General features: G+C 39.0%; 96 protein-coding genes, 1 tRNA gene and 2 pseudogenes (1 of these 99 running past the window's edge). 42 read left to right on the forward strand and 57 right to left on the reverse strand.

What is annotated here, in order from left to right:
- Positions 1-130: 130 nt before the first annotated feature.
- A tRNA-Val gene (locus Q0976_RS01515) sits at positions 131-206 on the forward strand.
- Positions 207-331: 125 nt separating this feature from the next.
- Positions 332-556 (forward strand): hypothetical protein, encoded by a 225-nt coding sequence (locus Q0976_RS01520; protein ID WP_299490193.1) that lies wholly within the window; start codon positions 332-334, stop codon positions 554-556.
- A gap of 47 nt (positions 557-603) precedes the next feature.
- Here Q0976_RS01520 and Q0976_RS01525 read toward each other — a convergent pair whose 3' ends face one another.
- Positions 604-1,824, reverse strand: coding sequence for an MFS transporter (locus Q0976_RS01525; RefSeq protein WP_299490196.1), 1,221 nt, complete (start codon positions 1,822-1,824; stop codon positions 604-606).
- A 100-nt stretch (positions 1,825-1,924) separates the two neighbouring features.
- Here Q0976_RS01525 and Q0976_RS01530 point away from each other — a divergent pair, with 100 nt between their 5' ends.
- The gene (locus Q0976_RS01530) at positions 1,925-2,806 is read left to right on the forward strand and encodes a LysR family transcriptional regulator (RefSeq protein WP_299490198.1); all 882 of its coding nucleotides are present in this window, start codon (positions 1,925-1,927) and stop codon (positions 2,804-2,806) included.
- Between the two features lie 23 nt (positions 2,807-2,829).
- On the opposite strand, the gene maiA is transcribed toward Q0976_RS01530, so the two are convergent.
- From maiA to phhA, 5 genes are all read right to left on the reverse strand, one after another.
- Entirely contained in the window at positions 2,830-3,492 is a 663-nt protein-coding gene (maiA, locus tag Q0976_RS01535; RefSeq protein WP_299490201.1) for a maleylacetoacetate isomerase, read from the reverse strand.
- Between the two features lie 173 nt (positions 3,493-3,665).
- Complete coding sequence (locus Q0976_RS01540; RefSeq protein ID WP_299490203.1) at positions 3,666-4,652, reverse strand: fumarylacetoacetate hydrolase family protein; 987 nt, start codon at positions 4,650-4,652, stop codon at positions 3,666-3,668.
- 210 nt (positions 4,653-4,862) lie between these two features.
- Positions 4,863-6,407 (reverse strand): transcriptional regulator TyrR, encoded by a 1,545-nt coding sequence (gene tyrR / locus Q0976_RS01545; RefSeq protein ID WP_299490205.1) that lies wholly within the window; start codon positions 6,405-6,407, stop codon positions 4,863-4,865.
- A 283-nt stretch (positions 6,408-6,690) separates the two neighbouring features.
- Positions 6,691-7,038: a 4a-hydroxytetrahydrobiopterin dehydratase gene (locus tag Q0976_RS01550; protein WP_299490207.1), complete on the reverse strand. Its 348-nt coding sequence runs from the start codon at positions 7,036-7,038 to the stop codon at positions 6,691-6,693.
- A 42-nt stretch (positions 7,039-7,080) separates the two neighbouring features.
- Positions 7,081-7,881: a phenylalanine 4-monooxygenase gene (gene phhA / locus Q0976_RS01555; protein WP_299490209.1), complete on the reverse strand. Its 801-nt coding sequence runs from the start codon at positions 7,879-7,881 to the stop codon at positions 7,081-7,083.
- A 275-nt stretch (positions 7,882-8,156) separates the two neighbouring features.
- Here phhA and galU point away from each other — a divergent pair, with 275 nt between their 5' ends.
- From galU to Q0976_RS01570, 3 genes are all read left to right on the forward strand, one after another.
- The gene (gene galU, locus Q0976_RS01560; RefSeq protein ID WP_299490210.1) at positions 8,157-9,068 is read left to right on the forward strand and encodes a UTP--glucose-1-phosphate uridylyltransferase GalU; all 912 of its coding nucleotides are present in this window, start codon (positions 8,157-8,159) and stop codon (positions 9,066-9,068) included.
- A complete protein-coding gene (galE, locus tag Q0976_RS01565) occupies positions 9,065-10,078 on the forward strand; it encodes a UDP-glucose 4-epimerase GalE (protein WP_299490212.1) in 1,014 nt (337 codons plus the stop codon). The genes galU and galE overlap by 4 nt, the downstream gene beginning before the upstream one ends.
- Before the next feature lie 415 nt (positions 10,079-10,493).
- Complete coding sequence (locus tag Q0976_RS01570) at positions 10,494-10,898, forward strand: polymer-forming cytoskeletal protein (protein WP_299490214.1); 405 nt, start codon at positions 10,494-10,496, stop codon at positions 10,896-10,898.
- Between the two features lie 101 nt (positions 10,899-10,999).
- On the opposite strand, the gene Q0976_RS01575 is transcribed toward Q0976_RS01570, so the two are convergent.
- Positions 11,000-11,656: a DUF2982 domain-containing protein gene (locus tag Q0976_RS01575; protein WP_299490216.1), complete on the reverse strand. Its 657-nt coding sequence runs from the start codon at positions 11,654-11,656 to the stop codon at positions 11,000-11,002.
- Positions 11,657-12,044: 388 nt separating this feature from the next.
- Here Q0976_RS01575 and Q0976_RS01580 point away from each other — a divergent pair, with 388 nt between their 5' ends.
- The gene (locus Q0976_RS01580) at positions 12,045-13,511 is read left to right on the forward strand and encodes a capsule assembly Wzi family protein (protein WP_299490218.1); all 1,467 of its coding nucleotides are present in this window, start codon (positions 12,045-12,047) and stop codon (positions 13,509-13,511) included.
- Positions 13,512-13,581: 70 nt separating this feature from the next.
- Here the strand turns inward: Q0976_RS01580 and Q0976_RS01585 are convergent, their stop codons facing one another.
- Entirely contained in the window at positions 13,582-15,054 is a 1,473-nt protein-coding gene (locus tag Q0976_RS01585; RefSeq protein WP_299490220.1) for a sigma-54 dependent transcriptional regulator, read from the reverse strand.
- A 32-nt stretch (positions 15,055-15,086) separates the two neighbouring features.
- On the reverse strand, positions 15,087-15,509 hold the full coding sequence (locus Q0976_RS01590) for an Hpt domain-containing protein (protein WP_299490222.1): 423 nt from the start codon (positions 15,507-15,509) through the stop codon (positions 15,087-15,089).
- Positions 15,510-15,765: 256 nt separating this feature from the next.
- Between Q0976_RS01590 and Q0976_RS01595 the strand changes: the two genes are divergently transcribed.
- Positions 15,766-17,283, forward strand: coding sequence for an asparagine synthetase B (locus Q0976_RS01595; RefSeq protein WP_299490224.1), 1,518 nt, complete (start codon positions 15,766-15,768; stop codon positions 17,281-17,283).
- Positions 17,280-17,708, forward strand: coding sequence for an adenylyltransferase/cytidyltransferase family protein (locus Q0976_RS01600; protein ID WP_299490226.1), 429 nt, complete (start codon positions 17,280-17,282; stop codon positions 17,706-17,708). Before Q0976_RS01595 ends, Q0976_RS01600 begins: the two co-directional genes overlap by 4 nt.
- 3 nt (positions 17,709-17,711) lie before the next feature.
- Here Q0976_RS01600 and Q0976_RS01605 read toward each other — a convergent pair whose 3' ends face one another.
- Positions 17,712-19,640, reverse strand: coding sequence for an acyltransferase family protein (locus Q0976_RS01605; protein WP_299490228.1), 1,929 nt, complete (start codon positions 19,638-19,640; stop codon positions 17,712-17,714).
- Positions 19,641-19,837: 197 nt separating this feature from the next.
- On the opposite strand from Q0976_RS01605, the gene Q0976_RS01610 reads away from it, so the two are divergent.
- From Q0976_RS01610 to Q0976_RS01660, 11 genes are all read left to right on the forward strand, one after another.
- Positions 19,838-21,037: a SpoIIE family protein phosphatase gene (locus Q0976_RS01610; protein ID WP_299490230.1), complete on the forward strand. Its 1,200-nt coding sequence runs from the start codon at positions 19,838-19,840 to the stop codon at positions 21,035-21,037.
- A 16-nt stretch (positions 21,038-21,053) separates the two neighbouring features.
- Positions 21,054-21,443 carry an ATP-binding protein gene (locus tag Q0976_RS01615; RefSeq protein WP_299490232.1) on the forward strand — a complete coding sequence of 130 codons (390 nt, stop codon included), beginning with the start codon at positions 21,054-21,056 and terminating at the stop codon, positions 21,441-21,443.
- Positions 21,444-21,658: 215 nt separating this feature from the next.
- A complete protein-coding gene (locus tag Q0976_RS01620; RefSeq protein WP_299490234.1) occupies positions 21,659-22,021 on the forward strand; it encodes an STAS domain-containing protein in 363 nt (120 codons plus the stop codon).
- Positions 22,022-22,190: 169 nt separating this feature from the next.
- Positions 22,191-23,312: a polysaccharide biosynthesis/export family protein gene (locus tag Q0976_RS01625; RefSeq protein WP_299490640.1), complete on the forward strand. Its 1,122-nt coding sequence runs from the start codon at positions 22,191-22,193 to the stop codon at positions 23,310-23,312.
- Positions 23,309-24,730, forward strand: coding sequence for an exopolysaccharide biosynthesis protein (locus tag Q0976_RS01630; RefSeq protein WP_299490236.1), 1,422 nt, complete (start codon positions 23,309-23,311; stop codon positions 24,728-24,730). Before Q0976_RS01625 ends, Q0976_RS01630 begins: the two co-directional genes overlap by 4 nt.
- Positions 24,685-25,953: an O-antigen ligase domain-containing protein gene (locus Q0976_RS01635; protein WP_299490238.1), complete on the forward strand. Its 1,269-nt coding sequence runs from the start codon at positions 24,685-24,687 to the stop codon at positions 25,951-25,953. Before Q0976_RS01630 ends, Q0976_RS01635 begins: the two co-directional genes overlap by 46 nt.
- Before the next feature lie 110 nt (positions 25,954-26,063).
- Positions 26,064-27,422 carry an oligosaccharide flippase family protein gene (locus tag Q0976_RS01640; protein WP_299490240.1) on the forward strand — a complete coding sequence of 453 codons (1,359 nt, stop codon included), beginning with the start codon at positions 26,064-26,066 and terminating at the stop codon, positions 27,420-27,422.
- Positions 27,412-28,449: a glycosyltransferase gene (locus tag Q0976_RS01645; RefSeq protein ID WP_299490242.1), complete on the forward strand. Its 1,038-nt coding sequence runs from the start codon at positions 27,412-27,414 to the stop codon at positions 28,447-28,449. The genes Q0976_RS01640 and Q0976_RS01645 overlap by 11 nt, the downstream gene beginning before the upstream one ends.
- Before the next feature lie 242 nt (positions 28,450-28,691).
- Entirely contained in the window at positions 28,692-30,665 is a 1,974-nt protein-coding gene (locus Q0976_RS01650) for an exopolysaccharide biosynthesis polyprenyl glycosylphosphotransferase (protein WP_299490244.1), read from the forward strand.
- Between the two features lie 17 nt (positions 30,666-30,682).
- Complete coding sequence (locus Q0976_RS01655) at positions 30,683-32,116, forward strand: NDP-sugar synthase (RefSeq protein WP_299490247.1); 1,434 nt, start codon at positions 30,683-30,685, stop codon at positions 32,114-32,116.
- Between the two features lie 63 nt (positions 32,117-32,179).
- On the forward strand, positions 32,180-33,421 hold the full coding sequence (locus Q0976_RS01660) for a CDP-glycerol glycerophosphotransferase family protein (RefSeq protein WP_299490249.1): 1,242 nt from the start codon (positions 32,180-32,182) through the stop codon (positions 33,419-33,421).
- 8 nt (positions 33,422-33,429) lie between these two features.
- On the opposite strand, the gene Q0976_RS01665 is transcribed toward Q0976_RS01660, so the two are convergent.
- From Q0976_RS01665 to cysD, 6 genes are all read right to left on the reverse strand, one after another.
- Entirely contained in the window at positions 33,430-34,173 is a 744-nt protein-coding gene (locus tag Q0976_RS01665) for a class I SAM-dependent methyltransferase (protein ID WP_299490251.1), read from the reverse strand.
- A 288-nt stretch (positions 34,174-34,461) separates the two neighbouring features.
- Positions 34,462-35,424 (reverse strand): DHH family phosphoesterase, encoded by a 963-nt coding sequence (locus tag Q0976_RS01670; protein ID WP_299490253.1) that lies wholly within the window; start codon positions 35,422-35,424, stop codon positions 34,462-34,464.
- A complete protein-coding gene (gene cysC, locus Q0976_RS01675) occupies positions 35,424-36,071 on the reverse strand; it encodes an adenylyl-sulfate kinase (protein ID WP_299490255.1) in 648 nt (215 codons plus the stop codon). Before cysC ends, Q0976_RS01670 begins: the two co-directional genes overlap by 1 nt.
- A 36-nt stretch (positions 36,072-36,107) precedes the next feature.
- On the reverse strand, positions 36,108-37,835 hold the full coding sequence (locus Q0976_RS01680; RefSeq protein WP_299490257.1) for an SLC13 family permease: 1,728 nt from the start codon (positions 37,833-37,835) through the stop codon (positions 36,108-36,110).
- A gap of 250 nt (positions 37,836-38,085) precedes the next feature.
- Positions 38,086-39,510 carry a sulfate adenylyltransferase subunit CysN gene (cysN, locus tag Q0976_RS01685; RefSeq protein WP_299490259.1) on the reverse strand — a complete coding sequence of 475 codons (1,425 nt, stop codon included), beginning with the start codon at positions 39,508-39,510 and terminating at the stop codon, positions 38,086-38,088.
- Positions 39,511-39,690: 180 nt separating this feature from the next.
- Entirely contained in the window at positions 39,691-40,599 is a 909-nt protein-coding gene (gene cysD, locus Q0976_RS01690; protein ID WP_299490261.1) for a sulfate adenylyltransferase subunit CysD, read from the reverse strand.
- Positions 40,600-42,254: 1,655 nt separating this feature from the next.
- Between cysD and Q0976_RS01695 the strand changes: the two genes are divergently transcribed.
- Entirely contained in the window at positions 42,255-43,655 is a 1,401-nt protein-coding gene (locus Q0976_RS01695) for a dual specificity protein phosphatase family protein (RefSeq protein ID WP_299490263.1), read from the forward strand.
- A gap of 43 nt (positions 43,656-43,698) precedes the next feature.
- On the opposite strand, the gene Q0976_RS01700 is transcribed toward Q0976_RS01695, so the two are convergent.
- A complete protein-coding gene (locus Q0976_RS01700; protein ID WP_299490265.1) occupies positions 43,699-44,508 on the reverse strand; it encodes a DUF2306 domain-containing protein in 810 nt (269 codons plus the stop codon).
- 259 nt (positions 44,509-44,767) lie between these two features.
- Here Q0976_RS01700 and Q0976_RS01705 point away from each other — a divergent pair, with 259 nt between their 5' ends.
- Positions 44,768-45,919, forward strand: a complete 1,152-nt coding sequence (locus Q0976_RS01705; RefSeq protein ID WP_299490267.1) for a helix-turn-helix transcriptional regulator — start codon at positions 44,768-44,770, stop codon at positions 45,917-45,919.
- Here Q0976_RS01705 and Q0976_RS01710 read toward each other — a convergent pair.
- A complete protein-coding gene (locus Q0976_RS01710; protein ID WP_299490268.1) occupies positions 45,916-47,571 on the reverse strand; it encodes a leukocidin family pore-forming toxin in 1,656 nt (551 codons plus the stop codon). The two genes, Q0976_RS01705 and Q0976_RS01710, sit on opposite strands and share 4 nt — an antisense overlap.
- Before the next feature lie 522 nt (positions 47,572-48,093).
- On the reverse strand, positions 48,094-48,357 hold the full coding sequence (locus Q0976_RS01715) for a hypothetical protein (protein WP_299490271.1): 264 nt from the start codon (positions 48,355-48,357) through the stop codon (positions 48,094-48,096).
- Positions 48,358-48,465: 108 nt separating this feature from the next.
- Here Q0976_RS01715 and Q0976_RS01720 point away from each other — a divergent pair, with 108 nt between their 5' ends.
- The gene (locus Q0976_RS01720) at positions 48,466-49,056 is read left to right on the forward strand and encodes a tyrosine-type recombinase/integrase (RefSeq protein ID WP_299490273.1); all 591 of its coding nucleotides are present in this window, start codon (positions 48,466-48,468) and stop codon (positions 49,054-49,056) included.
- 6 nt (positions 49,057-49,062) lie between these two features.
- Here Q0976_RS01720 and Q0976_RS01725 read toward each other — a convergent pair.
- The 21 genes and pseudogenes from Q0976_RS01725 to rpsB all read right to left on the reverse strand — a co-directional run bounded on the left by Q0976_RS01725 (position 49,063) and on the right by rpsB (position 75,123).
- A pseudogene (locus Q0976_RS01725) lies at positions 49,063-50,411 on the reverse strand (ISNCY family transposase).
- A gap of 261 nt (positions 50,412-50,672) precedes the next feature.
- A complete protein-coding gene (locus tag Q0976_RS01730) occupies positions 50,673-51,923 on the reverse strand; it encodes an HD domain-containing protein (protein ID WP_299490275.1) in 1,251 nt (416 codons plus the stop codon).
- Between the two features lie 920 nt (positions 51,924-52,843).
- Positions 52,844-53,260 (reverse strand): hypothetical protein, encoded by a 417-nt coding sequence (locus tag Q0976_RS01735; protein ID WP_299490277.1) that lies wholly within the window; start codon positions 53,258-53,260, stop codon positions 52,844-52,846.
- Positions 53,257-54,378: a peptidoglycan-binding domain-containing protein gene (locus tag Q0976_RS01740; protein WP_299490280.1), complete on the reverse strand. Its 1,122-nt coding sequence runs from the start codon at positions 54,376-54,378 to the stop codon at positions 53,257-53,259. Before Q0976_RS01740 ends, Q0976_RS01735 begins: the two co-directional genes overlap by 4 nt.
- Positions 54,379-55,185: 807 nt before the next feature.
- Positions 55,186-56,709 (reverse strand): tRNA lysidine(34) synthetase TilS, encoded by a 1,524-nt coding sequence (gene tilS / locus Q0976_RS01745; RefSeq protein WP_299490283.1) that lies wholly within the window; start codon positions 56,707-56,709, stop codon positions 55,186-55,188.
- 41 nt (positions 56,710-56,750) lie between these two features.
- Positions 56,751-60,224 carry a DNA polymerase III subunit alpha gene (dnaE, locus tag Q0976_RS01750; RefSeq protein WP_299490286.1) on the reverse strand — a complete coding sequence of 1,158 codons (3,474 nt, stop codon included), beginning with the start codon at positions 60,222-60,224 and terminating at the stop codon, positions 56,751-56,753.
- Positions 60,225-60,355: 131 nt separating this feature from the next.
- Positions 60,356-60,967: a ribonuclease HII gene (gene rnhB, locus Q0976_RS01755; protein ID WP_299490289.1), complete on the reverse strand. Its 612-nt coding sequence runs from the start codon at positions 60,965-60,967 to the stop codon at positions 60,356-60,358.
- 50 nt (positions 60,968-61,017) lie between these two features.
- Positions 61,018-62,163, reverse strand: coding sequence for a lipid-A-disaccharide synthase (gene lpxB, locus Q0976_RS01760; RefSeq protein WP_299490642.1), 1,146 nt, complete (start codon positions 62,161-62,163; stop codon positions 61,018-61,020).
- Between the two features lie 79 nt (positions 62,164-62,242).
- A complete protein-coding gene (gene lpxA, locus Q0976_RS01765) occupies positions 62,243-63,013 on the reverse strand; it encodes an acyl-ACP--UDP-N-acetylglucosamine O-acyltransferase (RefSeq protein ID WP_299490293.1) in 771 nt (256 codons plus the stop codon).
- On the reverse strand, positions 63,010-63,471 hold the full coding sequence (gene fabZ, locus Q0976_RS01770) for a 3-hydroxyacyl-ACP dehydratase FabZ (protein WP_299490296.1): 462 nt from the start codon (positions 63,469-63,471) through the stop codon (positions 63,010-63,012). Before fabZ ends, lpxA begins: the two co-directional genes overlap by 4 nt.
- Before the next feature lie 28 nt (positions 63,472-63,499).
- Positions 63,500-64,531 (reverse strand): UDP-3-O-(3-hydroxymyristoyl)glucosamine N-acyltransferase, encoded by a 1,032-nt coding sequence (gene lpxD, locus Q0976_RS01775; RefSeq protein ID WP_299490299.1) that lies wholly within the window; start codon positions 64,529-64,531, stop codon positions 63,500-63,502.
- 3 nt (positions 64,532-64,534) lie between these two features.
- Positions 64,535-65,032 carry an OmpH family outer membrane protein gene (locus tag Q0976_RS01780; RefSeq protein ID WP_299490644.1) on the reverse strand — a complete coding sequence of 166 codons (498 nt, stop codon included), beginning with the start codon at positions 65,030-65,032 and terminating at the stop codon, positions 64,535-64,537.
- Between the two features lie 53 nt (positions 65,033-65,085).
- Positions 65,086-67,569: an outer membrane protein assembly factor BamA gene (bamA, locus tag Q0976_RS01785; protein ID WP_299490302.1), complete on the reverse strand. Its 2,484-nt coding sequence runs from the start codon at positions 67,567-67,569 to the stop codon at positions 65,086-65,088.
- A 31-nt stretch (positions 67,570-67,600) separates the two neighbouring features.
- The gene (gene rseP, locus Q0976_RS01790) at positions 67,601-68,965 is read right to left on the reverse strand and encodes a sigma E protease regulator RseP (protein ID WP_299490305.1); all 1,365 of its coding nucleotides are present in this window, start codon (positions 68,963-68,965) and stop codon (positions 67,601-67,603) included.
- Between the two features lie 19 nt (positions 68,966-68,984).
- Positions 68,985-70,172: a 1-deoxy-D-xylulose-5-phosphate reductoisomerase gene (gene ispC / locus Q0976_RS01795; RefSeq protein ID WP_299490307.1), complete on the reverse strand. Its 1,188-nt coding sequence runs from the start codon at positions 70,170-70,172 to the stop codon at positions 68,985-68,987.
- Between the two features lie 3 nt (positions 70,173-70,175).
- Positions 70,176-71,033, reverse strand: coding sequence for a phosphatidate cytidylyltransferase (locus tag Q0976_RS01800; RefSeq protein ID WP_299490309.1), 858 nt, complete (start codon positions 71,031-71,033; stop codon positions 70,176-70,178).
- Positions 71,034-71,057: 24 nt separating this feature from the next.
- The gene (gene uppS, locus Q0976_RS01805; RefSeq protein ID WP_299490339.1) at positions 71,058-71,855 is read right to left on the reverse strand and encodes a polyprenyl diphosphate synthase; all 798 of its coding nucleotides are present in this window, start codon (positions 71,853-71,855) and stop codon (positions 71,058-71,060) included.
- Positions 71,856-71,984: 129 nt separating this feature from the next.
- Complete coding sequence (gene frr, locus Q0976_RS01810) at positions 71,985-72,542, reverse strand: ribosome recycling factor (RefSeq protein ID WP_299490341.1); 558 nt, start codon at positions 72,540-72,542, stop codon at positions 71,985-71,987.
- A 31-nt stretch (positions 72,543-72,573) separates the two neighbouring features.
- Entirely contained in the window at positions 72,574-73,302 is a 729-nt protein-coding gene (pyrH, locus tag Q0976_RS01815; protein ID WP_299490343.1) for a UMP kinase, read from the reverse strand.
- An 83-nt stretch (positions 73,303-73,385) separates the two neighbouring features.
- The gene (gene tsf, locus Q0976_RS01820; protein ID WP_299490345.1) at positions 73,386-74,234 is read right to left on the reverse strand and encodes a translation elongation factor Ts; all 849 of its coding nucleotides are present in this window, start codon (positions 74,232-74,234) and stop codon (positions 73,386-73,388) included.
- 160 nt (positions 74,235-74,394) lie between these two features.
- On the reverse strand, positions 74,395-75,123 hold the full coding sequence (gene rpsB / locus Q0976_RS01825; protein ID WP_298775529.1) for a 30S ribosomal protein S2: 729 nt from the start codon (positions 75,121-75,123) through the stop codon (positions 74,395-74,397).
- A gap of 274 nt (positions 75,124-75,397) precedes the next feature.
- Here rpsB and map point away from each other — a divergent pair, with 274 nt between their 5' ends.
- A complete protein-coding gene (gene map / locus Q0976_RS01830) occupies positions 75,398-76,195 on the forward strand; it encodes a type I methionyl aminopeptidase (RefSeq protein WP_299490348.1) in 798 nt (265 codons plus the stop codon).
- Positions 76,196-76,691: 496 nt separating this feature from the next.
- On the forward strand, positions 76,692-79,256 hold the full coding sequence (gene glnD / locus Q0976_RS01835; RefSeq protein WP_299490350.1) for a bifunctional uridylyltransferase/uridylyl-removing protein GlnD: 2,565 nt from the start codon (positions 76,692-76,694) through the stop codon (positions 79,254-79,256).
- A 186-nt stretch (positions 79,257-79,442) separates the two neighbouring features.
- On the opposite strand, the gene purU is transcribed toward glnD, so the two are convergent.
- The 5 genes and pseudogenes from purU to Q0976_RS01860 all read right to left on the reverse strand — a co-directional run.
- Complete coding sequence (gene purU, locus Q0976_RS01840; protein ID WP_299490352.1) at positions 79,443-80,276, reverse strand: formyltetrahydrofolate deformylase; 834 nt, start codon at positions 80,274-80,276, stop codon at positions 79,443-79,445.
- 83 nt (positions 80,277-80,359) lie between these two features.
- On the reverse strand, positions 80,360-80,548 hold the full coding sequence (locus tag Q0976_RS01845) for a hypothetical protein (protein WP_299490355.1): 189 nt from the start codon (positions 80,546-80,548) through the stop codon (positions 80,360-80,362).
- A gap of 181 nt (positions 80,549-80,729) precedes the next feature.
- Entirely contained in the window at positions 80,730-81,176 is a 447-nt protein-coding gene (locus Q0976_RS01850; RefSeq protein WP_299490357.1) for a flavodoxin, read from the reverse strand.
- Between the two features lie 336 nt (positions 81,177-81,512).
- Complete coding sequence (gene truC / locus Q0976_RS01855; RefSeq protein WP_299490646.1) at positions 81,513-82,271, reverse strand: tRNA pseudouridine(65) synthase TruC; 759 nt, start codon at positions 82,269-82,271, stop codon at positions 81,513-81,515.
- 48 nt (positions 82,272-82,319) lie between these two features.
- A pseudogene (locus tag Q0976_RS01860) lies at positions 82,320-82,607 on the reverse strand (YqcC family protein); the annotation flags it as partial.
- Between the two features lie 109 nt (positions 82,608-82,716).
- Between Q0976_RS01860 and Q0976_RS01865 the strand changes: the two are divergent.
- Both Q0976_RS01865 and Q0976_RS01870 read left to right on the forward strand, forming a co-directional pair.
- Entirely contained in the window at positions 82,717-83,730 is a 1,014-nt protein-coding gene (locus Q0976_RS01865) for a DUF3549 family protein (protein ID WP_299490360.1), read from the forward strand.
- A complete protein-coding gene (locus Q0976_RS01870) occupies positions 83,724-84,083 on the forward strand; it encodes a DUF3301 domain-containing protein (RefSeq protein ID WP_299490648.1) in 360 nt (119 codons plus the stop codon). The genes Q0976_RS01865 and Q0976_RS01870 overlap by 7 nt, the downstream gene beginning before the upstream one ends.
- Positions 84,084-87,792: 3,709 nt before the next feature.
- Here the strand turns inward: Q0976_RS01870 and Q0976_RS01875 are convergent.
- The 3 genes from Q0976_RS01875 to Q0976_RS01885 form a co-directional block, all read right to left on the reverse strand.
- Complete coding sequence (locus Q0976_RS01875) at positions 87,793-88,872, reverse strand: GTP-binding protein (RefSeq protein ID WP_299490361.1); 1,080 nt, start codon at positions 88,870-88,872, stop codon at positions 87,793-87,795.
- Between the two features lie 59 nt (positions 88,873-88,931).
- Positions 88,932-90,248 (reverse strand): DEAD/DEAH box helicase, encoded by a 1,317-nt coding sequence (locus tag Q0976_RS01880; protein ID WP_299490363.1) that lies wholly within the window; start codon positions 90,246-90,248, stop codon positions 88,932-88,934.
- Between the two features lie 106 nt (positions 90,249-90,354).
- Positions 90,355-90,780 (reverse strand): OsmC family protein, encoded by a 426-nt coding sequence (locus tag Q0976_RS01885; RefSeq protein WP_299490365.1) that lies wholly within the window; start codon positions 90,778-90,780, stop codon positions 90,355-90,357.
- A gap of 165 nt (positions 90,781-90,945) precedes the next feature.
- Here Q0976_RS01885 and Q0976_RS01890 point away from each other — a divergent pair, with 165 nt between their 5' ends.
- From Q0976_RS01890 to Q0976_RS01900, 3 genes are all read left to right on the forward strand, one after another.
- Positions 90,946-91,392, forward strand: coding sequence for a thioesterase family protein (locus Q0976_RS01890; RefSeq protein ID WP_299490367.1), 447 nt, complete (start codon positions 90,946-90,948; stop codon positions 91,390-91,392).
- Positions 91,393-91,812: 420 nt separating this feature from the next.
- The gene (locus Q0976_RS01895; protein WP_299490369.1) at positions 91,813-93,357 is read left to right on the forward strand and encodes a PAS domain-containing methyl-accepting chemotaxis protein; all 1,545 of its coding nucleotides are present in this window, start codon (positions 91,813-91,815) and stop codon (positions 93,355-93,357) included.
- Positions 93,358-93,821: 464 nt separating this feature from the next.
- Positions 93,822-95,177, forward strand: a complete 1,356-nt coding sequence (locus Q0976_RS01900) for a YjiH family protein (protein ID WP_299490371.1) — start codon at positions 93,822-93,824, stop codon at positions 95,175-95,177.
- Positions 95,178-95,244: 67 nt separating this feature from the next.
- Here the strand turns inward: Q0976_RS01900 and Q0976_RS01905 are convergent, their stop codons facing one another.
- Positions 95,245-96,603, reverse strand: coding sequence for an NCS2 family permease (locus Q0976_RS01905; protein ID WP_299490373.1), 1,359 nt, complete (start codon positions 96,601-96,603; stop codon positions 95,245-95,247).
- 316 nt (positions 96,604-96,919) lie between these two features.
- Entirely contained in the window at positions 96,920-97,930 is a 1,011-nt protein-coding gene (gene ltaE / locus Q0976_RS01910; RefSeq protein ID WP_299490375.1) for a low-specificity L-threonine aldolase, read from the reverse strand.
- A gap of 512 nt (positions 97,931-98,442) precedes the next feature.
- Here ltaE and Q0976_RS01915 point away from each other — a divergent pair.
- The gene (locus Q0976_RS01915; RefSeq protein ID WP_299490377.1) at positions 98,443-99,018 is read left to right on the forward strand and encodes a GNAT family N-acetyltransferase; all 576 of its coding nucleotides are present in this window, start codon (positions 98,443-98,445) and stop codon (positions 99,016-99,018) included.
- Between the two features lie 24 nt (positions 99,019-99,042).
- On the opposite strand, the gene Q0976_RS01920 is transcribed toward Q0976_RS01915, so the two are convergent.
- Positions 99,043-99,456 (reverse strand): PACE efflux transporter, encoded by a 414-nt coding sequence (locus Q0976_RS01920; RefSeq protein WP_299490379.1) that lies wholly within the window; start codon positions 99,454-99,456, stop codon positions 99,043-99,045.
- Between the two features lie 86 nt (positions 99,457-99,542).
- On the opposite strand from Q0976_RS01920, the gene Q0976_RS01925 reads away from it, so the two are divergent.
- Positions 99,543-100,415: a LysR family transcriptional regulator gene (locus Q0976_RS01925; protein ID WP_299490381.1), complete on the forward strand. Its 873-nt coding sequence runs from the start codon at positions 99,543-99,545 to the stop codon at positions 100,413-100,415.
- Positions 100,416-100,456: 41 nt separating this feature from the next.
- Here the strand turns inward: Q0976_RS01925 and Q0976_RS01930 are convergent, their stop codons facing one another.
- The gene (locus tag Q0976_RS01930; protein WP_299490383.1) at positions 100,457-100,999 is read right to left on the reverse strand and encodes a DUF4136 domain-containing protein; all 543 of its coding nucleotides are present in this window, start codon (positions 100,997-100,999) and stop codon (positions 100,457-100,459) included.
- A 225-nt stretch (positions 101,000-101,224) separates the two neighbouring features.
- On the opposite strand from Q0976_RS01930, the gene Q0976_RS01935 reads away from it, so the two are divergent.
- From Q0976_RS01935 to ruvX, 4 genes are all read left to right on the forward strand, one after another.
- On the forward strand, positions 101,225-101,542 hold the full coding sequence (locus tag Q0976_RS01935; RefSeq protein ID WP_299490384.1) for a hypothetical protein: 318 nt from the start codon (positions 101,225-101,227) through the stop codon (positions 101,540-101,542).
- A 193-nt stretch (positions 101,543-101,735) separates the two neighbouring features.
- Positions 101,736-102,065: a stress response translation initiation inhibitor YciH gene (gene yciH, locus Q0976_RS01940; RefSeq protein WP_299490386.1), complete on the forward strand. Its 330-nt coding sequence runs from the start codon at positions 101,736-101,738 to the stop codon at positions 102,063-102,065.
- Positions 102,066-102,107: 42 nt separating this feature from the next.
- Complete coding sequence (locus Q0976_RS01945; protein ID WP_299490388.1) at positions 102,108-102,668, forward strand: YqgE/AlgH family protein; 561 nt, start codon at positions 102,108-102,110, stop codon at positions 102,666-102,668.
- 42 nt (positions 102,669-102,710) lie between these two features.
- Entirely contained in the window at positions 102,711-103,133 is a 423-nt protein-coding gene (ruvX, locus tag Q0976_RS01950; RefSeq protein ID WP_299490390.1) for a Holliday junction resolvase RuvX, read from the forward strand.
- A gap of 50 nt (positions 103,134-103,183) precedes the next feature.
- Here ruvX and hemH read toward each other — a convergent pair whose 3' ends face one another.
- From hemH to Q0976_RS01975, 5 genes are all read right to left on the reverse strand, one after another.
- The gene (hemH, locus tag Q0976_RS01955; protein WP_299490392.1) at positions 103,184-104,188 is read right to left on the reverse strand and encodes a ferrochelatase; all 1,005 of its coding nucleotides are present in this window, start codon (positions 104,186-104,188) and stop codon (positions 103,184-103,186) included.
- A 162-nt stretch (positions 104,189-104,350) separates the two neighbouring features.
- Positions 104,351-106,177: an ABC transporter ATP-binding protein gene (locus tag Q0976_RS01960; protein WP_299490393.1), complete on the reverse strand. Its 1,827-nt coding sequence runs from the start codon at positions 106,175-106,177 to the stop codon at positions 104,351-104,353.
- A 626-nt stretch (positions 106,178-106,803) separates the two neighbouring features.
- On the reverse strand, positions 106,804-108,900 hold the full coding sequence (locus Q0976_RS01965; protein WP_299490395.1) for a GMC oxidoreductase: 2,097 nt from the start codon (positions 108,898-108,900) through the stop codon (positions 106,804-106,806).
- 348 nt (positions 108,901-109,248) lie between these two features.
- Positions 109,249-110,364, reverse strand: coding sequence for a PilT/PilU family type 4a pilus ATPase (locus Q0976_RS01970; protein WP_299490396.1), 1,116 nt, complete (start codon positions 110,362-110,364; stop codon positions 109,249-109,251).
- A gap of 43 nt (positions 110,365-110,407) precedes the next feature.
- Positions 110,408-111,445 carry a type IV pilus twitching motility protein PilT gene (locus tag Q0976_RS01975; RefSeq protein WP_299490397.1) on the reverse strand — a complete coding sequence of 346 codons (1,038 nt, stop codon included), beginning with the start codon at positions 111,443-111,445 and terminating at the stop codon, positions 110,408-110,410.
- Positions 111,446-111,478: 33 nt separating this feature from the next.
- On the opposite strand from Q0976_RS01975, the gene Q0976_RS01980 reads away from it, so the two are divergent.
- From Q0976_RS01980 to hemW, 6 genes are all read left to right on the forward strand, one after another.
- Positions 111,479-112,183, forward strand: coding sequence for a YggS family pyridoxal phosphate-dependent enzyme (locus Q0976_RS01980; RefSeq protein WP_299490399.1), 705 nt, complete (start codon positions 111,479-111,481; stop codon positions 112,181-112,183).
- A gap of 121 nt (positions 112,184-112,304) precedes the next feature.
- On the forward strand, positions 112,305-113,123 hold the full coding sequence (proC, locus tag Q0976_RS01985; protein ID WP_299490400.1) for a pyrroline-5-carboxylate reductase: 819 nt from the start codon (positions 112,305-112,307) through the stop codon (positions 113,121-113,123).
- Positions 113,124-113,154: 31 nt separating this feature from the next.
- Entirely contained in the window at positions 113,155-113,703 is a 549-nt protein-coding gene (locus Q0976_RS01990; protein WP_299490402.1) for a YggT family protein, read from the forward strand.
- Positions 113,704-113,851: 148 nt separating this feature from the next.
- Entirely contained in the window at positions 113,852-114,304 is a 453-nt protein-coding gene (locus tag Q0976_RS01995; protein WP_299490404.1) for a DUF4426 domain-containing protein, read from the forward strand.
- Between the two features lie 189 nt (positions 114,305-114,493).
- A complete protein-coding gene (gene rdgB / locus Q0976_RS02000) occupies positions 114,494-115,093 on the forward strand; it encodes an RdgB/HAM1 family non-canonical purine NTP pyrophosphatase (protein WP_299490405.1) in 600 nt (199 codons plus the stop codon).
- Positions 115,093-115,343 carry the beginning of a radical SAM family heme chaperone HemW gene (gene hemW, locus Q0976_RS02005; RefSeq protein ID WP_299490406.1) on the forward strand. 886 nt of this gene lie beyond the right edge of the window, so 251 of the gene's 1,137 nt are visible here — the first part of the coding sequence; it begins with the start codon at positions 115,093-115,095; its stop codon lies beyond the right edge, outside the window. Before rdgB ends, hemW begins: the two co-directional genes overlap by 1 nt.

Here is a 115,343-nt window from a genome sequence, read left to right on the forward strand (position 1 = left end):
CGATTAGCTCAGCTGGGAGAGCACCTCCCTTACAAGGAGGGGGTCACTGGTTCGAGCCCAGTATCGACCACCATTATTGCCTTTTTAATGAGTCAATAATTCAATACAATACGCTGTAAAGAAAGTCCCAGGTCGATTAGCTCAGCTGGGAGAGCACCTCCCTTACAAGGAGGGGGTCACTGGTTCGAGCCCAGTATCGACCACCATTATCACCTATCAAATTCACATCAGTTTCATCATTTATTCTCTATTTAGTTTTATATTCCTCGACAAGAAAACCAATAGGCTATAATTAATACTTTAGTATTAGCGTTGAGCGGAGAAATCACCAATGACAGCGGATATCAGTCAATCAACATCAATTGAAAGCATTGCCTCCTATTTAAAAATAACGCATCAATATGATGAGAAAACAGCATTAATAGAAGCAAAACAAATGGTTCACGAACTTGTAGAAATGAGACAACAAGGTGTTATTACAGGCTGGTATTTCAATGAACAAGGAAAACTAGAACTTTTACCGACTGAAAAGAGTCATCGTACGATTTTAAAGTAAGTCCAAATCGGTAATATGAAGTATATGTTCGATCCAAAAGTAACAAGCTAAGAAGCTGACAAGCCAACTTTTGCCCTTTCAGGAACAGAAATATACTTAGCTATTAAAAGTAATGTCACAAACAAAACTGCCACAACACCTAATACAACACCATTCCAGCCCCAGTGTTGCCAAAATGGCAATAAATAAGGCCCGCCTAACGCCGCACCAATATAATAGATACATAAGTACAGGGCCGTGGCTTTCGATCTATGTTCACTCACCCTCATAGCAACCCAAGTGTTGCAGCTACTGTGTAGTAAAAAAAAGCCGAAAGCACTCACCAAAAAACCTAAAAAAATCATAAGGGCACTGTTGAATAAGGTTAACGATACTCCAAAAAACATCAGCCCTATACAAAATAATAAAACCCGTGACAATCCTAATCGTCGAACCCACCTTCCTGAACCATAAGAAGCAAACGTGCCACTGAGATAACATAAAAAAATAAAAGTCACCTCAAAACGCCCCCAGGAAAAAGGTTTAGCCATTAAGTGTAATTGAATATAACTAAATTGATTCACCATCACCATAAAGGCCAACCCACCAATACAATATACTAATCGCATTTTGACATCTTTAAGATGTATGACAAAACCGGCCATGTCCGCCTTACGCAAATACTGTGTTGACTGAGTGTTAATAGGCTTAATGAAACGACACTCAGGCAAATAATAGCTCGATAAAAAGCAACCGATTAGCGAAATAACAAACAAGAGTTGCATAGATTGAGGCCAAGTCAAATATTCAGACATGGTTCCCCCCAGTAACCGACCTAAGATTCCGCCTACACTGTTCACGGTAATATATATAGCTCCAGCTTTTAATAACGCATTTTGTCCTAATTCATCTTTAAAGTAAGCCATTGCAACAGCAGGTAACGCCGCAAGAAATACCCCTTGTATCATTCTCAATATTAATAACACAGAAAAGTCTTGAGTCCATATCATCAGAAAATCGAGCAATACGATTAAATATAGACTTACGATAGCAGGTGTTTTACGACCAATACGATCAGACATGATTGCAAAGGCTAATAAAGATATTGCTAGGGTGAAACTGGTTACCGATAAAAGTAAGGTTGCCTGACTCATGGAAACGATAAAGTGCTCAGCAATTAACGGTAGCATCCCTTGTACTAAATATAAGTTGATATATACCACCACGGATGCAATTGACACGCCTGTAATTAACCGCCTTTCTCTTTTCACTTGCTCCATTGCTAACATCGAGCTCAACCTGCATTATCATTTAGTAATAGACATAGTTTATCAATGCTATTAGCATAACTATAATAAATAAAAAGCATCCTACCTATACATTTTTGTTATGGATATAAAACAACTTAACCACTTAACAACCCTAGTCGATGAAGGCAGTTTTACTAAAGCAGCTAAACAATTGCACATTGCCCAGCCCGCCCTAAGCCAAAGCATTAAACGATTAGAGCTATCCTTAGGTGTTACATTAATCGATAGGCATTATCAGAGCCGAAATAAGCCTATAACCCTTACAGCAGAAGGTCATGTACTGCATACCCATGCCACGCTGATATTACAACAAGTACAGCAAGCAGAAGCACACATTAAATCTATGGCGAATTTAACCCGTGGTGAAGTGAGAGTCGCGGTATCAGGCATGCTGGGATCTTTTTATCTCCCCACACGATTAATGGCATTTAGACATCAGCACCCTAGCTTAAAACTATCCTTATTTGAAGGTGGTACTCGACATGCCCTTGCCATGCTTCAAAAAGAGGAAGTCGACATCGCTATCGTCAACTCAGACGATCTTACCGACGAATTTGATAGTCACTTATTATTACAGGAACAAATGGTCGCGGCTGTTGGTCTAAATCATCCCCTCGCGAGACAAAAAGAAATCACATTGACACAGTTTTTTAATCATGAGTTAGTCATGTTTCAGCCAGGTTACTTTCATAGAGAATGGATTTTAAAACAAGCTCAGCGCCTCAATCTACAAGCAAACATTGCTTTTGAGACTAACCTCATCAATCTCATCAAACAAGTTATTTCGCAAGAGTTTGCCATTACGAGTGTGCTGAATATGGTCATTAAAGATGAAACTGATATCTTAGCAAAGCCTTTCAGCCCACCTATGTTTTTAGATCTTCATATCGCTTGGAAAAAACAGCGCCCTATCAGCCAAGCCGATAGAGCATTTGTAAATTTTTTAATGGAGAATCGATAAATGCACTGAATACGTAATCCAACTCAAATTGCATCAGCTTGGTTTTCAGGAGTCGCCAGATTAAACGCCTCCAAAGCAAGGCAAGCTGCATTGATCCGCTGTATATTAGGATAAAGACTTAAATCAACGCCAAACCGCTGAGCATTATACACTTGTGGAACAAGACATAAATCAGCCATCGACACGTTATTACCAAAGCAATATTGGCCTGAGGTATGTGTCAATTGTGCCTCTAGAGCAGTAAACCCTTGTGCGACCCAATGTTGATACCAACGACTTTTCTCTTCATCATTGACGCTCAACTCATCGGTCAAATACTGTAATACTCTCAAGTTATTTAACGGGTGAATATCACAAGCTATCGACATCGCCATTGCTCGCACTTTTGCTCGCGCTAAGCTAGATGAAGGCAATAAAGGCTGATGAGGGTATACTTCATCTAAATACTCTAAAATAGCCATAGACTGAGTCAGCACTTCATCTTCTGATCCCCTATTTTCGTCATGAATGACAAAACTTGGCACTAACGCTTGAGGATTTAGTGCTAAATAAGCCGCTTTATGTTGCTCCCCGCCTTCCCTTACAAGGTGCACAGATAACTGCTCAACAGTAATATTTTTTAAATTTAATGCAATGCGCACACGATAGGCAGCACTTGAGCGCCAATATCCATAGAGCTTATTCATTTTACAGTCCTTCTTAACATCCTTTTTATAGCCAAACCACTTAACAGTACTGATTTAAGGGCCCATAAAAATGCATCATTCAAAGATACATTACCCTAGTAGTTGTTATGACCTTAAAATAATGCACCATCAAGTCGCTTGACTATAAGTTCGTTATTAGCAAGACAATGTCATTAACCTTGGTATTTCACTACTTTTTGATCAATGGCGCCAAAAATGGTGTGACCTTCATCATCAAACATTTCGATCCTCACTTTATCGCCAAATTGCATAAATGATGTACTTGCTACTCCATCAGCAATCACTTCCAACATCCTTTTTTCCGCAAGACAGCTTGAACCGGCACTGCGGTCATAATTCGAAATGGTTCCCGAGCCTATTATCGCCCCAGCACCTAAAGGCCGCGTTTTCGCAACATGAGACACAAGTTGGCTGAAATTGAAGGTCATATCGACCCCAGCATTAGGCTGACCAAACAGGGTATCGTTGAGATGAGTCACTAAAGGCAGGTGTACTTTAGTGTCTTGCCACTTTGCGCCCAACTCATCTGGCGTAATCGCCACAGGCGAAAAACTACTTGAAGGCTTAGCCTGATAAAAACCAAAACCTTTCGCTAATTCACCTGGGATCAAATTTCGCAGTGATACATCATTCACTAACATCAACAATTTAATATGCTGAGATGCATCTTCAGCCTTAACCCCCATAGGCACATCATCGGTGATCACAGCAATTTCAGACTCAAAATCAATTCCCCACTCTTCACTCGCTAAAGGAATATCAGCTTTAGGTTGAATAAAACAATCTGATCCACCTTGATACACAAGAGGGTCGTGCCAAAAAGTCTCAGGCATTTGCGCACCTCGTGCCTTTCTCACCAACTCAACATGATTGACATACGCACTGCCGTCAGCCCACTGATAAGCTCTTGGTAAAGGAGAGTGACATTTAGACTCATCAAACACGAGGCTGTTCTCGATTAACCCTTCATTTAAAGCATCATAAAGTTCTTGTAATTGAGGATAAAGCAGCGCCCAAGAATCCAGTAATTGCTGCATAGTATGCGCAATGGCTGGCACGGCGACGGCTTTCGATAAATCACGACTGACGAGCACTAGCTGACCATCACGTGTTCCGTTATCATAACTTGCTAATTTCATATGATCCTCGTTTTGTCAAAATATAAGACGATGCTTACTTAATGAACATGTTTTTTCTTTCAATGGCAAGAGCCTACCTTCATCCTTTAAGAGATAAAATTACATAGGTGAAAATTTATGAGTTAAAAAAAGAAAAAATACGTAAACTTATCATTACAATGATAGTCGTAATAAAGAATACAACCCCAAATAAGGCTGATAAATTAACCATTAAGCTGGCTTAGGTTTACTGATTTTATATTCTCTAAGCTTATTGGCAATGGCGGTATGAGACACACCTAACTTTCTTGCCAATTGTCGAGTACTGGGGTATGCCGGATAAAGTCGCCTCAAAAGGTTTGATTCAAATTGCTTCATAGCTTCATCTAAACAACCTTCGAACTCTTCATCAAAATAACCAAAACCTTCAGCATAAGACGGTAACTTTAACTGCTCAATATTTAACTCTGTATGCCCGTCCCACATAGACACGGCTCTAAAAATAGCATTCTTTAACTGACGTACATTCCCCGGCCATGCATACTCCAATAAATGCTCGCGACATGCCGCTGAAATCCGCCTAATAGGAATGGACAGCTGCTGACTATAATGTTCTAAAAACATTTCGGTTAAAGGAAGGACATCAATTTTTCGTTCCCGTAGTGCTGGCATATGAAAACTCAAAACATGGATACGATAGTAAAGATCTTCTCTAAACTCTCCATTTTGACAGAGCTCAGCAAGATTTTTTTGTGTCGAGCAAATTATTCTCACATCAACTCTGACTTCCTCACTCCCTCCAACTCTTCTAAAACTGCCATCTTGAAGAAAGCGTAATAATTTTACCTGAGCAGAAGCTGACATTTCAGCGATTTCATCAAGAAAAACCGTCCCTCCATCCCCCTCTTCAAAAAAACCTTTCTTAACGACAGCGCCTTTATTCACATAGCCAAAAAGCTCTTCTTCAGCGGCACTATCTGGCATTGCTGCACAGTTAATCGCAATAAAAGGACTTTCTCTACGCATACTAGCGTCATGGCAAGCTCTGGCCATTAATTCTTTACCCGTTCCAGTTTCTCCAGTAATTAATAAAGGTGCATCAAGCTGCGCCATTCGCCGTGCTTGTGCTAATACTGCTTTCATTTTATCACTGCTGGCTAAAACGGTTTCAAAACCAGAAGATTGATTTTGCAAAGCATTAAACTGTTTACCCACCCGCGCAGGAGATTTAAGCAATACAACAGCCCCTGCTAGAATAGACTCCTCAGGGCCGTCAGGAAGGTAAATAGGCAACATTTCAGCCAAGTATTCATTTTCACCTATAGTGACCCGTGTCGCTTGAGCTAATACTTGAGGCTCACTTAACCAGCGGCTAAAATTGACTCCTTGTACCCAATGATTCAATGGTTCATCTTGCACTTCTTGTTCTGACATACCCAAAGTCAGTAAAGCTGATTCATTGACAATGCAAATTTTTCCTTTTGCATCAAGAGAGAATACGCAATCAGGTAAAGTCTTCAATAACGTCTTAAGGGCATAATGCTCTTGCTCTGAGGGCATAAAAGACACGGTTCGAACATCATGTACTCCTTCGACTTTACGAATTAAAGGAAGTAATTCACTTAATATATCAAAATTAACTTCTGCGAATTGTAAATAAAGAAAACCTTGATTACTTGCATCAATGGCAAATAAATTAATGCTATAGCCTTCCATGATAGTTAAAATATCTTTTGCTAAACCAACACGATCCAAACAGCTGACTTCCAAACGCATAATTTACCCTTTCCTTTTCTATATCAACTCAAGTCATTCACAACTCGTCTAAACATAAAAATGAGTCGTTCACTAACATTGTGGTACTTAGGCGATTTAAATAAATTAAACCTAATATGAGGTGACATTGGATATTTAGTGCGTATACGGTAAAAGGTTATGGCGAGTGTGGCAAGCCTAGTTTACAAGGCATGCTAAAAAACAACAAAAAATGGCGCTGAAAGCACCATTTTATTCTTTATATCAAAGAGACTTGAAACTAAAAAATCATCAATATAAGCAGCTACTTACCACTAATTAATAATTCGTCAGTTTTCGCCGCCATAATAAAATCATTTTGATGTAAACCTTTCACTGAATGCGACCACCATGTCACGGTCACCTTTCCCCATTCGGTTAAAATGCCTGGGTGATGAAAGTCTGTCTCTGCAAGATCGGCTAATGCATTGGTAAATGCCATCGCTAATTTAAAGTTTTTGAATTTAAAAACCCGCTCAAGTTGCATCACACCATCACGCACAACCACTGCCCAATCAGGGATCATTTTAATCAAATTTGCCAGTTCTTCATCAGACACTTGAGGAGCTCCAACTTGGCAAGCCTCACATTGCATCTCAGCTAGTTTAGTCATTATTATTCCTTGCAGTTAACATAATAGCTAATCGCTATCTTTTTATGATGATACTTTCTTCTTTTGTTTAAACTTAGCAGGTAGTAAGCCCAATTTTATCGCCTCTTTCACGCACGCCATAATATCCATTTTTGCAATATCATCTAAGACACTAATATGGTCGATGGTATAATAAACCGGCTGCATGATATCAATACGATAAGGTGTTCGTAACACCTCAAGTAAATCAAAAGGTTTAATCTCAGGAATAGTGCCTGTGACATAAAGCGTTTCGCCGGGTGAACTTAAAATGCCACCACCATAAATTCTTAGCGTATCTGGAGCCGATTGAATAAGACCAAACTCCACAGTAAACCAGTAAAGCCTAGCCAAATACACTCTCTCTTGTGGCGAAGCCGCCAAGCCCAACTGCCCATACAAATGCGAAAAATGAGCAAATGATGGATTAGTTAATAAGGGACAATGACCAAAGATCTCATGAAAGATATCAGGCTCTTGAAGATAATCAAGCTCTTGTTTATTACGGATAAAAGTTGCAACAGGAAAAGATTTATTAGCCAAAAGCTCAAAAAATTTAGCAAAAGAAATCAATGCAGGGACAGCCGCCGTCTTCCATCCGGTTGTATTTAATAAAACCTTATCGATTTCACCTAATTGAGGGATCCTATCACTGGGCAAAGATAATGCATCTAAGCCTAAAAGGTATTCTTCACAAGCACGACCAGGCAATTTATCTAATTGGCGAGTATATAGCTGGCGCCAAATATCATGCTCATCTTGAGGGTATTGTATTAATCCATTTAAATCGGCATTACGCGCAATATATTGTGTTTTTGTATTCATCGTTTTTACACACATCCAGTTGCAACTCTTTTCATAGTTAACTAAAGCAGGCATTTTGTTAACCATGGGGAGATTAATTCTTTTGACTGAACATAATAATTCCGTAAACTTTTTGTTACACCTTTATGCAAGGCTATTATTTATCCATAGGATTGAACACATATTGAGTAATACAGATCGATTTTATTCATTACAGTTAAAAAACTGTTTTGATATATGTATTTTGTCCGTAATATAACTGCACTCTCTGTACTCTTTAAACATTAAGGAAGACAATGCAGTCAAATCAAATTCGTAAAGCCGTTATTCCAGTTGCGGGTCTAGGTACTCGTATGCTTCCCGCCACAAAAGCAATTCCAAAAGAAATGCTACCTGTAATGGATAAGCCATTGATCCAATATGTTGTCAATGAAGCTATCGCCGCAGGCATCGATGAAATAGTTCTGGTCACTCATGCCAGTAAAAATTCCATTGAAAATCATTTTGATACTAGTTTTGAACTTGAAGCTCAGCTCGAAAGCCGAGTAAAAAGACAATTGTTATCTGAAGTACAAGCTATTTGCCCAAGCCATGTTTCTGTCATTAGCGTACGCCAATCTCAAGCAAAAGGACTGGGCCATGCCATTTCTTGTGCTTATCCCGTTGTTGGCGATCACCCATTTGCCGTATTACTGCCCGATGTTATTATTGATAGTGCAAGTTGTCATCTGCATCTCGATAACTTAGCCGATATGGTGAAACAATATAATAAAACACAAATCAGCCAAATTATGGTTGAAGGCGTTCCGCAAGATCAAGTGGATCAATATGGCATTGCAGATGTCAATGGTCATCCATTATCACCCGGTGAGTCTTGCCCTCTTGCACAATTAGTTGAAAAGCCCAAAATCAGTGAAGCCCCTTCAAATTTAAGTGTGGTGGGCCGGTACATCCTTCCTCCGGAAATCTGGGGCTTACTGGCAAAAACCCCCGCAGGGGCCGGTAATGAGATCCAACTGACCGATGCCATTGCCATGCTCATGAACAAGCAAACTGTCAATGCCTATTATATGCAAGGTAAAAGCCATGACTGTGGTAATAAACTCGGTTATATGCAAGCCACTGTAGAGCATGCCATTCGACATAAAGAAATTGGTTCAGAATTTAAAGCATATTTGAAAAATCTCGTTAAGGACATGAAGATATGACCATTTTAGTTACAGGTGGCGCAGGGTACATAGGCAGTCATACTGTTGTTGAATTATTAAACACAGGCCATGATGTTGTTATACTCGATAACTTAAGCAATGCCAGTGTCAATGCATTGTCTCGCGTTGAGCAAATTACACAAAAAAGCGTGACGTTTTATCAAGGTGATGTCCTCAATAAAGCTTTTTTACAAAAAGTTTTTACCGATCACATTATTCATTCTGTTATTCACTTTGCAGGCCTCAAAGCAGTGGGTGAATCAGTTGAGCAACCTCTGCGCTATTATGACAATAATGTTACTGGTACGCTGACACTGTGCGAAGTCATGAATGAGTTTAATGTCAAAAATTTAGTTTTTAGCTCATCTGCCACAGTTTATGGCGATCCTGCTACATTACCTATTACCGAACATTTTCCCACATCAGCAACAAACCCCTATGGTCAATCTAAACTCATGGTTGAACATATTTTATCTGATTTATATCAAGCCGATAATACATGGAATATAGCAAGGTTACGTTACTTTAATCCTGTAGGGGCCCATGCCAGTGGGCTTATAGGCGAGGATCCAAATGATATACCCAATAACTTGATGCCATTCATTTCTCAAGTTGCAGTAGGCAAAAGAGACGCCTTGAGTATCTTTGGTAATGATTATGACACCCATGACGGAACTGGAGTGCGTGATTATATTCATGTCGTTGATCTTGCTCTTGGTCATCTTAAAGCATTGGAAAAGCTCAATACTCATCCCGGCCTCGTTACCTATAACTTAGGCACAGGTCAAGGCTATAGTGTGCTTGAAATGGTAAAGGCTTTTGAGCAAGCCTGTAATAAACCGATTCCCTTTCAAATGGTGGGAAGACGCTCGGGTGACATTGCTGCTTGCTATGCCGATCCGCAAAAAGCACGTGCAGAGCTTAACTGGCAAGCCAATCACACCCTCAATGATATGGTCATGAGTAGCTGGAAATGGCAATCGAACAATCCTAATGGATATTGCGATTAATCTCATTACAAAAAACTTAAATTGCAGTCGAGCCACGTATTTATCGACTGCATTGACTCAACGCACAAAAAACCACCAATAAGCATACTTTTCTATTTCACTTTATAAACATTTTCCAGCTTAAATTGTCTTATCATGCCGTATTCAGTGTTTGGGCTTACGCAATAAAAACGACTTTAATAGCCTTAAAAGTCAACTTGACGATTACAATTAAAGCAGTAATCTCGCTTATACATCTTTAATTTAACATCGTATACAGTTTTATTGTCATTTCATACCATAAAAACTCGATGTGATTGACTTTCAATTTTATTTAGCCAAAAAAATGACATCAGAGTGCCAAATTTTAGTGGTTTTCTTGACTGAATTTTAGCGTTAATATATTGCAAACCCTGCTCCCATGAAGATACATTCGATGTTCAAAAAAAGCAAAACAGGCGGACTCACCTTTATCGCCCAAGGTACAAAATTAACAGGTGATATACAATTTACTGACGAAGCACTCGTGTCCGGCGAACTACAAGGTACGATTCAATCGACCAGTAACATTAATATTGAACTTGATGGTTATGTAGAAGGCGAGCTTCAGTGTGTAGAACTCAGAGTTTCGGGCAGTTTTAAGGGGAAATTAAACTGTAACAAGCTTAACATTACCAGTACTGGACGTGTCGACGGTGAGGTTAATTGTCAGTCAATGGAAATTTTTGAAGGCGGACAATTTATTGGTATGCGGGTAAGAGAAAGTGCAGAACTTCTTTCAAATGCTTACTCTCAATCAGAGCCTGCCAAACAATTAGAAGAAAGTAGCCTAGTCAATTAAGGGGCTCTAATTAACAATACCAAGCCACTTGAAGCGACTCAAGTATCAGGCTAACTGGTTAAGTTAGCCTGATATCATCCTTCAAATTTTTAACCGCGCCTTTAATCGATTAAACAATCTTTTTTATACTCTTTGAGTAAACGCACGAACGCCTCCCCTTCTCTATCCAAGCTATCAAAAGGAATAAATAAGTGATATCCTAGGTATTTATTTAACATTAAACTTCGATGCCCAAACATCGCTAGCACCCCTTTATAACGTTCATTGTTCACTTCTAATGGCGTAAACTCAGCACCTAAATATGTCTCTAATGTAGCAATGTCTTCATCTTGTGCTGAAGCGGTCATTAATAAAGGACGTTGCTCTGTCAGCAAGCCCGTCGCTAATCGAGGTGAAATAGTATCCAGTATCGGATTAATTGATTTTACCTTTAACCCTACATAAGGCAAAGCTATCCATTCTCCATTGTGGTGTACATTTGGAATATCAATACGTTGAATATTGCGCCAATCTAACCTCACCTCACCTCGACGGTGAAAATAACATAAACCTTGCTGACTCAGAGACACTGTCGTATGGGGCTCAAGTTGCTTGGCCGCACCTAAAATGGCCACAATCATACCAACAGAAAAAAATACCAACCCGATAGCAAAATTGTCTTTACTGATCAGAAATAAACTGATCCCAATAATTAATGCAATACAACCAACCAAAGTTAGCGTGATCCCATTACGCTTTGAAAGTGGATGAATATTCATATTTGTTTAACCCAGCCGCTAGACCCTTTCATTTTTCGCTTCATTATACGCATTTACACACTTTATACCCGTGATACTTCAACGTCCTGAATCGCTATCGATGTTAATTTTTCACTTTCTTTGAAAAAACCACAAATTGTAAATCTTTCAACTTAATCATAAAAAATAATAACGTTTAACAAATTCAAAGATCTCTCATCAACAAACTGAAATTAATGATAAATATGATTACCTCGACGATAAGAGACCAAAATGTAAACAATAAAATATACAAAAGTCGTATTTGAATCACATTTTTATCTTTTCTATAAAATACATTTCTCCTATATACTACTGCCCAATAAAAAAAACACTTAACATACTGTCAGCATTAACGATTGAGACACAAATGAAATTTAAATTATTATCAGGGATCCTACTTTTAAGTATTAATTCTGTGCAAGCTGCATGGTGGGTTGAGCCAGACGATCTGGCCCTAAGAGCCGATATTCAACTCTTAGCCGACACAGGGATTATTCTTCAGCCCGTTACCACTTATCCTCTTATGTGGGCAGGCTTAAAACAAGACATGGATAAAGCCGACGTGAACACACTCACTGCTCGGCAAATGGCAGCATATGAACGTGTCACTCAAGCTTATAACAAAGACAATAAAGCTGTCGATACAAGTATCGAAATTGCTGCCGCTTCTGACACCACCCGCTTTATTGGATTTGGTCAAGATTACCGTGATAAAGGCCAATTAACCGTTAACGCTGATGTCACTAAAGATTGGTTTAGCGGTCGATTATCAGCCAGTTATCATGTCGACCCTATTGATGGCAACAGTGCTCGCTTAGATAATAGCTTTGCTGCTGTCATGCTAGGTAATTGGATTGTTAGTGCTGGCGTCCAGCAAATGTATTGGGGACCGGGTTGGGATACAGCTCTCCTTCAAACAACCAACGCACGACCCATGCCAGGCATTAGTTTGACGCGTAATAACAGTAACGCCCTTGAAACACCTTGGCTTAATTGGATTGGTCCTTGGACTTATACCGCCAGCTTTAGTCAAATGGAAAGCGATCGATATATCTCTGATACAAAGCTTTGGCGCACTCGAGCCACACTAAGACCTATTTCTAAATTAGAAGTGGGCTTTTCCTGGGCGATGCAATGGGGTGGTGAAGGCTATGGTAATAGTTTCAGTGATTGGTGGGACGGACTATCCAATGGCGGACAAAATGAAAATGATTTAGATAATGGTCAGGAAAACATGCTGGCCGGTTATGATTTTCGTTGGTCAGATACCGCCTATGGTATTCCCTATGGGATCTATTTTGAGCGTATCCACGAAGATTTCCATACTGAAAAAGTGAAACTCATTAACGCTTCCAATATGGGCGGCGTCGATGTATTCATTAGCCAATTAAACACACGTTTTTTCCTAGAGTACACAGATACAAAAGTCGCCTGTGGCGTAGACGCTAATGCTTATAACTGTATGTATGAGCATGGCTTCTATCAAGATGGTTACCGTTATTATGACAGAAGCATCGGCAGTACCTATGACAATGACTCTGAAACCTTAGTCTTTGGTGCCATTACTCAACTAGGTAACGATCAAAATATTACCAATAAACTGCGCTGGTTAAGGTTAAATGTTGACGGTATTGATACAACACGTCCAGATGGAGGAAATAAAGTGTCACCGGATCAATACGAGCGTATGTATCAATTTGATACCAGTTACCATAGACCGTTTTATAAAGGTACCCTTAAAGTCGGTGGTACCATTGGATACAGTCAATATGTCACCACTGGTGGCAATGATTGGGACAGTACAATCTACGCCGGTTGGGGACGTAGTTTCTAATATGCCCTTTTAAAATCAGCTATACATTGAAAAATATGCCTATTAACATAACCCCTGACCTACATCATCATTAATGGCAGGGGTTATTTTTTTGTTCATCCCACATTTGTTTTTTTCGATAAATCGTCGAGGCGCTGATCTCTAATAATGCAGCAGCTTTGGGCACATTACCATCACACAAAGCAACTGCAGCTTCAATAGTGCGCTTTTCTGATACCCATAAAGGTTGCACCTGATGGTCACCTTTTGCATGTGAGTCAGTCTGTTCATCAATTGACAACAAGGTGAGGTTTGACTCAAGACTGTTCTTCATGTCAAGTCGAGTTAACGGCTTTATTCCACGCTCAACTAATGATTGTTTCACCTGTGAAAGCTCACAGGGTAACATGGTTTCATCAATTAAGCTTCCTTGATTTAATACTACCATTTGCCTTATCACATTCTGTAACTGCCTGATATTACCTGGCCAATCATACTCTTTAAATAAACTTTCAACATCTGGTGTAAAGCCTCTAAAACACTTACCTTCTTCATTATTATACTCTTTTATAAAATGATTCGAGATCAACGTCACATCGTCTCCTCTCTCACGCAAAGGAGGTAAATCAATAGGAATAACATGTAAACGATAAAATAAATCCTCTCGAAAACGACCCGCTTTAACTTCTTCCCAAGGCACTCGATTCGTTGCACTGACAAAACGCACATCCACCACTTCTTCCTTGACTCCACCTACACGCTGAAACACCCCCGTTTGAATAAAACGTAACAGCTTACTTTGTAACTCTAAATCCATTTCACAAATTTCATCTAAAAAAAGCGTCCCTTTATGCGCACGACTGGCCGCGCCATCTCTATGAGATATTGCCCCCGTAAAAGCGCCTTTCCTATGCCCAAAAATTTCACTTTCCATTAGATCTTTTGGAATGGAAGCACAATTTAATGCCACAAAAGCTTCATTTTTACGATGACCTGCTTGATGGACTGCTTGAGCACACACTTCCTTACCCGTACCACTCTCACCAATGATAAAAACCGATGCTTTACTATTGGCCACATTACCAATGGTACGATAAACCGCTTGCATCAAAAGAGAGTCACCAATAAAGCCCATATAATGCACCTTTGGTAAACTATTTTCATAGGTCGACACTAAATTAATCAACTGACGATGTTCAAGGGCATGGCGAACAATAAAAGATAAACGCTTTGCATCAAAGGGTTTAATAAGAAAATCAAATGCTCCTGCTTTCATCGCTTCAACAGCAAGATCGACTGTGGCATGGGCAGTTATCATAATGACAGTGATATGTTCATACTGCTCACGCACATGCGTTAAAATATCCATCCCTGACATATCAGGTAACTGAATGTCTAACACCAATAAATCTGGTTGCCATTGCTCAAGCTCATGTAATGCATCGCTGCCATAATTCACATGAGTCACTCTGGCGCCTTCAGCCTTCAAATATTCAGTATAAAGTGCACCTAAAGACATACTATCTTCAATCAATAATGCGCTAAACGATTCTTTCACATCCATATTAGTACCTAAATTTAATAGTATGCTTCAACTTATTTATTCATAAAACGCTGTGTAAGTTGATTTATTGTCATTAACCCCAATTCATTAACCTTGGCCAACTGAGCTGAAACCAATCCAACATTTTGCTCAATAGCCACTTTTTCTAATTGCTTTACAGCTTCAAATAATACAGAGGCACCAAAACTGCCTGCACAACTTTTTAAAGTATGTGCTTGAAGCGCTATTCCATTAAAATTAATATTGCTATGCTCAGTGGGATTCAAAGACTCTGTTGAAAAAACCATGTTATTTAATATCTCAAGTCTATCTCTCAATTCGGTTAAAAAAACCTGCAGCATCTTGGACATAGATGCTGAACCAACCATATCAACAAGTTCAGATAGAATATGCTCATCTAGCACGGATTCATCACTAATAGGGAGTACAAATGACTTATCATTAAAGCGGCTCATAATAGTAATATCTCATCTAAGGCTAATATTAAGTTTAGCTGTTTTTGGCTCTTTCAATACGATGAAAGGTAATCCTCTAAATTACAAAATAAAAAACGGTATTATTCCATCAAAGGTTCAATCAAATCTCGAAGTTGGCATATTTCACCTACACTATAAAAACAGCAAGCGATAAACGTGATATTGAAGTAATACCTTAAAATCAGCCAAGGTGATGAGCTCTTCTAAACAAAGGAATGAATATAGGTCGCTTTATATGTGTGGAATATTTATAAGTAATGATCCCAGTATTACCAAAGATAAATTAAACATCATTGATAAAACATTAGCTTTTCGTGGTCCTGACTGTTCTTCAGGACTCATCGCATTTCATAACTGGAAAGCTTACCATTCAAGGTTATCAATCATTGATCTTGACAGTGGTGTTAATCAACCCGTACTTGATCATTTTGGCGGTATGCTCATTTTTAATGGAGAAATCCTCAATTATCGTGAACTAGGACATAAATATTTCGACCAATATTATCAAAGTGACACGCTATTACTCAGTGATTTAATCGCTCAACACAAACTCAATATTAACGAGCTCGATGGTTTTTTTGCCTTTGTCTATATCAATCAACAAGGTGAAATGACACATTGTGTTCGAGATAAATTTGGCGTAAAACCGCTGTTTATATTTAAACGGCAAGAATATATCACCATCGCCTCTGAACCTAATACATTAAAAACACTCTTTCAACTTGATATCAACCCTGCTGCAATCGAAGAGTATAAAACGGTTAGAGCGCCATTATTTAGTGGATCTTTCTTTAAGAATATCACTCAAGTTCCACCCGGAACATGCTTGATAAAAGGAGCATACTTTAATCCGTTAGATTATCTCGATGGTGAGTACAGAGAAGTCACTGAGTTTGAACTCAAAACAGCAGTATTAGCAGGAATAAAATCAAGAATGGTAGCAGATGCAAAAATAGGTTTATTACTTAGCCGAGGTGTCGATAGCCATTTATTAAAAGAATTCGGTGAATTTAACCAATATTATAGCATTGGCTTTAGTGGCGATGATGATATTGAATACCTTAAATCAGAGCATATTCACAATTTAACAATCCATGAATGTCAAAATGAAGAATATCGAGAGGAATTCAACATCTTACTGCAGCTCAGAGGGGAACCCATGTCAGTGCCCAATGAGGTTCTACTCGCAAAAATAGCCCGTCGAGCAAAAAAAGATGGAATGAAAGTATTATTGTCGGGGGAAGGCGCAGATGAATTCTTTGGTGGTTATGACAGAGTGTACCAATGGGCCTATAACTCACCCACCTTTGATATCGACAAATTTATTGCACTATATTGTTATTCAATTCCCGACAAAAACAGTTTATTTTATCAAAATATCACCGAATTATTTAACAAGCATTCTTTTCCCAGTACCTTTGAAGCAGTAAGATGGTTTTTCATCCGTTATCACCTACCGATATTATTTCGTCGATTAGATTTCTCACTCATGGCAGCAGGTATTGAAGGCCGAGAGCCATTAGCCAATATTCACACATTTACACTAGCTGCAAAAATATCTCCAGAGGTATTAATGGGAAAACAATTGGGCAAGATGCCTTTAAGAAACCTTATTGCGCCACTAAAAGGATCTGAATTTGCCTTTGAAAATAAAATTGGTTTCCCCGTTGATCTCACTGCCATTTTTAAACAAACAAAACATAAACAATCCTATCAAATTTGGTTTGAAGAAAACTTAAAGGTATTAAAATGATCATAGGTTATACAAGTGGAGTATATGATTTATTCCATGTTGGACACGTGAATTTATTAAGAAATGCCAAAGCCGTATGCGATAAATTAATCGTAGGCGTCACCATAGATGAACTTGTCATGTATAAAGGAAAAACATCTGTTATTCCCTATCATGAGCGCATTGAAGTCGTCAGGGCTTGTAAATATGTTGATGTTGCTATTCCGCAAAAAAATATGGACAAGGTCTCTGCCGCGAAAAAAAATCAAGCTCAATATCTATTTGTCGGAGATGATTGGTACGACACACCCAAATGGCAAGAATTTGAAACGCAATTAGCTTCAGTCAATTGCAGAGTTATTTATTTTCCATATACACAAGGTACATCAAGTACCTTGATCAATAGAACATTAATGGATTTAAGAAGCGATAAAACGGAGGAATAACGTTTATTCAATTACAGGATCAAGCCATTGTGTCCTGTCGATACGTGAACCAAAAAAAGTCGCTCCTGCTAATGTATGATGGCCATAATCATAAAAATATTTTTGATAATTGTCACTCATCGCATAACAAAGACGGTTTATTGTATTACAGATATAATCCATCCTATTAAGCACAATCAATTCAGGATATCTTTTTTGTAGTTGAAATAATAATGTATCCGACTTTTTATGTAACTGTTTCCTTTCTCTATGGGTATATTGTTCAAAGTGTTTTTGATTTATTTTTAAAATATCGTCAGTAGTAATATTATCAGCTCCCACTTTATCTAATAACAAATTAAACAAAAAATCTGCATAAGTTCTTCTACTAAACTCTTCGAATTCATAAATATTTTTCACAAAAACAATCTTTTTATTATCCCGTAAAACTTGGCTTACTAGTGTATTAAATACGGGCAAATCACTGGGTTTGTACTGGGATATAAACATGATGATATCAGCTAACTGATAATTCGGTGCCTGGTAAAATTCATGATTTATTGCATTTAACTCAGTACCAAAACGCGCAATTTGAAAACGTTCGTTTGACACTTGGCTATTTTTGAGAACATTATACATGTCCTTTGAATGAGAGTTACCGACAATTAATAATCGTTGCCGAGGATCGGTTAAATCAAACCATTGCGTATGGTCAACCTGATTATTGGTAACATCATAATCCTCATCTTGAGTACGCTCTTTTAGCCAATCCCATGATTGTAACTGTGGCCCCCTATTATCGGCGCGATACGCTTTCACAATAAGTTGTTTTTCTGGTGAAAAACGTCCATCAAAACTAAAGTAAACGCCTGTAACAATAAAGGTACTGCTTATTACAATAGCTGAAGAAAAAATATTCTTTTGACTGAAAACCTTTTTATTCCTAAAAGGCATTTCGACAAAACGCCAACTTAAATAAGCAAGAAAAATAGATGCGAAACATAACCCCATCATTAAACTAAAAGGCGGTTCAGTAAAGCTAAGGTATTTTGCAAAAGCAAATAAAGGCTGATGCCATAAATAAGCACTATAACTTATTAAACCTATACCAACAAAAGCCTTTAAACTTAAAAAGGCATGGACGAATGTTCCTTTCTGAGCAAATAAAATAATTAATAAAGTGCCCAATGTTGGCACTAAAGTATATACACTTGGAAAAGGAACCGTTTCATCAAATGCAAAAATAGCATAAAAGACGAGTATCAATCCCAATGAACTCAATAAATTTTTAATGAATAGACTCACATTTAACGTGTTATATCGATAAAAAAAACAAGCAGCAAACACGCCTAAGATCAATTCCCACCCTCGTGTCGGCAGTAAATAGAAGGCAGCATTAGGCGCATTATAAGCTCCCCACTCGGCCAAAACGAGACTGATTATAAAAACTATCGATAATAACATTAAAATCCAACGTAAACCTAAATGCCAAGTCCACATTAAAAACAGTGGAAAAAGAATATAATATTGCTCTTCTACAGCTAAGCTCCAAGTATGTAATAAAGGCTTCAACTCTGCTGCAGTATCAAAATAATCGCTTTCTAACCAAAATAAAATATTTGATGAAAACGTAGAAACTGCCACAACACTTTGAAAGAAGTCTTGCAAGTCCATCGGCATAAACCATGCCCAAGCAAAGGGGGTACAGACTAGAATAACAAAAAATAAAGCGGGTAATATACGTCTAGCTCGACGCTCATAAAAGGTAATTAAACTGAAACGTCCTTCATTCAGCTCAGCAAGAATAATGCTGGTAATCAAATAACCGCTGATCACAAAAAAAACATCAACCCCAACAAAACCACCGCTGAACAATTGAAATCCAGCATGAAATAAAATAACTGGGATAACTGCAACAGCCCTTAATCCATCAATTTCAGCGCGATAGTTCAATATCCATTACTCTATTAATATTTTTTATCCATCAAACAATAAAAAATAGAATGTCACAAACAGGCGTCCTAATCATGAGTATAAGCAACTTTCTTACTGTTCGCGAATACTTGAAAATCCCCCGTCAAAAAGATAAAAAACAAATCAACAAAATAATTGCTATTGTTATGTAAGGTCAGAAGGTTAATGGTAGAAAAATGAGCTCGAGTGAAGTGGTTCCTGAGTTTAAACATATTTCCATTCTCATTGCTGAAGATTCAAATACTCAGCGGTATATTCTCAAGCAATTATTAACCTCCATGGGACTGGATATAAGCAGTTGTGCTAATGGTCAAGACGCTTTATCAATGTTCAAAAAGTCACCTACAGACATCGTTATTACAGATTGGCATATGCCACTGATCGCCGGCCCCGAATTATGCCAAACATTAAAACAATTACCAAATATTCCTTACATCATCATGTTAACAAGCAATGTTGAAGATGAACATAAAGTCACAGGTATAGAATCTGGCGCAGATGATTATATGGCTAAGCCTTACCGTGCCAATATATTAAAAGTAAAAATTTTAGCTGCCGTTAGGCTAATTAAAATGCAAAAGCAATTAGAAAATAAAAATAAGCAGCTACACAGACTATTAAAAAAAGAGCAATCTTACCTGAAACAAATTCAACAAGACTTAGACAGTGCTGCTCGTTTACAACAAGCATTATTACCTCAGTCTCCACAGTTAAATGATGAATGGGAAATCGCCACCCATTTTCAACCAGCAAGTGATCTTGCAGGAGACATTTTTCAATGCATGAATATTGACGATTCTCATATTGGCTTCTATCTCCTCGATGTCACAGGCCATGGGGTCGCAGCTGCCATGCAAAGCTTTACTTTAGCCCAAAGACTTGCCAGTGACCGTTGTCCATGGGAACAACTTGATCCTGCTCTCATCGTCAATGAGCTCAATCAAGAATTTGAAGATCCTGAATCCATGGGAAGGTTTGCCACATTAATTCTTGGTATTTTAAATACCACAACCAGTCAAGTAAAGGTCACCAATGCAGGTCATCCCGATGCCATTATTATTGATGGCGATAACACGCGACTTATGAGTGTCAAAAGCCAGCTCCCCATTGGGGTGAGCAAAGATAATCAATATCAATACCAAGAGGTTTACTTAGAGAGGAAGCAAAAATTATTCATTTATTCAGATGGCCTATACGAATGTGTTCATCCCACTTTCGGTATGTTTGGACAAGAACGTTTATGCCAATTATGTTCCTCAGCCAGTGAATTGTCAGCCAAGCTCATGCTCCATCATATCAATCATGCCACCACTCTCTGGCAAGAAAATGACTTACAAGATGATATTTCAATGATGATACTTTGCCCAAAGTATTAATAAAAAAGGAATGGTTATGTTAAATTTTCAAATCAACTTAGATAAATCTAACATCAATCAAAGTAAAGTCTGTAATGACGTCGATAATTTTTTAAAATCACACATAACCCAGCAACAACGATTTAAGGTTATCACCTGCATCATGGAAGTATTAGCCAACCTTATAATGCATACTGATGATAGTCTTAATAAAGTCATTATTATTATTCATTGCGATATTGATAATATTGTCATTGATATACTCGATGATGCTAATTTTACTTTGCTAAAAGCCCCCGATGATTGCCCAGAAGCTGATCAACTTTCAGGAAGGGGCCTATGGATCTTAGAACAATGGATGGATGAAGTGAGTTTTCAACCAACGGTTTCCGGTACTCACCTCAGACTATCCCTTAAAAAAGAATAGAATGGCTAAAATTGATATCAATAATACTCTCAACTAAAAATAAATACCGCATTGTGATAAATACTAACTATATTTAAATATTATAAATACCCTTGAATGTCATCATCTTATTAGCATTCTTCAAGGAGGTGTAATAACTATCTCTATCTGGATTATTAATAACCATTTTCATTAAAAATAACGAAATTGATAAGATTAAAGCATAAGGAATGCACATGAAATTCACGCCATTAAAACAAGCAAACGCTTGCCTTATCACACTACCAAAAGAAATGCTCATGACAGAAACACCAACACTAAGAGCTGCTATCCTAAAACAGATCAGCTCTGGCGTCACTCGACTCATCATGGACTTACATCAAGTAGAATTTATTGATTCAAGTGGCCTCTCAGTCCTCATATCCGCAATGAAAAAAGCCAATCAAGAAGGAGGAGAAGTCGTATTACTGTCCCCATCTGATGGTGTAAGAGCATTAATTGAACTCACACGCTTGCATCAAGTATTCCACATTTATGAAAGCCAGCCTGCGGCCATAGACTATATTTGTGGTCCATTATCGGCCATCAAAGATCAGTGAATAGTTCTCTATGAGTGCTTTTTCATATAATCGCTTTATAAAGAAGAATTTGTTGATACGGCTATGTGTTGCCTTTATCACACTCTTGATTTTCACCTCATGCGTTACCCCACATACACCTCACATGGAAGAAATTTGTAGCCCTTATATTAAAGATAATGATGTGAATATGTTTCAGTGCCATTTCTATCCAGATAATATGCCCTATTTAAGAAATGCGCACCTACAATCAGAATCCAACCAATTAGTTTACCAACACAATCAACAGCGCAATTTATCCAACAGTCATCAGCCTCCATTGCCTCTCAAACATATTCTCTCTACGGGGGATAGACTCGATATAAAAATACTCAACGGAGAAGAATTTGCAGCAAAAGTTGAAATCGATACCAATGGATATATCTATCTGCCTTTTTTAGATCCCATTTATGCCTACGGGAAAGATATCAAACAATTAAAAAGAGACATTAAAAAGGTGTTAATTGATGAAAAACTCATGCATGCCAACAATATTAGGATCAGCATCAACCCATTATTATGGGCACCTATCGAAGTCACCGTTTCTGGAGCCGTGTTTGAACCTGGTCAACATCAGATAAACAGTCGTTCAGAGCTTGATATTATTGATGATGCCAGTGTGCACACAGGGGATCATGCATCAAGACGTAGCATTGCTCAGGCACTTAAATCATCCGGTGGAGTAAGCCCCAATGCCGATGTGAGTCAGGTAACCGTCACTCGAGGCTACCATACCTATTACTTTGATTTATCGGGTGTCATAACAGGCTCTCCGGTGCCATATTTTCCCCTCATCAAACACGACCATGTTCACGTCCCTGAACGTTATTATTTTGATGAAGATCTCGTTCGTCCTTCACAAATCACTGTACCTGGCATTCGTGTCTTTATTTCTAACCTGACTGTCCCCGCCACCAGTAATTCTCAATCAGCACTGGACACACAAGCTACTCGTTTTCCTTACGGTATAAGGCTATTAGGTGCGGCCATTGCCGGTAACTGCGTTGGTGGCGCTCAATCAACCAATGCCTCTCGATATATTCTTTTAACAACCAAGAATCCATTAACTCAAGAAATTGATGTTATTGAGCGTGCGATTGATACATTAATCACCCATGCTTGGGTGCCGGGCATGAATCCCGTTTTACTCCCCAGTGATGGTATTGCTTGTTATGACTCTCGCGTCACCAACTTTAGAGAAATAGTGCGCACTATCACAGAAGTCATTATCCCTGCCACATTGCTCGACTGGATAGGGAATCAAACGAAATGACACAAAAAAAAACGCAACATAAATCTCGTACATTTCTCTGGTTAAAAAATGCCATAGTTAATGGCAGTAACATGTCCAGTAAACATCGTCGGCAAGTGTATATTCAAACGGCAACAGCAGCATTAGTCTGTGTATGGATTATTGTCATTGCTGTGATTATTTTTACGCCAACGGCATATGTGAGTAAATGGACACTCATTTTACCCGGCCCAGGAGCTGGCGCCAATGTCAACCTTGAAAGTGTGGGGCAAGCAAGTAGCTCTTCCAGTTCCCCCTACTCCAACTCTGCTATCGATCCCAGAGAGAACTATAAAGCCATTGCCAGTACGAATACCATCTTAATCGACGCTGCTAAACGATTGAATTTACCAGCCTCTGAAGTAGGGAAACCCAAACAGAAATTACCCAGCCAAACAGGCATTATGCAATTTAGTATCAAAGCGTCTAACGGAAAACTGGCCCAAGAAAAAGCGTGGGCGCACTACCATAGTTTACAAGCCCTGCTCAGTCTATTGAGAACAGATGAAGTCAAACAAAGAGAAAACAGCATTAAAGTCGGTATGGAAGGCTTTGTCACTAAAGTCGGAGACAGTCATGAAAAAATTCTCGATTTTCAATCTCAAACAGGCATGATATCGACTGAGCAATTTAAAGAGCTGGCCTTAACGGTCGAAAAATTGCGCCACTCTCGCGTCAATATGGAAGCCAAACTGGTGGGGGTTGATGCCAGTATTAAAACATTAGAGCAACACTTATCATTAACAACTCTGCAAGCTTCTGATCTATTAAAGCTTAAAAACGATCAGCTTTATAGACAATTACTCATTAATTATGCTCAATCAACTGCCATGGTCGCGGAACTTGAAGGGCGTCACGGACAACAACACCCTAAACTCATTAATCAACTTAATAAACAAGCTTCTTTATTATTAGCCATGAAAAAACGCAGTCAATCGTTAATTGGCTATCAAGATGAGCGATTCATGTTAATGCTATCAGCAGATAATGCCGATGGAAGAGGTATATTAATTCAAGAATTGCTCAGCCTAACAACAGAAGCCGAAGGATTACGCAATGAACTCAATTCACTATCACAACAAATTATTGATTGGGATAATAAATTAATCGACAATAATGATGAAATAGCCAAATTAAATGATCTCAAAAGAGAGTATCAAGTCGCCACCGCCGTTTTTACCTCAGCACTGGCTAAAATGGATGTGGGTAAAGCTGATATCTATTCAGCTTACCCACTAATACAATTATTAGAACCCCCCAGCTTACCTTACCAACCCGATAAGCTTTATACCTTGCTTGCCCTTGTTGGAGGAATTGCAGCAAGCCTAAGCATATTAATTGGACTTGCTTTGTTATGGATTCGAAAACCTATACTCCAGAAAATTCTGACGAGCGATTAGTTTGGTACAGTCTCACCTGGACTTATGCATTTTGGCTGTTAGGTGCCATGTACTTTGTGGCGCCTATCATAGGCTGGATCCTTTTTTTAAGGATGTTAAAACGCATCATACTGGATAAAAAAAATTTCAGTTTTAGTTTTGCTAATCAATGTTGGTGCTTTGGCATGTTGGTCATGTTACTCGCACTTGTCATCGGTCATTTAGACTTCCAATTAGGCATACTCAAACTCATAAAATCAAGTATTGGATGGGCAAAAGGGTGGGCCTTAATTGCCTTATTCCCACTCATTGGCTCGCTCAACATCAGGCCTCATATTCTCTATCGGGCAACTTGCATTGTTTGTAAACACACTCTCATTGTGATGCCATTTTTCTTTATCGCATGGAAATTAAATTTGCCCGCTCATTTATACACATCCCCATTACGTTTTTTAGGTGGTTCAGGACCAGAGTATTTCAGCGTAACTTTGTATGAAATCGACCCTGGCAGTGGTACTCCTAGATGGCGACTGTTTACCCCTTGGGCACCTGCATTAGGCATGCTGGCAAATATGTTTTATATTTTCGCCACACAAGAAAAAAACCTTCGCTATCGATGGTATGGTTATGTGGGCAGCTTAGTAATGATCTTAGTCTCCCAATCTCGGCTCGCCTTAGCTTGCTATTTAATTTTAATGGCCTACTTTTGTGTCATTCGTTGGTATAAATCGCCCTATTTATACTTTATTGCCAGCCCTGTAGTCCTATTATTGGGTATATTTGGAGTGCAATTTATCGATAAAATTGAACAAACATTAGGTGCAATAAAAGCTGCAAGAGCAGGATCAACACGAGTCAGGAAACATCTGGGGGATATCGCTGTCCAACGCTGGTATAACGAAGCCTTCACTTGGGGACACGGTATCGTAGAGAAAGGTCCACATTTAGTTGAATATATGCCCATAGGCACTCATCATACTTGGTATGGACTGCTTTTTGTCAAAGGCATCGTTGGGGCTATTTCACTCGCTATCCCTTTCTTGGTGAGTTTTGGTATTCTTATTCGCTATATTCACCAATCAAGCACAATCCAAGTCGCTTTAGCTTTTCTCGTCCAGCTCTTTCTATATACTTTTGGAGAGAACTTAGAAACTTTAGCTTACCTATACTGGCCAGGGTTGATAATATTGGGCGTCGCCTTTAAAGAAATAGAGCACAACAAAAGTAAAACACATCACCCATAGGCAAAGTCTGCCTCCTCAACATTTTCCTGATCACCAAAAAATAAGAAAAAAATTTTATCACCTATACTTAAGTGTATTGAACTGTATTCCCCCATTTTAGAGGTAAAGGAATGCCTAGCTGGTTTAAATGGCCACTCTCTTTGCAATCAAGTAGTCATCACGTACTTGGTAAAAGCCTTTTTTGGCTCGGTTCTGCACAAATAATGGGCCGAATTGTTAGGCTTATTTCAAGTATCATTATTGCCCGCTTATTAACCCCCGAGAATTTTGGTGAAATCGCCATTATATTAACCAGCTTTGAATTAATCAGTACACCACTAAGGCGCCTAACCACTGCGGCTTTAGTTAAAATGGATGAAAGCAGTTTTGTCAAAGCATTGCCAGAAGCCAATAAAATTAATTGGGTTGCCAGCATACTCGCCTTCATCATCATGTGTTTACTGAGCATCATACTGGCACAGTTCTATCAAAATAATCATATTATTTTGCCAATGATATTAATGGCTAGCAGCTATTTAATCCTGCCTTTTGGCATGCTTTATGTTGCGTTAAATTTACGCCAAAATCGCATGAGGATTGTCGGTCGAGCTGTCCTTTGGCAAACGATGATGGATGGAATACTGACCACAATATTGGCGTTAATTGGACTAGGCATTTGGGCAATTATCATTCCCAAAGTGATTGTGACTTTTGTTTGGCTTGGTATTCACCGGTACCAGAATTCACTGCCATTGAACAAAACAAAAATAATAAGCGAAATATCCACTCAGCCCTCAACTCAAACACCATCTTCCTCTTTCAATCCAAAATGTCACTATTCTTACCAAGCAATATTAAAATTTGGTATTCCTGTCGGCTTAAGTGATATCACGCTCGCCTTTAGACAAAATATAGATTACTTATTGGTAGGCTATTTCTTAGGGATTGAAGCGTTAGGAATTTATTTCTTTGCTTTCAACGCCAGCTTAGGGATCAGTCTTGGCATAATACAAAGTTACGGCACAGCACTCTATTCTCATCTTTGTCAGCCGAGTCAAGAGAGTTTACAACAAAAATTTAGGCATTCATTAAAATTTATTATGATGTTAACAATTCCACTCATCACCCTACAAACCCTCTTATCACCTTGGTATTTACCACTCATTTATGGTGAGAAATGGTTAACTGCTGGTGCTTTACCTATCTTCATACTACTATGTCTGAGTGGGTTGGTCAGGCCTTTAGGTGAAGCTGCAAGCCAATACTTGCTCAGTAACCATCAAGCGCAATTAAACCTCAAAGCCAATATCGTTTTGACCTTGTTACTCATTGCGTGCATTAGTCTCGCCAGTATATGGGGGCTACAGGCTGTCGCTTTAGCCAGTTTACTATGCTATTTCATAACATTACCTGCGTTCACTTATTTTCTACTTAAACAAAAAGATCAGCACACGAGTCACATGGGAAAGGAGCTCCCTAATGATGCCTAAAATATCGGTTATTATGCCCGTTTATAACGTAGCAGACTTTGTCATTCAAGCCATTCATTCGGTACTGAAACAAACCTTTACTGATTTTGAACTTATCATTGTCAATGATTGTTCCACCGATAACAGTTTGCAAATATGTCAAACCGTCCAGGATCCTAGAATTAAGATAGTCAACCATGAAATAAATAAAGGCTTAGCGGCAGCAAGAAACACAGGGATCCGCCATGCAAAAGGGGAATATCTAGCTTTTTTAGACTCAGATGACAGCTGGCATCTGAACAAACTTCAATCTCATTTACTGCATTTAGACAATAATGCTCATCTGGGGATCAGCTTTTCCCGCTCTGTATTTATGGATTTTGAAGGCCATCCTCTCGAAATCTATCAAATGCCACAGTTAACCCATATCAATGCCGCTCACTTATTATGTCGTAATCCTGTTGGAAATGGCTCAGCTCCAGTCGTCAGAGCAAAAACCTTTGACGAAATCGCCTTCAAGTCCCCCGACACGAGTCCAAATGAACGGTGCTATTTTGATGAAAAATTTAGACAATCTGAAGATATTGAATGTTGGCTAAGGATTGTTGCCACAACCCAATGGCAAATAGAAGGGCTCGCAGCCCCTCTAACTTATTATCGTTTAAATCACCAAGGATTATCTTCAAACCTAATGAAACAATTGGCCTCATGGGAAAACATGATCCAAAAAGCCAAACAATATGCACCTGAGTTGCTAAAGCACTTTGAACATAAAGCCAGAGCCTATCAACTAAGGTATTTGGCCCGCCAAGCAATACGTAATGGCGATGGTAAAACAGCCGTTCACTTTGTCAATCAGGCATTATACCTTGCACCTTCAATACTCAAGGCTGAAACAGGAAGAACCCTTGCCACTTTAGCGGCAGCTTATATGCTGTATTGCCTGCCACTTTCGGTGTATTTAAGCTGTGAAAAATTAGGCCATAAGGTGATCGGTCGTTTTCAAAAGCTGCGAATAAAGCAAGACGCCAAAAAAAGACTTTCTTAAAGGAGTTCACAAAATGATGGTAATCATTAATCGTTGCAAAATGCATCCTATATTGCAAATGAAGCATCAGAATAAAAAAGACATATTACAACATACTGTATTTAAAAGAGAGAAAAATGGCATAGTCTATGCTGTTAGTCAGGTAATTCAGATCAAACATGCATAAACATCTTGGTGAATACAGTATCCATATTCGGTATGACCAAAGTCATCATATAATCATAAAGTAAGTAGGAGTTATTATGGGAACAGAGCCCCAACCTACCATAACCCAGTCAACACGCATCGCTATTCGTATCATCGATGTCATGACGGCATTTTCTTTATTAATCCTTTTTTCTCCAATACTGATTTTTATTTGGCTCAAAAGAAAATGGCGTTATGGACAAAGCGTTGAAATTGTTTATATATACGGCATTGACAATCATTTAATTGGTTTATATCAATTCTCCGGTATAGGCTATTGGAGGAAACTGCCTCAGCTGTTTAATTTACTCGAAGGTGAGGTAAGCTTATTGGGTACAAAAACCTATTTCAGTTTTGAAGAAGCACCGGATCTCACGATCAAACCAGGGTTAATGTCTTATGATGTTATGAATAAAAGCATGGGAATTGGTTTTGAATCCCATCAAGATACTGTCAATCAAATATATAAAAATATTGGTGCCTATTGTTTAGCTATATTAAGAACAATCCTGTCTTACTTGTTACTTGCAATGATGACCAAACACCCTAAACAAGTGCCCCCAACCGTCACCTTGTTCGATGTTTCATTAAGCAATATGCGAATGGTTGAACTACTCGATAAAATAATCACATTCGCCAATACTTCAGGCCCTATGCAACACCTCGCTTTTGTAAATGCAGATTGCTTCAATATCAGCATAACACATTCCCACTATCAGCAAACACTGCAACAATGTAAGCATATTTTCGCAGACGGTATTGGGGTGCGCATTGCTTGCATGTGGAAAGGAGCCAAACTAATCGATAATCTCAACGGTACTGATATGTTCCCTAAACTGTGTGAACAACTGGCACAAAAAAGACTGCCATTATTTTTATTGGGAGGAGAGCCTGGGATTGCCGAACAGACAGCCAACAAAATGCAAAAAAAATACCCCGAACTCATCATTGCTGGAACACAACATGGCTTCTACCACTTAGATAAAAGTACTGATAACACAGAGATCATTGAAAGGATCAATCAATCTGGCGCAACAGTATTGCTCGTTGCGATGGGCGTTCCCACACAAGAGCTATGGTTAAACAAATATCAATCTCAGCTCAAAGTGGGAGTGGGAATAGGCGTAGGCGGATTATTTGATTTCTATTCTGGAAAAATTAAACGAGCGCCATTATGGGTAAGACAACTTGGAATGGAATGGAGCTATCGTTTACTTCAAGAACCTCAACGGATGTGGAAAAGATATATTATAGGTAATCCCCTCTTTCTTCTTAGAGCGTGGAGAGAAATGACACATATTCGCCAATCTAGAAAATTAAAAACAAAGCTAAAACGACAAAGTTCAAAAACAAAAGAGCAATCAATTATTAATCTTGAATTCAATGCTAAACAAGCCAAAATACGACGACTAAGACATCATGCGCGTCACAGACTCAACTTACTCAGTAAGCGAATGCTTGATATTATCGTGTCAAGTCTGGCTCTACTCTTGTTAAGCCCTTTATTGATCACCATTGCACTACTGATCCGTATCGAATCCTCAGGCCCTGTCTTTTTTTCACAACCAAGAGCAGGCAAAGATAATAAACCTTTCACTATGTGGAAGTATCGCTCTATGTATACGGATGCGGATGAACGATTAAAAACACTGAATAATGAGATGAAAGGCGGTGTCACCTTTAAAATGAAGCAAGATCCTCGTATCACTAAAATAGGAAAAATTATCCGTAAAACATCCATTGATGAACTACCACAACTCTGGAACGTCCTAAAAGGGGATATGTCTCTCGTCGGACCTAGACCAGCTTTGCCCTCAGAGGTTAAACAATATACACAAGATCATAGAACTCGTTTATCAATTAAACCTGGCATTACCTGCATTTGGCAAGTGTCAGGCCGCTCACATATTCCCTTTGAGCAGCAAGTTGAACTCGACACTGATTATATCTACGAACAATCACTACTTGCTGATCTATGGCTACTCATTAAAACTATACCCGCAGTCATACTCACTCGTGGGGCTTATTAACGAAAGGAGGGTTGCTCATGGATGCCATCATATTTGCCAATCGACACGGAAAAGAAACGGCTCCTCTTAATGAATATTATTGCCCAGCTATGCTCCCAATAGGTAATAAAGCAACCCTTGACTACACCTTAGAAGATTTAGCAAACTGCGGAATAAATAACATCAAACTCATCATCTCAAGTGATCCCGATACCATTGAGTCCCACGTAGAAAATGGTGCTAAATGGGGATTAAATATTGATTATTTTCTCAGTCAACCACAAGAAGATGCGAAAAGTATTTTAAAGCGTTTAGTTATCGACACAAAAGAGCCTGTTTTGCTCATTAGAGGAGACATGCTTAGAAGTCCTTGTGTTGAAACATTTATTAACTATAGTCAACAAATGCCTAATGAATTTGTACAAGCCAAAATGAGTGACAAAAATGCAGGCTTACTTTTACTGCCCAGTGAAAAACACCTATTAGATAAAATAGATTGGCCTTTGTCATTTAATGATGAAGCTTCATTAAATGACAATATTTCACCAACAGTCGATATTGTCACCCAAGTCTTACACGGCAATTGTTACATGCTAGATAATTTTAAATCCATTATGCAGGCTAATATGGATCTTGCCAATTTAGCTATCCCATCGCTCAAACCCATAGGAAGAAAATACAATACCAGCCAAACATCAAAAGGCATTTATTTGGGTGCCAAAACAGATATAGGATTATTACGCATACAAAACATGAATGGTATAATAGGTCAATCAACAAAAATTGATGCCACAGTTGAATTGCAAGGGACAAATATTATCGGTAATAATTGCTTAATAGGCCATGACAGTCACATTGAAAATAGCCTAATATTCCCTCACACTTATGTTGGTGAAGGACTCGAAGTCAAACACGCTATCTTATGTCATGATCTCTTAATATCGATGAAAACTAGTGCTTGCATACGTTTAAATGATCCGGTATTGATCTCACATAATAGTGAGGCCTCTGACCATACCGAAACAGTGTTATCCACACGATTATTTGCATTGTTACTATTTATCATAACAGCATGTTTATCGCCTATTTTTATGGCTTTTGCATTATTTTGTTCACCCAATCAACCCATAAGAAAAAACACACTCATTGATAATGAGGGAGTAGAACTTAATAGTTGGCAATGGAACTTAACATCACCGTTATTTTCACGATTACCACAACTTATTCATGTCATTAGCGGAAAATTAGATCTTTTTGGCTATGCCCCACAATTAAACCTTGAAAGCTACCAACAAACAACGCTTGAAGGTGCCCGCTATGGGCTTTATGGTCCCGTTCAATTATTTCTCAGCAAAGAAGCGCCAGAGGAAGAAAAATTCCTTATCGAACAAGCATTCATACATGAAAAAGGTAAAAAGAAATATTTTTCTCTCATTTGGAGTTCAATGATGAATACGCCACAAATTAATTAAATAATACACGAGACAACAAAAGCACTGACAAATATTGCTGTTTCATTAAAAGGTACCCTCATCATGATAAGCACTCTATTAAAAGGTTTATTCACCAAAGGACTCTATACCCTAGCTAAACTATCACCAAGAGATCAACAAAAAGCCGTCTTAGGCAGTTATAAAAATCAGTTAAGTGATAATGCAAAATATTTATATCTGCATTGGCAGCAAACATTGTTCATTCGCAGCATTTGGGTTAGTGGCGACAAGACACTCATTGATACCCTAAATAAACAAGGGATGGAAGCATATTATCGCTGGTCGTTAAAAGGAATATACCATGCCTTAACGGCTAAATATTTTTTTTACAACAGCTATATTGGGGATGTAAATCAATATTTAGCTAACGGAGCAATAAAAATCAACCTCTGGCATGGTACGCCAATGAAACGCATTGAATTTGATATTGTTAATGGTCCATTATCAAAAGTATTTCATCCTAAAGAAGATCAAATATCCCCCTTTTATTCGGTACTTCATCATCAACAATATACTAAGCCAGATCTTATGCTCAGCCCCAGTAAATTAACCGATACGATTTTCAAAAGTGCCTTTAGACTTCCACAACATGCATTATTGCGAAGCACAAATCCAAGAACCGATTTTCATGCCAGATACCCAAAAGAAAAAAAATCAAAACAAACACTATTTGATATGATGAATGCTCCGTTAACCTCACAAAGCCATCTCATCCTTTATACTCCCTCATGGCGAGATAACTTAGCAGATAAAAATCCCTATCAAGACGCATTTAACTGGCAAGCCCTGTCTGATCATCTAGTGGAGACTCAATCTTTATTTCTCTTAAGGCTTCATCCCAACGAAGCTCACTTAGCCTCACAATTTAAACACTTCGACAATATTATTGATATTTCTCAATGGGAAGATGTTTACCCTATTTTAGAAGGTATCGACTTATTGATCACAGATTATTCCTCTTTGTTTATTGATGTATTCCAATACCGTGTTCCCATTATTTTTTATCGCTTCGATAAAGAAAGTTACCAAGAACAGTGTCGAGATAATTATGATTATATTGAGAACTTATCTAAAGTAGGGCCAGAATATCAACATTTTGATGCGTTACTCAATGCCATCAAACAAGGAAATAATAAAGAAAACCATTCTAATGCAGTATCATTTTCCTGTTGTTACGCCTATGAAGCGGCCTATCTAGAAGCGCAAAACCATTTTTGGGAGCCTAATAACAAGGATGCCTTTACCCATATAGAAACATTTATTACTCGCTCCCAACTGTCATGATTAATCATTTAAAAAGATTGATACCAATCCCAATTACGCTCATCTTCTTTGACTTTTTTTAACGCAACCATACTTGAAAATAAGGTTCTCACATAAAATTTATCATAGAGATAACGTGGTAATATATAACCTGCGATACGAGGAGGCAGGATTGTACGAATAAAGTCCGCGAGACTTCTTTTATAAGATTGAGTAGAAGCGGATTGTGCTTGTAACTGATAAGCCGGATACCCTTCAAAATAAGATACCGCTTTGGCAACCGATGCCCATAAGCAATCATCAACGACAATATAACCACCCACTTTAATCAATCGATTAGCATAAAAAAGATCAAGTAATGTATGATCGAAAGTATGCCATCCATCAATAAAAACCATATCAAAGGTGCCCGCTTCTTTTTCAGCCAAGTGAGGTAAAGCAAACTCTGAAGGTTTTTCTATTAATTCAAAAAAATCACAATCGGCACGTTTCAAGTTTTCAGTGCCAATGCCATGCCATTGCTTATTTTGAAAAGGATCAACAATCTTATGCTCAGCTCCCTCCCGACCTTTCAGAGCAGAACAAATATGTAAAGAAGACAGTCCATAAGCACAGCCTATTTCTAAAGTCTTGCGAATACTGTCATCCGACTCAATAATTTGATGAAGGAAATCCCCTTCAAGCCTATCTATCCCTGAATGCAGCGAATATTCATTACCTTTATTGTCTTTTACAGCCCCGGACTGATAAATTTCTTCGATGACACTGTTCATATTAAATTCCTTTTCTTAATGCACATGAAAAGCCAAAACAGCCCAAAGGCAACATTCAATCAACACCTCAAATGATAAAATACACAATCAAAGATGTAATGAATGATGCAATAAAACATCATTGAGCTTACTCAATTTTAAGTGATAAAGTGCCAGCTTGCCTGATTAAAATGCGGTAAACGTTTTTTAGGCTTCAAGAAAACGAAAAAAACAAACATAACGTAATAAATAAAAAGCCTTTAATCATTTCAAAAGACTTAAAATCAAAACCTCTCCTGCCCTTCCATGTTAGGCATAATATGCTTCAGTCACAGCAATCAATTGCTCAATGCTGTCTAAAGGTAAAGCATTTATTCCTGCTGCCGCTTCTCGCCCACCACCTGTTGCAAATTGGCTGCACACACTCCCTGCACCTTGTTTATTCTCAAGCGGCGCACGCAAAGACACCATCACCTGATCACTCGATTGTGTGGTTAAGACTAAATGGGCTTTATTGGGCTTACTATTGGCGAGATGATTACCAAATACGCCACTTATTCGACTCGACCAAGCAGCATCGGGCAAACGATAAACACTGACGGTATCGCTGCTATAATCGGCTTCAATCGCTAATGCTTGAGCAAAGTCAGCATCAAAGGCCGATTTTAATTGATAATAAACGGACGTGTTATCTTTAAATAATAAAAAGGGATCGGGATAACGTAAGAGGGCTGTATATAAGGTTTTTGGATCGAAATGTAAATCCTCAACACATCCGCCGTAACCATTGTAATTAATCAAGGTTCCTAAGTCTTTGAGCTGCCCAGCTTGCTCATCACTGAGTCCAGCCTCCTTAGCCAAGCCATCGGCGATCTTAATTAAGTTATCCCCATACGCCGCAGTAATAGCCCATCTGTGATACTGCCCTTGCAAGAGTTTATCAATAATTAAGCCAGTGCAAATATTGGCATCAAGATTGATATGGGCACTTAACTGAGGATGGTTAGGAATATGCCCGCTTTGGTGATGATCCGCATAAAAAATAGTGGCGCCTTTTTCAAGCGCCATACTCAATCCCTGCTGATTTTTCTGCATCGACACATCCAACACAGTCACACTGTCATCAGCTTGCAATTGACCACTGATTTGATTGAGTAAATCAATATCCCGTTTGACACCTGTGACTAACGTACTTTGCTGAGGCTGCGCCAGTCTCAGCTGTAACAGGGCAATAATACCATCGGCATCACCGTTAAATATGTCGTAATGCATTACGGCTTCGCTCCGTTTATTAGACCTTGCGCCTGCAAATAATCCACCACTTGCTGCGCACAAGACTCAATACTCTTGCCCGCCGTTTCAACGCGAATTTCAGGCCGCTCTGGCGCCTCATAAGCCGAATCAATCCCGGTAAAGTGTTTAATTTCACCGCTACGCGCCTTTTGATATAAGCCTTTTGGATCCCGCTGCTCACACACTGCAAGTGGCGTATCAATAAACACCTCAATAAATTGCCCATCTTTATTTAAGCTGCGCACTAAGTCTCTATCCGCTTTAAAGGGGGAAATAAACGCCGTTAATACCAATAAACCGGCATCCACAAACAACTTTGACACTTCTCCAATACGGCGAATATTCTCAACTCTGTCAGTGTCAGAAAACCCTAAATCCCCATTCAATCCATGGCGCACATTGTCTCCATCCAATACATAAGTGTGACAGTGTAATTGATGTAATAATCTATCCACGGCATTGGCCACTGTGGACTTACCTGAGCCACTTAAGCCTGTAAACCATAATACAACAGCTTTATGGTGTTTAATGGCCTCTCTTTCATCATGGCTCACACTGGCTTGATGCCACACCACATTAGCCGATTTATCAGTATCATCAAGATGGATATAAGGTGATTTAGCCATGTTACTTCCTATCGATTACAGAATGCATAATATAAATTAAAAAGGGAAAAATATTGGTACCACCAATAAAACAATCACCCCATAAGTCAAACTCACCGCAGCGCCCACTTTAAAAAAATCAGCCAACTGATATCGACCCGCATTAAACACCATCAAATTAGTCTGGTAGCCATACGGACTGATAAAACTGCCACTGGCAGCAAAAGCCACCGTCATCACAAAAGGCATCACGTTCACCCCAAGCCCCAGTGCAATGCTGTAAGCAATAGGAAACATCAATGCCGCCGCGGCGTTATTCGTGACTAATTCTGTCATCAGCCACGTTGCCACATACACTGCAATTAAAGCAATATAAACATCATTCTTATCCGAGCCTGTGTTCACCCAATGACTCAATATCGACACAACATCGGCATTAACTAAGGCGTGGGACAACAAAATAGCCGTTGAGACGACCAACCAAATATCAATGGGAAAACGGCGAGTAATTTCATTCACACTGATGCAGCCTGAAAAAATTAACACTCCCAAGAGCAACAACATGGACTGCATCATATCTAATAAGCCAGTGGTTGCTAACGCGACGCCTGCTAAGAAGCCCCCTATGGCTAACCACGCTTTCCAACCGTTAAGTCTCACTTCAGGCTCAACGCCACTCAGAACAATAAAGTTTTTACTGATATTGCGTCGGCTGGGATAATCTTCCCCGACTGCAAGCACTAAAAAGTCACCGCTACGAATAAGCACTTCACCTAGCTTACCCGATATTTGCTCACCATCACGACGAATAGCCACCACAGCAGCATCAAATAAAGCCCTAAAACCTGTCGATTTCAAGCTGTTACCCACTAGAATACTTTCCGGTCTCACCACCACTTCGGTTAAATTTCTATCCAATAATCCGTTCTTATGAGCAAAAGATTCAAGCCCTGTAAATTGATCTAACTGCCTGACCTTGGCCACATCGCCAGAAAAAATTAACTTATCGTCCACTTCAATCACTTCAGTGGGTGCCACAGGGCTAATCAACCTCCCCTCTCGAACCACTTCAACTAAAAACAAAGACTCAAGGTGACGCAAACCATTAGCTTCGACACTGCGTCCAACCAACTCAGAGCCAGCCTTGACTTTAGCATCAATAAAATAACCCTTAGAGCCATTATCTTCAGCATTAATATTTGGCAACCATCGGCTCGACACTCGTAATACAATGCCACAACCTAACACCAATAACACGCCAACCGCAGTGAAAGAGAAAAAACTTAAACTGTGTCCTTGAGCTTCAATATATAAGCTATTGACGATTAAATTAGTGGAAGTACCAATCAGGGTTAACGTCCCACCTAAAATAGCCGCATAAGACAAAGGCAATAATAATTTACTGGCAAAGTGGTGAGGGTTATTACGAATAGGCGATAACAGTGTCGCAACCACCGCAGTATTGTTCAGTAACGCTGAACATAATGCAGTGATCCCAAACAACCTAAGCCAAGTGGAGTGATAATTACTCACAATCATTTTTGAGGCAATAACACGGAGCAGACGGGTCTTCTCCAATGCAAATGAACACAAGACCAATAGCACTAATGTCACGAGTCCAGGATTAACCATACTCGATAACAATTGCGAACGAGAAATCAAACCAAACGCCACAAGCGACATTAAGGTGACACCAAAAACAGCAGCAGGACGCTGCTGAAACATCACCAATCCCACGATCGTGCCAAAGAAAATCCCTAAGGTTAAATAAGCATCAATAGACATAAGACCTCAGATGATTAAAGCAAAATAAACCGTTAATCAATGAATCCGTTTATTCATTTTGCAAAATACAAAACACAATAGTTCGCGACTAAATAATAACTTTCAGCCCATAAACGGTTTACGAATAAGCTATTAATCAGTGAAATACACACAATAACGCCCTTTGAAAAGCAGCGCCGCTATAGCAACAAGCATAAACAAAAGGGCATTAGGCGTGCTCAGAAGAAAGCCGCCTAACCCTTAAACTCATTTATGAATGAGAAATATCTTTAGCGCCCCAATGAGGGAAGTGCTTACGTACCAGTGCGTTCATTTCAAGTTCAAACTCTGAGTAAGCATGGGGTGCTTTTTCAGATTTATGTGTCGTATCTAAGACGGCTTCTCTTATCATACCTGCGCCCACAGTCACGTTCGTTAAACGATCAATGACAATAAAAGCCCCCGTTGCACGGTTTGTCTCATAAGCATCAAACTGCAAAGGCGCGGTCGTTTCAAAACGGCAGCGACCAATCTCATTGAGCGACAATTGCTGAGTATCAATTTTATCTAATGTATTCACATCCACTTTATAATCAATCGACTCAGCAAAACCAAAGACAGAATGACTGCCCGCCTTAATGACATATTCTCTATCAAGATGTAACGGCTCTTCTGTCATCCAAACCACATCGGCATCAAAGTGTGCGCTCGAATGCGGTAAATCATGGGGACGAACCAGCATGTCACCTCGACTGATATCAATTTCATCTTCTAAGGTCAGAGTCACCGCTTCACCGGCTTGCGCTTTTTCTAAATCACCATCAAAAGTGACAATCGCTTTCACTTGACTGCTTTTACCCGATGGCAAAGCCACTATCGTATCGCCCACACGAATATCGCCCGACGCAACAGTACCACTAAAGCCTCTAAAATCCAGATTAGGGCGATTAACATACTGTACTTGAAAACGAAATGACTGATGTGCATCGTGATTAACCGATACCGTATTGAGCAGCTTTAACAAAGATGACCCCGGATACCAAGGCATATTGGCGCTTTCATTCACCACATTGTCGCCTTTTAACGCCGACATAGGCACAAAACGCACATCGGTAAAACTTAAATCATCGGCAAATTCGCGGTATTCTTTTTTAATGTTTTGGTAAACACTTTGATCATAGTCCACCGCATCCATTTTATTGACTGCCACCACCACATGCTTAATGCCCAGTAAAGAACAAATAAAACTGTGGCGACGGGTTTGCACTTGAATACCGTGACGCGCATCAATCAAAATAATCGCTAAATCACACGTTGAAGCACCCGTGGCCATATTGCGGGTGTATTGTTCATGCCCCGGTGTATCAGCAATGATAAATTTACGCTGCTCTGTGGCAAAATAGCGATACGCCACATCAATGGTGATCCCTTGCTCACGCTCAGATTGCAAACCGTCCACCAGCAAGGCCAAATCAAAGGACTCATCGGTGGTATTAAACCGCTTAGAATCTTTCACAATGGCAGCCATTTGATCTTCAAAAATCATTTTGCTGTCAAACAATAATCGGCCTATCAAAGTCGATTTACCATCATCAACACTGCCACAGGTCAGAATACGTAGCATGTCTTTATTTTCATGAACTTTTAAATACGCTTCAATATCAGAAGCAATCAACGACGTACTATTATCAGCCATCTTGTTAATCCTTGGTGCTGCCATTGCAAGTCAAATCACGTTTGACTTGCAAAGATTAAAATTTTTACCTGTCTCTTTGTTTGTTAACCCAGCTCAGTCAACACTGCTTAGCTCAAACAAAGCCGGCTTTAAAACACGATTACCCCAATGCTCGCCCTCAATGAGGCTAAATGGCGTAGACTAAAAATAGCCTTCCATTTTTTTCTTCTCCATGGAGCCTGCGGAATCATTATCAATGACCCGTCCTTGACGCTCAGAGGTGGTACACAAGAGCATCTCTTGAATAATTTCAGGTAAGGTGGTTGCAGTGGACTCCACCGCTCCAGTCAATGGATAGCAGCCTAAGGTTCTAAAACGCACCATTTTCTCTGTCGCCACTTCCCCTTCTTTAAGTTCCATGCGCTCATCATCGACCATGATTAACGTACCATCACGCTCAACAACGGGTCGCGGTGCGGCTAAGTACAATGAAGGGATTTCAATCTGCTCAAGATAAATGTATTGCCAGATATCCAGCTCAGTCCAATTGGATAGAGGAAACACGCGAATACTCTCGCCTTTATCGACTTTACCGTTATAAATATTCCACAATTCAGGTCGTTGGTTTTTCGGATCCCATCTGTGCTTACTATCACGAAAAGAATACACACGCTCTTTCGCGCGAGACTTTTCTTCGTCACGACGCGCCCCACCAAAAGCGGCATCAAAACCATGCATATCTAATGCTTGTTTCAAGCCTTCGGTTTTCATGATATCCGTATGTTTCGCACTGCCATGGGTAAACGGGCTGATATTCATTTCCAGTCCGCGAGGATTTTTATGCACGATTAAATCAAAACCATGCTTTTTAGCCATTTCATCGCGAAAGGCTATCATTTCCTTAAACTTCCAATTGGTGTCCACATGCATTAAGGGAAACGGAATCTTAGCGGGATAAAAAGCTTTTCTCGCCAAATGAAGCAGTACCGATGAATCCTTTCCCACAGAATACAGCATGACAGGGTTTTCAAATTCAGCGGCCACTTCACGCATGATCTGAATGGACTCAGCTTCAAGCGCCTTTAAATGTGTCAATCTAATGGGATCCATACACTTCCTACTTTAAAAATATAAGCCTAAGTAAAGCCTTAAAATGAGGTTGCCATTAAACTACAGCATTTCCTCTCAAAGGCACAACAACATAAAGCTAACAAATCAATTAAGGCTCATTCTAAAGGACAAACCTGAGTCATCGCCAATCTTATCTCCCCAAAACCTAGACTGAAATCTATCAACTAATAACCTTAAGTTATATATAAGTGATGTAAAGGAGATAAAAGTTATATCAATAATTCGAATATGAGTCAAAGAAGGAAAAAGTCATGCCTAAATTTGCCTCTTCTATTACCTCAGTTCAAGACACCTTGCCCTTAATCATAAAGTGCATGCCCTTCGTAGTATTGCATGAACAGATAACGGTGTTTGAACACAAGCCAAGTCCTCATCACTAAAGACAAACAGACGCTAACTCCCCCACAAAACATCTTCTCAATGATGAAGAAGCCAATAATGAAGAAGAATCACAAAATAACGATACTGCATACACAAAAAGATAATTGGCCAATACATCACAACAAAGTCAACATGGATAAAATATTATTTTTTAACGTGTCATAAAGTGCCAATATACGCCTTTATATAATCTATGACTTTAGTGGAGTAGATAAATTAATCTGCAAATAAAACAATGGTGTTGAATACTAAATGGTATTTTCATACCTTTGTTTCTATCGTCGTTACCTATATCATCGTTCATGATTAACTTTTATCTTTCTACTTTGTAAATAAATATTTATAATCAATAAATTAACAAGAAGATACAAAAAAAACTCATATAAATCATGTTGATTAATAAATTTACAGTAAATCAAAATTATTAAAAAGTAACAACCACACACCAAGTCAATAAAAACAACGTTTCACCTAAGCCGTAACAATAAATGACGACATATTCGGAATAATAAAGAGAACCAAATCGTCAACAACATCACTTCACCGTTGTCAACAAGTACAATTAATACCTTTAAATTTACTCACTTTAATTGGTAAATAATAGTTAATGTTAATATTCACTTTAAATGACGAAAATAGAAACAAAATAACCCCTTTATATCCCACAAGTTGAATATTAATAGCTTAAAAGGTAAATGATTTTCAATATAGAAATCATAATATGAGGAGTCATTAAAAAAAAATAGCATTATCGTTAACCCTATCAAGCACAATAAAAAGTAAATATAGGTAAGTAAACGTAAACAAAACAGATGCACAAATACTGATACATATTCAAAAAAGTAGATTAAATAAGTTATCTACCTGTTTTTATTAAATTAAAAAACATCACCTAAGGTGTTTACCTGATACGATAAAAAGCCAACTTTTATTTACTATTCACCAACCAAAAACAGACAAAGGTAAATTACTGCCTCTATTAAACACATAAAGCATAAGGCTTAACACCTGTACTTAAACACCATACATAAAAATAATAATCATAACTTCAACGACTTTTTAAGAAGCTAATAAAAAATTCAACAAAGAGAATAAGATAAATGCCAGTTGTAACCAGACAATCACTAACAAGTTCGCCGTCAGTTCATACAAATAATGAACCTTCTCACACTCTATCAGAGACATCTTCATTGCCCCCAAAAAACGTAATATCTAAAATAGATAATATGGTCTGCAGCACAAAGAAACAGTCTATGGCTCAATTAATCACGGATATATTCACTGCGAAAGAAGATCATCAATCCGCGCTTTTATCCCATTCGAAAATAGCCCATGCACAAAATGCATTAACCCACTTCCTAGCATTAAAAGATCTCTGTGAAAAACACCATCAAGATCAATTTTCTGCCAATATCCATCAAAGCTCGACTGGAGCAACACTCACTCTCTCATTATTAGATGATAATCATCATCCCAAATTTGCATTATCTTTCGATTATGATAATTTCCTTGATGAAGATATATCTGACTTATTGTTTGACACGCAAAGTGCAACAGGAAAAACAAAAGCACTTTTAGAGGACTTTAACCGCTCAATAATACCTCCATCATCTTCTGAACCGGCTTTTAACTTAGATGCACTTAACTTGTCTAATATCCATCAAACAAATCGCTCAACCATGATGGATGCTCTCAATATTTCAGCTATTCATGGGCAGCCAAACAGCGTCAATTTATCTGCGCTAAACTTGTCAAATATTACAGCACAAAGCACATTAGAAGAAATCGAGTCACATGATCGATCTATTTTTAATCTCCAAAAAGCATTAGGCGAGTTTAAAGATAACGAAAACTCTGCCATCTATTTGAGAGAGGCGCTGTCTAGATTGAATGAAGATGAACATTCTGTTCAAGATTTAAATCGAGCACTGCTAAATAACACGGCTAACGATGACGGTACTGTTTTCTCACTCACTCAAGCATTAGCTCAATTAGACGATGATGACAATGTCGTGTTTAATTTACAAGCGGCAATGGATCAATTAGCCCCTACCAATATATCAATCATTGAATTAGATTCAGCACTCAGTAAAATGACGGCATTCAATGCCCATTATGCGCCAGGTGACATGTTAATGTCGACCAAGAGGCCTAGCGGAAACTTAACGCAATATGTACACTTTCTCAAAGAGCAAGGCATAGGCACCTTGATCTCCATCGGCGCCAACGAAAGCCCGACATTACCCGCAATATTAGCAGAGTCAGGTATTCAACATATTGATGATAGTCAATTTCATATTGAAGATTTTTTAGATGATGGACAACTTCCTGCCAGTAAATTAAAAGCTATCACAGATAAAATTAACAGTCTTGAAAGCCAAGGCATTAAAGTCGCCATTCATTGCGGTGCTGGAGATGGTCGCTCAGGCGTTGTCAAAAGCGCCTATGTTTTAAGTCAATTATCATTACCTCTTCCAACAAGCACCACAGATACCATCACGACCCATTATCACGGCACTAAAATAGTGACCGCATCTAAAGCCGTTTGTGATGCAGTGCGTTCTGTTAGAAGCGATGGCCATGAATTAGCCGTTGAGCGTCCAGCAGATATCACAGCACTACAAACCTTCTACTCATCGCTGGTAAACAAATAACAATCTCGCTTAATCATACTCAGGTTATCGAACCTGAGTATGATTACCCTATTAACATTAATATTTTATTGACTCTGGGATACCACATCATTATGAATGCGGCAACAATCCCCAATAAGGTGATCCCAGAGCCTAGAATGAATAAACCCGTTATCAGCCATTTGACTCGCTCCAATGTTTGGCGAACAGCCCAGAAATACAACTCGGCCACCAACATAGGCAGCAAATAACAAGCAAACGAAAAGAAAATGTCAACCGGCCCATCCAGTGTGGAAGTATTACCATTCTTTCCTTGATTAAGCATATACCAACCCATTAAATACAGCCTGAATGTCCATACACCATTCACTAACAAAAAGCTGTGTACAGCAAAACGCCTATGCTGTGCAAACTGCTGACTCACTGCATATTTCCATGCCAAAATCACCGCAATAGGAATGAGTAATCCATTAAGTGTAATGCCCATCGCACCAAGATTACTCAACCTCAAGCCTAACCCTAAGGTAAAAAAGATTCGCCCATTCCATCGATGAAAATGAACAAACCGCTTTCTCATTTGAGGTATTAATTGAAATAATCCACTGATTGCCAGAATAATGGCGGGAATAATATGCCCAAAAAAAACGGCAGATTGAACACTGCCACTTGCATCATAACCACTTGTCGGCGATACCAACTCTGCCTGTTTAGTAATGCCTAATACTAATGGCATGGCATACAAAATAAAAATATAAGCCGAAAACAGCCACTGCCCTATTAATGCAATCCCCCCCCAAGTCATAATGGCATGATGCATGCTTTTTTTTGCAGACAATAAACCCATTTTGTCCTTGTCAATTGAAAAGTAAATCACAAATAACTCTCCTTTAATTTACTGAAAAATTGACAATAATCATGAAGTGATTTGAGTGATTAATCGCGCCGAATTTAAAATTCGGCATAACATTATCTTGCTTTTCTCTGTGAATCATTTGTGACTACTTATCTAATAGATGACCATAGGTTATTGACGAAAAAGGGGTTATCACCAATAATGAAGGAATATAAAAATGAAGCCCAAATTAGATTAAGTCGATTAAGCACTGTCAATTGTCAGGAATAAACAATAAAAAATGGATATGCCACTCACCACCTTGTTTACAATCAATATTAGCGTTTGCTTAGCGTGCTTATTCATTCAAGCCATCACCATAAAAAAACACACCTCTCACCTTCTTTTTGCTCTCTTTTGCGCCTCAGTTGCGCTTGCAACAACACAAAAATTAACGGGTAATACACTCGGCGCTTATCAATATCTCATTGGTATGGGCGCCTGTGCGACATGTAATGCGTACTGGTTATTAGCCCGTAGCCTATTTAGAAAAAATCAACCTTTTACTTTACATCACATTATACTGGCCGTTGCGATTGCAGCATTAATCATGATAAAACAAGGTTATTTATTTGCTGGTAATCAATGGCAATGGGATATAAAGCAAAGCATATTGACAAAGGCGATGCTTAGTGAGCTCACCCTTTTATTATCATCCACCATATTAGTGTTGTCCTTTTGGGAGGGCTGTAGAGGATTTAAACACGCTACAAAAACAGAAAAAGCCCAACGCCTATTATTTTTAAGTGCATTTAGCTTCGCTGTCGTCATTTGTAAAATAGCAAAAAGCTATTATGCCGATCAGCCACAAATGACAACCCATATCATTGCCTTTGTGACACTCTTTATGCTGCTCAATACCCAAGTGCTGATCTTCTGGTGTTACAGTTTTCCCCGCAGTCAACTTAGGTGTCACAAAAATCAAGCTCCCTCTTTGACCACTCCATTGGCATTCGCAACCCAATACTTAACAGTAAACCCTCGACTACCAGAACCTTTAATAGAACACCAGCCTTTAAACCAGCAAGATATAATACTTGCGGCGCAGATGAGTGAGTTATTTTTTAATCAAAAAAAATTTTTACAAAACAACTTGAAAGTCGCCGATATTGCTCGTGAATTGGCGGTATCGGAATACCGTATCAGTCACCTTGTGCGTAGTCACCTCAAGGGTAAAAGTTTTAATCAATTTATCAATCAATTACGCATTGAGCATGCCCAATCCTTATTAGTCAAACCCAACACACAAACATGGCCCATATTAGTCATCGGCCTTGAAAGTGGTTTTGCCTCTATCGGTCCATTCACAAGAACCTTTAAAGCTCAAACAGGTTTTACCCCTCATCAATATCGGCAACAAAATAAAACACTCGCTGAGCCCGCAGTGAACTAAAGTGTTTTTAACCAGTCAGTATTAAAACGTTCACCACCAGCATGTAATCCGTGGGAAAAATGGGTTGAACTCAGTTCCCAATCCAGTAAGTTATTTTTAACAAAATACAAACGTTCATTCACGACAGTGGTTTTCACGGTAAACTCAAAAACCCCACTCACCTTTTGATGACTACCAAACCAAATCGCCTCCGCTGAATACTGTAAACCGTGGGCCGAAATCACCGGCACTTCCTTTAAACGGGCTTTTTTCGACAACAGCTTATCCACTACCCAATCTTCTAGTTCTATATATTTATTAAAATGATAATCCCAATTGGCATCATAACCAGAATGAGAGTAAGTCGTTGTGCGCCAGTCCGTTAAATTGGTCATTTGTGAGCGACTTTGGCTGTAACTAATCGTCGCGCCCAATGACGGGTTATTGGATACCGCGCCGGATAAACTCAGCCCCATGCCAGATGACGTTGACACTCTATCGGTGCCGTTTTGATTCTCAGGACTGCGCTTAAAGAGCATTAACCCCGCCGCACTTGATGCGCTCACCTTCACTTCAGGTTTGACTTGTTTTAAAAAAAAGCCCCTATCAACATCCGTATTATGGGTTAATGTCGGATTGGCACTGCCAAAAGGGCTCACGAAAATACTGGTGCCCAATTCTGTACGATAAGCAGCAAAAGAATAACCGTGCACCACATTCAATTTGGCATCATCTTGCTCAAATAAATATAAGTCGTTCATCACAATGGCCGAATAACAAAGATGCTCAATCTTTGCCTTAGCAGGGCATGGATAACCCACCTGCCCACCTGTGTTCATATAACTATCTTTGCTCAATGCTCCCACCTTAGGCAGAGCAGACACTCGATGATTAATGACTTGATGACCCTGTGATGGCCGTTTTAACATCCTCTTTAACTGAGCACGGATCTGCACAAAAGATAAATTGATGTCAGAGTCATTTGCAGATAAAGCTTGGGTAGGTGAAAACTGGGAACCTGAAGCAGCAATACGTTTATCAAACTGCACCTCATATATAGTTGATGCGCCATAGGGGAGTCGAGCCGTACTCGCTTGTTGATTAACCTCATGTTGATCATTAAAGATCACTATAACGTCAGACTGATCTGTTTGAGGCATAATCAACACCATAGGCGACTCAAATTGAATCGGCCAAAGATGAGCACTTTGTTGATTACCATTCGCCACAAAAATGGGCTTTTGCCACTTTTGAGCCTGTTGTAAATACGCAATCAACTGCTGAAATGACGCACTTTCAATAGGGGCGGCTTGGGCAAAATCAACAAACAACACATCCGCTTGTTTGATCCTATTGAACGCACTGTTTAGTGGACTGTTTAACTGACTACTTAAAAGGTCTTGATTCAATAAAGGCCCATCAAATGACTCATTTTCCATGTTGATATGAGACACTTGATGCTCAGTCGTGAATAAATCAAGAAACGCACTCTTTTCACTGCCTATCGCCAGTAACCTCGGCGGTGCCGATTTAACCTGTTCCATCATCACTGTAGCGGCCAGTACTTGCCCCGCTAGACTGAATAAAAAAAGGGATAATAGCACCCATAAAAAAGCCAATAGTCCATAAAACCACCTAAGTAACAATTCTATTTTTATTCTTTGACTTATCATGCACATTCCCTCCTTTGATGATTTAACTATCATCATCTTTTTAAGAAAAAAACAGCAATTAGACATTTAGCTAAGCAAAAAGGGGAATACTTTGGCCTTCCCCTTTTTAAGGTATCGGCATAATCCGACATAATAGACGCAAACACCCTCACGTTTTTATCCCCCAAAATCACATTTTTATTCTTTTATAAGCCACTCAACCCGCAATCAGTCTCAACCATCAAAGTGATGAAATAGACCACTTTTTGGCATGTGATTTTTTCACTAATTTTGCTAAGATAACGGCTCATTTTAAGACGTTTATCGCTCTTTTTATTCGAAGCCTAAAGTCGCTGTTAAGGCAAGTTTCAAATGTCACATAGTTGGGCAAAGTAGTCATGTCACATTATAAATAATATCTCTACTAAACTTTTTATGTCAGGTGTTTTATAGTCACTTGATATCCACTTCAATGATTGTCAATTGCCCTCTTTGTTCAGGGCTTTTTTTATGGATAAATCAATAGAGGTTAAGCATTAACACTTAATGAAAGCTGATCTTCTTTTCACAATTGGTTTTTAATTCATATAATCGTTCAAGCGATAAACGGTGATATTTCATATTATTTGTTGCTTGTAACTGTCCTACACTACGGCGTAACTCTGCTAACGGAAAAACAATATCTTCTTTTGTCATATGTAATGATAAGCGTTTCTGAAGTTCATCGATAAACAGTAAGGGATCGCCTCTACCATGAGCAATATAATTATCCAATTCACCTAATATTTCATCAAACAATTCATCCATAGCATTTATCCTTTTTCATTCGAAAACAACTTTTTACAAAAGGCGCTTTTTGTAAAAAGTTAGATAAGTAAGGTATAGTCCCGATAGGGTTTACAGTAAAGCAGGATCATGATGTTCAACGGGCGAAATGTAAAAAGTGAGATTGATGCAGTAACTAATGGCCATGAGAAGAACAAGAATTTTTTAACACAAGATGAGATATCTAAGCTTTTGACTGCCGCTAAAAAAGGAAGGCATGGTATTCGTGATTATCTTTGCTTATTAATGATGTACCGCCATGGACTTAGAGTTAGTGAGCTTATTTCGTTAAAGTTGACTGATTTAAATTTATCACAATCTCGTTTATGGGTGAATCGACTAAAAAATGGATTATCAGTAGAGCAACCTATTGCAGGTGATGAACTCCGCGCGATTAAACGTTATTTGGCGAAAAGAAATGATACTCTTCCCTGGTTATTTATCAGCGAACGAAACCAGCCTTTAACTCGGCAATCAATTAACTACATCATTAAGCGTTCGGCTAACCTATGTTCAATATCACCAGTTTATCCACACATGCTAAGGCACTCTTGTGGCTATTATTTAGCAAACAAAGGCTATGATTTAAGACTCATTCAAGATTATTTAGGCCATAGAGATCCTAAGCATACAGTGAACTATACTCGCATCGCTGGGGCTCGATTTGAAAGCCTTTGGTAATAGGCTTTATTCCTTCGTTAAGCTCGGCTTAAATACCACTTCATCCATAAACACGGCATTAATACATCTTGCTTGTGCCTTTCTACTACCTGCTTTCTTATTTCGATGACGGTGATGTTCTTCCGCTCGCTCTGCTTGACTCTCTTTTGCAAACGCTAATGCCGCGCCTAAACGTTTATTGCTAACTATTTCACCTTGCTGAACATGCCTTAAGGTATCAAACACACTATATGCTAAGTCTTCACCACAATAGCGTATGGCTATCGTGCCGTCAGGATAGTCATAAATCATGACCCGTTTGTTGACTAACCGCTTCGCTTTCTCTGTTGGATCAAGTAAATAAATGACTTTATCGTATTGTAATGTCAGTGAGTTTGAGACTGTACGACTACTTTGTCTGGTAAATATATCGTCCAGTTCAACAGCGGATTCTTTTACTGGACGATGCGCATCTTGGGAGGAATAAGCAGAGCAAGCAAAACGACGATTAAAGTTCGCCATAAACTCGGGGAGCCATGCATTCGCTTGTTCAATGGTATTGATGCCTGCTAAGCGCATTTCTTTTATGAGACGGTCTTGGAGTGTTCTATTGGCTCGTTCGACTCGGCCTTTAGCTTGTGAGCTATTGGCGCAAATCAACTCAATATTCAGCTCGTATAAAATTCGACCGTATTGGGTCATTTGTTTACTGCTTTTACGGCTGGGTGAATTAACCTTAAAGACTGAATGTTTATCGCTATAAAAAGCGGTAGGCTTACCGTAATTATCAATATATTCACGAGTGGTATTTATATAATCAAACGTCGTTTCAGAATCACAAAAATGCAATGACATCAGCTGACTCGTTGCATCATCTATGTACACCAATAAGCAACACTTCGCCGAACGGCCTTCAAACCAATCATGGTAAGAGCCATCAATTTGCACCAAATCACCATAGCAATCTCGACGATGACGAGGTTGATAGACTTTTCTCTGCTTACGCTTGCGAACCCGCCACAATCCCTCTGTAATTAGCCATTGCCTTAAGGTTTCACTGGACAATTTTATACCGTGTAACTCAGCTAACTTTTCACAGGCAAAGGTCGGTTTAAAATCCGCATATTTTTGCTTAACGAGCGTTAAGACTTTCTCTCGAAACTCAGGCAAGAAGCGGCGATTACTAGGCTGTCCACGGCGTTTAGAGACAAGGCCTGATTCACCGCTTTGGCGAAATTGATTGACGAGTCTTTGTGTGTGTGCCGGCGAGTCAGTCCTAACATCGACGCGGCGGTTAGTTGGGTTAATTGTTTATTGCAAACGTCCTTAATAACACCAATGCGGTGCAGTTCTTCTTCACTCATCGTAATTAACATGACACCAATCTAATATGCTGGATTATGTCTACTCAGCATAGCAGAATGTGACATCTCTAAGTTGGGGAAATGTGACATCACTATATTGGATCTACAAAGCCTAAAGTCGCGTTTCGTACTTTCTCTATTATGTAAAATAGAGACTTTTTGAGGGAAATTATCTTTCTATTTATTTTCATAAAGTCTCAATTCCACACAGATTTTAAAAAACACAAAAATGACATTTAAAAATTAACAATCACAATATACAAAACAAAAAAACTACAACCTCTTAATTAAATTAAAACCTTTATTTTTCAGCTCATATAAGACTTCATTGACATTACTTGGTTTTATTACAACATATATTTTATTTTGTAATTCACTCAATATCTTCATGTGTTGGCTATATTGAGATAACTCTATCATTTCATTTGATGATGATTTTATATATATTTCACTTTTTTTACTATCATATCCTATGAAATCTCTTTTATATGTAGCCATCATATTATTACCAACCATATATTCATCTAATAAAAGATTTAAATTCTCTGTCAAACCTTTTATTTCAAAACAAGGGTAGAGGTTTGTATTGATAATATCTTTAGCTATGCTTTCTAACTCTTTACCACTAAAATTCATCAGAAAATTCATAACAGAACTGTCATTCGTCATTAAGTATTCTTCTAGAGAAATAGTATTCCCATTAATAAGCATGCAGAAATATTTAGAAGGTAAGTAACTGTTATCCTTTTGTTCTTTTATAATATTTTTGAAAAAAATTATAAACATACCTCTTATAGAAACTGCTTTATAACTACCAGTAATGTTTGAATAATTAGAAAATCTAGCATAAAAAAACTCAACTAGATCGTAGACATTGTCTTCTTTAAAATAAATCATTATCTTTTTATTTTTTTTGAAAAATCTCATATTATTTATAATAGCTATTATATCAAACGTACCATTTTTTATTCCAGAATAATAATTATCTCTTAATAAATAATCTAGTCTATCTATATCAACTTGACTAGAGTATAGTAGTTTTATCTTATTATTACCATTATCATTAATAACAAACATTATCTTTTCTAAAAAATATTCTCCATATTCATCAACAATAATCTTTCTAATTTCTGAATTTTCTTTTAAAATACGTAATAACCATTCCTCATGACAAATATATGTTCCAAGAAGATTATGTTGAATTAATTCAGTAACATGACTAAAAGGTCCATGGCCTAAATCATGAATAAGCCCAATTGTAGTTAATAACTTATAATCCTCTTGATCATTTAATAAATCAGTATAACGATGAAATAATTTTGAAATATGCAGCACCCCAATAGAATGAAGATATCTAGAGTGGGTAGAGCCAGGAAAGATAAAATCCATTGCCCCCTGCTGCTTTATATACCTAAGCCTTTGAAATAAAGAGCTTTCTATTATTTTAGACAAAAATAAATCGTGACGGTCTTTTAAGTCTAAGATAAGATTTCCATGAACAGGATCTGTAATTATTTTGTTCAAAATATGAATTTCATATTATAATACATTACATAATTGTAGTGTATAAGGGTGTAATTTTGATTTTTACTATATATATTTTAGTTATATCTCCATTATATTATTTTATATATAAGATAATACTCGAGAATTCTAGAAAAAAGGAATCAGTTTACTTCCTTTGCTCTTTATTCAATTATCTTATACTGATACCTATAATACTTTTCAATATAATTATTGATAGTAATAACTATTATATTTACCAAGAAACTTCATTTAATGAAAAAATGATAATGTCTACAATGTTAATTCACTTTATTTCATCGGCAATAGTATTTAATAAGCACATTACTTTCATTGATAAAATACATCATTTTGTATTTTTTTTGATTAGTTTGTTTTTTCTACTTGTTAATTACGTTCCTATTATTACATTATATTTTTTTGTTCAACAAGCCTCAGCAATTTCATACAATATAATAAATTACATGAAATTAAGAAAGATAAAATTAAATAAAATAATTTATTTCGTTGATTTTATATCTTTCTTTATTTTCAGAGTTGTATTACAAGTGATTTCTTTATATTTATTTTCTAGATACATTTTTGAAAAAGGAATTTTTATTTATAATTTAATAATCATGGTAACTTTTATATTATCATTGATTTTAAATACTTATTGGTTCTGTCTTCAAATAAAAAAGGTTAGAAGTATCATTTTAAAATCATTACATTAATAATAATGATATTATGAATTTAAAATAATCAAGAAAAATACAGCGAATATTTTATTTGATTATGATATATTAATTCAACATATATACCACACTAAAAGTATAAAAAAGTACAAAACTTTATTGATACTTTGGAGTCATTAGTTTTTCTTAAAAAAACTAAATTACCCTCTACCAGTGATAATAGTGCTTATCACTGGCTTAAGAATTTCATTTAGAAGGGATATTACTTTCTTTAAAATTTTTATCTTTATAAATAAAGCATTTACCATTGTACAATTCCGCATTGTAGGCACTTTGCCCCCAAATACAAACTTTGTTACTTAACGCATTAAATTCAACCTTAAACGCTTGAACGTCAGAAGCGCCGATAAAATCATCAGGAAGACTAATGAAATCATTAAATGATGGATCAAATACCGATCCACATACCGCACCTCCCCCACATGAGTACGTGAATAAATAATCCTCCGTATTAAAATTAGGTTTTTGATCATATATGTTGATAAAAGCTTGTTTGAATACACTTGAATAGTGTTCTTTGTTCAAAATAGAATCAACATCTAGCTTTACCTCTCCAGAATGCGCGCAAGAAGAGATAAGTAAAAGAAGAGGTAATAATCTCATTGGCTGTTCTCTTTAGATTTACGTAATACGTCTTTCATTTTTTCAATTGATAAATGTGCTTTATTTAAACCATCTCCAGAATAATAAGACTCTCCACCTACTGCAATCCTTCCTTTGCTGATTTTTCTTCCTTTTTCTACCCCAGCTGAAGCAAACTCTTTAGCCCAATCATAGATAGCATCTTCAATTGACCCATCAGATTCTAAATAATTAATGATTTTAGGCCGCTTCACTTTAATTAAATATTCATTAAAGATCCTATCTTGGATTAATGCATCAAAAGTGTCATTTTTATTAATCGATAAATGTCGTACGGCTTCTTGCAATGTAATAGGAATAAGCTGAAACCGCCCAACAGCAAATGCCTCTCTTGCTTTTTGTAACTCAATGACTTCTGTAACAGTTTTTTGATCTAGGTCAGTATTAAAAAATGATTTCAATCCACCTTTTGTTCGATTGTAAGCTGAATAATCATTTCTTGATTCCACATGACCTAATAACATACCAAACTCACTATTTGCCCAATCATATCCTTTGAACTTCCATTTTTCACATAAGGCCTCATCTAATGCTAAGATAGTGCCTCGATCAACCTCTCCATGAATGGTATTGAATTCATACTGCTCATGTGTATTGTGCGTGGGCTTATATCTTTTCTGAAATTGTTTGACGACTCGAATTGTTTTCTGACCAAAATGGCCATCAGCACCTCTATTGCCTAAATCAAATCCAACCGCAATCAGTGCTTCTTGTGCCTTTAATACTTCAAAGCTTTTTATGCCCATTTTAAGTGAAGAAAAAGCACCTAAAGCCAATGAATTAAGGTTTTCCTCATTTTTTAGTAATTGTGATTTAAGAGGAGGAGCCACATTTTTATCATCAAACCTAGCTTCACTTTTCTGTTCGTTTTTCTTTATCAGTTCAAGTTTTTCAATATTACTTGTCGTACTTGGGCACGGTTTATGGGATTGTGTCGCTTGTGCTAAGTTCTCTCGTTCGATATAGGCTAGATTTTCCCTTTGTTTGAGTTCACGTATAGATTGTCGTGCCGTTGGTGATGATGGCGTGATTGGCCTTTGGATTCTCCTCGAAACACAGTAATGACATTGACAACTCATAACAATCCCTTGTTTTCATATGTGTGCAAAAAAGGTAACAGAAATACAGCTAACACATTGCTAACTCAAGGGTTATTTTTATGAATGATAAAAAATGGGGGGTATGTCGCAAAGTTGAAAAGCTAATTTCAGAAATGAGTTTTTTGGACAATACAAAAAATCATGAGCTATACCTCTACCAGTGATAAACAAGGCTTATCACTGGTAACACACCAGCTCACCTTGACTAAGGCAAAAATAAACCCTCTTGAAGAATACTAAAAAGTGAGGCATCGCGTTTATATCAAAGTTTGTAATTAAATAGCGCGTCTTCCCCGCTATCACGGCATTTTCGGCTTCCTATGAGGCTCTGAACCTGTATTTGCCATGCCGCTCTGAGATTTGTCAGAACACGAACAATTCGAAGAAACACATAGATTTGGTTTTTTAAATTATAGTGTAGATGCATTTGTGGCCTTCGACTTCAGGGAGGAAATCGCAGAGCGCTCAGGGATGAGTTAACAGCGTGCCACAAAGGAAGCTACACAAAACCCGCTGGAAGCGATAAATCCACATGAACATGCAAACGATAAATACATTTTCCAATACCAAAAAGGCAAACGCTAGTTTATTACAACCCTGTGTGGGTGGGAACCCACGACTTTAGCCTGCGGCAGCAATTTACACAATGAAAGCTCAATACTGCCAATACACTCTTTAAACCAAAAAAAGTAAAAAGCTAAAATAAAAATGTCGTCAGCCTTCATTTATAGGCACAAAGCCTTTGGGAAAATTGACACCATTGAAAACCAATGGTGTCAAAACACATTACTCAACTCGAAACGCCAACCCCGTAGCCTGACTCATTTGAGTCATATTACTCATATTACAAACCGCGCCATCAACAGATGAACGATTAACAGGTAAAGCATACTCATCTTTTAGCCCCTCTTTTAACATGAAGCCCTTTTCTACCCAGTACCCTACTGCGCACACGAGTGTGTCGTTATAAAAAATCATCGGCACTCGCGCCCGTGCCCAAGGAGCAACATTGAGCTCTTGCCAAAGTTTCTTTAATTCACGGCCTTTATCACGAAAATGCGGCTGACAACGAGTACTGCCTGCAATACCAAACCGTAATGTCACCGTCTCTGTCGCTTTAGGTGGGCGAATTAACGGCATTGCATTCCCCGTTAAAGAGTGCCCATAAAGCATGAGATGCTCTTGAGCATCCTCAGCAGCATCATTGAATGAAAAAAGTATTATTGGCGCGTCAGTGTCTCTGGGTAACGAATGCCAAGACAGGGGGATCGGCGCCTTAGCCCATTGTGTAAACATTTTTGTTAGCCTAGCCTCAGCTTTTGCATCGAACAAATAAACATTTTGTCCAAAGCGCCTCGCCAACATATTACCCACTTGCATGGCTTGTTTTGCGTCCACTTTCGCTAATAACACTTGGGTGAGTAATTCTTTATTTTGCACGTGAGACAAAGGTTGAAAACCTTGTTTTTCAATAAAAGCACGCATTAGTAGCGCTTGCCAAGCGTCACTTTGCTGAGCTAAAAGCGTCAAATTTAATCCTTGCCCCCATGCAGACACACTCAGCATTAATGGCAGTTTTTTAGCAACTTCATCATCGAGTACCGCTTGTTGCTCAAAACACAGCTGCGCACTGCGATTGGCCGTTTTACCTATGCTCGGCCAACGGGCTTTAAGCTGTGGAATAATCTCACGTCGCAGGAAGTTACGATCAAATTGGGTATTATGATTGCTTTCATCTTCAATATGCGTCAACGCTTGATTTTCTGCATACTGCTCAATTTGCGCTCGCTCCACTTGCAATAATGGACGCAGTAAGTGCTTATCACTATCAAAAGCTTGAGACTCTCCCATCGACGCTAATCCTTTAGGGCCTAATCCCCGTTTCAGGGCTAATAATAGCGTTTCAAGTTGGTCATCTTGGTGATGCGCCGTTAGCAACACATCCCCTGAGCGCATATGCTTGGCAATTGCCGCATACCTCACCGCTCTCGCTTCAGCCTCAATACTGAGTCTTGCCCCCGTTCTTACGGTCACTTTTTCAAGGGTAAACGGCAATTGATAAGCTAAAGCTTGCCTTTGACAATGCTCAGCCCATTCATCACTGTTAGCACTTAAGCCATGATGTACATGAATTAAGTGATATTTAAACTGAGTAGGGTGTGCTATTGCAAACTCACTCAACCCATGCAGTAACACTTCCGAGTCAACGCCACCACTGTAAGCAAGCACCAACTTAGCTCCAGTGTGAATATCACTCTTTGTAAGACTGTTCTCTATCAACTGAGCAATATTGATGGCCTGATAACTCACTGACTTGACTCCCTATTAAACTTAAAATAACTTACGCAGCTTCAAAATAAGATCCGCACTTTGTCTGAGCCTGACAAGGATTCCAATGATAACATCAGCTCATCGCTAGGGTTCACTTGCCACGCTTCACCGAGTCTAAATTGACTTTTAACTTGTGATTTAGAATAGTTAATCACCATAGGCACTTTACCGTCTTTCCAAGGCTGCACTGCCTCTTTGAGTCGCTCAAACCAATCAAGGCTCACCTCATCGCCTTGAATATCCATCTCAACAGCTTGGGCAAAGTGACTGCGTGCTTCGCCCATATCAATAATGTTTCTGGCGGTCATACGATTACCCCCTGAGAAATCATCAAAGCTCACTTCTCCTTCAATGATAAGAATGCGATCTTTTTCCAGCAAGTGATTAAATTTCTCAAACGCTTCGGTGAACATCATCACCTCTAAACGCGCACTCTTATCATCTAAGGTCACAAGCCCCATTTTTGAGCCCCGTTTAGTGAGCATGACACGGGTGGCGACCACAAGCCCTGCCGCCTTCATGGTTTTCCCCCGCTCGGTGGGATGGATATCTTTTAAACGACAAGACGTATAATGCTTCAGTTCTTTCAAATATTGATTAATCGGATGGCCAGTAAGATATAAGCCTAACGTATCTCGCTCTCCTTCCAACCAAATTTTGTCTGGCCAAGGTGCGCACTCAACAAATTGCTGTTTATTATCTTCAGGCTCACTATTGAGTAAACCAAACATATCATGCTGACCTATGGCTTCAGCTTTAGCGTGTTGATCTGCCGCACGTATCGCTTCAGGTAAGGTGGCCATCATTGCCGCTCTATGAGGCCCAAGTTTATCCATTGCGCCTGCTTGAATAAGCTTTTCAAGTACACGTTTATTGAGTTTCTTCAAATCCACCCGTGCACAAAAATCAAATAAGTCCGTAAAAGGCCCTTGCTCACGTGCTTCAATAATGGATTCAACTGGGCCTTCCCCCACCCCTTTAATCGCGCCAATGCCGTATACAATGTTGAGCTCTTTATCCACCGTAAAATGCAATTGGCCTTTATTTACATCCGGGGGCAATAATGGCATCCCCATACGTTCACATTCGTCCACTAAGGTCACGATTTTATCGGTATTATCCATATCCGCCGACATCACCGCCGCCATAAACTGCGCCGGATAATGGGTCTTTAGCCATAATGTTTGATAAGACACCAGTGCATAAGCCGCCGAATGCGATTTGTTAAAACCATATCCAGCAAATTTTTCCACTAAGTCGAAGATTTTCATGGCCAGATCGCCATCAACACCATTATTTACCGAGCCTTCTTTAAAGGTACCACGCTGTTTCGCCATTTCTTCAGGCTTTTTCTTACCCATGGCACGGCGAAGCATATCTGCACCGCCCAGCGTATACCCCGCTAGCACCTGTGCAATTTGCATCACTTGCTCTTGATACAAAATAATGCCGTAAGTCGGTTCAAGTAAGGTCTGTAATGACTCATGCTGATATTGCGCATCAGGATAGGAGACTTCTTCACGGCCATGTTTACGTTCAATAAAGTTATCAACCATGCCTGATTGCAAAGGACCAGGTCTAAACAGTGCCACTAATGCAATCATATCTTCAAAGCAATCAGGCTGAAGCCGTTTAATCAAATCTTTCATGCCACGGGATTCTAACTGGAACACCGCTGTCGTTTCATAACGTTGCAATAATTTAAATGACTTAGGATCGTCAAGAGGGATCGCCGCAATATCCACTATCGGTAGGCCTTGGGCTTGATTAGTGCTGTTCACCATTTGCAGCGCCCAATCAATAATAGTCAACGTTCGCAGCCCTAAGAAGTCAAACTTAACTAGCCCTGCGGTTTCCACATCGTTTTTATCAAACTGAGTGACAGGGTTTTGCCCTTCGCTGTCACAATAAATAGGTGCAAAATCCGTAATGGTGGTGGGCGAAATAACCACCCCTCCAGCATGTTTACCTGCGTTACGGGTAACCCCTTCTAATATGCGGCACATATCGATGAGATCTTTCACCTCTTCGCTGCCGTCATAAGCTTCTTGTAAACCCGGCTCCACCTCAAAGGCTTTGGCCAATGTCATTCCGGGCTCCGCGGGCACCATTTTCGATATTCGGTCCACAAAGCCATAGGCATGACCTTGTACACGGCCCACATCACGAATAACCGCTTTGGCTGCCATGGTACCAAAAGTAATAATTTGCGATACCGCATCACGGCCATACAAGTCCGCCACATGATCAATCACCTCATCACGCCTATCCATGCAAAAATCGATATCAAAATCGGGCATGGACACCCGCTCAGGGTTAAGAAAACGTTCAAACAGCAAATCAAACTCTAATGGATCAAGATCCGTAATTTTAAGGGCATAGGCCACCAAAGATCCCGCCCCAGAGCCACGGCCAGGGCCAATGGGGATATCATTATCTTTACCCCATTGAATGAACTCCATCACAATCAGAAAGTAGCCAGGGAACCCCATTTGATTAATCACGTTCAATTCAATATCTAAACGCTCATCATATTCCCCACGTTTTTCAGCCCGTACCTTCTCGTCAGGAAATAAAAACACTAAACGCTCTTCTAGGCCTTTTTGTGAAACTTCGACTAAAAAGTCCTCAATCGTTAAATCGCCCGTTGGAAAATTAGGCAGAAAATACTCACCTAAACGTACGGTCACATTACAGCGCTTGGCAATTTGAACACTATTGGCAAGGGCTTCAGGAATGTCTTCAAATAACGCACACATGTCAGCTTCGGATTTAAAATACTGCTGATCACTGTATTTTTTAGGCCGGCGAGGATCGGCCAAAGTGAAACCATCATGAATGGCGACTCGAATTTCATGAGCTTCAAATTCATCAGGTTTCATAAACACTACCTGATTAGTGGCCACCACAGGCAAGCCTTTCTTTTGGGCTAATTCCACTGCCATGTGTAAATAACGCTCTTCATCGGCGCGGCCTGTACGAATAAGTTCCAAATAATAGCGATTGGGAAAATGCGTTTGATAAAAATCAACCAGGCTATCAACTTGCCCCTGATTACCTTTCAATAATGCCTTTCCAATATCCCCTTCTCGGCCACCCGAGATGAGTAATAAACCGGATTGATACTTTTTCAGCCAAGCATGATCAATCACCGCTCTATCTTGAATATGACCCCGTAAATAAGCGTCACTGATGAGTAATGTGAGGTTTTTATATCCCTCATTATTCATCGCCAGTACAGTGATGGCACAAAGCTCATCCCCAAAATCAGGGGATTGCACCCAAAAGTCGCTGCCAATAATGGGCTTTATTCCAGCACCATGGCAACCACTGTAAAATTTCACCAAACCACATAAATTGGTCTGATCCGTTAGTGCAATTGCCGCCATCTTTTCTTCAGCCGCATGGGCTAAAATCGGTTTAACCTTAGTAATACTGTCAGACATAGAAAAGTCACTGTGGACGCGTAAATGTACAAAACGAGGATCTGACATAAGTAAATTTATCTTTTATTAGGTTAAACAATACATCTTAATATTATTGCCACGCATTGCCGAGTAACGATGAGTAAAGCAAGTGACGCTGACGGTTTATGCTAACGCATATTGTTGTTATTTTTTAGCGCTTATTTTAATGCGGCCTGTACTGGCCGAAAACTTTTCCTATGTTGCTCTAACACTCCCCACCGCGATAAGGCTTCAAAGTGGGCTTTGGTTGGATAGCCTTTGTGCTTATCAAACCCATACTGAGGGTGCTCAAGTGCTAATTCAGCCATCTGTCTATCTCTGACCACTTTGGCAATAATAGAGGCTGCGCTAATAGCATCAATTAAGCCATCGCCTTTAATAATCGCATGGCTTTCGATCCCAAAGTCTGGACTACGATTACCATCTACCAGCACTAAATCAGGGATAAGCGTCAAGCCTTTTACTGCTCTTTGCATGGCCAACATGGTGGCTTGTAAAATGTTCAGTTCATCAATTTCAGCTGGAGTTGCAGAGCCAATACTCACCGATAAGGCTTTTTCATTGATTTCTGTAAACAAGGCTTCGCGTTTCTTTTCGGTGAGCTTTTTTGAGTCATTCAAGCCTAAAATGGGGTTATTCACATCAAGGACTACAGCGGCGGTGACGACATTACCAATTAATGGGCCACGGCCCACTTCATCAACACCTGCATAGTGACCTTGACAAAGCTGAGCCACTTGCTCTGCTGATATATTTTTAATGGTGGCCATAATGGCAAATTTTCCGTTAAATAAAATGTACAGGGGATAACGTTAAGCGCTTAACCCTGGATCAAAGCGACCACCGCTTGTGCCGCTTTTTCGCTAGCATCTTGCTTTAACACTTGATGCAACGCTTTAAATTTATCAATGACTGCAGTCATGTCATTATCAAATAATACAGCCACAGCTTGCGCAATATTCTCAGGTGTACAGTCAGCTTGAATGAGCTCTTTAACGAGCACTTCGTCGGATAATAAATTAGGTAATGAAAATTGATCAATCAACATTAATCGTTTTGCGATATGATAAGTCATCGCATTTAGACGATAAGCAACTACCATGGGTCTTTTCACGAGCATAGCTTCAAGCGTTGCCGTACCCGATGCCAGTAAAATCGCATCAGCCGCCGCCATCACTTCTCTAGATTGCCCCTCAATTAAGGTAATATCAAGACTCGGTGCATGACTCTTAAGCGCCTCTTCAAATTGCGCACGGCGCTTGGCATTAACCAATGGCGTAATAAATTTAAGGTTAGGATAACGCAGCTTTAGCAACTTAGCCGCTTTAACAAAGGGCTCAGCTAATTGCTTCAGTTCGCCACCTCGAGAGCCGGGCAGGACAGCTAAATAAGTCTCTGTCGCAGATAAGCCTAACTGCTCTCTGGCCAGTAATTTATCACTTTCAAAAGGAATATCATCCGCAAGCGTATGGCCGACAAAGGTGCAAGGGACTTGATGCTTATCATAGAATGCTTTTTCAAACGGCAGTAAAGACAATACCATGTTCGTCGCTTTCGCTATTTTAACAATACGCTTTGGTCGCCATGCCCAAACAGAGGGGCTCACATAGTGAACGGTTTTAATCCCTTTGGCTTTTAACTTCATTTCCACACCAATATTAAAATCAGGTGCATCAATACCAATAAAGCAATCAGGTTTAACTTGGCTTAAAACAGTGATCAATTCCCGTCTCACCTCCAATAGTCGAGGCAAACGAGAGAGTACTTCCACAATCCCCATGACGGCCAATTCTTCAAATGAAAACAAAGACTCAAAGCCTAATGCGTCCATTTTAGGGCCACCAATACCGATAAAGCGAGCATCTGGGTAACGTTGTTGAAGTGCCTTAATTAAACCTGCACCTAAAATATCGCCGGAGAGTTCTCCGGCGACCATAGCAAAAACAAGAGGCTTATTTTCGTTTATCATGATAATCGATTTCAAAAGAATGTGAGCAGAAGAAAAGTGGATGAAAACATAATGCTTTCATCCACAACGATATGTGTTAGCGAACAATACCGCGACTGGATCGGCTGACAAAATCGGTAAACAATTTCACTTGTTCATCCTGCTCAGCAGGTGCAGCTAATTCTGTCATTGCTTCATCAAGTGTTAGCCCATTACGATACATCGTTTTATACGCACGGCGAACCGCTAACTGACTCTCTTTGGAAAAGCCGCGACGTTTAAGCCCTTCGATATTTAATCCACGAGGTTTAGCAGGAAATCCTGATGCCATCACAAACGGCGGCACATCTTGCAGTACCACTGAGCTCCCTGCAGTAAATGCATGTGCACCAATGTGTACGAATTGATGTACCCCAGTCATGCCACCTAAAATGGCCCAATCACCCACATGAACATGGCCCGCAATCGATGCATTATTCGCCATAATGACATTATCTCCCACCACACAGTCATGGGCAATATGCACATAAGCCATAAAGAGATTGTGAGAACCGATACGGGTTTCCCAATTATCTTGGGTTGTACCACGATGAATAGTCACGGATTCTCGAATGACATTATGATCGCCAATGATAAGACGCGTCTCTTCACCAGCATATTTTTTATCTTGGCACTCTTCACCGACTGAAGCGAATTGGAAAATACGATTACCTTTACCGATAACCGTAGGGCCTTTCACCACAACATGAGAACTTAACCAAGAATCATCACCAATTTCAACACCTGCACCTATATAGGTCCAAGGGCCAATAGTGACATTTTTACCAATTTTGGCATCAGGATGGATATACGCTAATTCATCAATCACGTCTCAATCTCTCTACGGGCACACATGATTTCAGCTGAACAAACTAGTTCACCATCCACTCTCGCTTCACCTGTAAAGACGCCTATTCCGCGGCGCTCTTTAATCATTTTTACATCAAAATGCAACTGATCGCCGGGTTCAACCACTCGCTTAAAGCGTGCTTTATCGATACCCGCGAAATAATATAGCGCATCATTTGAAGGCGCATCACTCATGGTTTTAAACGCCAATAAACCTGTTGCTTGTGCCATTGCTTCTAAAATTAACACACCTGGCATCACTGGCTGAACCGGGAAATGGCCTTGAAAGAAAGGCTCATTGATCGTCACATTTTTAATGGCTTGCAAGCTTTCACCTTTAGTGAAATCAAGCACTCTGTCGATCAATAAAAATGGGTATCTATGGGGAAGGAACTTTAATATTTCCTTAATATCCATGCTATTCAACTGATTTGACACTCAATATATTCCTCAAACTCTCACTGAGTTATGACTCAGGATCCACATCAACCTTTTTCTCTAACTGCTTCACTCGCTGAAAAAGGTTATCCAATTGTCTAAATCTAACGGTATTTTTGCGCCACAATTTATTATCCATAGCAACAGTAGCAGAAGAGTACACGCCTGGCTCACGAATATGATTTGTGACACTTGTACTGCCTGTAATATGGGTACCATCACAGATATTAATATGGCCAGAAATAGCGCAATTCCCGCCTATGATACAATATTTCCCTATCTTGACACTACCAGCAAGTGTCGTACTGCCTGCAATCGCACTATTTTCACCAATAATATCATTATGCGCAATCTGTACTTGGTTATCGATAATCACACCATCATGAATTTCAGTATGATCAATAGCACCACGATCTACACTGGTGCCTGCACCAATTTCAACACGTGATCCAATTCGTACACCACCGGTCTGAGGAATTTTTATCCATTGGCCACGTTCATTAGCATAACCAAAACCATCAGAGCCAATCACTGCACCTGAATGAACAATACAATCAGATCCAAAATGCACATTATGATAAACGGTCACCTTAGCCCATAATCGAGTTCCAGAGCCTAAGACACTGTCTTGACCTACTACGCTACCAGCACCCACTTGTACATTTTCGCCTAAAATAACATTGGCACCGATCACTGCATTAGGGCCAATGGCGACACCTTCTCCTACCATAGCAGAAGGGTCAATACATGCAGAAGGATGAATGCCGTCAGCAGCCTTAGGCGTACTGTCTAATAACTGTGCTACTTTAGCAAACCCCACATAAGGGTCTTTTAGAATAATAGCATTTCCTGAAAAGTCTTCTATGTCACTAGGAGATAAAAGAACCGCACCGGCTTGAGTTTTGTCTAGTTGAACTCGATACTTAGCATTAGCTAAAAAAGCGATTTTTCCAGAATCAGCGCTTTCCAAGGTGCCCACCGCAAAGATTTCTTTATTGGCGTCACCTTGGATTTCTGCATCTAGATAATCAGCTAATACTTGTAAAGTATAGCTTTTCATTAATTACTTACCTTTACTTAAGGCTTCAACAACTTGCTTACTAATATCTGCATCTTGTTTTACATAAATGGCGGCACCACGTTGCAAAACAAGATCATAGTGTTCCTTTTTAGCAATAGAGTCGATAACAGTTTGTACTTTTGCTAACAACTTATTTTGCTCTTCACCATTACGACGACGCATATCTTCGTCTAAGGCCTTACCTTTAAGTTGTAATTCAGCTTTCATGGATTCCATTTTACGCGCAAGGTCTGTTTTTTGAGCATCGCTCATCAATGCACCATCACGTTGCTGCTTTTCCATCAATCCTCGAAGGTCTTCCTGCATTTTTTGAACCGCAGCGACACGATCGCCAAATTCTTTTTTCAATGCTTCGTTAACTTGCTCACGTTGTGGCAATTGTTCAAAAACTGATTGCATATCAACGACTGCAATCTTTTCTGCATTTGCCGCTAATGGCGCCGCGAGTAATACTAAAACCATCATTGCGCGATTAAACACTTTTTTCAAAACAGACTCCTTTTGTCCAGCAATTATTGCCGACATGATTTAAATTAAAAAGTTTGACCAATATTAAAGGAGAAGATCTCTGTCGAATCTCCCTCGTATTCCTTGATTGGCCATGCAAGATTGAACACCATCGGCCCCATGGGCGAAAGCCATTGTACACTGACTCCCCATGAAGCGCGAATCCGACTTGGATCGCTATAATCTTGTAGCTCGGCATATTCAGATGCAGATAAACCGCTATAAGAGCTATAGTCAAATTCAGTATTCCACACATTACCTGCATCGATAAAGAAACTGGTTCTCACTGAATTGGTATAGGCTTCATCTAAGAATGGCGTTGGCACAATCATTTCGATACTGGCCGTTGCAATCGCATTGCCCCCCACAGAGCTGCCATTCGTCACTGTAACACTGGAATCTGAGCCAGAAGTTGTACAAGAATCCCCCGATGACGATGAGGAACAATCACTGGTTGATGACGTCGAATAAATGGCTCTTGGCCCTACCGTATTGGATTTAAAGCCACGAATAGAAGTACTACCACCCGCATAAAAATTTTCCCAAAAAGGTAAGATTTGATCACTACCGTTATACGTACCATAACCATTACCGTATCCAAGCTTGGTTTTCGTTAAGAAAACAAAATTTTGTTTACGTGTCAGTGGAAAATAAAAGCTGCTATTAAAATCGGTTTTAAAATATTGTAAATCCGATCCTGGTACCGTCACCTTACCATTTAGGCTTTGTGAGGATCCATTGGTTGGAAAAGTGCCACGGTTTAAACTGCTACGAGACCAGCCTAAATTCAATTCAACATTATTAAAGCTGAGTGATGAATCGGTATTGTCATCATCACTATAAATTTCATAAAATTGCAGCGCTTGATCGTACTCAGCGACCTCTGAAATAGTGTTATGACGCAAAGTGATACCACCATTTAATCGGTTTGTCTCATTAATCGGGAAGCCGGAAAATGATGACAAGGCATACGACTCGTTATTATAAGCTTCTAAGTTTGCGCTACTAGCATCAAATTTACTCCAAGATAAGCTACTGCCTAAACTCACACCGTCTTTAGTAAAATAGGGATCAGTAAAGGAAATACTGGCATTTTTAGAGTAAGTATTAGTATTAATATTAATACCAGCCTGATTACCTGTACCTAAAAAGTTACTTTGCTGCACGCCTAGTTGCAAACTGATCCCAGATGCGGTGCCGTAGCCAACCCCCGCATTAAAGGAACCTGAAGGTTGTTCCTTCACTTTAAAATCAACGTCAACTAAGTCATCCGTACCTGGCACCTGCACCGTTTCCGTATCAACAGTTTCAAAATAGCCTAAACGGTTTAATCGTGTTTTAGACTGTTCCACTTGAGCCGAATTGAGCCAAGCGCCCTCCATCTGTCTTAATTCGCGACGCATCACTTCATCTTTCGTGATGGTATTACCGCTAAAGTTAATATTGCGAACATACACACGTTTACCTGGTTGAATATTGACATTCAAATTAACAGTTTGTGTTGCATCATCAATTTCAGGGTACACTTTAACTTCAGGATAGGCATAACCAAAACGCCCCAGATACTTGGCGTACATCTCTTCTGTAAAGGTCACATCACTGCCGTTATAACGATCGCCCGCTTTAATCGGCAGAATACTTTCCATAAGCGCTTCTCGCCCCATTAAATCACCCGTTAACGTGACTTTTTTAATGGTGTATTGCTTACCTTCATTCACATTAATCGTAATATATAACCCTTTACGATCGGGTGTCATTGCCACCTGCGTTGAGGTGATCTCAAAACGAATATAACCCCGATTATGATAAAAGCTTTTAATGGTTTCTAAATCAGCTTGTAACTTTTGCTTTTGATAACGGCGATCACCAAACAAATCCCACCAAGCAACATAATCTTTTAGCTCCAACATGCCAATCAATTGCTCATCGGTAAACTCGGTATTACCGACAATATTAATTTGCCTGATATCTGCCGCTAACCCCTCAGTAAAGTTAAATTTCAACTCAACCCGGTTACGAGGTAAGTTAATAATTTGCGCCTCTACTTTTGCGCCATATTTCCCCACACCATAATAAAAATCTTGTAAGCCCTTTTCGATCCCCGACAGTGTTGTACGGTCTAACGACTCGCCCACTTTAACACCGGAACCATCCAAGCTTTCTTGTAATTGTTCATCTTTAATGTCTTTATTACCTTCAAAGGTAATCGTACTGATTGTCGGGCGCTCAACCACCTTAACAATAAGCACACCACCGTCGTGGCTTATTTCAATATCGTCAAAGTTTGAGGACGCATACAGGCTCTTAATCACTTGTTGTAATTTTAATTGATCAACCGTATCCCCAACCTTAACAGGTAAGCTCAACAAAGCAGCACCCAGTGCCACACGTTGAAGACCATCGACTTGGATATCAGTTACTTCAAAAGGCTGAAAAGTCTCAGCCCAACTATTCCCTGAAAAAGACGCACCGACTAATAACATCGAGGCAAAAAGTTTATTCAATCTCATAGAGCACTTCTAATTATTTGTTTGTCGTTGCTCAGAGCCGGGAAAAATCATTAAAGAGTGCAACACCCATTAACATTAACAGCATCGCTGCCCCAAATCTGAATCCAATTTCCTGTACCTTTTCCGGTACAGCCCTACCTGTGATCACTTCAATGAAGTAATATAAAAGGTGTCCTCCATCAAGCACTGGCAAAGGAAATAAATTAATAATCCCTAAATTCACACTGATCAATGCCAGAAAACCTAAAAAGTATACAAATCCCACATTTGCACTATTTCCTGCCCCTTGAGCAATAGAAATAGGTCCACTTAAATTTTTAACTGAAATATCACCAGTAAATAATTTACCGATCATCTTAATGCTAACTGTTACTAGCTGCCACGTTTTATTAACCGCAACGCCTAGAGAATCTAACACACCATATTCGAGCTGCAAACGCATATTATCAGGCCAAGGTGCTAGAGTCGGTGCAATACCCACAACACCTTCCATTTTACCTTGTGCATTTTCACGAGCTGTGGGCGTAACACTTAACGTTAACTGTCTGCCTTGACGATCGACCACTAAAGTTAAAGGCACATTCGCTGATGCTTGCACCAAACTCACAAAGTCATTCCAATCTTGATAGGGGGCGCCATTAATAGAAATCAATTTATCACCCACTTCTATTCCAGCCTTTTTCGCCGCACTTCCCTCTGATACCAATGCTATATCGGGTAGGATCTCTGGCTGAAAGAGGCTTAAACCTAATGCGGTGACGGGTAATTCTTTCTCAGGATCAAAACGCCAATTACGAGTATCAAGTTGATAAGTTTTTGGCGTTTCTATACCTTCATTTTTCAAAGGCACAACACTTAATGATACTTGTTTATCGCCAATATGCCCTGCTAACGCTAAGTTAACCTCCTCCCAATTCCGCACAGCTTGTTGATCAACAGCCACTATTTTCATGGGTTCATTGATCACCATTTGTGCCGCTGGTGTATTCGGTTTCACCGCATCTATTACAGGTTTGATAGCAGGCACCCCAATGAGGTACATCACATACAAAGCAACAATGGCAAAAATAAAATTCGCGATAGGTCCGGCACTGACAATGGCAATACGCTGCCAAACATTTTTACGATTAAATGCTTGAGATAATAGCTCATCAGGCACATCATCCACTCGCTCATCAAGCATTTTGACATACCCGCCGAGCGGAATAATCGCTAATACATATTCGGTACCATCTTTACCTATACGTCGCCAAATGGCTTTACCAAATCCAATGGAAAAACGCTCAACTTTCACTCCACAGCGTCTGGCCACCCAAAAGTGACCGTACTCGTGTGCAGTAATTAATATGCCTAAGGCAACAAAAAAAGCCCCTAAATTCCATAAAAAATCTAACATTCCCTTCCTCTGAACGTGATTAACATTTGGCGATAAATTCTAAAGCATGACGACGACTCTGGTCATCTAACCCCAATATATCATCTAATTGATTCAGTGAGTGCGATACTATTTTTGTTAAACAAAATTCATTCACTCGGCTAATATCTGTAAAACGTATCTTACCATCAAGAAAGGCTTGCACCGCAACTTCATTCGACGCATTTAAAATCGTCGTCGACTCTTGCCCCTGCTCACAAGCTTCAATCGCGAGCCTTAAACAAGGAAAACGATTGAAGTCAGGTTCAACAAAGCTTAATTGTCCGACTTTGAAAAAATCTAAAGGTTCAACACCTGAAGTGATTCTTTTTGGATAGGATAAACAATGTGCAATCGGTGTACGCATATCAGGGTTGCCCATTTGCGCCATAACAGAGCCATCTTGATACTGCACCATTGAGTGAATAACACTCTGGGGATGAATCACCACTTTTAGTTGCTCACTTGATGCATTAAACAGCCACTTAGCCTCGATATATTCTAAGCCTTTATTCATCATCGTTGCTGAGTCAACGGATATTTTGGGTCCCATCGACCAATTAGGATGTAAGCAGGCTTGTGTTGGGGTCATGGAAGGTAAATCGTTTAATTGATTATTTAAAAACGGGCCACCTGAGCCCGTTAGTAAAATCTGTGAAATACCTGCCGTCTTGAGATCACAACGCCCAATATTATTTTGCAGTGTCTCAGGTAAGCATTGAAAAATCGCATTATGCTCACTATCGACAGGTAAAACGATAGCACCTGATTGCTGCATAGCCTCAATAAATAGCTGCCCAGACATGACAAGAGACTCTTTATTGGCCAATAAGACCCGTTTACCCGCTTTAACCGCCGTCAATGTTGGCATCAGACCTGCCGCGCCAACAATGGCAGCCATCACAGTATCAACCTCATTGGCTGCCACCAACCCATCCAATGTCTCAGCCCCCGTGGTGACTTGGATATTGAGATGGCTAGGTAACCGTTGCTTGAGTAACGCGGCGGCATCAGCATTCACCATATGGGCATACTGAGGTTGATGAGATAAACATAATTCATGCATTTCATCGACATTAGTATGTGCTACTAGCGCAAAAACCCCATAATGCTCTGGATGCTGGGCAATGACATTAAGCGTATTTTTACCAATTGATCCTGTGGCACCTAAAATAATAACTTGCTGCATACATTACATCCAAAACGCTATGTAGATTAACATGAAAACGGGTAATGCGGCGGTTAAGCTATCGATTCTATCCAATATGCCACCATGACCAGGTAAAATGGTACCTGAATCTTTAATATCTGCGACACGCTTAAACATACTTTCAGACAGATCCCCTAAAGCGGAGGCTAAAGCCGTCACCAATGTCACCCCAATAAGCAAACCCACTTCTTGCTCTGGCGCCATATAGACAACGCCCAATACGACCAACATGGTCATTAATAAGCCCCCAACCAGTCCTTCAAGGGTTTTGGCTGGGCTCACATTAGGCATAAGCTTCGTCCGTCCAAATGCTTTACCGGCAAAATAAGCCCCCGTATCAGCAGCCCAAACAATTAATAAAACTAAGAAAACCAACACTCCACCATAATAAGGTGAGGCTTGCGAACTGAGCCCTTTAAGTGAAATTAAAGCAATAAAACATGGAATGAGCGTCAATTGGCCAAAAATAGACTTTAACATTGGGCTGTTTTTCCAAAACCCTGCGCTTCTGGGAAACAAACAGACGAGCAAAAGCGACATACACCACCACAAGCCCCCCACCAGAATAATACTCAAAAATAAAGGATGTAAACGCCCTTGCAGCCAAATATCATCGGTCGGTACAATCACATTCAAAGCGACCAGTAATAATCCAAGGGTAATAGTAAAACTCCATTGGGTCATATTGCAGTTTTTGTCAATAATACGCCCCCACTCTTTAGCAGCAATTAAGAAGACACCGAGTAATGCCCAAGAAAAATATTCAATTGGTAAGTAAAAAATCGCACCAAAAACCAATGGAATGAGACAAACTGCCGTTATTATTCGTTTTTTTAGCAAAAAAGTTTCCTCAAAAATGTATCATTAAGCCTGTAATGACTCAATTTGACTGCCTGTCAAACCAAATCGACGCTGACGTGTTGCAAACACTGTAACAGCGTCTTTAAAGTGAGACTCGTTAAAATCAGGCCATAAAGTATCCATGAAAATTAATTCAGCATAGGCTGCCTGCCACAAAATGAAATTACTGATCCTATAATCACCGCCCGTTCGAATCATTAAATCCACTTCAGGCTGATCTTGCATACTTAAATGTGCCGATAAAGCCTCTTCGGTAAAGGCCTCTTCTGTCAGCGCACCATTTTGTACTTGTTGAGCTAATTTTTGTGCTGCTTGTAAAATATCCCAGCGTCCACCATAGTTAGCTGCCACATTGAGTATTAAATCGCTATTTTGGGATGTTTGTTCTTGAGCCGAAATGATTTTTTTCTGAAGTTTATCAGAAAAACGACTAATATCGCCTATGATATTTAGCCGTACGCCATTCTTATGTAGTAACTTTATCTCACGCTGTAATACCGTAAAAAACAGCTGCATCAATAAACTCACTTCTTTATCTGGGCGTCGCCAATTCTCACTTGAAAAAGCAAATAAAGTCAGCGAAGGTATCCCTAAACCCCTAGCTGTACTGACAGCTCTTCTCACCGCCTTGACACCCGCTTGATGACCAATCACTCTTGGCTTACCCTGCCCTTGAGCCCAACGTCCATTACCATCCATAATAATTGCCACATGCTGTGGCACCGACTGTTTGACTAATTCAGACGCAAGCGCAGTCGCGCTCGACGACATGTCATCATCGGCATGAGGATCCATTGACATCTAAAAAACCCTTAAAAATAACAAACGCCGCGTAGTATAACCTTACACGGCGCCTGAACTCTAGAGGCTGTTGGCTTTTGGTAATGATTTATACACAAAAACAATAGCCTCTAATACTGGGTAAGAGTATTAAAACTCCATTAATTCCTTTTCTTTCGCCGCTAACACTTCATCAATAAGCTTAATATGTGTATCGGTGAATTTTTGAATATCATCCTCAGAGCGACGAACATCATCTTCTGTGCATTCTTTTTCTTTTTCTAATGTTTTCACATCAGAATTAGCATCACGGCGCACATTACGCACAGCAATACGACCATTTTCAGCTTCAGCACGCACAACTTTAATCAAATCTTTACGACGTTCTTCTGTTAAAGCAGGTAAAGGGATACGAATAATCGCCCCTGCAGACATAGGGTTTAAACCTAAATCAGATGTCATAATGGCTTTTTCTACAGCCGCTATCATCGTACTGTCAAAAACCGATACTGCCAATGTGCGTGAATCGTCGATAGAAATGTTCGCAACCTGCTTCAGCGGAGTTAATGAACCATAATAAGGCACTTTAATCGTATCAAGTAAACTAGGGTGTGCACGACCCGTACGTACTTTTGCCATTTGCGTTTTAGTCGCTTCTACGCATTTATCCATGCGTGTTTTAGCATCATTTTTGATTTCGTTTATCACGTTGTCTGTCCTTTTAAGTTACTTAACTCAATTAAACTGCTTTAATCAGCGTACCCAATGATTCGCCCATAACGACTCGGCGAAGTGCACCGGGCTCATTCATATTAAAAACGAGAAGAGGCATATCATGATCTCTAGCGAGAGTAAATGCCGCTAAGTCCATAACTTTCAGTTCTTTATCGAGTACTTCATTATACCCCATAACATCATATTTAACCGCATCAGGATTTTTTACTGGGTCGTCAGAATAAACACCGTCAACCTTTGTGCCTTTTAACACAACTTCCGCTTCAATTTCAATGCCACGTAAACACGCTGCTGAATCGGTTGTGCAAAATGGGTTCCCGGTTCCTGCTGCGAAAATCACCACACGGCCCGATTTTAATAAGCTAATTGCTTCAGCCCAATTATAATCATCACACACGCCTTTTAATGGAATAGCAGACATTAAACGGGCGTTCACATAAGCGCGATGAAGGGCATCACGCATCGCCAAGCCATTCATGACGGTTGCCAGCATCCCCATATGATCGCCCACGACTCGGTTCATACCCGCTTCAGCTAACCCTTCACCTCGAAATAAATTTCCCCCACCGATAACCACTCCGACTTGAATGCCGAGTTCAACCAATTCTTTTACTTCCTGAGCCATGCGATCTAAAACCTTAGGATCGATACCAAAGCCTTCTTCACCCATTAGGGCTTCACCACTTAGTTTTAGAAGAATACGTCGAAATGCAGGTTTTGGATTGGTACTCATATTTTTTGTCCTGATGATGGCGATAGTTATAACAAAACCGCAGCGATTGCTGCGGTTTTAAAGGGGACTGCAAACTGAGGAAATTAAGCCTGAGTTGCAGCGATTTGTGCTGCAACTTCTGCAGCAAAATCTTCTTCTTTTTTCTCGATGCCTTCACCCACTTCTAAGCGGATAAAGTCAGAAACCGTAGCACCTTTTTCTTTCAAAATAGTGCCCACAGTTTTCTTTGGCTCCATAATGAAAGCTTGACCAGTAAGAGAAACCTCACCGGTAAACTTCTTCATGCGACCAATAACCATTTTCTCAGCGATTTCAGCAGGCTTACCTTCATTCATCGCGATTTCAATTTGCAGTGCTTTTTCTTTTTCAACAACGTCTGCTGGTACATCTTCTGGGTTAACAAACTCAGGCTTAGATGCAGCAACATGCATAGCAACATGCTTTAATGTTTCTTCATCAGCTTCGCCGGTTACAACAACACCGATACGATCGCCATGACGGTAAGAAGAAACGTTTGTGCCATCAATATATACAACACGACGTACATTGATGTTTTCGCCAATTTTAGCAACCAGTGCAACACGTGTTTCTTCAAACTGTGCTTGCAGATCGGCAATGGTGATTTTAGCCGCTGCAGCAACGTTCAACACTTCGTTAGCAAATGCTAAGAAGTTTGCATCTTTTGCAACGAAATCAGTTTGACAGTTCACTTCTAAAAGCGCAGTGAAACCTTCACCTTGCTTGATAAGAATCGTTCCTTCAGCAGCTATGTTACCTGCTTTTTTAGCCGCTTTGGCCGCACCGCTCTTACGCATATTATCAATGGCAAGTTCAATATCACCATTAGTTTCAGTTAATGCTTTTTTACAATCCATCATGCCTGCGCCAGTACGGTCGCGCAATTCTTTAACTTGGGCAGCAGTAATTGCCATTGTTAAATCCTCTATAGGTAATTCGTCAAATTCAATAGATAGATACCTAAACTACTTAACACTATGGTTTTCAAGTAGCTTGGGTATAAAACAGGGGCCTAGGGCCCCTGTTAACCAATTGCTTGGTCAATAAGGGAAGTGCTTAACGCAACAAACCTTATTATTCAGCTTCTACAAAACCATCTTGTTCCGCTTGTACTGCTAAGTCTTGACCACGGCCTGCTTTCGCTGCTGCAGCTACGGTTTCAGTGTACAAACGGATAGAACGCATTGCATCATCATTACCAGGAATGATGTAGTTAATGCCGTCTGGAGAAGAGTTAGTATCAACAACAGCAACAACTGGAATACCTAAGTTGTTCGCTTCTTTAATCGCAATATGCTCATGATCAGCACCGATAACGAAGATAACGTCAGGCAGGCCAGACATGTTTTTAATACCACCTAGTGATTTTTCTAGCTTATCTAATTCACGAGTACGCATTAGCGCCTCTTTCTTAGTTAGCTTGTCGAAAGTACCATCAACAGATTGGCTTTCTAGATCTTTTAGGCGTTTGATAGATTGACGTACTGTTTTCCAGTTAGTCAACATACCACCTAACCAGCGGTGATCAACATAAAACTGATCACACGAAATCGCCGCTTCTTTAATCGCTTCGCTTGCAGCACGCTTAGTACCTACAAATAAAACTTTACCTTTTTTAGAAGCCACGTTGCTGATAAACGCTAATGCTTCATTGAACATAGGCACTGTGTGCTCTAAGTTAATGATATGAACACCGTTACGCGCACCAAAAATGAAAGGCTTCATTTTTGGATTCCAGTAACGAGTTTGGTGACCGAAGTGAACACCGGCTTGAAGCATGTCGCGCATTGAAACTGTAGTCATTTTTTATACCTTAAAATTTAGGGGTTAGACCTCCACATATCCCGTCACCCCGACCCTTAACAGGCACCCCGGAGAACGTGTCGATATGTGTGTGATTTAGTATTTATACATAGCCATGTATAATGGCTGCTATCTTCACTCTGTCAGAGCCCAAAAATAGGGGACACAGAGTCAAACATAACGGCGCGCTTTATACCATAATTTAATCTTGAATACAAATTTCAAAGTGTATTTTGCGGGCTCATTTTATACAGTAAGGTAAAGAGACATCAGCATGAGTATTGTGATTAAAACGAGTGAACAAATAGAGAAAATGCGGGCTGCAGGGAAATTAGCGGCTCAAGTACTAGAAATGATTGCGCCTTTCGTTAAAGCTGGGGTCACAACCAATGAACTGAATGACATTTGCGCCAAGTACACACAAGAGCACGGGGCTATTTCGGCTCCATTGAATTACCATGGATTTCCAAAATCCATCTGTACATCCATTAATGATGTTATTTGTCATGGTATTCCAAGCGATAGAGCGCTAAAAGATGGCGATATTATAAATATCGATATTACGGTCATCCTAGACGGCTTCCATGGTGACACCTCAAAAATGTTCTTAATAGGCGATGTCACTCCAAAAGACAAACGTCTGTGCCGTATCGCTCAAGAAAGTCTTTATACAGCCATCCGTAAAGTCCGTCCAGGCATGAAACTAGGTGAAATTGGTACCAACGTTGAAAAATTTATCAAAGCCAGTAAAACCGGATTAGAAAAATATACCATTGTTAAAGATTATTGCGGTCATGGTATTGGCGAAGGCTTTCACGAAGAACCTCAAGTTGTTCATTATAAGAATAATGATAATACAGTACTGCGTCCAGGCATGTGTTTTACCATCGAACCCATGATCAATGCAGGTCGCCATACCAGCGTACTCGATAATGAAGATAAATGGACGGTCACCACATCAGATGGTAAAAATTCAGCTCAATGGGAACATACTCTATTGATCACGCAAAAAGGCGTAGAAATATTAACCTTACGTGAAGAAGAAGATCTACCAAGAATCATCAATCACTAATTCTTGGTAATACCAATTCTATTAAATAAGGGCTCTTTCAACGGGAGTTCACCATACTGTAGACAAGATCGTTAATTACATCTGCTTTAACAGACATTCCCACCGGCCATAGCTGTGGGAATGTCTGAAGCTAATCGTTATTCTCGGCTTGGGTTCAAACGTCGCTCTATCTTCTCCATTTGATGTTTACGGATGAACAAATATCGTGTTCACATGGATACGAATGAACAACTCTGGAGTCGGTTATCGAAAACCTCTAACGTCGCATAAAGTCTATTGAAACCCGCACTGCGTGAGCCTCTATATGATGAAATGAGGGTAACCTCCCCTTAAGCAATATGATTTAAGGGGAGACATGTACATATAAACCAATACACCTGCTTTAACTTGCATTTTTTCACCGGCAAGCTCATCTTTCTCCTTCACTTCACTTTAAGCGGATTTAGGTAGATAATGAATACCATTCTCCTCCGCCACAGTACCGAGATCATCTGCCATGAAATCAGCTCTTTGCGCAAAAAATGCTTTTCTCGCTCAAAATGAAATCTCAAAATCCATCTTCAGTTATGAAAGTGATGTATATGAACTCGTGACGCAAAGGTGCCAGCTGGTTGATGAAACCCTTAAAAATGAATGGCAAGCAATAGGCCTCAATGACTACCCTATTGCATTGATTGCCGTTGGTGGCTATGGCCGCGGGGAGTTACATCCTCAGTCAGACGTCGATCTACTTTTTCTCGTCGATAATCAATTAGACAAACAGGGTGAGCAAAAAGTCGGTGAGTTCATTACCTTCTTATGGGATGCAGGACTAGAAATCGGTCACAGTGTCCGAACCATTAATGAAACACTTGAACAAGGAAAGAGCGACATCACCATCGCCACAAATTTATTAGAAGCCAGACTACTTTGCGGCCCAGAAGAGTTATTCTCACAGCTCTATACTCGCATTCGAACCGATGATTTTTGGCCCAGTAGTCAATTCTACCTAGCAAAACGTGAAGAGCAAGCGGTCCGTCACGCAAAAGCCAATGCCTTTGATTTAGAGCCCAATATAAAATCTTGCCCTGGCGGACTAAGAGACATTCAAACCATAGCTTGGGTGGCCATGCGCTATTTTAATGCTGCCAAACTAGAAGAATTAGTCTCTTATCATTTTCTTGAACCCATCGAACTAGAAGAATTACTGCAATGCCAAGGGTTTCTATGGCAGCTCAGGTTTGCCTTACACCTTATCTCTGGGCGAGATGAAAATCGGTTATTGTTCGATCTACAACCAAGAGTGGCTGAATTGATGGGTTATGTCGATGGTACCCAACTGGCTGTAGAGCTCATGATGAAACAATATTACCAGACAATCAGACGAGTATTAGAGCTGAATCAAATGTTATTACAGCTCTTTAAACAAGCCACACTTTCCCATACGAGCATACTGAAAGTCACGCCAATTAATGACGATTTTCAACGCCGAGGTAAACTCATTGAGAGCTTATCCACTCAATTATTCAAACAACCCGAACAAATCATGACCTTGTTTTTACATGTTGCGCAAAATGTGAAGATAGAAGGTATTTTTGCACCGACATTGCGCAGTTTAAGGCAAGCGAGAGATGCTCTCACTATCCCTTTAATGGCCATCCCTGAATGCCGTAAAGTCTTCATGGAAATTCTTCGACACTCTCAAGGCATTTCAGCCCTATCACTCATGCACAAGCATGGCATTATGTCGGCTTATTTACCCGCTTGGAGAAAGATTGAAGGGCAAATGCAATTTGATTTATTTCATGCTTACACCGTTGATGAACATACTCACAGACTCTTGCTTAATATTGATCGTTTTTCACAACCCGAGCAGAAAATGGAGTTTCCCCTAGGCTCAGTCATCATTAATCAATTACCCAAAAAAGGCCTGCTGGTTCTTGCTGCTATTTTCCATGATATCGCCAAAGGTCGAGGGGGCGATCACAGCCAACTCGGCAGCCAAGATGCCATCGAATTTTGCCAATTACACGATATGAACAGCCATGATGGACGTATGGTCAGCTGGTTGGTCGAAAACCATCTTCTCATGTCAATCACTGCCCAAAGACGCGATATATCCGATCCTGACGTGATTGCCGTTTTTGCTGACAAGGTACGCACAGCAACACATTTAAGCTACCTCTATTGCTTAACCGTGGCCGATATGTGTGCAACCAATGATAAACTGTGGAACAATTGGAAGGGTGCCTTATTGAGGGATCTGTACTTTTTAACACAAAGGGTATTAGCAAGAGGAAAAGAAAAACCAGTTGATATTCGCGCCAGAGTCCGTGAGCATCAAGCAAAAGCCAAAAAAGAGCTATTACGACGTGGCTTTCAAGAAGAGGCCATCGATAAACTGTGGCACCGCTTCAAAGCCGATTATTTTATCAAACATCAGCCTAATCAGCTCAGTTGGCACGCAGAAGCTATACTTAAACATAAAAAAGATGAGCCTTTAGTCATGCTATCAAAGCATTCAACAAGAGGCGGAACTGAATTGTTTATTTATAGTAGTGACAAAGCCAAACTCTTCGTCTCTATAATGGCCATTTTGGATAATAAAAAAGTCTGCGTTAATGATGCCACTATATTGATAACAAAAGATAAATTTGTCGTCGATACATTTGTCGTGATTGAACAAGACGGCAGTCCAATCACTCACCTTCCTCGCATACAATCCATTAAAAAAGCCTTGATTAAAGCGCTCAACAATCAATCTCCTAAATTACCAAAATTTAGGAAAATATCTCGAAAAATGAAACACTTTAAAGTACCAACTCAGGTCAGTTTCCCACCGAGTCCTCGAAATGATACCAGCATGATGGAGTTGATTACCTTGGATTCACCGGGGCTATTAGCAAAGCTCGGCGAAGTGCTTTACCGCTGTAAAATTAATGTACGTGCAGCAAAAATTAGCACTATTGGTGAGCGAGCAGAAGATTTCTTTTTATTACAAACAACCGAGGGGGGGAAACTCAGTGATGAGCAAAAAGCAGAATTACAATCATCACTCATTAACATGTTAACGCCTAAATAGCCTCAACTCGGCTTTATGAGTGTCAAAAGCCATAAATAATTCATTAAAAAATTATTAAGCAAATGGTATTTGATTTATTTTTAAGTTTGACTAAATATTTCGAGTTCAGGTCAAAGAGTACCTAGATCCAATAAACAAAAAAGGGAAATGATACCATTTCCCTTTTATCGAATACGATATTAAGACTTAAAAAACAACGGTTTTGTTACCATAAACCACCACTTCTTCGTTGAGTACCAGTTGTAATGCCTTGCTTAATACACTTTTCTCAACGTCACGACCACAGCGTGCCATTTCTTCTGCACTATAACTGTGATCAACATGGATAACATCTTGCTTAATAATAGGGCCTTCATCTAAGCAATTATTGACAAAGTGGGCTGTGGCACCAATGATCTTAACACCTCGCTCCCACGCCTGCTTATAAGGTGATGCCCCAATAAACGCTGGCAGAAAAGAATGATGAATATTAATGATTTTATTCGCATATTGCTCAACAAAATCCGGTGTTAAAATTCGCATATACTTAGCCAATACCACATAATCAGGTTGATATTCACTGATCACTTTCATCATCGCATGTTCATGATCTGAACGGGTCAAATTCTCATGACTGACGTAATGAAATGGAATATCAAACTTATCCGCTAAAGGTTTTAACGTATCATAATTACCCACAATAGCAGCAATTTCGACATTTAAACCACCGTAATAGGCTTTCATGAGTAAATCACCAAGGCAATGCGCTTCTTTCGTGACCATAATAACGACACGCTTTACACCTGTATCGGTCAATTTAGTATGGTGGTTCTTCGGTAGCACCTTATCTAAATCAGCTAATAGCCTATCTGTATCGAATACACCTTCCAACTCGGTTCGCATAAAGAACCGTCCTTGTTGGTTATCAACAAACTCACTGTTTTTAACTATATTAAGTTTGTGCTGATAGCAGACCCCTGTCACTCCAGCTAATATGCCTTGAGTATCATCACAATCGGTGATCAATATCTTGCGTTCCATAACTCCCCTTTGCTACTACGACGGTACTTATTTTATCATCACAGCAATGTGCTATTCATCCACAACATTACAAGTGATGGCATTTAAAGACGCCAGTCTACCTTAGCCAAGCAAGATCTTAAAACAGGAATACGACTAAATAATTCAAATTTAATGCGCTTTGAGAGCCAAATAGCAAAAATAACCTCAACTTGAGATCGATCACGTTGAGGTAATACCAATTCCATTATAGAGATGATCAATTCAAAAGCGGCGACTCCAAGGTCGTTCATTCACATCCATATGAACACGGTATTTGTTCATCCGTACACATCAGATGGTGGGAATGTCTTTTAAAGCAGGCGCAATTAACAACCTTGGCTACAGTATGTGGAACTCCCGCTGAAAGCGCCCTTACTATAAGCGCACTTGCTATAATGGAATTGTATAAAGTAGAATCTGACTGTATTTATATTATAAAAGAGATTGCCAAGATTCCATCCATTTTAATGCTTCAATTTCAGGCTCCATCGTCTCACCAGCATCAATTTTCAAAACCTCACCTAATCGTTTTGCTCCAAGCTCTGTGAATAAAGCATCAAATTGTAAACCAGCCCCACAGAAAGTATCATAACTGGAATCCCCCAAAGCAATCACACCGTATTCTAAATCGGGCAAATAGGGCGCTGTATTTTTCAATTCAGAAAACCAAGGATAAATATCATCAGGCACATCACCTTGCCCTGTTGTGGCACAAACAATCAACAAAACTTCATTTTGAGGAGGTACGAACCCATCTAAATCATCAACTTGGTGTAGTCCCACTTCATTGCCAGCATCTAATAAAGCCGTTTTAATGGTTTCAGCAACATACTGAGCACTGCCATAAACAGTGCCATAAACTAAATTAATCTTTTTCATGTATACTTAATCCTATGAGTGATGAATGATCATTGATGATTTCTCAATGAATATCTCACATAACCTATTAATACTGTATCGCAAAAAGGGATCCACTGATAGCGTATTAATATTGCAATCGCAGAGGCGTATTATGCGACATGTTTATCGATTTAAACACAGAAAACAAAAACAAAAAGCTGCTCAAATCAGACGAATAAAATACTTTCTCGCAGAAAACCCTCCCGAAGCACAATCCTCTACGTCTCATTTTTTCCGTCTCAAAAAACACAATTAACCCTGATTTGAGATGAGCAATATACCACACACGAACATTCAGTTAATAAAGGGAATAAACTATATTAAATAGCCTTCATCTTGGCTCAATTCTGTCTCATTCCAACCTAACCCATGAAACAGTGTCAGCCATTCAGATTCTAACTCCGTTTCAATCACCATACTCTCACCCGTTCTTGGATGATCAAAACACAATTTCTTCGCAATTAACCAAAGACGATTAACATTAAAATGCTCCCTAAAAAATTTATTTTGCTTTCCATCACCATGAGTCGTATCTCCAATAATGGGATGCCGCAAATGTGCCATATGCCGCCTTAACTGATGTTTTCTTCCTGTTAATGGCGTCAAGTGTACCAAGGCATAACGACTGGTCGCGTAACGACCTGAAGCATATGGGATCTCAGTATTGAGTAAGGGCTGAAAATCTGTCACCGCATCTTGTGCTAATTTATTCGGATCCACATTTTTATCACCAAGGGCATCAAGTTCTTTTTTCAAAGGATAATCTAGTTTCCCCCCCTCACTCATGTTGCCTCTTACTATCGCTAAATATTGTTTTTCTACACTATGCTGCTCAAATTGTTCACATAATATTCGTGCCATCTCACTGCTTTTAGCAAATAATAAAACACCCGATGTCGGCCTGTCTAAACGATGCACAGGATAAACATGGCAGCCAACCTGATCTCTCAGTAACTGCATAGCAAAAAAGCGTTCTTTTCTTGCCAAGTACGTTCTATGGACCAATAACCCCGCAGGCTTATGGATCACAACAATATCGTCATCTTCATATAAAATCGCTAATTTTGGGGGGATCTCAGTGTCACAATCCGCTTGATGGTGAGCAAAAAAAGTATCAAAGCCCTGAAATGCTCTAACTAACTCATTAAGGCTTGGCTCCATCCCCCATACTTGCTCTGCCATCGGTGCGATGCCCATTTCACTGGGTAAAGGTAAATTATTATCAATTAAGTGATGCATTGTAGGTAAAAAAACAAACTGTAACCATTGCTCAAAACTCATGGTATCGACGGCAAAGGGAGCTTGACTTAACATCGCAGTGGCAGACGGTTTTTCAACTGGGAAGCGTTTTGTTAAACACAATAAATTTTCGAGATTAATTAGCTTTTCTTGAACAAGGGTATGCGACATAACATGCTTCTTAAATTTAATGGGCCTTATAATTTTCCATATAAGATCATACCATCTAGTCTGACTTATCCCTATAATACCCACTCAATTTCTTTAATGTGGCAGTAACATGGATAAAATAACAACACTAAGCCAATTTCTTTCTTTAGGCGGCAGCCAATTTCATGTTTATGAAATGGGCCGTCGAGTTCAATACATAGATACAAAAGCATTTGAGCAAATTGAAGCACTTGATCGTCCTTACCCCAGTCCTTTACAAGGCCATGCACATTTTGCGCTTGTTTTTTGGGATGAGACAAAAGAGCATTTCATTTGGTTTTTAAAATTGCCACTTGATGAGCAAGGTTTACTCTCCCCAGCCCCAAGAACACAATTTATTAAAATGATTATAGAGGCACTCGGCAATTCTCCCACGCAGACATTAACAGAAGCACAGCAAGACAAACTTGCTAATCATCCATTTAGCTTTAAACCTAATTCAGAAAAGCTGGCTATCTTTAATGCATTAGTAAGACAAAAACTTAATCATCCCCCTTCTTCACAATACCAAAAAGCCTGTGATTATTTAGCTGAGAATAGCAAAGAAAGTCAATGGAAAGAGCTAGGGTTACAAGGAATTGCAGACATTTGTGTCAGAAATGATGATAGCAAACACCTGCCTCTTATTCAAAAAGGCTTATCAACTGCACCCAACGAAATTCAAATCGCCATATGCCAATGTTTAGAGCACCTGACCATTGAACCTTCCTTAGCCCATTTATTATTGGCCCAAATACTGAATGAAGATAGAGAGAATGACATTTATCGATTGAGAGCACTGGCTTCTCATCCCAACTTGGCTAAAAAAGCCATAATGTATTGGCATAAACAAAACCAATTAACTCCCGAATTACTCATTACTATTGCTGGGCGCAATTGGACGATGCTTCAAGACACACAATTACAAACACTTTACTTGAATACTTTAGCCGAACAAGAACAATCTTTTTTTAATCAACTATTCATTGAATTAGTTGCTATTCCGGCATTACGCCCACTGCTACTTGCACAATTACGTAATCCTGAACGCAGTGAACAACTTACTCAGGCCATAGGTGGTTTATTCAAGGCAACTAAATCATGATAGATATTTTCATTATTCTCATACTTATTATTGTCATCATTTTCTTCTGGCAACTCAGACAGATGGCGGAAGTCAGTCGTATTTACGTCAATAAAGAATGTCAAAAACAACAAGTTCAACTATTAGCCATTGCACAAGACTCCGCTCGCCCAAGTCTAGGTGGCAATACTGGTTTTACGTGGAAAGCAAGATACTTATTTGAATTCAGTACCAATGGTATTGATAAACATCAAGGAAATATATGGCTGTTAGGCACGAGAATACAAAAAATTGAATGGCCAGTTTTTCCCGAACCTGAATGGCAAGGTGCACCTGATGCCAAAGGGCAAATAGGCCGCTGCCCAAATCGATAAAGCAAAAGAAAAGGCACGACCTAAGTCGTGCCTTTCTATTATTGATTAAGCTATCCCGCTATTTTCGTGCTCCCTGCACCATCCATGCGATCAATATGCTCCTTGCTTCATCCTTGTGCATCCTTGTCATCCTTGTACCAGAGTACATCCTCCTTGATCCCGCACACATCCTTTGCTTGGCTTGCTTAATCCATCAGCGTGTCCACAATCGTCCTTGAGGATCCGATTGGCCACAATCCATTTATTATTGCCATCCGAAGCAACCCGCAAAACTCCTTTGCAGAAATGGCACTTTTCCTTTTATGATAAGTGGCTTAGTCCTTAAAGCCTCATCCTTGATCACAATCATTAACCGTATCCTAGCCCTAACCTAAGGTTAGGCTGGCTTGTTCCTTAAGCTGCTCCAATGTCATCCTTGAAGAATATTACGTACTTTCCATGTAACTTGCCTTCCAGGCAATAACCTTCGTCCTTTTACTGCATAACTTCCTTTTTGCTTTTCGTTTTCATCCTTGAAAACCTCCTCCCTAAGCCATACAAGTGCAATAGCTAGCATCCTGAGCTAATGGCCACTCAATCAACCTCCGTGTACCTTCTAAAGTGTAATTCAAAAAAACAAAATATACACATTTTAAACACAAATATAACAAATATATTTTTTAACAAATAAAACCAGACACCAACAAGCAATTGTTTTATTTGGTAATATGGATAATTTAGCTTTTATCCATTATGCGTGATGGCATATTTTTATTTGTTTTTGTGCGAAATCTCTTACAAGACTTAAGGACTATAACCTATAGTGTTACTAATATGTAAATATCAGTATGGGCTAAAATGCAAACTAAAAATACATTGATAAGTTCTACTAAGTAGTCGTTATTCTAAAATAATATCCCAGCCCCTAATTAACACAAACATCTTATATACAATTGCTCGATGATTTATTTTTTTCTCAAAACTTTTCTATATTGAGTTTCTTGCAATCATACTCAAGCTAGTTCATCAATCCCGTTTGGCACTCCTTGCCAAACTATTTCCTTATCTGCTATTTCCCTATGCAGTCCATCCGCTGGCTGAACAGCGTCCCTATACCACTTCCTTGTCCAAGCTTTTCAGTGCCTCCTTCACTAATAGGCCTGCAGCTCTTTGGCACTCCTTGTCAAACTATTTCCTTATCTGCTATTTCCCTATTCAGCCCATCCGTTGGCTTAACAGCTTCACTATATAACTTCCTTGTTTAGGCTTTTTCAGTGCTTCCTTCACTAATAGGCCTACGCTCTTTGACACTCCTTGCCAAACTATTTCCTTATCTGCTATTTCCCTATCTACTCTATCCCTATGCAGCCCATCCGTTGGCTTAACAGCTTCACTATATAACTTCCTTGTCTAGGCTTTTTCAGTGCTTCCTGCACTTAACTCTTTAGCAATCCTTGCCTGTTATATCCTTATAACATAAAAGCCGATAACGCATATTGACATTACCTCCTTGTATAACATTCTTCCCTTAACCCTCAAAAATATGAGAATAAGTGACTTCCTTGTCAACCGCTAGCATTTCCTATGCCCAATTCTCATCTTGCTTCCTTGCTTGCCTATATAAGATAAAGACACATACTGCATCTCATTTATAAACAACTTTAAATGAATGATATCCATATCAATATGAAACACTTCCTGTATTTCAATTTCATTTAAAACTACATGTTTATCACTTATAAACGGCTGGCACTCCTTGTGCCCATTTTTAAGAGAATAAATGACTTTCCTGTCAACTTAATGCCCTTCCTAGGCCTTATTCTCATTCATGCTTCCTTGCTGCAGCTAACACTTCCTGTGTTTACCTTGATTAACAACGAATGAGTAACATACTTGTAAAAAGCTAGCACATCCTGTGCCCCTCATTCTTAGCATCCTTGCTATTACAGCTCCTTATTTCTACCAATCAATATACGATTGACTTTCAACCAAACCTGTTGAAAAATGATAAATAATTATCAAGTATCACCGAAAGCAATTAATTTTAGTTATCAAATAAAAGCTAAAGACCACTTCTATTTCATTCTCTTTATTCGCTAGCTTAAAAAAACCTTCGCTGCTTTTCGATAGGATTATTTTAGGTTTTCTGTGAATAAAAAGCATGATGACTTTTCAATAAAACTGCCACTTTTCGATTAGAGATATATCAAAAATAAAACAAAAAATATTTTATATCAACATCTTAATAGGTGGCGACCGAGTTTACCCCAGCTAAAAAATACCTATATCCCACAACTTTGTAGGATATATCTTACATAGCGAATAGCATTAACAACAAAAACAAACCACACAAAGAACATAAAAGATACAAATACACTTATTTGGATAAATTAAATACAAAAAAAGCACTTTGGCAACCTTGGTAAAACAAAAGTCGCATATCAATTTTATTAAAAACATGAAACATCTAGTCATCAGCAAGGTTATTGAGGACATCTAACGATAATTTGAATAATATTTGTCAAAGAAGTACAAAACTTCATTTAAGGTTAATCATTTCAAATCTAATCGATTATTATGAATTTTCATATTTAATATCAACACGTTTACTTATATGAAAGTAACCTCTGATAGCTAAAGCAGTAATTCATATCAATTCTGTTATATAAGTGATCTTTCAGTAGGAGTTCAAGGCAAGGTCGTTTATGGTGACAGCTTTAACAGGCATTCTCACCGATATGGCGGTCACGGATATTAGAAGCAGATCGTTATTCTCGGCTTGGGTTCCAACGTCTCTCTATCTTTCTTTCCATCTGATGTTTACGGATGAACAAATGTCGTCTTCACAGGGATAAATAAACGATCGAGGGGTCGGTTATCGAAAACATCTAACATCGCATAAAGCCCGTTGCCCCCTCACTGAGTGAAGCTTCATATAATAAAGATAATATAACCTATTGTTTTATATGTAAAATCAATTTATTTCTATTTAATTTCAAGACAGAGGTTCAGTCCTAATAATCCACGATGAGTAGAAGGCACAACTCTGATGAACACCAAATAATACCAATCTAAGTAACCTGAACTAGGGATAATGAGTGTCAAAGAACATTGGTAATCCACTTAAAGTCAATAGGTTAAAATAAATCCAGTTATTCTTTATTGTTTCATTTGGCTAAATACCACTATTTGTGTCTATATCAAGGCGGGATGTCGTATCTAATAGCGGGCTATTAGTAGGAAACACAACATAGATAGGGGCAAAATAGCGCTATTAAGCGGCGCTGCTTATCCCGAGTTCAGGTTAAGTAAGTGATCATTCTGCGGGAATTAAAAATGCGGTAGGCAAGGTCGTTAATTGCTCCTGCTTTAACTGACATTCCCTCCATCTGATGTTTACGGATGAACAAATGCCGTGTTCATATGGATGTGAATGAACGGCCATGGAGGTCGCGGCAGTTTGACGCTAATCGTTATTCTATATCAAAAACAAACAACGCAGCATAACGTATTTTTAAACTCGCACAGAGTGAATGGCTCTGAACTGATCATTTACTTACTTTAGGTTGGTATAGTGAAATTAAGAGAGAGTAAAACTAAAGACTTTGTAGGGCATATTCTTAAATAAAGATAAGAGGCACCTCCACATTAGACTAGGTTTGTACTCTCACACTTAATACAAGCAAGCGTCCGATAAACGGTAAAAAAATTAATGTTAGTCACAATGACTTCATTTTAGTAAGGCAATAAATCTTGCTTCAAGCTCGGTTACAGAGCATTCAACTTGAGTAATAATTTCAATTCTTGAATCCATCACTTCATCAAATTCGCTTAGCTCCATCTCCCCTTCAACCCAATTGATCCCGACTATCCCATCACCAGTAATCAATATTGCTTTAATCCTCACGGCCTCTATAACATCAATGAAATTGAGTAATAAAGGCAAATCAAACTCATATTGAGGAGAGAATACCCAAGCATAAGAGTAATGTGCTTCAGCATAATGGTGTTTACTCCATATTCCTCGTTTATCAAATACAATATTTTTTGCCTCATCAATGTCATTGAAAACAGGAAATTGATGATGTGGAATATTACGAGACAATAATGATGTCGGTTGAGGAGATAAAACTGACGTTTGAGTGGCCGGTATCAATGGGGTGTCCGCGGTATAATGGCATACATCATTCATTAACCCTAACAACTGAGCGGTATCGAGATCTGAATACTGTGCTAGCTTAGATGAGAATCGTAAACACTGACTATACTTCATCCCTTTTTCTTGTAAAAAACACATTAAATCACCGAATTCTTCGTGTTGATATTCATCAGACTTACTGGCAACAATAATATCTGCGACTCTTAATTGTTGCTGAAAAGTATCATTAGTTTGATAACGAATATCAGTGATCTTACGCGCATCAACTAAAGTCATACACGTTTTCATATCGATAATATGTTTAAAATGTGGCTCTGTTAACACTTTGAGTACGGCTTCAGGGTGACCTAAACCAGTCGGCTCTATTATTAATCTATCTGGTTTCGCCTTTGCAATGAGTTGTGTGATGGCCACTTGCATCGGTACACCAGCAGCACAGCACATACAGCCTCCTGCTACCTCTCGAATATGGATTTCCGGCTGATCTTTTGATAATAAGGCACTGTCGATGCCAACATCACCAAACTCATTGACCAATACCGCCCATTTTTCGTCTTTGGGCTTCACTTTCAAAAGAGCGGTAATGAGTGAGGTTTTTCCTGAACCAAGAAAACCAGTAATAATATTTGTCGGTATCGCAGTTTGGATCATATTAATGTATTCCAAGATAGTCATTCACAGAACAAAATAAAACGTTAACATGAGTGAGATTAACCTCTATGTTTAGGTTTTCCCCCTTTTTTCTTCGCGCTGCCTTTACTTCTATTCATTTTACTGCGTTTATCTATCGAAGTTTTACGCGAAAAAGAACGGTTTTGTTTTGCTTTTTCAAGTGCAGTATGCTCCCGATAACGTGCAGGTAAAGGTGCCCCAATTTCATAGCCAGGCAAAGTCACTCTTGGTAATGTTTGTAAAATAATCGCTTCAATATCGGCCAATATAGATTCATCTTGAGGAGAAATAAATGAAATCGCTCTGCCCTTTTGTCCGGCTCGCCCTGTTCTACCTATCCGATGAATGTAATCTTGAGGATCATCAGGTAATTCGACATTAATCACTAAAGGTAAGGACTCAATATCTAATCCACGCGCAGCCACATCGGTAGCGACCATGACACGTAATAGGCCTGATTTAAACTCTTCTAGGGCACGATTACGCGCGCCTTGTGTTTTATCACCATGAAATACCGCGTTGTTGATACCATCAAGTGCCAACTCTCGGCATAAATTATCAGCACTTTCTTTAGTACTGACAAAAACAAGCACTTGCTGCCAATTATTACGCCCGACGAGTTCTGAAAGCAATTCCGTTTTGCGGCGTTTATCCACCAAATAAACTTCTTGAGTAATATGCTCACTTGTTGGTTGACTCGCCACATTAATCCAATGGGGATTGACTAACATTTTTCCTGCTAATTGTTTAACTTCAGCATTATAAGTTGCCGAGAAAAATAAAGTTTGATGATCTGGAGCTAATAATTTTTTAACTTTCTCAATATCTCGAACAAACCCCATATCTAACATGCGATCAGCTTCATCAACCACAAGATGAGAAACGAATGATAAATCAACATGCTGCTGGCCAATATGATCAAATAGCCGCCCTGGTGTCGCCACTAAAAAATCCACTCCGGCATATAAAGCCTTACGTTGAGGGTTCATATTCGCCCCGCCATATACAGCGGTTGTGTTAAACGGAAGAAACTGACTGTATTTAACAATACTTTGACTCACTTGAATAGCCAGTTCTCGTGTCGGTGTCAATACTAACACTCGAACCTCACAATGGTGAGTCGACCCAGTATTATCAAGTAATGTACTGTTAGAGAGAGACTGAGCCAGCAGCTGTAACAAAGGTAGCGTAAAAGCTGCCGTTTTACCTGTGCCAGTTTGCGCACACGCCATCACATCATCACCCTTTAACGCTAAAGGGATCACTTCCGATTGAACCTGAGTTAAGGTTTGGTAACCACATTGAGTGACAGCATCGACAATTCTTGCATCAAAACTGAGACTGGAAAATTTCATGATAAACTCATCGGCAATAATTAAGCCTTAAAGTTTACCAAGAAGCCCCTTGTTTGAATAGCTAAAGCCCACTCAGCCCTCAAATATAATGGTATTAATCTAATCGTTATTGAGCACTATGCTCAACTAACGTCGGATTCAATAAATTATCGTGTATAGGACAACGATGACAAACAAGATCTAAAAATGCTTGTTTTTCTGACGAAGTCAAATCAGCATCAATTCTCGCGTGAATATCAATTGATTTGAAACCGACTGGATCTGTCGTCTCTTTTCCGCTTAAACCATCTGTATTTAAGACGGCAGTCATATTGACATCTATTCCATTGAGTTTAATCCCTTTATCACGTGCGACCATTTTAGCAATGGTTGAAATACAGCCTGCAAGTGAGAAAATAAATGTTTCAAGTGGCGTAGCCCCTAAGTCCGTCGCTGACGGTTGATCAATCACGAGGGTATGTTCTCTCACATTTGCAGTGACTTTCCAGCCATCTGCCATTTGAGTATTAACAATGATTGTCTTATCTGGCATGATCTTATTACCCTTTTAAAAATAGCTAAACTAACACCAATGACGCAGGTTTTAAATGTAAACAGAAAACCTCGTCTAAAAAATAATGCTTCATGCTAAAATCCCCATATTCACTCATGCTGTATACATGCAGAATAAACTGCCAGTATAGAGTTAACCAACAATATGACTATGACAATCAAAACTAAATTCTCCCAATCTAAAACCTATCACCTGTCTATGCAGATTTATTATGAAGATACTGATTTTTCAGGTGTTGTCTACCATCCTAATTTTCTTAAATTTTTTGAAAGGGCAAGAGAACATGTCATTGGCCCAGACACACTAATGCAACTTTGGAATCAACAGCAACTGGGCTTTGCCGTTTACAGAAGTGACATGACCTGCTTTGAAGGAGTCGAGTTTGCCGATGAAATTGATGTACGTACCCAATTTTATTTTGAAAGTAAATACCGAACCATTTGGCACCAAGAAATATGGCGACCCAATCGTAAAAAGCCCGCAGTAAGCGCAGAGGTTGAAATGGTGTGTATGAATCAATCTCGCCAATTAGTGCCTATGCCCAGTGAGCTGATAACTCAATTAGGTCAAGATCCTAATTTATTAACTTAATGATGTTCAATTCACCCAACCTAATCCTTAAAAGTGGCGCTAATGTGTGATCAGCTTCTAATAAATGTAATCTCACTCATTAGATGCCTCTTTCTTCCATTCAATATTTCAGTGTCATCATTATCCAACCGCCTGTAAACACGAAATGCTCACAACAAAACGAATACCCATAGGCCCTACATTACAGCCTCCACGATAAAGTAATAAAACGGCTAATAGGCAAAAAGGCTAAAGTAAAATACAATAAAGCCAACGAATTAGCTTTAAAACAATATTGAACCCTTATATTATTTAAGGGTATAGTAATGTTAACCTTTAAATAACAATAAACATAAAGTTAGCGTACAAATATTACATCTATTTCCCATTACTTTCCTTTGGAAATGAGATTATTCATACGCTGAGGCATGGAATAAACGCATGAGTAAAACCTTCTCTACAGGCCTAGATCAAGAGCGCAAATTAACATCTTCTGATGAATTAATCTCGACCACTGACAAACATGGCATCATCACTTACGTTAACCAACAATTTATCGACATATCCGGCTTTAGCAAAAATGAACTTCTCGGAAAGAATCATAGTATTGTTCGCCATCCAGATATGCCAAGCGCTGCATTCAAAGAAATGTGGGGAAAATTGAAATCGGGACAATCTTGGCGAGGCATAGTCAAAAACCGCTGTAAAAATGGACACTATTATTGGGTTGATGCCTTTGTCACTCCACTTGTTGAAAATGGAGAAATTATTGGTTATCAGTCTGTGCGCATAGCGCCCAAAAATGCATTTGTTAAAAATGCCCAAAAAATTTACTTAAAACTCAATCAAAACAAAACGGTTTCAGATCCTATAAGCTTAACCCAAAAACGTATCCTATCGGCTTTTAGTGCCAGTATAGGGCTCCTCCTTGCAGGCTACATTTGGGGCTGGGGAGTGATCTTAGCAGGCATTTTATTAATGGGTATTAACTTAGCCATATTTTATGATGAAGCCTTTCGAATACCCACAAAACTTATGGCAATGAAACACAGCTATGATTCCATTAGCCGTTTTATTTATTGCGGCAGAGATAGCTCTTCTTTACTCGATTTTCAACTCATGATGAAAGATGCCAAGTTACAAGGTGTGCTGGGACGTTCTCGAGATCATGCCCAGCACATTGACAATATTGCCGAAAAACTCATTTCATCCACCCAACAAACTCATTCAAGCCTAGATCTTGAAAATCAACAAATAGAACAAATTGCCAGTGCTATGGAAGAAATGGGGGCCTCTATCAGTGAAGTCGCCAATAATGCCCAATCCACATCACTTAACATTGATGATACTTGCCAACTCTGTCTAGATAGCCGTGACACAATGCAAGAAAATAGCGCCAGTATTGATGCACTCACAGCATCAGTAGTTGAAGCAGCGGCAAATGCACATCAATTAAATAAAGAAGCTGAACATGTCGCCAGTGCCATGTCAGAAATCGATGCGATTGCTGAACAGACAAACCTACTTGCACTCAATGCTGCCATTGAAGCCGCAAGAGCAGGTGAGCAAGGACGCGGATTTGCTGTTGTTGCTGACGAAGTAAGGGCCCTTTCTAGCCGCACACAAGAGTCAACCAATAGTATTTCTAAAAGTGTCGATAAAATGTTTAGCATGCTAAGTCGCTGGGCAAAACAAATGGATCAGAGCCAATCTCAAGCACAGCAGTGTGCATTAGACACCCAAAGTTCGGCCTCCAAAGTCGATACAATTTACCAGTCCATGAATCACATTCATGATCTCGCTCAGCAAAATGCAGTGGCTGCTGACCAACAAAAACAGGTCATCGGTGAAATAAACAAAAATATTTCCCAGATAAGCCAAGCAGGTTTTGAAAACCTGAGTGCTGTTAATATGGTTGAATCCTCAGTACTTGAACTTAAAGTCAATGCAGAAAAAGCAAAATCATTGAGAAAAACATTTAGTTAATCACAGAAATAAAAAGCGTTGTAAACAATACATTGAGCAAGGAACCTAGTGATACTAACTCGATAGAAATCAATGTAATATAAAATTGATAAGTGTCAGTCTGCTAGGCTTCTTCCAAACGAGTCGCTTCATTTCACTTCAGTTAAAGTGGTTTGAATAATTATTCATTCCACTTTGCCACTCTTTCGAATAAGAAATAACCTGTTAGTAATAACACTTTATTTTCAGAGTGTTAAAACAAAAATACTGACTAAAAACAAAACAAATAATGACTCATAAAAGAGTAATCAGCTAATATACGCATTTTATATAAAAATATAATTATTTTACATGGAAGGCATTAGACGGTAGAGTTGCCCACTTATTTTTTAATAATGACGATAACTATATAAAGCGTTTGACTAAGTCTACACCTTGCATCAATTAATGCATTCTGGGAACACTCGGCATATGGGGTATAAAAAATGTCTACAAAAAAAACCCACAATTTAAAAACGATCCTCACTTTTCTCATACCATCTATCATTGGCTTGTTATTGTTCATGACACCTGTCAGTTATAATGACGCTATCACTATTCCTATTGCTATTTTTGCAAAAGGCTTAGAGGGCTTACTCGATGGCGTACTGACCTCTATTATTACTGGGATTGTTATTTTTACAGGGGTCATGTCAATTTTTACCAAAATTGTTCGTCCTCAATGGATAATCAATAACACCTTTTTACATTCCCTTTTTAATGTCAGCCCAGCTTGGCTAGTCATTCGATTACTGGGAATGAGCTTCATTATTTTGACCTTTTTCCAATTTGGTCCAGACGCTATCCGCTCTAATAATACTGGAGCACTGGTTTTAAATGATCTATTACCTATTCTACTTTGCGTATTCTTATTTGCAGGTTTATTACTCCCCTTACTGCTTAACTTTGGTTTACTTGAACTCTTTGGCAGTTTATTAACAAAAGTCATGCGTCCCATTTTTAATTTACCGGGACGCAGTGCTATTGATTGTATGGCTTCATGGCTAGGAGATGGTAGTGTTGGAATATTACTAACAGCCAAACAATATGAGTCTGGTTTTTACACACAAAAAGAAGCCGCCATTATTGGTACCACTTTCTCTGCAGTTTCTATTACTTTCGCCTTAGTGATCATTTCTCAAGTACAACTTGAACATTTGTTTGTGCCTTTCTACCTTACCGTCTGTTTTGCAGGAATAATGGCCGCGATTATTGTCCCTAAATTGCCTCCTTTATCTTGGAAAAAAGACACATATGTTGATGGCTCACCTCGCCATCCTGATGATGAGGTCATCCCTGCCGATCACAGTGCTTTTTCTTGGGGGATCCATTTAGCATTAACCAAAGCAGAAAAATCAGTCGGTTTTAAACAAACCTTTATTGACGGACTAAAGAACGCCACTGATATGATTTTTGGCATCATTCCAGTTATTATGGGCATGGGCACCATTGCACTAATATTGGCTGAATACACGTCAATTTTTGACTATTTGGGCATGCCTTTTATCCCATTATTGGAGCTTTTACATGTTCCTGAAGCCACAGAAGCTTCCAGAACCATTGTCGTTGGGTTCGCTGATATGTTTATTCCATCTATTTTAGCGGGCAGTATTGAATCTGACATGACGCGCTTTATCATTGCCGCAATGTCTGTCACTCAACTTATTTATATGAGCGAAGTCGGTGCCTTACTTATCGGTAGCCGAATTCCCATTAACGTGCTTGAGCTATTTGCTGTTTTCATTCTAAGAACCTTAGTCACTTTACCTATTATTGCCGGGATTGCGCACCTCATTTTTTAAGCTATTCCTAATATAACACCATAAAAAAGAGCGGTATTAACCGCTCTTTTTTATCATATCGAGTCCATTAAATTGCCCAGCCCCCAAGATAGAAAACCACTAAACCTAAAGTAATAGCCACAAGCCCAGGTTTTAATAAGCGCCACTCCCCGCTACATAAACGTCCAATCACCAAAGTCACAAAACCCAACATAATACCAGTAACAATATTACAACTTAATATAATAAATACAGCACAAGTCAAGCCAGCCATCGCATCCACTTTATCAGTGAAATCAAGCTTGGTGACATTTGATAACATCAATAATCCCACATACATTAATGCTGGTGCCGTTGCATAAGCAGGTACTAAATAACTTAAAGGAGCCAGAAAAACCATCAACAAAAACAATAACCCCACAATGGTTGCCGTTAACCCTGTTTTTCCACCCGCAGCGGTCCCAGCTGCTGACTCGATATACACAGCAGCAGGAGCGCCACCGACAACACCGGCAAACATACTGCTAACAGAATCAGATGTTAATGCCTTAGCGCCGCCTTTAATGTCATCTTTCTCATCCAACAAATTAGCTTGCCCAGCCACAGCCCTAATGGTCCCTGTCGCATCAAAAATAGCGGTCATCACTAATGCTAATACAATAGGTAATACAACAGGGTTCATTGCGCCTAAAATATCCATTTGACCCATTAAGGAATGCTCAGAGCCAAAATCTGGCATCGCTAATAAACCTTGATATTGTACTTTTGGATCAAAAATAAGGCCAAAAATAGATGAGACAATAACAACAATTAAAATACCACCTGGTACACCTCTACGTTCAAGACCAATCGTCGCAGCCAGTCCAATAATCGTTAAAATAACAGGTAAGCTGTTAATATCGCCTAAAGTAACAGGGAGGCCAGTATTATTTGCCACAATAAGTTGTACACTATTTGTCGCAATAAGTAGCAAAAATAATCCAATGCCAATCCCGGTTCCATGAGCAATGCCTTTAGGCAGGTTACTAAGTACCCATTGGCGCGCACCAGTGATGCTCGCAAGCGTAAACACCACACCCATTAAAAAAATCGCCCCTAGCGTAACAGGGATAGAAATGCCTTGGCCTAACACCATACTGAACGCCGTGAAAGCCGTTAATGAAATAGCACAGCCAATGGCCATGGGTAAATTAGCCCATAATCCCATCAGCAAAGACCCAAATGCAGCAATTAAACATGTCGCAATAAATACAGCAGCAGGATCAAAACCTGCACTCCCCAACATATTAGGCACAACAATAACGGAATACACCATAGCCAAAAAAGTCGTCAACCCCGCTATCATTTCTTGACGTACCGTACTGCCTCGATCGCTAATCTTAAAATAACGATCTAATAATGTCCCTAATGGCGCGGTGCTAGTGATTAGCGTCTGCTCAGACTTCATAGTGATTATAACCTTAGATTTGATAGTATTTAATCGAAGAGGAACCCATAAATTTAATGGGTAAAATTACATTCAACCACAAATAAAAAATTGTAAATGATTATAATAAATCAATTTGTTATTAATATTTACATCAAAGTGACTGATTTTAAGGCGGCCAGTTTACAGGATCTTATGAATGTTAAATAGGTGTGTAATGTCTTCTATTGGCCTGAAAATAAAAAAACAGAAATTTATTTTTAATGCATTTATAATCTTATCAAAAACAAGCTAAATTGATTGTTTAGCTTGCTCAAGATAAATACTCAATAAACGATTACTTTAATATACTTTTAAGGCTAGTAATGAAATATTGGATATCTTTACGGCTAATATCACTGTGAAGCACTAATCTTAAAGTAGTATTTTCAGTCACTAAAATACCTTTTTCTCTCAGCTGATTAACCATTGCTTTTACATCATAGTTTTCTCGCACTTTAGCAAAAACCATATTAGTTTGAACCAAGGATAAGTCCACTTCAAACACATCTAATTGAGCTAATTCCCTTGCCAAATATGCAGCATTATCATGATCCTCAGCTAATCTTTCCACTTGTTCTGTTATCGCGAGTTGAGCTGCCGCCGCCAAAATACCGGCTTGGCGCATTCCTCCTCCCAACATTTTTCGCCAGCGACGCGCTTTCTTTATAAATAAAGGATCGCCCAATAAAATAGAGCCTACAGGTGCACACAACCCTTTGGATAAACAAATGGAGACAGAATCAAAATATTGAGTAATGTCACTTATCTCAATATTTTGTGCCACAGCAGCATTAGCCACTCTAGCGCCATCAAGATGAATTTTTAGCCCATGTTCGAATGCAAGCGCCTGTGCACTGGCTAAATACGATTGAGGCAATATTTTCCCGCCTATTGTATTCTCAAGACTCAGTAACCGAGTACGTGCAAAGTGCACATCATCCGGCTTAATTGCCGCAGCTATATCTGCCAATAACAAACTGCCATCAGCTTGATTGATTAAAGGCTGAGGCTGAATACTCCCAAGAACAGCAGCCCCACCACCTTCAAATTTATAGTTGTGCGCTTGTTGGCCGCATAGGTATTCATCACCTCGCTCACAATGCGACATTAACGCCAATAAATTCGCTTGTGTACCCGAAGAAGTAAATAATGCATTATCAAAACCAAAACGCTCGGCTGACATAGCTTCCAACGCATTAACGGTGGGATCATCACCGTACACATCATCCCCTACTTCAGCATTAGCCATTGCTGCTCGCATGGCTTTTGTCGGTGCTGTTACAGTATCACTGCGAAAGTCGATCATCTTAACCTCATTAAAAACTAAAAACCATTAACCCTATCCCACTATAAAATACATTGAATGACCAAAAACAAAAACATAAATCGACTTAATTCATTAAATTAATCAGCCTCACTTCGAACAGTGTAATTAATAAATAAAATGAAACAGATAAAAGATAAAATGAAATTTAAATGTTACCAAATGGATGATTTAGTGAAGCATTTAAGTAAAATACAATATTAATTAATTTCAATCCACTTACCTTAATATGCATTTTCACTTATTCATGGTATTAGAGATGATATAAAAGAATATTAGAGTAAAACCTCCACGACATCATTTCATGGTGAAATCATAAAATCTATTAAGGTCTATTACTCTTTTATTAGACTATCTTAAGGCTTGCTATTTTCTTATAAAAATAAAACACTTTCAGTGCATTAACACTTCACTGAGCCTCAAGTTTTACCCACTCTATCAGCAGCCTAGATATATTTTATAACTATATGATAAAGCAGTAAAAAGAAGGTTGTATGCCACAAAAAAAGACTCTATTAAACAATACGCTTTTCTCTTCGACACAAACCATTCCAATGCCTTGTAATCATATTTCCCCCTCAAGCTCTAGTATCCATTCTGTTATTTATTTAAGAGCAATTCAACTGAGTGATGCGCCCCGCGTAAAAACCTTAATGACAATGGCAATAAGCCGACAATTATCCATCGCTCCCATCAATAAAATTAATGAAGCACAGGATTTCATTTTAGGTAAAAACTCAAACCAAAATATACGCTTAGCAATTTCTCACTCTAAGTACGGTTTAATCGGTGGCATCAGTTATTGCTTACAAAAAACGCCACTCAATCAAATATACATATTATTTAGCTACTGGGTAGGAGAAGATTACCAGCGTCAAGGGTATACTTTTAATGCATTAAATCAATTGTTTAAACAATTTTCGCAACAAGGTAACCCTCAACTTTTAGCCAAAGTGTACCCTTCCAACGTCCCCTCACAAAACTTACTTAAAAAACTAGGCTTTCGATACGATGAATTATCAACCAGCAAAGATCCGTCTGTTTTTATTCACTTCACTCGAAAATCATAAAAAATAGCCCCCTTTAAACAGGTTTTATGTATGGTTAACAACATATTTTGCTTTAGCAAAATCATATAACCAATTAAAAATAATAGAATAAATAAAGAAAAAAACAAAAAATGCAGCTTCTAATAAAAACGCAGACATCAAACTTATTGATAAAACAAAAGCCACAACAGGTAGAGTCAATACTATCAAGCCTATTTCAAAACCACAGGAGTGTAGAATACGCAAAGGCAGTTTTCGGCTTAACCTATCGTCACCAAATTTCCAATCAAATATATGATTATAAATATAGTTCCATATAACAGCGAAAGTACTCAGTCCCACAATCACCGAAGACATTCTCGTCCCTCCCTCATCTGTAAATAAATAAGATGCTGGGATCAAAATAAGTAAAGCAATACACTCAAATAAGACCGCATGGAAAACTCGACTCTCAATCATTCAAACAACCTCCCCTTTAATGAGTTGCCTTTATTTTCCAACACTAATAGAATGATTAAAAGTTAGATAATATCACTTTTACCGATATGCCAACACTTGAACAGCTTCATGCCTTTATTACTACTGTTGAAACCGGCTCCTTCTCTGCTGCAGCAAGAAAGCTAGGGAAAGTCCAATCTGCAATTAGTCAACATATTGTAAACATGGAAGTGGATATCAATCATACCTTGTTTAATCGAGAAGGCCGCTATCCTGTGCTCACGGAACAAGGTGAACTTCTCCTTCCTCAAGCAAGAGCCGTTGTTGCTCAGCATGATAGATTAACTCTTCAAATTGAATGTCTTGAACAAATAGAAATAACGAGTATGACTCTCGCCATCGATGAAGGGATCCCTTATACAAAATTAAGTGATAGCTTAGAGAAAATCGCGACCGATTATCCTCAGTTACATATAGAAATCCTTTGTGCTTCAAGCAAAGACATCATTGAATTAGTCAAAAATAAACGCGCCACAGTTGGAATTATTTTTAACAACGAACTCTATCCAGAACATGTGGATTTTGAATCATTAGGTTCGGTACTCTTCGATGTATTTGTCAGCCCAGAACATCCATTGGCCCACACTCATTCAGCGCATGTTGATATGCTAAAGCTCCATAGACAATTAGTGATTGGTTCCAAAAAAACTAAATATATTAATGCATTGTCACCAAACATCTGGCATGCAGATAACTATTATATGCTATTAGAATTAACGAAGTCGGGATTAGGTTGGAGTTTTCTGCCTCAGCACTTATCAAAAGAAGCCTTATCCAATAAACAAATTTGTAAGCTGCCCATCAAATTCAAACAACTCGGCTGGCAAGCCAATGTCGACATCATTCAACATAAAAGTGCCAGTGACAGCACTTTCAATCAATATTTAAGGCAATTGCTAAGAACATTGCTCGAAAAATAAGAATGCCCATATATCGCAATGGGCATTACCAATTAAAAGAGTTATTTAGGTGGATAAGCTTTAAATAATGCGGCAACAGACTTGTTAACGGCTTCTGTTCGTGCTTGAGGAGACTTTTCCTGACGAATCGTATCTTCCGCTGAGCCACGCCAAATCAATTGATGCGTTTTATTATTAATCATATCAACAATTAATGTTCCCACATTATATTCACGAACCGTTGTTTGGCCACCAGCCATTCCTCCCCAACCAGGCCCGAAATAAGGATGATAACCATAATAGGTGTTAAATGTATTTACATTGAATCGTTTGTTAACTTTGGTCAAATAATTAATCAGTACATCTGCATCATTAGCATTAGTTAAGGTCAACCCCTTTAGTCTTAATTGCTGTGCAATTGCCATACGCACTCTTTGATCCATTAATCCATCAAGGTGATAAGCTGAATCCCCCGCTTTCTTTTGTACCCAAGCATAAGTTTTCACCTGGCTAAAATCATAACTGGGATTATAATCAGAATTAGTTTTTAACGTGCTACAGGCACTGAGGGTAAACAGCGCCAACACAACGAATAGCTTCTTCATAGATTCTCCATTAACAACGAAAAATGATTGGTAATGTTCCTCAAAACAGTTTTGTTATTACCTATAACTAAATAAGGTATATTTAGCATAGATTCAAAATCAGTGGTTTACAAACTCATAAGACAATCATTAATGTAAAGATTCAACAAAAAAAACCATTTAAAAATTGACTTATTAAACAAGCTAAATGATAATGATTATCAATTAGGAATCTGAGATAAAAAAATGTACTGGTTAATTTTAGGCTTTGTTGTTGTGAGCGCGATCATTATTTTTCTACCACAAAACATGACATTTGCCATCGTAGATGATCCTAAATTATCCACTAAAAAAATCACCCATTACACTTTACTTTTATTACCTATCACTGTCTTAGCTTGGTTATTGGTCACATTAAGTAATGGCAATAACATTCATTTTGGTGCGACAGCCATTAGTTTTGTACTGACATCTTGTACTATCGCTTTACCCCAATTACATCGACTCATACTCTCCACCGCAGCCCTCACCGCTATCAGCTTCATCATCGAATCCCTGTTTTAACATTGACTTGATAACTTATTGTATAAATTATTATTTTATTTATTCAACCACACTGATGAATCAGGGGTAGATTCCTCCAGTCTCAAACTAAGCTCCCATACAAATAATCAATCAAGCAAAATGTTAAAAAATGATATTGAAGCTTGGCTAAATTTGATAAACTGACTGTAGAATCCTTTGCTCATTTATTTTTATGAAATTCGATCCTAATTCAAATTTAGTTTACAGCACTGATACAGGCAGAATTGCCCCCAAGAAATCAGAAAAAGCCATTCCAGAAGGTGATGGAATTGTGCGCATTCATAAAGATAGCAAAGGTCGAAAAGGAAAAGGTGTCTCCGTCATAAAAGGATTAGCTCTGGATGAAAAAGCCCTGAAAACCTTGGCTCAAAAACTCAAGAAACAGTGTGGTTGTGGCGGTACAGTTAAAGATTTTAATATAGAAATACAGACAGATAATCGTGATTTGCTAAAAGGATTATTAGAAAAATTAAATTATACGGTCAAATTAGCAGGAGGTTAACCCTTCTATTTCATTAGCTGATTGCTTTTAGGAGCACAAAAGATGGACAGCTTACAAAATCACTTTTTAATCGCAATGCCATCCCTCAAAGAGACTTACTTTGAGCGCTCAGTCATTTATCTTTGTGAGCACAATAAAAAAGGAGCAATGGGCATTATCATTAACCGACCCAGCCCTATCCTTTTAAACGAGTTACTCTTACAGATCAATGTCAAAGAGGAAACAAAAACACATGACAATGCTGATCATAAAATACTCATAGGCGGACCCGTCACGCCAGAAAGAGGCTTTGTATTGCATTCTAGCCAAACAGGTTGGAAACAGAGTACAAGGGTAAACGACGAACTGATGTTAACCACATCTCAAGACATATTGTCATCACTGGGTTCAGCCAAGGCCCCTAAAGAATTTATCGTTGCACTTGGCGCTTCTGTTTGGGATAGAGGACAATTAGAACAAGAATTAGCCGAAAACTCTTGGTTAAGTATTCCAGCGGATCACACATTACTCTTTGATGTTGATCATGATTTACGCTGGCAATATGCCACTCAACCCCTAGGATTCGATGCATGGCAATTATCCAATCAAATTGGTCACGCATAACCCTAATCCATATCCACACGATAGCACATTAGGAAGTCATTAATGGATTCAAAAACAGTTTTAGGCTTTGATTTCGGTACAAAAAGCATCGGTATCGCCATCGGTCAATCCCTAACTGCCAGTGCAAGACCTTTAATCTCAATAAAAGCTGAAGATGGGATCCCAAAATGGGAGCAAATCGGCGAACTCATCAAAGAGTGGAAACCTGATTTTATTATTGTGGGTTTACCATTGAATATGGATGGGTCTGAGCAAGAGCTCACAAAAAGAGCACGAAAATTTGGAAATAGGATCCGAGGGCGATTTGAAATTCATGTTGAATTTCAAGATGAAAGATTAACAACTGCCGATGCTAAAGCACGATTATTTGATATGGGAGGCTATAAAGCCCTCACTAAAGGACAAGTTGATGCAATGTCTGCAGTCCTGATCACAGAAAGCTACTTTGAAAACCAATATCAATAACGGTCATCCAGCCTTAAACGGCTGGGATCACCGAACAATGAGAGATAGTATTATAAATACGGCCTGACAATATTCGCCATCATTTGAATATGTAAGTCATCATCATTTAATGCACTAATATAGCGGTAACGCTCACCACCTGCTTCTTCAAAAATATGACGATTTTCCCCCTCGATTTCTTCTAGCGTTTCTAAACAATCACTGCTAAAAGCAGGACAAATCACAGCAATATCTTTCACTCCCTGCTTTGGTAATGCTTTCATAGTGGCATCAGTATAAGGTGATAACCATTTCGCCTTTCCAAAACGGGATTGAAAAGTCGTTAAATACTCAGTCTCACTCAAGCCTAATTTATCAACTAATAATTGCGTTGTCTGAATACAGAAACAATAATATGGATCTCCTAAATGTAAATTACGTTCAGGCATACCGTGATAGGACAAGACTAATTTTTGAGGACGGCCATTCAACTCAAAATCTCGCGTAATGGACTCCGCTAATGCATGAATAAAATCAGGATGGGTATGGTAACCATTAATAAAATGCAATGAGGGTAAAAAGCGCCAATGAGATAATTCTTTTGCTATTGCATCAAATGCTGATGCCGTTGTCGGCGCCGCATATTGGGGGTATAAAGGCAATACAATGAGTTTATCGACCCCTTTATTATGCATACTTTGTAGTTTGCTACTCACAGAAGGCGAGCCATAACGCATACAAAAATCAACAACCACATCATCATCTAAAGACTGCGTTAATTTGACAGTTTGCTTTTCTGTAATAGCCATTAACGGTGAACCTTGTTTAGTCCATATTTGTTGGTACAAAGCAGCCGATTTTGCAGGTCTAATTCTTAAAATAATCCCATGAAGAATGAGCATCCAAATTAACTTAGGGATTTCAACCACTCTAGGATCAGACAAGAATTCCGCTAAATAACGCCTCACTGCAGAGGTTGTGGGTTGCTCGGGCGTCCCTAAATTGACCAACAATACACCCGTTTTTCCACGAGTGCCATGTCCCTTATCTTTACTTAACCCTATATACTTTGCCAAATCTACCTCTTACTCTTAAATGACGCTGAATAATCAAAAATAAAATATTAAACCATAACCTATCAGTTTCTAAAAACACATTTCCTCTGTCATTATAAAGAAGATTCTATTATAAGTTATGTATTACTCTATAATATACCCTTGATAGTTGAAACTGCATGTTTATTCTTCTCCTAAAAAATTACCCTTTTGATGCCTCCAAAGTCGGGAATACAATCCTCCTTGAGCAATTAAGACTTGATGAGTACCTTGCTCAATGATGCAGCCTTTATCAATCACAATTAATCTGTCCATTCCTGCAATAGTTGATAGTCTATGTGCTATGGCCATCACTGTTTTTCCCTTCATTAACTGATATAAACTATCTTGAATCGCCGCTTCAACCTCTGAATCTAATGCCGATGTCGCTTCATCCAGTAACAAAATAGGTGCATCTTTTAATAATACTCGCGCAATACACAAACGTTGTCTTTGTCCTCCAGAAAGTTTCACCCCTCTATCGCCAACTTGAGCTTCAAGTCCTTTATTACCGTAACAATCCTCTAATTCATATATAAATTCAGCCTTTGCTTGTTCTACGGCTAATTGTAATTGAGCCTCAGTTGCCTGGGGATCACCGTACAAAATATTTTCTCTTACCGTACGGTGTAATAATGCCGCTTCTTGCTGTACTAAACCTATTTCAGTTCTTAAAGAAGATTGAGTCACATTTTTAATATTTTGATCATCAATACTAATTGTGCCAGAATTGACATCATAAAACCTCAGTAACAGGTTAAACAATGTCGTTTTACCTGCCCCTGTTTGCCCTACTATTCCCACTTTTTCACCCGGTCTAATGATCATGTGTAGATCTTTTAGAACAGGTATTCCTTCATTATAATTAAAGTTAACATGATGAAAAGCAATTTGACCGACGGTAACATTCAATGTCTTTGCCTTTGGTGCATCTGATATTTTTGTTGGTGTCGAAAAAGTTCCCATTCCATCAATCACAATACCTATATTTTGAAACAACTGACTCAGTTCCCAAATCACCCATTGTGATAAGGTATTTAATTTCAGCGCTAACGTGATCGCTACAGCAATAGCACCAACACTGATCATACTATCCATCCACAAGGTTATTGCTATAAAGGAAATAGCAAAAAGCAGCATATAATTAAGCACTTTAATACAAACATTGACTCCTGTAACTAAACGCATCACTCGATATTCAGCAGTTAACAAAGACTCCATGCCTTTTTTCGCAAAATCCACTTCTTCTTGGGTATGTGAAAATAACTTCACGGTTGTTATATTCGCATAACTGTCAACTATTCTCCCCAAAATAATCGAAATAGCATCAGCTTGAACTGTCGAAGAAAGTGTTAATCGAGGGAAAAAAACTATGAGTATGGCGATATAAAATATAAACCAAATGAGCATAGGATATAATAAGCGCAAATCAGCACTGGCCATCATAACCAACATAGAAATAAAAGACGTCACAATATAAATCAAAACATCAAGCAGTTTAGTTACAATATCTCGCACAGCCAGTGATGTTTGCATGACTTTAGCCGCTAATCGACCAGCAAAGTCATTTTGAAAAAAAGACACACTTTGTTTTAATAAATATCGATGCACTAACCAACGGATCGACATGGGATAATTACTCATTAAACTTTGATATAAGACGACTGCTTGAAAAACGACTAATGTCGGGATCACAATAGCAATTAATAGGGTCATCCCTAATAATTCCGCCCCTTCATTTTTAAGTAAGGTACTGGGACTATTTTTAGATAAATGATCGACAATGTCACCAACAAAACCCAATAATGAAATTTCTAATACGGCTAAAATAACCGTTAATACTCCCATAACAACTAAAGGCAGCTTAAATCCACGGGTATAATGCAAGCAAAAAGCATACAAACTACTCGGAGGTAGCTCAGGTTCATCAATGGGTAACGCCTTCCCCCAAGACTCAAATAATTTAAACATTATCGTGTCAAATAATCGCTAAGGTGAAAAATAAAATATAGCAAAAAATAATGATTTATCGTGCTAATTTTGTTGATATAGCACCATAAGTTTAACGGGTTTTCTCCTTAAAAGACCTCATGAAAAATTAACATCTAATTCAATTTAGGCATTCACATTCATGTGAACACGACATTTGTTCGCCTGTAAACATCAAACGGGGGAGAGAACGACGTTTAAATCAAAGCCGGCGACTCCAAGGTCGTTCATTCACATCCATGCGAACACGACATTTGTTCATCCGTAAACATCAGGTGGATAAGATAGAGCGACATCTGGAATCAAAGCCAAGAATCACTGCATTTTTATAAGCTCTACCTTGTATACAGACCACACAAGCTGCGGCAGAAATCTCCAGCGAAGATCAACATCCCCTAATAACAATAGCGACGGTACCTACTTTTACTTGCCTTGGAGTCTATCCAAGCAATGCAGATATCACTACACATATTGATGGGATTGAAAGTGTGGCTTTTCAGATTGATTGTGATTAATCACCAATATGGGGCTGATAATCACCAGCCCCATATTTTTAATGAGTAAAAACCTCACCGTAACACTAATTTCAATAAAATAAATTTAAAATACTAATGCGGATATTCACTCATCAAGGTATCCGCAGCTTTTTCGCTGATCATATAGACTGCTGATGCAATAAAGGTCCCGGGAATACGTGGAAATACGGATGCATCGACCACTCTTAAATTTTCAATGCCTCGCACTCTAAAGCGACTATCTAATACCGCAAGGGGATCATGATCAGCCCCTATTCTTGCACTGCCACTCGCATGGTGCCCCCAAGACTCATTACGCACCCAATTTCGAAGTTCCTCATCCGTTTGAATATCCATTCCTGGCTGAATTTCATTAAAAATAAGCCCATTCTGCACCACTTGCGCATTCATTCTTCGCACGGTTTTAATCCCTTCTACCACAGCAGTTAAATCCAGCTCACTGGCATTCATGTTTCCACCTTGAGCTAGCGTTTTCTGATCACCTTCCTCAAAATAATTAAAACGAATATCGGGCTTATCAAGGGGATCTTTTGAGGCAAGACGGATTTCACCTCCTCTATTTTCAGTGTGTCCTTTTAAAACAAGCCAGCTCCACTTATCGCCAGCCTGCTCAGCAGCGCTATAGCCATTGTAATAACCTCTAAAATCAATAGGGCCAGCGAAAATATGCAAGTCCACATCATGACTGACACTGGATTGACTTAAGTAGCTAAAAATAAATCCATTAGTTGAGAAGAACCCAGTGCCTCTTCCTGTATCTTTTCTGTCTTGCTTATATTGTGCAAAACAAGGATCTAATAAAGGAGCATTCACATTACAATCTTGGTGGACTTTAAATAAGTCTTGGGTTTCATTGATCACTGCCACCTCATACCTATCTTGTAAATTTTGCCCCACACCAGGTAAATCATGACGTAATGTGACGCCAACATCGACTAAGTGTTCAGCTTCTCCAATTCCCGATAACATTAATAATTGTGGTGTATTGAAAGTACCCGCTGATAACACCACTTCATGATTCACTTTAACTTGTTTTTTGGGGGCTACCCAAGGCAACAATTGCAATCTATCAGCGCTATAAACATGACCTCTATCAATGTATTCCACTCCAACGGCTTGTTTACACTCACCTTCACATACCCATTGACCTAAACTTGTATTAAAAACAGGATCGGCTTTGAAAATGACTTTGGTGACTAATGCCCCTGTTTTCACGGTTAAAAAGGGCTTACCCGTTTCAGGATTAATAAGCCCTTGAGCTAAACAATCATTATAAATTTCTTCGCTACTACGCGAAAACTCAGCGTTCACATCTTTAAGACAAGCAGCCTGCAAGATCATTTCACGTGCGCCCTTTCTCTGGCCACGATTAATGGCTGTCGGTGTTAGCCAAAGCCCTTTTCCATCGTTATCTTTAATACTCTGATTTAGTCCATCACTTAATGCATCCACAGCACTCGCATTCGCTGGTAGGTTTTGTGGTGACTCACTCTCAATCACAGCATTAATAATACTTTCAACTGTCTCGCCATGCATCGCGAGCAAGTCTTCAGCTTTAGGTTGATCTTGTGTGAGCGCTTGTTCAAAACGATCCGCATATTGCATCATCGACTCAGGTTGCCAACTTTGATCGCCTGTCAGTTCAGCAATACCTTGCCAGTCACTGTTTTTAGCCAAAACAGAAATCATAGCATTATTCGCTGTAGAGCCCCCTAACGAGCTACCTCTAGGATAAAAAATACCTTTCTTAAAGGGATGAGAGCCCGAACACTGGCACTGCTCACCTTGCATTTCACAACGCTCTACATCACCAAAAAAACTTTCACACATCATTTTACTGTCGTTCATTGCCTGATTCAGATCTTGAAAATGATCCACCGAAAAATTCCAACTTAAAAAGTCATTTTCTGATGCACTGCCATTCGCAGCAGGAATATAATAATTCGGTAGTAAACCATCATCAAAGCCAGCTTCCAGTAATAATACGCTATAGCCTGCTTGTGCCAATTTTGCCGCCATAGGGCCGCCACCCGCACCAGAGCCAACAATAACAAAATCATGTTCTTTTGCTTGTAACTGAGCCAACATGCTCATAAATAAAACCAAGCTTAATAAAGACCGCAATAAAATAGAATAACGCCTTATCACCCATAATGCGTGTGATCTCATATCTCTTATCCTTAATTGATAGCAATGAATAATATAAATTTATTTAGAATAAAAATTACCCCATGTTCCTTTTATCTTAGAAGTGCATAAAAACAAACATGAATATAAATTACCATACCATGCTAATTTATATTCAGATGTAATACTTTTGCCTAATAATTAATTTAGACATTAATATCCCCGTGATACGTCATGATCCAGCTAAAAATATCACGGGTATATAATAAGTCGACAATGAAAGTAAATATTAAAATAAAGTATCAAAAAATAAAAAACGAATATAGAATGAAAATACAAAAACACCTTAAGTCAGCACGTTAAGAAATTGAGATTTAGTGGCTCTAATAGTCAATCCAAATCTAAAGTAACATTATCCAAAGTATTCTCGGGCGAGTGAACATCATGACCTTTTAATTTAATCATTAATCGTAAATCATTCGCTGAATCTGCATGATGTAATGCATTTTCATAAGAAATTTCACCTCGGTCATATAATAAGAATAATGCTTGATCAAAAGTCTGCATGCCTTGCTCATTAGACTTTGCCATCGTATCCTTTAGCGCATGTAATTCATTTTTGGCAATTAAGCTTGACACTCTTGGCGTATTAATCAAAATCTCAATTGCAGCCAGTCTGCCTTTATTATCAATACTCGGCACTAATTGCTGTGCCACAATTGCTCGTAAGTTAAGTGATAAATCAAATAAAAGCTGTTGATGCTTATTTTCAGGCACTAAATGCATAATGCGATCTAAAGCTTGATTAGCATTATTAGCATGTAAAGTCGCCATACATAAATGGCCTGTTTCTGCAAAAGATAGCGCAAACTCCATCGTCTCCTGAGTTCGAATTTCACCAATTAATATGACATCAGGCGCTTGCCTAAGGGCACTTTTTAACGCGGCATCAAAAGAAAGACTGTCGACGCCAATCTCCCTTTGAGTAATCATACTTTTACCATGATCGTGAACAAATTCAACCGGATCTTCCAAGGTTAAAATATGCCCTCTCGCATGATGGTTGCGATAATGAACCAGTGCCGCCTGAGACGTTGATTTTCCCGTCCCAGTTCCACCGACCATAATAAAAAGTCCCCGTTTACTCATCACAATATCTTTGAGTATGGCAGGCAGTTTTAATTCATCCACATTAGGAATATGTGTTTCAATGCGCCGAATAACACAGCCTGGCGCCTCTTTTTGCCAAAATGCACTCACTCGAAATCGCCCCACATGTTCTAACGAGAAAGCAAAATTCGCTTCCAAATTACGATGAAAATCCTGCTTTTGCTCATTATTCATTAACGATTCAACAAAGGATAAGGCATCATCCTTAGATAATTTATTATCCCTTAATGGTTGAAGTTCTCCCTCTATTTTGGCACTGGGAGAAAAGCTCGCTGAAATAAATAAATCTGATGCCTTTCTCGCCACCATTTCAGTCAATATCGATTCCACATCCATTTTCAATACTCCACAACATTTTTATCCATAAAAGCATAACAATTTAAAACTGACTGCCAGTACCCACACTTTTCTTTTCAGCATCCTCACGGGTGATCACCCCATGATTGAGGAATTCTTGTAAACATTGGTCGAGTGTTTGCATCCCATGTGTCATTCCTGTTTGAATAGCGGAGTACATTTGTGGAATTTTATCTTCACGAATAAGATTACGAATAGCAGGTGTCGCCATCATAATTTCATGAGCAGCTACCCTCCCACCTTCAATTTTTTTTATTAAAGTCTGAGAAATAACAGCCTGTAGAGACTCAGAAAGCATGGTACGCACCATCGCCTTCTCCCCTTCAGGAAAAACATCCACAATTCTATCTATGGTTTTAGCTGCTGAAGTCGTATGTAAGGTTCCAAAGACTAAATGACCTGTTTCAGCTGCAGTCATGGCTAATCGTATGGTTTCTAAATCACGCATTTCTCCCACCAAAATAACATCAGGGTCTTCGCGTAATGCACTCCTCAATGCCGCATTAAAACTATGGGTATCTCTGTGCACTTCCCTCTGATTAATAAGACAATTTTTATTTTTATGTACAAATTCTATGGGATCTTCTATGGTGAGAATATGTTCATGTCGTTTGTCATTGATATAATCGATTAACGCAGCCAATGTGGTGCTCTTACCCGATCCAGTTGGACCTGTGACTAATACTAGCCCTCTGGGAAAATTGGCAATCGTTTGAAAAATATCAGGCGCATGTAATTCATCTAAACTCAAAATCTTATTCGGAATAGTACGAAAAACCGCACCAGCTCCTCTTGCATGATGAAAAGCATTCACTCGAAATCGAGCCAGTTCAGGTACATCAAAAGAAAAATCAATTTCAAAATCCGTTTCAAATGCTAACCGTTGCTTATCATTCATAATGTCATAAACCAGCTTATGCACTGTTTCATGATCAAAAACGGGAAGATTAATCTTTCTGACTTCGCCATCGACGCGTATCATAGGGGACACATTCGCTGAAAGGTGGAGATCAGACGCATTATGCTTCACGCTAAAGGCTAATAGTTCTGTAATATCCATATCTATCCAATATCCCTATTAAAGTAGAACACAATGACCAGCATAAAAAATAAACTTGATCACTCACAAAAAAGAATAGCTCAAGCAGCTAAAAACGTATCCCGTGAACATCAAGAAATAAACTTACTTGCCGTCAGTAAAACCAAACCTGTCAGTGATATTATTGAGGCTTATCAAGCTGGTCAGCGATTATTTGGCGAAAATTATGTCCAAGAAGCCGAAACAAAAATTAACGCGCTTAACGTACAATATTCTGATATAGAGTGGCATTTTATTGGACCTCTACAATCCAATAAAACCAAGATAGTCAGTCAACTATTCGATTGGGTCCACACTATAGATAGAGAAAAAATCGCAACCCGTTTAAGTGAACAACGCCCCCATACACTCCCTCCTTTAAATGTTTGCATTCAAGTCAATATTGGTAAAGAGGCCACTAAGTCAGGTATTCAATGCAATGAAATAATGTCTCTTGCTAAACATATTGATACACTGCCAAATATTCATTTACGAGGGCTAATGGCCATTCCTTCAGCTAACATTGAAGAACAAAAAGCCCGTTTAGAATTAACGCAATTACACACATCATTTATTGAACTCAAACAACACTATCCAAAAGTCGACACCCTTTCTGTTGGCATGAGTCAAGATTTGGAATTAGCCGTTGAACATGGCTCGACTATGGTCCGTATTGGCAGTGCCATTTTTGGGGCTAGACCCAATAAAAAAGAAACATAAAGGCAATTTTATAAAAGCAAGACAAAAACAGTGGTAAAATGTACCCTATATGAGTAAAAATACCTTTTAACCCAATATACTAATGACGCTAATTAACCATGAATTAGTAAAGAGAGAAACCATGTCTCAAAAAAGTGTTTGTTTTATTGGTGCTGGAAACATGACTCGCAGCATTGTTAGTGGACTGATTAACAGTGGTTATGCCCCACAATTAATCAGTGTGACTAACCCAAGTCAACCCAAGCTCCAATCAATGGCAACTGAATTCGGTGTTCATACTTTTCAGAATAACCTTGATGGCGCAACCCTTGCAGACATTATCGTTTTAAGCGTTAAGCCTCAGCTTATGCAAGCTGTTTGTGAGCAGCTAAGCGGCTTAGATTTAAGCAAAAAATTGATTTTGACTATCGCAGCTGGGGTAACGACCCAACGCTATAGAGACTATTTAAAGCAGCCCATTAAACTCATTCGTACTATGCCTAACACGCCAACACAAATTGGTATGGGATTAACTGGACTTTTTGCTAGTGAAGACGTTTCTTACGAGCATAAAAGGCTGGCTGAACAACTCATGAAAACAGGCGGAGAAATCGTCTGGGTAGAACAAGAGCATGAACTCAATGATGTTATCGCGCTTGCAGGCAGTTCACCCGCTTACTTTTTCTTGTTTATGGAAGCCATGGTAGAAAGTGCGACTAAGAAAGGCATGGATGAGCACAAAGCTAGACAAATGGCGCAACAAGCCGCATTGGGCGCCGCACAAATGGTTAAACATAATAGCGAGATCAGTTTGGCTCAATTAAGGTTAAATGTTACCTCTAAAGGGGGAACCACAGCACAAGCTATCGAAACATTTGAAAAAGGAAATTTAAGAGACTTAGTTGATAACGCCATGACAAATTGTATTGCTCGCGCCGAAGAAATGACCGAACAATTCTAACTTATCCACTTTTTACTAGTTGAGTAACAATATGAATGCAATGAGCTTTTTAATCAATACTTTATTTGACCTTTATTTAATGGTTGTCATATTACGTATTTGGCTACAAGCAGCACGCGCCGATTTTTATAACCCATTTAGTCAATTCATCGTCAAAGCCACTCAACCTATCATCGCCCCACTGCGCCGAGTGATCCCATCAATGGGAAGATTAGACACCGCCTCTATTATCTTAGCGCTGATTGTTGTTGCACTAAAATATACCATTTTAAGTCTGATCGTGGGTGCTGCGTTAGATGTACCCAGTATTTTACTCATCTCCATAGTATCAGTCTTTAAAGAAGCCGGAGTTCTATTATTCTGGATGCTCATTTTACGGGCAATCCTCAGTTGGGTCAGCCAGGGACAAAATCCCATTGAAATGGTCATGGTGCAATTAACTGAACCTTTCCTAGGACCAATTAGACGTATCATTCCGCCAATGGGAGGACTCGATCTCTCTTTACTGGTTTTAATGATTATTCTTAACTTTTTGAATATTCTAATGGTCCAATATGTGCCTTACTGGGCAAGCGTTTAAGCCCACCTTAATGGAGTGGTCAATGTTTGCCACTCCATTATCATTCTTGAGGTGACGCACCCAAAGCTTTTCTCTGTTCAAGTCTCTTTTGAATAGACTAAAATAAAAACAATAGATGATAATAAATGGAACGCTAAGGAAAGGTATTATGCTTCTTTCACGCTTATCTAACACAATCAAAACCCTACTCTTAACCAGTCTGTTATTCAGCTCTCTTGCTTTTGCCGAACAAAAACAAACTATTGGCAATTATGACATCCATTATGTTGCATTTGACAGTACTTTTTTAACACCTCAAATTGCCAAAGCTTATGATTTAAAGCGTAGCCGCTATACTGGCATTGTTAATATATCAGTACTCAATAACAGTAGTGCGGATCTTGAAGCTGTTCCTGTTGAGCTATCAGGTACTGCAAGTAATTTGCTTGATACAAGAAAAAATTTAAAATTTAAAGAAATAAAAGAAGGTAAAGCAATCTATTATATCGCTGAAATTCCCTACCGTGACGACCAAGAAATCACCTTTGATATCAATGTTAAATATAAATCAAAACTGAATACTAAGCTCAAGTTCAAACACAAATTTTATGTCGATCAATGAGTTTATATCTTGAATTGACGACAAGTTACTTGACCCATATAGTGTCAAGTAACTTGGAACATCATTTTCCCGTTCAAATGCACCATCAGTTTTCTATAACCTAAACCTCGCCTTATCCTTCCTTGCGCGTTATCATTGCGCCGTATTTTCAATATGCATTTATAGTGATGTCAAAAAAGGTGTTTTTCTATGAGTAAAATCGTACTGGCCAGTGGTAATAAAGGAAAACTTAAAGAGTTTTCACAATTGATGCAGCATTACGGTGTCGAAGTCTTAGCCCAAAGCCAATTTCAAGTCAGTGAAGTAGCCGAAACAGGAACGACTTTTGTTGAAAATGCCATTATTAAAGCCAGACATGCAGCAAAGGCAACGGGCTTAGCCGCCATTGCTGATGATTCAGGTATTGAAGTTGATGTTCTACAAGGCGCGCCTGGTATTTACTCTGCTCGGTATTCAGGCGAAAATGCAACAGAGACAAAAAATGTTGATAAATTACTCAAAGCACTAACTCACTGTGATAAACGAACAGCTCGCTTTCAATGTGTACTGGTTTATCTCCGTCATGCCGCCGATCCCAGTCCTATCATTTGCCAAGCCCAATGGGAAGGCTCTATAGGCTTTCAGCCTAAAGGTGATAATGGTCATGGTTATGATCCCATTTTTATTCCTAATGAGCATGAATGTACAGCAGCAGAATTAAACAGTGAAGAAAAAAATAAACTCAGTCATAGGGGAAAGGCACTGACCTTGCTCATCACTGAAATGAAAAATAAAGGGCTTATTAATTAATGTTAGTTTTGCCTCCACTGAGCCTTTATATTCATATTCCTTGGTGCGTACAAAAGTGCCCTTATTGTGACTTTAATTCCCATGGTCAACAAAGTGCTCTGCCACAGCAAGATTATGTGGATGCCTTATTAAATGATCTCAAACAAGATCTTCAATATGTACAAGGGCGGCAGCTCGACACCATCTTTATTGGAGGCGGCACACCTTCGTTATTTGATGCTCAACACATTAAACGTATCCTTAAAGGCGT

Origin of the sequence: uncultured Shewanella sp., from assembly GCF_947501665.1 — a bacterium.
Taxonomy (GTDB): domain Bacteria; phylum Pseudomonadota; class Gammaproteobacteria; order Enterobacterales; family Shewanellaceae; genus Shewanella.

Bases quoted from the DNA above. Each gene is read 5' to 3' on its own strand.
- Q0976_RS01520 (WP_299490193.1), top strand. From the start codon at position 332: ATGACAGCGGATATCAGTCAATCAACATCAATTGAAAGCATTGCCTCC.
- Q0976_RS01525 (WP_299490196.1), bottom strand. From the start codon at position 1,824: ATGTTAGCAATGGAGCAAGTGAAAAGAGAAAGGCGGTTAATTACAGGC.
- Q0976_RS01530 (WP_299490198.1), top strand. From the start codon at position 1,925: ATGGATATAAAACAACTTAACCACTTAACAACCCTAGTCGATGAAGGC.
- maiA (WP_299490201.1), bottom strand. From the start codon at position 3,492: ATGAATAAGCTCTATGGATATTGGCGCTCAAGTGCTGCCTATCGTGTG.
- Q0976_RS01540 (WP_299490203.1), bottom strand. From the start codon at position 4,652: ATGAAATTAGCAAGTTATGATAACGGAACACGTGATGGTCAGCTAGTG.
- tyrR (WP_299490205.1), bottom strand. From the start codon at position 6,407: ATGCGTTTGGAAGTCAGCTGTTTGGATCGTGTTGGTTTAGCAAAAGAT.
- Q0976_RS01550 (WP_299490207.1), bottom strand. From the start codon at position 7,038: ATGACTAAACTAGCTGAGATGCAATGTGAGGCTTGCCAAGTTGGAGCT.
- phhA (WP_299490209.1), bottom strand. From the start codon at position 7,881: ATGAATACAAAAACACAATATATTGCGCGTAATGCCGATTTAAATGGA.
- galU (WP_299490210.1), top strand. From the start codon at position 8,157: ATGCAGTCAAATCAAATTCGTAAAGCCGTTATTCCAGTTGCGGGTCTA.
- galE (WP_299490212.1), top strand. From the start codon at position 9,065: ATGACCATTTTAGTTACAGGTGGCGCAGGGTACATAGGCAGTCATACT.
- Q0976_RS01570 (WP_299490214.1), top strand. From the start codon at position 10,494: ATGTTCAAAAAAAGCAAAACAGGCGGACTCACCTTTATCGCCCAAGGT.
- Q0976_RS01575 (WP_299490216.1), bottom strand. From the start codon at position 11,656: ATGAATATTCATCCACTTTCAAAGCGTAATGGGATCACGCTAACTTTG.
- Q0976_RS01580 (WP_299490218.1), top strand. From the start codon at position 12,045: ATGAAATTTAAATTATTATCAGGGATCCTACTTTTAAGTATTAATTCT.
- Q0976_RS01585 (WP_299490220.1), bottom strand. From the start codon at position 15,054: ATGGATGTGAAAGAATCGTTTAGCGCATTATTGATTGAAGATAGTATG.
- Q0976_RS01590 (WP_299490222.1), bottom strand. From the start codon at position 15,509: ATGAGCCGCTTTAATGATAAGTCATTTGTACTCCCTATTAGTGATGAA.
- Q0976_RS01595 (WP_299490224.1), top strand. From the start codon at position 15,766: ATGTGTGGAATATTTATAAGTAATGATCCCAGTATTACCAAAGATAAA.
- Q0976_RS01600 (WP_299490226.1), top strand. From the start codon at position 17,280: ATGATCATAGGTTATACAAGTGGAGTATATGATTTATTCCATGTTGGA.
- Q0976_RS01610 (WP_299490230.1), top strand. From the start codon at position 19,838: ATGAGCTCGAGTGAAGTGGTTCCTGAGTTTAAACATATTTCCATTCTC.
- Q0976_RS01615 (WP_299490232.1), top strand. From the start codon at position 21,054: ATGTTAAATTTTCAAATCAACTTAGATAAATCTAACATCAATCAAAGT.
- Q0976_RS01620 (WP_299490234.1), top strand. From the start codon at position 21,659: ATGAAATTCACGCCATTAAAACAAGCAAACGCTTGCCTTATCACACTA.
- Q0976_RS01625 (WP_299490640.1), top strand. From the start codon at position 22,191: ATGTTTCAGTGCCATTTCTATCCAGATAATATGCCCTATTTAAGAAAT.
- Q0976_RS01630 (WP_299490236.1), top strand. From the start codon at position 23,309: ATGACACAAAAAAAAACGCAACATAAATCTCGTACATTTCTCTGGTTA.
- Q0976_RS01635 (WP_299490238.1), top strand. From the start codon at position 24,685: ATGGATTCGAAAACCTATACTCCAGAAAATTCTGACGAGCGATTAGTT.
- Q0976_RS01640 (WP_299490240.1), top strand. From the start codon at position 26,064: ATGCCTAGCTGGTTTAAATGGCCACTCTCTTTGCAATCAAGTAGTCAT.
- Q0976_RS01645 (WP_299490242.1), top strand. From the start codon at position 27,412: ATGATGCCTAAAATATCGGTTATTATGCCCGTTTATAACGTAGCAGAC.
- Q0976_RS01650 (WP_299490244.1), top strand. From the start codon at position 28,692: ATGGGAACAGAGCCCCAACCTACCATAACCCAGTCAACACGCATCGCT.
- Q0976_RS01655 (WP_299490247.1), top strand. From the start codon at position 30,683: ATGGATGCCATCATATTTGCCAATCGACACGGAAAAGAAACGGCTCCT.
- Q0976_RS01660 (WP_299490249.1), top strand. From the start codon at position 32,180: ATGATAAGCACTCTATTAAAAGGTTTATTCACCAAAGGACTCTATACC.
- Q0976_RS01665 (WP_299490251.1), bottom strand. From the start codon at position 34,173: ATGAACAGTGTCATCGAAGAAATTTATCAGTCCGGGGCTGTAAAAGAC.
- Q0976_RS01670 (WP_299490253.1), bottom strand. From the start codon at position 35,424: ATGCATTACGACATATTTAACGGTGATGCCGATGGTATTATTGCCCTG.
- cysC (WP_299490255.1), bottom strand. From the start codon at position 36,071: ATGGCTAAATCACCTTATATCCATCTTGATGATACTGATAAATCGGCT.
- Q0976_RS01680 (WP_299490257.1), bottom strand. From the start codon at position 37,835: ATGTCTATTGATGCTTATTTAACCTTAGGGATTTTCTTTGGCACGATC.
- cysN (WP_299490259.1), bottom strand. From the start codon at position 39,510: ATGGCTGATAATAGTACGTCGTTGATTGCTTCTGATATTGAAGCGTAT.
- cysD (WP_299490261.1), bottom strand. From the start codon at position 40,599: ATGGATCCCATTAGATTGACACATTTAAAGGCGCTTGAAGCTGAGTCC.
- Q0976_RS01695 (WP_299490263.1), top strand. From the start codon at position 42,255: ATGGCTCAATTAATCACGGATATATTCACTGCGAAAGAAGATCATCAA.
- Q0976_RS01705 (WP_299490267.1), top strand. From the start codon at position 44,768: ATGGATATGCCACTCACCACCTTGTTTACAATCAATATTAGCGTTTGC.
- Q0976_RS01710 (WP_299490268.1), bottom strand. From the start codon at position 47,571: ATGATAAGTCAAAGAATAAAAATAGAATTGTTACTTAGGTGGTTTTAT.
- Q0976_RS01715 (WP_299490271.1), bottom strand. From the start codon at position 48,357: ATGGATGAATTGTTTGATGAAATATTAGGTGAATTGGATAATTATATT.
- Q0976_RS01720 (WP_299490273.1), top strand. From the start codon at position 48,466: ATGATGTTCAACGGGCGAAATGTAAAAAGTGAGATTGATGCAGTAACT.
- Q0976_RS01735 (WP_299490277.1), bottom strand. From the start codon at position 53,260: ATGAGATTATTACCTCTTCTTTTACTTATCTCTTCTTGCGCGCATTCT.
- Q0976_RS01740 (WP_299490280.1), bottom strand. From the start codon at position 54,378: ATGAGTTGTCAATGTCATTACTGTGTTTCGAGGAGAATCCAAAGGCCA.
- dnaE (WP_299490286.1), bottom strand. From the start codon at position 60,224: ATGTCAGATCCTCGTTTTGTACATTTACGCGTCCACAGTGACTTTTCT.
- rnhB (WP_299490289.1), bottom strand. From the start codon at position 60,967: ATGGCCACCATTAAAAATATATCAGCAGAGCAAGTGGCTCAGCTTTGT.
- lpxD (WP_299490299.1), bottom strand. From the start codon at position 64,531: ATGAAAAGCTATACTTTACAAGTATTAGCTGATTATCTAGATGCAGAA.
- bamA (WP_299490302.1), bottom strand. From the start codon at position 67,569: ATGAGATTGAATAAACTTTTTGCCTCGATGTTATTAGTCGGTGCGTCT.
- rseP (WP_299490305.1), bottom strand. From the start codon at position 68,965: ATGTTAGATTTTTTATGGAATTTAGGGGCTTTTTTTGTTGCCTTAGGC.
- ispC (WP_299490307.1), bottom strand. From the start codon at position 70,172: ATGCAGCAAGTTATTATTTTAGGTGCCACAGGATCAATTGGTAAAAAT.
- uppS (WP_299490339.1), bottom strand. From the start codon at position 71,855: ATGTCAATGGATCCTCATGCCGATGATGACATGTCGTCGAGCGCGACT.
- pyrH (WP_299490343.1), bottom strand. From the start codon at position 73,302: ATGAGTACCAATCCAAAACCTGCATTTCGACGTATTCTTCTAAAACTA.
- tsf (WP_299490345.1), bottom strand. From the start codon at position 74,234: ATGGCAATTACTGCTGCCCAAGTTAAAGAATTGCGCGACCGTACTGGC.
- rpsB (WP_298775529.1), bottom strand. From the start codon at position 75,123: ATGACTACAGTTTCAATGCGCGACATGCTTCAAGCCGGTGTTCACTTC.
- map (WP_299490348.1), top strand. From the start codon at position 75,398: ATGAGTATTGTGATTAAAACGAGTGAACAAATAGAGAAAATGCGGGCT.
- glnD (WP_299490350.1), top strand. From the start codon at position 76,692: ATGAAATCAGCTCTTTGCGCAAAAAATGCTTTTCTCGCTCAAAATGAA.
- purU (WP_299490352.1), bottom strand. From the start codon at position 80,276: ATGGAACGCAAGATATTGATCACCGATTGTGATGATACTCAAGGCATA.
- Q0976_RS01845 (WP_299490355.1), bottom strand. From the start codon at position 80,548: ATGAACGACCTTGGAGTCGCCGCTTTTGAATTGATCATCTCTATAATG.
- Q0976_RS01850 (WP_299490357.1), bottom strand. From the start codon at position 81,176: ATGAAAAAGATTAATTTAGTTTATGGCACTGTTTATGGCAGTGCTCAG.
- Q0976_RS01865 (WP_299490360.1), top strand. From the start codon at position 82,717: ATGGATAAAATAACAACACTAAGCCAATTTCTTTCTTTAGGCGGCAGC.
- Q0976_RS01875 (WP_299490361.1), bottom strand. From the start codon at position 88,872: ATGATCCAAACTGCGATACCGACAAATATTATTACTGGTTTTCTTGGT.
- Q0976_RS01880 (WP_299490363.1), bottom strand. From the start codon at position 90,248: ATGAAATTTTCCAGTCTCAGTTTTGATGCAAGAATTGTCGATGCTGTC.
- Q0976_RS01885 (WP_299490365.1), bottom strand. From the start codon at position 90,780: ATGCCAGATAAGACAATCATTGTTAATACTCAAATGGCAGATGGCTGG.
- Q0976_RS01890 (WP_299490367.1), top strand. From the start codon at position 90,946: ATGACTATGACAATCAAAACTAAATTCTCCCAATCTAAAACCTATCAC.
- Q0976_RS01895 (WP_299490369.1), top strand. From the start codon at position 91,813: ATGAGTAAAACCTTCTCTACAGGCCTAGATCAAGAGCGCAAATTAACA.
- Q0976_RS01900 (WP_299490371.1), top strand. From the start codon at position 93,822: ATGTCTACAAAAAAAACCCACAATTTAAAAACGATCCTCACTTTTCTC.
- Q0976_RS01905 (WP_299490373.1), bottom strand. From the start codon at position 96,603: ATGAAGTCTGAGCAGACGCTAATCACTAGCACCGCGCCATTAGGGACA.
- ltaE (WP_299490375.1), bottom strand. From the start codon at position 97,930: ATGATCGACTTTCGCAGTGATACTGTAACAGCACCGACAAAAGCCATG.
- Q0976_RS01915 (WP_299490377.1), top strand. From the start codon at position 98,443: ATGCCACAAAAAAAGACTCTATTAAACAATACGCTTTTCTCTTCGACA.
- Q0976_RS01920 (WP_299490379.1), bottom strand. From the start codon at position 99,456: ATGATTGAGAGTCGAGTTTTCCATGCGGTCTTATTTGAGTGTATTGCT.
- Q0976_RS01925 (WP_299490381.1), top strand. From the start codon at position 99,543: ATGCCAACACTTGAACAGCTTCATGCCTTTATTACTACTGTTGAAACC.
- Q0976_RS01930 (WP_299490383.1), bottom strand. From the start codon at position 100,999: ATGAAGAAGCTATTCGTTGTGTTGGCGCTGTTTACCCTCAGTGCCTGT.
- Q0976_RS01935 (WP_299490384.1), top strand. From the start codon at position 101,225: ATGTACTGGTTAATTTTAGGCTTTGTTGTTGTGAGCGCGATCATTATT.
- yciH (WP_299490386.1), top strand. From the start codon at position 101,736: ATGAAATTCGATCCTAATTCAAATTTAGTTTACAGCACTGATACAGGC.
- Q0976_RS01945 (WP_299490388.1), top strand. From the start codon at position 102,108: ATGGACAGCTTACAAAATCACTTTTTAATCGCAATGCCATCCCTCAAA.
- ruvX (WP_299490390.1), top strand. From the start codon at position 102,711: ATGGATTCAAAAACAGTTTTAGGCTTTGATTTCGGTACAAAAAGCATC.
- Q0976_RS01960 (WP_299490393.1), bottom strand. From the start codon at position 106,177: ATGTTTAAATTATTTGAGTCTTGGGGGAAGGCGTTACCCATTGATGAA.
- Q0976_RS01965 (WP_299490395.1), bottom strand. From the start codon at position 108,900: ATGAGATCACACGCATTATGGGTGATAAGGCGTTATTCTATTTTATTG.
- Q0976_RS01970 (WP_299490396.1), bottom strand. From the start codon at position 110,364: ATGGATGTGGAATCGATATTGACTGAAATGGTGGCGAGAAAGGCATCA.
- Q0976_RS01975 (WP_299490397.1), bottom strand. From the start codon at position 111,445: ATGGATATTACAGAACTATTAGCCTTTAGCGTGAAGCATAATGCGTCT.
- Q0976_RS01980 (WP_299490399.1), top strand. From the start codon at position 111,479: ATGACCAGCATAAAAAATAAACTTGATCACTCACAAAAAAGAATAGCT.
- proC (WP_299490400.1), top strand. From the start codon at position 112,305: ATGTCTCAAAAAAGTGTTTGTTTTATTGGTGCTGGAAACATGACTCGC.
- Q0976_RS01990 (WP_299490402.1), top strand. From the start codon at position 113,155: ATGAATGCAATGAGCTTTTTAATCAATACTTTATTTGACCTTTATTTA.
- Q0976_RS01995 (WP_299490404.1), top strand. From the start codon at position 113,852: ATGCTTCTTTCACGCTTATCTAACACAATCAAAACCCTACTCTTAACC.
- rdgB (WP_299490405.1), top strand. From the start codon at position 114,494: ATGAGTAAAATCGTACTGGCCAGTGGTAATAAAGGAAAACTTAAAGAG.